Genomic DNA, 110,499 nt, shown 5'->3' on the forward strand with positions numbered 1-110,499 from the left:
GGCAAATCGGGCCCTTGGCGATGTCGCTGGCATCAAGGATCGCAAGCTCAGACGTGGCGGTATTCTCATTGATCAAAAAGGTGACGAGATAGCCGTCGTCTTCGCGTGATTGTTGTCTTACCGCTTCGCTGCTTGAGGACTTGCGCGGCACCATCGGGCTTTCGCTGGCATAGACGCCGTCGGGAAGCTCATGGACCTGCTCTTCCCCTGTCTGCGTATCATGGCGCACATATCCATTGAACAGGAACCATCCCGGCTTGCTCGTGGTCGACCAGATATAGCGGCTCTTCTTCATCAGATAAGCCGGGTTGATCATGCCAAATTCCACGATCCGGTCACTCAGGCGTTCTTCGGTAGTCTCGCCCGTTTTGAGGTTAAAGCGCCAGCGGTGGAGACGGCTCTGGAAGGAGTGCTCATCAACATAGGCCATCATATGGCTGTATTCTCCCGCTTCCTCTAGCGGATCGGGCATGGGTTTGTCTTGGTAATACCCTTCGAGCACCACTTCATCGCCTTCTGACCCGGAAACCTCATACGCGTTGGTCCAATGGAGGACATAAGTGGGGGAGGCTTCGAACCAGCGAATATCCTCTGGCTGACCACGGCGCGGGATCAGGGCAAAGCGCGTCGGCACGCCGTCATGGATGCGCGCTGCATGAATGTTTCGCTCCAAGAGATTCTCATCCCAGAACAGCGGCATATCATTGAGGATCGACCAGTTTTTCGTGATTGCCATATCGTGCGGCAGGCGCGGGCCGGGAAGGGGGATGGGGACATAATGCTCCAGCTGTCCGGATCGCCCGACTACACCGTAATGCATGAAGGGCGCATATTTGGAGTAGTTGAAGAACATCAGCTCGCCTGTCTCTTCATCCACTTTCGGATGGGCTGAAACGCCATCAATCGGGCCCCATGACGCTTTACCCAAATTCTCCAGAGTGACCGGGTCCATCTGCCAAGCCTCGCCGCATTGGTAGAAGGTCGCAAGTGCGGTCCCTGCGTGCACGATGATGTCGGTGGAGCCTGTGTCTTTCAGCCCCTCGTGTGCGCCAAAACCGGGGCGCCTGGAGGTGCCGTGCGGGTCCATCAATCCGCCCCACAAAGCCTCGCCCGCGATCTGTTCCTGATTAAAGCAGTGCGTGCGGATAAAGCGGTTGCGATAGCTCGCTTTGCCACCTGAAATGCTCACCTGATGCACCATTCCATCGCCATCAAACGGGTGATGCCGCCCAAGCGGTTGGTGAACCGGATTTTCGGTATTGCGCAGATAAATGCCGTCAATATCCGCCGGGATTTCGCCCTCGATCACCTCAAGCTCGTCAACATCCACCTCTTCGTGAACTGGCGTCCATGCGCCAGAGAGATAGGGGTGGTTCGAAGGCTGAAGCGTTGTCTTAACCGGCGGCTGGCGTGTGATCTGCATTTGTCTCTCCCGGCGCGCATCGTAACCGTGGCGACCGACAAGACAAGAACTTCATTAACCCATGATGATATGCGGCACGAAACGCGCCAGATCGCGTGTGATCGGGCTTGCATCTTCGCGGATCGACATACCCGCCGGATCATCGCCCACGACCCAGCTGCCGATCACCGCATGATTATTGCCAGAGCGCGCAATGGGCGCATAAGCCTGCACAATGTGCCCTTCCGCACCGTAGCCTTCCTGCGGGCCATCGTGACGCGCCTCACCATCGAAAAGGGCAATGTCGGCGCCCTCACGGCTGAAGAAAGGTTTGGTGACGTGCGGCTGGCTTTCCAATGCGCGCGCGCCATCGGTCCCGGCGAAATAGGCGGGCACCAGATTGCGGTGGCCCTCATGCTTTTCCCACAAAAGCGGCAGGATCGCTTTATTCGACAGGATCGCCTTCCACATGGGTTCGATGAAATTGCAGGACGCACCCGCGATCTGATCGGCGCTTTCTTCAAGCATCATGTCTTCCCACGGATAAAGCTTGAATAATGCGCCGATGCGATACCCATCGGGGTCGATGAATTCGCCCTCACTATCAATCGCGATTTTCGCAATATCGACAAAGCGCGTCTCAAGTCCGGCTTGCCCGGCCAAATCCTCGAAATAGGCGACCGTTGCGCGGTCTTCGATGTGGTCTTCGACCCCGCTAAAGTGGCACAGCGAACCCGGCGTCAGGATTTGCGCAAAGCGTTCGACCAGCGCCTCGTGCAGGCGATTGAATTGGTCGGTGCTCTCCGGCAATTCGCCAATCTCAATCATGTCTTCGAGCCACTTCCATTGGAAGAAGGCTGTTTCGTAAACGCTCGTCGGCGTATCGGCGTTGAATTCGAGCAGTTTGGCAGGGCCCCCACCACTTTCGGCTCCGGTATAGGCAAAGTCGAAACGGCCGTAGAGCGAGGCATCCCCGCGTTTCCACGAATTGGCGATCGGGTCCCACATATCACGCGGGATGGCGAGGCGTTCCATCATCTGTTGATCAGCGCACGCATCGTCCACCAGACCCAGACACATGGCGTAAAGCTCGGTCGTGGGGTCTTCGATTTCATTTTCAACTTCGGACAAAGTGAACTGCCAGCAGGCGCGCTCATCCCAGTAGAGGTCGCCATCAACATGATGAAAAACAAAACCGTTTTCGCGGGCGACCTCTTGCCAATTGGGCCGCTCTGGCAGGGTTTTTCGCAGCATTAAACGCCCTCTTGCCTACAGTGTTAAGCTCATGTCCACCTTACGATAACCTTTTTGCTTTAGCTGAAAACTCCGAAACCAAAGTCTTACGGGGATTAGGGGTAATATGGCTGCGAGAAATACCAAGCGTTCGTCCAAAGTGCGTCTTACCACAATGGCGGCTTTGAGCTCTGGCGCGATGCTTACCGCTTGCGGCGGCGATCCGGCTCCTGCTGCCAAGGCGGCGGATCCGCAAGACAAGCTTGATGTCGAAATCGAGGTGTATGAGAACGTTTTTGCCTGCGCCAAAGCTACCGGCAAAACGACTAAGGAATGCGAAGAGATGCGAGCTGAGGCGCAAGCCATTGCAGCCAAGGACGCGCCGCGTTTCGAGGCCAAGGAGGATTGCGAAGCGGTTTATGGCGCGGGCAATTGCGTGCAGGAAACCAGTGAGCAAACCAGCCACGCGCGCAGCACACGGATCCCTTTCACCCCGTTCCTCGCGGCATGGTATTCCAGCAAGCGGGACGGCAAAACAGGCCCCTTGTTCAAAAGCGGCTCCAATGGCTATCAGACCGCCAATGGCTCGCGCGTTGGTTACGGCGGACAGCCGGGTAAATATCTCGCTTCTGCGCGCGGGATGGAGCGCGCCAAGTCCGTGCCAAAGGTGAAAGCGGCAAGCGACATGGCGCGGGCCGCTGGATTTGGCAAACCGGGCTATGGCAAGAAATCGGGCGACTTTGGCCGAACCAAAGCAGCAGGCGGCGTGATGGGCGGCAGCGATTCTGGCGCAATGCGCAGCAAGGGTGGCTAAATTGATGTAGATCAATGCTGCGAGCCTGTTACTGCGGCTAAATCTCCCTAGTCCAAGGGAGGCAGCACATGAAAAGCATTCTACTTCACGTTGACGCCGATCAATCTTTCGAAGCGCGTTTGCAGGTCGCGCTTGATCTGGCGCGGGCCAATGACGGCCACATCACTTTGTTGCAAAGCGTAAGCTACGAGGTTTTCGCGCCCGGCGATTTTTATGGCTCGGCGATGGCGGCGGCTATGCCGCGCATCAAGGAAGCGGCTGAAGAGCTTCGCGCGAAGGTCGAGGCCGATCTTGCGAATGAAGATGTCTCGTGGGAATTTCGCTTTCTTTACGGGATGGCTGAGAACCACCTGCTTGAACAATCCGCGCTTCAGGACATCATCCTGATCGGTCCCAATGATATTGGCGAGGAAGAGATGCGCCGACCCTCCTCAATGGCGGGAGAGCTTTCAATCAAGGCCCCGGCGCCCGTGATGGTCGTGCCGGGCGATGCCAAGGGGCTCAAGGTTGACGGTCCGGTTCTGGTTGCGTGGAACGGTTCAGCAGAAGCCTGTGTGGCGCTGCGCGCGGCGCTCCCGTTGCTGGCCAAATCGACCAACGTCTATCTCGCAAGCGTCGCCGAAGAAGATGATCAGCAGCGCTATGACTTTCCTGTAAGCGAGGCAGCGATGTACCTGGACCGCCACGGGGTTTCGAGCGAGGTTGTGTCAATCCCGCGCGGCAAGGTTAGCATTGGCGATACGCTGTTTTCAGCCGCCGCCATGCGTGATTGCTCTGCGATGGTGATGGGCGCCTATGGCCACTCGCGCCTTGCCGAAATGCTGGTAGGCGGAGTGACAAGACAAGTGCTCAGCGAGCCGAAGCTGCCGGTGCTTCTGGCGCATTGATCGGACCTTGTTTTAGCCCTGATTGCCAGGCTTCTTGATTCGCTTCCTCATCATGCCTTCTTGCGCGACGCTGGCGATGAGGATGCCCTGTTTGTTGAAGATGCGCCCCCGGTTAAAGCCGCGTCCGCCGCCCGACCAGGGGCTGTCAGTGGCATAAAGCAGCCAATCGTCGGCGCGTGCTTCCTGATGGAACCATAATGTGTGATCGAGGCTTGCCCCGACTAGCTCACCGCGCATCCATGAAAGGCCGTGGGGCAGGGCGGAGGTGCCAAGCAGCGTATAATCGCTGGCATAGGCAATAACGGCGCGGTGGAGCGCTGGATCATCGGGCAGGGCACTTGCGGTTTTGAACCAGCTATGGGCGTGCGGGTCCTTTGGCTCTGCGTTCATCCAGTGCAGCTTGTCAGTGGTCCGCATTTCGATCGGGCGCGGGCGAAGTGCAATGGCGCGTTGTGCGTCGCTGACCTTGTCGCCCATCTTCTCAATCATGGCGCGGCGAGTTTCCATGTCGGGTTTGAGGGTTTCGGGATCATCGACTTCGGGCATGGGCGAATCGAGATGCTCAAGACCGTCTTCTGGCGTCTGGAAAGAAGCAGTGAGGTTCAGAATAGGCGTGGCGGTGCCGTCCTCATTCTCTTGGCTCGCGACCACACGCCGATTGGAAAAGCTGCGCCCGTCAAAGTCTCGTTCAATGCGATATTCAATCGGCACGCCCTCACGCCCGCCACGCAGGAAATATGCGTGCAGTGAGTGCGCGGACTTTTCGTCGGGAACGCTGGCTTGCGCTGCTTGCAGGGCTTGCGCGATGACTTGCCCGCCAAAGACGCGGCCAACGCCGTCCTTTTGCGGGGAGCCCACATAAATATCGGTCGCAACGCGCTCTACGGTGAGGAGCTTGACGAGGCCATCGACCAGCTTGGCGTAATCGGGTGTATCACTCATGGCGCATCCCATGCGCGGTCATGGGGCTTTAGGTCAAGCCGGAGTGAGCCCTGCCTTGCGGATCGCCCTATAACCAAGCGATTTAAGGCGGTTGGTCTGAGGCCATCGACCAGGTGCTTTGGGCGAAAGGCCAGCTTTGCGCAGGATCGCGTTGAACGCGCGCGCTTCGCTTTCCTGATAGCTCCAATCAGAGCGCCATGTGATCGACAAGGAGACGCTTGGCGCAGGGCCATTTTGCACAAAATGCGGGGCCATCACGGGCACAAACAGCGCATCGCCGGGGCCAAGCGGAAATTCGGTTGCACCATCCATCAGCTCATCATTCCAAGTCAGCTCACGCGGGCCGCCGGTATGATAGCTTTCATGCACATGGTCAGACGCATAGCGCGCATCGCCAGCGGGGAATTGCGTCATCACTTTCGACCCGCGCACTTGCAGCAGGATGTTGTGTTCAGGATCAAAATGGTAAGGCGTGACAGCATTGGGGCTGGAGATGAAGATGAAACCTTGCGGGGTCAGCATCGCGCCGGTTTTGGCTTCGATTTCCTCGCGCAATTCGCCCAGCAGATCATCCAGAAGAGCCTTATAGGCGGGCGCCTGTTCAATGTTCTTGAGCGCGGCCCAGCTGTTCGCCTTTGCCACCTGGCGGATGGTTTCTCCGATGGACAGGCTGGGCGTGCCGGGTTTGCCGTCAATGCCGATGGGCAGGTCGCCGCGATTGTATTCGATGCTCGGCTGTGGAAGCTGTTCGGCAAGCTGCGCCAGTGCATCAAGTTCAAGCAGTGGATGTTCACCCAGAGAGTGACGAAGAATGTGCGGCCCTTCGGGATAGTTTGCAGCGAAGGTTTTACGCGCTTGCGCGTCGAAGGTCGTCAAATTGGTGGGTTTATCGAAGGAAGAGATCGCATTCATCGGTTCAGTTCCACACACGAGTTTCATAAGCCATCAGAGCGCGCGCAGTCAGCCGGCGAAGTGAACCGCCGATTGCGACGTTGCGGCTTACAAACGCACGCTTTTCACGCCAGATACGCTCAATCATTGAATGGCCTTCAACAGCGCAGCTATCGGTCCAGGCGATGTCTTGGCGATTGAGCAGGTCGAGGTTCTCAATCTGCAGCAAAAGCCCCGGTGAGAAGCGCGCATAATCTTCGTCAAACGCAGTTTTGAAACTAAATGCGCCCGGTGCAGCGATAAAATTGGCGAGCATTGCAATGGGTTTGCCATCAAGCCGCAGCGCCAGTCGTTCAAGCTTTCCGGCCCTTGCGGCGGAATACATCGCATCGGCGAAGAAGGCGTAAGAGGCAGGTTTGCTTTTGAGCGCAGAGCCAGCAACACCCTTCCAGCCAGCCGCCTCAAGCGTCAGATATTGTTCGATCCAAGGCTCAATGCACTCAGCGCCTTCGAGCCGTTCGAAGGAGAGTTCGCCAAACTCGCTAAGCCGGTTTTTCTGGCGGCGCAGCTCTTTGCGCTTCTTGGCGCTCATCGCTTCGGCAAGGTATTCTTCGGGGCTGAGGTTGGAGGCGAGCATTGCGCGGCTCGAACGTTCAACAACAGCAGATGCACGATCCATCTCAGCAAGAACCGCAACCAGTGCGTTATCGAGCGCGCCGCCTTCAGGAAGCGCGGGCAGGTGCAGAAATAAAGCTTGGCCCGGGGTTTGGTCGAGACAGCTTACCAAAGCTTTCCAGAACCCTTTTTCCTGGCCTTTGGTGACCAATGGCGACCCGCAGAAAGAGTGGTCGTGCAGCCATGTGCCAACATAGGGGAGGCCGTGGCCGTAATAGTCATTCGAATGTTTGATCGGCATCAGCCCAGTGAGACGCCCGCCGACCCAATAGGCGGCAATCTTATAAGCATCGCTGTCGGCGAACTGCTCAAACGAGGGGAGAGTGAACCACGCCTCAAAGAATGGATTGGGCTCTGCGCATTGGCGCGCGAGCGCCTCCCAATCGGCACGGAACGCCTTTGAATCGACGGTTTGCGTATCGAGCAGATGGAGCACACCGCGCGGGCGCGAAGGTGCTTTGGCTAGTGTGCTGACCTCTTCAGCAAAGCCGCCAATCGTTGGTGTTCTTGCAAGATCCATTGTGCACCGTCCCTGCTTTATTGCCACTATCTGTGCGACGAGCTGTATGTAGGCAGCGCGGCATCGTTAACGCTACCTTTCTCTTCTCCTCCGTTTTGGATGGTTCACATCGGGACAGTCGGGAGCCTAAATGCAAAGAACCCCGCCGCAGCGATGCCGGGCGGGGTTCCTCAAATTAAGTCCGGTGATTGCGCTTAGTGCGCGCCAGCCAAAGCCGCGAGCAGAAGCAGTGCGACAATATTGGTGATCTTGATCATCGGGTTCACAGCAGGGCCTGCGGTGTCCTTGTAAGGATCGCCCACAGTGTCGCCGGTCACAGCCGCCTTGTGAGCTTCTGAGCCCTTACCGCCGTGATTGCCGTCTTCGATGTACTTCTTCGCATTATCCCATGCACCGCCACCAGCCGTCATGGAAAGCGCGACGAACAGACCGCCCACGATCACACCCAGAAGCAGTGCGCCAAGCGCTGCGAAGGCGTTATCTTGGCCTGCAAGGAAGTAGATCACGAAATAGGTCACAATCGGCGCCAACACTGGAAGCAGCGATGGCACGATCATTTCCTTGATCGCGGCCTTAGTCACAAGGTCCACCGTGCGGGCATAGTTTGGACGGCTGGTGCCTGCCATAATGCCCGGATCAGCGGCGAATTGGTCGCGTACATCGACCACCACGTCACCCGCAGCACGGCCCACAGCGGTCATGCCCATCGCACCAAACAGATACGGAAGGAGCGCGCCGAGCAACAGGCCGACGATGACATATGGATTCTCAAGGCTGAAATTGACCTGTGCATCCGGGAAGAAGAGGCGAAGGTCAGCGGTGTAGGCGGCGAACAGCACGAGCGCTGCAAGCCCGGCTGAACCGATGGCATAACCCTTGGTCACAGCCTTGGTGGTGTTGCCCACAGCGTCGAGAAGGTCCGTCTTCTCACGCACACTCGCGTCCAGATCAGACATCTCGGCGATACCGCCGGCGTTGTCCGTCACCGGACCATAAGCGTCGAGCGCCACAACCATGCCAGCAAGGGCAAGCATCGCGGTTGCACCAAATGCGAGGCCGATGAGGCCAGCGAGTTGGTATGCGCCGATGATGGCTGCGATGATGACGATTGTGGGCAGAGCGGTCGATTCAAGGCTGATAGCAAGACCCTGGATCACGTTGGTGCCGTGGCCCGTCTCCGATGCCTTGGCGATTGATTTTACCGGACGGAAGTTCGTGCCGGTGTAGTATTCAGTGATCCAGATGATGATGCCGGTCAGCGCCAAGCCAATGAGCGAGCAGTAGAACAGGTCGCGGCCGTGGAATTCCACAGCATCGCCCGGGTTCAGAACAGTGCTCATGTCCGCGCCTTGAGTTCCAAGCGCATGAGCGATTGCAAACCAGATCAGCGGAATAGCGAGGACGGCGGTCGCGATAAAGCCTTTGTACATCGCGCCCATTACGTTCGTCCCATTGCCGAGACGCACAAAGTAGGTGCCGATGATCGAGGTCACGATACACGCACCGCCGATCAGAAGTGGCAGAGCCATCATCGGCAACAGCAGATCGCCGAGCGCCTCTGAAAACAGAAGGGCGGTCAAAACCATGGTCGCGCCAACGGTCACAACATAAGTCTCAAACAAGTCAGCAGCCATGCCAGCACAGTCGCCCACATTGTCGCCCACGTTATCAGCAATGGTCGCAGGGTTGCGGGGGTCATCCTCTGGAATAGAGGCTTCAACCTTACCCACGAGGTCAGCGCCAACGTCAGCGGCCTTGGTAAAGATACCGCCGCCTAAACGCGCGAAGATCGAAATCAGCGATGCGCCAAAGGCAAGACCGACCAAACCGTCGATAACGGTGCGGTCGTTCGGGCTAAGACCCATCGGGCCCACGAGCACATAGAAGAAGACCGCAATCGCCAGAAGCGCAAGGCCAGCCACCAGCATCCCGGTGATAGCGCCAGCGCGAAAAGCGATGGTAAGACCTTGTTGAAGCCCTTTTTCCGCAGCAGCCGCAGTCCGCACGTTGGAGCGCACCGAGATATTCATCCCGATGTATCCCGCAACACCTGACAGCACCGCGCCGATAATAAAGCCAACGGCGGGGATAACGCCAAGAAACAGTCCAACGACAACAGCGGCGACCACGCCCACGATGCCGATGGTTGTGTATTGGCGGTTCAAATAGGCTTGCGCGCCTTCTTGAATTGCGCCTGCAATCTCTTGCATTTTTTCATTACCGGCGCTGGCTCCCAGCACCTGGCGGCTGGTGATGAAGCCGTAAAGCACGGCTAACACGCCCAATCCAATTGATATGAGTATTAAGTCCACGAAGATTCCCCTCTCCAAAGCGTGGAAGAAATGCGCTTTGACCGGGATCTACCCTTGTTCTCTCTCATTCGCAGATCCCGCGCGCTGAGGTGTGTCAGCTTATCGGGAGAATGCGCCGACACAAGTGGGAATGCACTTCGATAGTGGGAAACTTTGCTGTTTTTGCAAGCTGGCTTGCAGTTTTAGCGATGTTCGAAGCCCAATCCCGACCCGTTTACGACAGCCTCTCCATCGACCATCAGCGGCGCAAATCCACGCGGCTCGACCTTGCCGATTGGCGTTGCCGGGACGGGCGGTGTGGTTCCTTGGGGAAGGGTAAAGAGTAATTCGTAGTCATCGCCCCAGCGCATCGCATCATCGCACCTGGCCCCCTTGGCGATGGGCACTGCGGCGGTGTCGATGGCAATCGTTGCTTCACTCGCTTGCGCCAGCCGGAATGCATCGAGCAAAAGCCCATCGGAGATGTCCATCATCGCGGTGACAAGTGGGGCGAGTTTTTGACCTTGGACGAGGCGCGGTGTGGGGCGGTTGAAGGCCTCCAAGTGCTCTTGGTGTCCCTCGAAACCGAGCATGGCGCGGCCAAGCGTGCCGGTCACATAAACCTCATCACCGATCTGCGCGCCTTTGCGAGAGGGGACGGGGGTGTGGCTTGCTCTGCCGATGGCGGTCAGGCCAAAAATCGCTGTCCCCGAGGCTCTGACCGTGTCCCCGCCGAGCAGGCTCACATTGAAGGCCAAAGCTGCCTCCCTGAGCCCTGCGAGGAAACTTTCATCACCTTCCCCCAAGCAATGCCCAAGCAGAACGCCTATCGGCTCTGCTCCCTTGGCGGCAAGGTCAGAAAGATTGGTCGCTACCAGCTTCCATGCGACATCGGCCATATCCGCATCAGTGCGGAAATGCGTGCCCTCAGCCATGGCATCATGGGTGAGGATCAATGTCTCGCTGCCCAATTCCAACACAGCGCAATCATCTTCGAGCCCGCGCGCCCCAGAATGGAGCGGAAGGGCTCGCAAGGCCGTAATGAAGTCGGCTTCGTTTATGACCGAACCTCTTTTGCAACCGCGTCGAGAATGCCGTTCACAAACTTGGCTTCCCGGTCGTCAAAGAAGGCTTTGGCAACTTCAACATATTCATTGATTGCAGCTGCCGTTGGCACGTCGGCGCGGGCCATCAGCTCATATGTTCCGGCGCGAAGGATTTGCACCATGGTCTTATCAAGGCGCGTCAAGGTCCAGCCTTCGGAAAGCCTGGCTGTCACCACTCCATCAATCTCGTCGCGCCGCGCATCGACACCGCGCACCAGATCGTTGAAGAAATCGACTTCAACCGCTGCAAGTTGCTCGCCTCCATTGCTATCTTCATCGTCCAGACGTTCGCCTAAGCGGTGACGGTGAAATTCGACGAGCAATTCATCGACCTTGGTGCCCTCCATCTGGCGCTGATAAAGCGCCTGAACAGCGGCGAGGCGCGCGGTCGAGCGAGCTTGAGATTTGGGATTGGTGTTCATTTAAGGCGCAATTCTACTGATTTGGCGTGGGCAGGCAGCCCTTCGGCATGGGCGAGGGTGGCGGCAGCCGGGCCGATGGCGCTGAAGGATGCGTCATCCAGTTGGATGAAGCTTGTGCGTTTCATAAAGTCGAGAACCGAAAGCCCGCTGGAAAAACGCGCGCGCCTGCCGGTGGGAAGGACGTGGTTGGGGCCAGCGACATAATCGCCCACTGCCTCTGGCGTCATGCGGCCAAGGAAGATGCTGCCAGCGTGGCGGATCTTTTCCATCATCCCTTGCGGGTCATCAATCGCCAGCTCGACGTGTTCGGAGGCAAAGGCGTTGACGAGGTCGGGCGCTTCGCGTGACAAATCGTTCACAACGATAATAACCCCGTGATCGTCCCAGCTTGCCCGCGCCGTCTTTGCGGTGGCCAGCATACTGATCTGCACGTCAATGCGGTCGGCCACTTCGGCGGCGAAGCCTGCATCATCGGTGATCAGGATTGATTGCGAAGTCGGGTCGTGCTCTGCCTGGCTTAAAAGGTCAGCGGCGATCCAATCGGCATCATTCTTGGCATCGGCGACGACCAGAATTTCGCTCGGTCCAGCGACCATGTCGATGCCAACCACGCCGTAGAGTTGTCGTTTGGCTTCGGCGACATAGGCGTTGCCGGGCCCGGTCACGACATCGACGCGGGCGATTTTGTCCGTACCATAAGCGAGCGCGCCAATCGCCTGCGCCCCGCCAACGCGCCAGATTTCATCAACACCGGCAATGTGCGCGGCGGCCAATACGAGCGGATTGGAATTGCCTTTGGGCGTGGGGGTGACGACCACCAGACGTTCAACACCTGCGACACGGGCAGGAATCGCATTCATCAAAAGCGAGGAGGGGTACGCCGCACGCCCTCCGGGAACATAAAGCCCGGCTGCATCCACCGGCCGCCAAACCGCGCCAAGCCGCGCGCCGGTATCGTCGGTGTAATCGCGGTTCTTTGGCAGTTGCGCCTCGTGATAGGCGCGGATGCGCGATGCCGCGAGTTCAAGCGCATCGCGCTGTTCATCGGCAAGCGTATCGTAGGCGGCCTTGCAGGCGTTTTCCGTGATGGTCCAATCGCTGTCTTCGCCAAGGGTGTAACCGTCAAAACGCTGCGTGTATTGGGACAAGGCCTTGTCGCCATTGCTGCGTACGGAGCGAAGAATATCGGCAACGGCGCCTGCAACATCGCTGTCCGCCTCGCGCCGTGCGTCGATCACACGCGAAAACTGGCGAGCGAATTCTGGATCTGTCGTGCTTAACTGTTTCATTGCGCGGTACTTTCGCGAAAGGCATCAACCAGCTGCGCAACGCGTGGGTCCGTTTTGTAAGCGGCGCGGTTCACGATCAAGCGCGCAGTGATGTCGATAATTTGCTGCGTTTCGACAAGGCCGTTCTGCTTCAGCGTGGCACCAGAAGACACAAGGTCAACAATCTGCCGCGCAAGTCCCAGCGAGGGGGCAAGCTCCATCGCGCCATTGAGCTTTACACATTCCGCCTGAATCCCGCGCGCCTCGAAATGGCGAGCGGTCAGGTTAGGATATTTGGTCGCCACGCGAAGGTGACTGGCATTGGCGTCGTCGTGTTCGTCACCCGCCATGCGCGCAACGGACAAACGGCAGTGACCAATGTTGAGGTCAACGGGCGCGTAAAGGTCAGCGTAATCAAACTCTTCAATCACGTCCGAGCCGACTATTCCGATTTGCGCTGCACCGTGCGCGACAAAGGTTGCCACATCGAACGCGCGGACCCGTATTAGCCGCATATCATCGCGGTTCGTGTCGAAAGAGAGCGAACGGTTGCTCTTATCGTGAAACCCGTCTTCCGGAACGATGCCAACCTGCGCCATTAAAGGCAGCGCTTCATCGAGGATGCGGCCTTTAGGAACAGCGAATGTAAGAGATGCGCTGGAATTGGAGGAGGGCGTCTTTGTCATGATGGCCGCGCACTTAAGGGTTGAGCACCCAAAGGGCAATACGAAGTGCGCAAGCGAACCAATGTGCGAACAGCGGAACCACCGTTAGCCGCAGCTTATTAAGCGCCCAGAAACACCTCCATCGCTTCATTTACCTTTTTGGGCGCACCCCAGGTGACAAAGTGCTCGCAGTCTTCGATCCGAACCAATGTAAGCGGGGCGATATGATCTTCCATTCCTTCCAGATTGCCCGGAGGGAGCGCGGTATCTCCCATTGCCCAGATGACAAGCGTCGGGATGGTGAGTTTCGGGACTTCCGGCGCTGAAAAGTCGGCTGGTAGCTCAAATGGCTCATTCATCGCTGGCACTTGCATCGGCGTCGCCCGGTAGTAGTTGAGCATCCCGAAAGCAGCATCTGGATTGGACCAATCGTCAAGCAGAATGGCGCGTTCCTCTGGCTCCATCGATGCCGAATCTTCCCAATCCGCCTCTTTTGCGAGCAACGGCGTGAGACCGCCCTCGCGGATCATCGGATCGTTCGCCGGGTCTCGAAACCCGCGGATATATTGCGAAGCCTCGCGCTGAACCTTGTCGGTGAACAGCAGTTTTGGAAAGATTGCGGGATGGGGGGCGTTGGCGATGATTGCTCGCTTTACCCGAGTGTGCTGGCCCGCCAGTGCAACGCCCCACGCAATCGCTCCGCCCCAATCGTGCCCGACGATCGTGAAGCTCGTTATGCCCAATGCATCGGCGAGCAGAAACACATCGCCTGTCAGTTTGTCAGGCGTGTATTCGCTGACTTCTTGCGGTTTGGATGACCCGCGATAGCCGCGTTGATCAGGCGCGATGCAGCGATAGCCGCTTTGCGAAAAATGCGCGATCTGGTGGCGCCAAGTGCGGTGATTTTCGGGAAAGCCGTGCAGAAATATCAAAGCCTCGCCATCGCGCGGGCCCATGTCCACCACGTCAAGCTCAATCCCATTGGCAAGGGTTGCGCGGGTTTGGGGAAGCTCGATCACGCCTCTGCTTCCATCTTTTCCATATATCCAGCCGCTACCATCGCGGCGACCTGATCGAACAGCGCATCGGGGGTACGGCGCGCATCGCCCATCGCAAGCTCGACGCCTTGCGCAACGATAATCTCGCGCTCTCCCTTGGCGATACCGTCGAGCATTGTCTTGGCCGCATCGGGTGCTGGAATGCCTTCGTCGATGGCTTTGTCAGAGACGCCGCGTAAAGAACCATCGGCGGTCATTGCGTTGCGCGACACATTGGTCGCGACCGAGCCGGGATAGATCACGTGCACACCAACCCCGGTTTGCGAGAGTTCAGCGCGCAGTGCGTCGCCATATCCGGCCAGCCCGAACTTCACTGCGGAATAGGCGGTGCGCATCGGCACGCCCACTTTGCCAGCGATTGACGAGATGAAGGCAAGTGCGCCGCTGCCGCGTTCGACCATGTGTCCGATCAGCCCTTGTGAAAAGGCGATTTGCGACGTCAGGTCGATGTCGATGATGTCACGGTAAACCTGCATATCGGTTTTAAGGGCGCGGCTTCGTTGAGAGACACCGGCATTTGCGACGGCGAGATCAACCCCGCCTTTCCAGGCAATCGCTTTGGCAGTTGCCTCAGCAAGCGCAGCCTCATCGCGCACATCAAAGGGTAGGATCAGCGTTTCGCCGCAATCTTTCGCCACTTCGGAAAGCCTCGCCTCATCGCGGCCCGACAGCACAAGATGCGCACCCCGGCTTGCCAGATCACGGGCCAGCGCCGCGCCAATCCCCGATGATGCGCCTGTAATCCAAGCGACCTTGCCCGTGTAATCCATGCGTCTCTCCCTTGTTTTCTTTGACTGCAATAGCTGCCGATTGCGGGCGAGCGGGGCAAGCAAATTTATTCAACGCGTCGCGCTATCGGGCAATTTGGCGCGCAATGATCTCGGACAAGTTTTCGGGAAAGATTGCTTCGGGCCAGTCGGCTAGCTCGTTCAGGGTGAACCAGCGGTGGCTTGTCATTACTTGGCGTTCAAGCTCGGTGTGGCCGCTTGTCTCGATAACGGGGGCGTTCATCCGCACGAGAAAATAGCGTTCATCCGCTTGTATCGGTTCGCCCTCGACGGTGATGAATTCCGGCGTGGTGCGTGCGATTTGCGCGCCCGGCTCGGCAGTGATCCCGGTTTCTTCGAAAAGCTCGCGCCGCGCGGCCTCTTCAAAGCTCTCGTGTGCCTCACATTCGCCGCCAACCGTCACCCAAAAGGGCGGTCGGTCCGCTACGTCAAAGCGGAAGAGCAATACGCGAGTCTCGACATCGAGCACGATGATCCGAGCCGCGCGCCTCACGCGCTTTGTGTTGCCAAATTCGTTCACTGTGAAAAGCTAGGCTGCCGGAGCGCTGGCCTTGATCGCGACCGCGTGGACACGGTCGCCCACAATATCGCCAAGCGCTGCAATCACGGCGCGTTGGCGAGCAAGGCGGGTCATGCCGGCAAACTCAGCCGCCTCGATCACGACGGTGAAATGCGATTCCCCCGATCCATCGTCGCCGGAATGCCCTGAGTGATGCGCGCTGTCGTTGATAATTTCGAGGTGCGTCGGAGCAAAAGCTTTGGTGAGAAGATTCTCCATTTCGCTTGCCACATTTCCGCTCATTTCGAATGTCCCTTAATTTTTCGCGATAGTTGTTGCGTAAATTTCACGCCTTGGAATCTGGCGTCTCAATCGCCATTCTCAAGCGCTTTATGGCCAGTAACCGATCTCAGACCCGATTCCACGGACGATTTGAAGGCGAAGACCGGGTTTGCGAGCATCCAACGTGTCGCGAACCGGGGGAGTTCCGCGCGCCCGGGCTTCGCCCCAATGGCTTTGACGGACCGGGCGAATACCGCTGGTTCTGCCTCGAACACGTGCGTGAGTTCAATCAAGGCTATGATTGGTTCGAAGGGATGAGCGCGGAAGAAATCCTTGATGCGCAAAATCCGGTGAACGGTTGGCGACGCGAAAGCCCCACTTTTTCCCCGCGCGCCGGTGTCGACGGGATGCCGCGCTGGAACGATTTCGATGACCCGCTTGAAGCCATTTCAGCACGCGCCAACGGGATCAAGAGCCGCGCTCAACGCGAGGCAGCGATGCAGATGTCAGGCCGATTTACCAAGGAAGAGGCCGAAGCTTTGGAGACGATGGGCCTTGGTTCTGACACCACCAAACAGCGCCTTCGCCGCCGGTATTCCGAGTTGGTCAGGCGCTATCACCCGGACCGCAATGGCGGCGACCGTTCCTACGAAGGGCGGCTCAACAAGGTGGTCGATGCCTATCAAACTCTGCGTAAGGCAGCTGCGATTTCGTAAGATCGGTGAGGGCCCTAATTCTCCTCAATTCTGCCTGAATGCCCAACGCAGCGTGCGGCCCACACCCCATGTCGCAGCGCGCGCGGGCAGGGCGGTGAGCATGGGGCGTTGCAGCCCAAGCATGGAGCGCGCAAAACCCGGCAGCATGGCAACGGCTTCTGCTCCGATGACGGTCTGAACCGCAACGGGCGTGCCCTTGGGGCGCTGGCTCAGTACCAATTGCGCCACTTCGCGCGCTTCGGGCGAGGGGCGAAGGTCGCTGCGTAATTCCCGGAAAAGCGCGTCCGCCTCGCGCCGCGTAGTGGGCACAGGGTCAGCACCAAGAGCGCGCGCGATGACGGCGAACTGGCGGTAATATTCATCCTGCTCGTGACCCGGCATATTGGGCCGCACATGGCGCAAATATCCTGCAAGAAAGCTTTGCGCCTCAGTCACATGAACCCACGCAAGCGTTCGCGGATTGGTTGCCTGATAGGGTGATCCATCGGGCAGCGTCCCACCCACCTTGGCGTGGATACGGTTGACCCGCTCAATCGCTTTTTGTGCATCGTCGCGGTGACCAAATGTCGTCACCGCAATAAAGCGCGCGGTGCGTTGAAGCCGTCCGTGCATATCTTCGCGAAAATTAGAGTGGTCGAGCACCCCTTGCAGCGCGTGCGGGTGAAGCATCTGCAAGAGGAGCGCGCGAACCCCGCCGGTCATCATCCCCACTATATCAGCGTGGACAAGGCGTATCGGTGTGTCCTTTTCAAATAAAGCTTCATCCGAAGGCGGGACAGGTTTTTGACCCGACGACTGATCGTTGAAGGTCGCGCGGACTTGATCCACGAGTTTCAGTCTTAGGCTTTCAACCGGAGAGGGCATGGGCGGGAACCTATCACACTCAATAGGAATTGGGAGAATATCTTGCGCTTTGGACCGGTTGCGACAAGCAACTCTTGCCCCGACGCTCGCAGCCCACTAACGGTCATGACGAAATGAATACGCACTCAACAGAAGAATTCGCAGGCGCAAGCCCTTTGCCAACCGAGCCCGACACAACCGTCGATGTGCGCGAGACATTTGGCATCGACATCGATTGGCAGGTTCCCGCTTTCAGCACGCCGTCAGAGCACGTGCCTGAAGTGGATGAGGCATATGTCTTTGATCCCGATACGACTTTGGCGATCCTTGCCGGCTTTGCCCACAATCGCCGGGTGATGGTGCAAGGTTACCACGGCACGGGTAAATCGACCCACATCGAACAGGTCGCAGCGCGCCTTAACTGGCCCAGTATTCGCGTCAATCTGGACGCACACATCAGCCGGATTGATCTTGTTGGCCGCGATGCAATCGTTCTGAAAGACGGTCAGCAAGTCACTGAATTTAAGGAAGGTATCCTTCCTTGGGCGCTTCAGCATCCGGTGGCTTTGACCTTCGACGAATATGACGCGGGTCGCCCTGATGTGATGTTTGTTATCCAGCGTATTCTGGAATTTGATGGCCGCCTGACGCTGCTTGATCAAAACCGCGTGATCACGCCCAACCCGCATTTCCGCCTGTTTGCGACGACCAACACGGTTGGGCTTGGTGATACGAGCGGGCTTTATCATGGCACGCAGGCGATCAACCAGGCGCAGATGGACCGTTGGAACGTGGTGGTTGCTCTGAACTACCTGCCCGCCGAAACGGAACAGCAAATCGTCGCCTCCAAAACGCCTGACACTGACGAGGCGGTGATCGCCGATATGGTCAAGGTCGCGGAGCTGACGCGTCAAGGCTTTATGAACGGCGATATCTCCACAGTGATGAGCCCGCGTACGGTCATAACCTGGGCACAGAACGCGGCAATCTTCAACTCAATCGGTTTTGCCTTCCGCCTGTCGTTCCTCAACAAATGCGATGAGGCAGAGCGCAGCCTGGTGAGCGAGTATTACCAGCGCGTCTTTGGCGAAGACTTGCCCGAGGGCGCGGCCAAGGGGGCCTAGGGCGTTCGCCGCTTGCCTTGCACCGTGTTATCCTGATAACACACCGTTGCAATGGCATTCTTTGACCGATTCTGGAGACGCGGACGGGCCGATGATCGCGAAAGCGATGAGGGCGGCTATTACGCGCTTTATGAATCGCAACGTCCCTTGGACCCGGACGATCGCACCACCAGTTACCGTCCTGCCGGCTCGACCGACTTTTCGCGTTGGGATGCGGGGCTTTCGCAGCTCGACAGCTCAGCGGCGCTAGTCCCCGAAGATCGCGGCTCTTTCTGGAAGCGCGCATTCTGGCTTGGGCGGCGAAAGCGCTGGTGGACGGTTCGCATTGTCGCTGCGATCATCGCTGTCTTCATCGCTCTGGTTGCATGGCTTGCGATTACCGCGCCGCTTTCGAAAAGCCTTGAACCTATTGCCGCGCCGCAAGTGACGCTGCTTGCGAGCGACGGCACGCCAATCGCGCGAAGCGGGGCGATGGTTGCCGCGCCTGTTAAAGTTGCTGATCTTCCGCCCCATGTGATTGAGCCGTTCCTCGCGATTGAGGACCGCCGGTTTTATTCGCACTGGGGCGTTGATCCGCGCGGGATTGCGCGCGCCGTTTGGACCGGGCGGGGCGGGGGCTCCACCATTACGCAGCAGCTTGCCAAATTCACATGGCTGACCTCTGAGCGCAGCCTTACCAGGAAAGCGCAAGAGGCGCTGATCGCGTTCTGGATTGAGACGTGGCTCACCAAGGATGAAATCCTCGAACGCTATCTTTCCAACGCGTATTTTGGCGATAATCAGTATGGCCTTCGCGCTGCGTCGATGCACTATTTTTACCGCAAGCCGGAGAATTTGAAGCCTGAGCAAGCCGCCATGCTCGCAGGATTGTTGCAGGCCCCATCGCGCTACAATCCGACCAAGCATTATGACCGGGCAAAAGCGCGCATGGATCTGGTTGTCGGGGCGATGGTGGATGCAGGCTATTTGACGCAAGCGCAGGCGGACCGGATGCCATCGCCGCGCCTGGATGTGCGCACAATCGATGAACTGCCCACGGGCACCTATTTCGCTGACTGGGCTCTGCCTCTCGCGCGCGAGGGGATAGAGCGTGGCTATGAAAAGCAGGTGGTGCAAACGACACTGGATGCGCAGCTTCAAGCGCTCGCCAACCGCGTGGTCAGCCGCGCACGTCTAGGCAATGCTCAGGTCGGCCTTGTCGCCATGCGCCCCACAGGCGAGGTGGTCGCCATGGTGGGCGGCAAATCTTATGCCGACAGCCCGTTCAACCGCGTCACACAGGCAAAGCGTCAACCGGGATCGACCTTCAAACTGTTCGTCTATCTCGCCGCGCTTGAAGCAGGGTGGGAGCCGGACGATACCATTTCAAACCAGTCGATAGAGACGGGCAGTTACCGCCCCAAAAATGCGCGCGAGCGGTATTCGGAAACGATCACTCTGGAAGATGCCTTTGCCACGTCGAGCAATGTCGCCGCTGTACGTCTGTTCAATGAGGTCGGCAGCGATGCGGTGATCCGCACGGCGCGTTCGCTGGGCGTGACGTCCGATCTGCCCGAAGGTGATCCCAGCCTTGCCCTTGGCACGACGAGTATGAGCCTTCTTGAGCTAACAGCTGCCTATGCCGGGGTTGCTGCGAACGAATATCCGGTGCGCCCTTATGCCTTCCCGCAAGAGGAGGAAAGTTGGTGGGAATGGCTGACGAACAGTAGGGGGTCCTTCTCTGGCCGCGTGCACGAAGACATGGAGCAAATGCTGCGCGCGGCGATCAATCGCGGCACAGGCGAGGCGGCTGAATTGCCCATCGCAAATTTCGGAAAAACGGGCACGACGCAGAATTACCGCGATGCATTGTTTGTGGGCTATGCGGGCGATCTGGTGGTGGGCGTGTGGGTCGGCAATGACGACAACTCACCGCTTGATAATGTCTCCGGAGGCGGGCTCCCTGCGCGCATCTGGAAAGATTTCATGCGCGGCGCTCTCGACTTGCCTGCGCCAAAACCCAAAGCCTCACCCAACCCTCAGGGCCCCGTTGAACCCTTGGACATCAACATTGAAGACGGCGAGGAAATCCCGCTCGGCGAAGATGGCACCACTTTGCGCATAGAAGAGGGCGGCCTCATCCTTAGCCAGGACGGCGTACCGCTCGAATTGCGCGTGACTGAGGACGGCATCCAGGTCGAACCAACCGGAGATGGCCCGTAAAGCGCTGTGCCTTAAGTCTTTGGTGCCATCAGGATATTCATGATCGCACTGGCAATCGGCTTGGATCGGTCGGTTTGCCATGCCTCAACGCTGATATTGGCATTGCGCCGCCCCATGCGGGTGATGCGCGCCTTGGCAAAGCTGGTCAGCGGCTTTCCCGCCGAGAGATATTGCACTGTGATGTTCACTGGCTTCAACTTTGCTTCACGCCCGTCAGCGGCAAGTTGCGCTCGTAAGGCAGCGTAGGCCGCGTTTTCGAGCAGGCCGGCAATCGCCCCGCCGTGATAGTGGCCCGGACGCCCTTCGACATCGGAGCTGAAGTCAACCGTCAGGATCGGAAGGCTATCTTCAACCTCGTGAACCGAAATGCCCAGCGCCTCGGCATAGGCGGGGAGTGTGTGCGCTTCAGCCATTGCCATTCTCCTTGGCGCGGGCTTCGGCTTGCGCCTTGACCTGTTTTCCGATGGCCTTGGGATCGGCAGATAGCGTCATAAAAACGCCCGCCATTGTCGCGACGGTATCGTCGGGATCGCCATCGTGAGCGGTGCCGCGCACAAACGCGGCGGATTTGGTGATGCGATAACATTCGACCCGCCCCCAGACTGCGCTGCGCTCTTTAGCAGGGCGTTGATAATCGACGCGAAGGTCGAGCGTTGCCACTGGCACAAATGTCCCGCGCGTGCACCAGATCGACATCCCGCTCGCCATGTCGAGAAGGCTGACGATGGGACCGGAGGCAAGCACCGGCCGGTCGGGTTCGCCTAACAGTTTCTCATTCCACGGCAGTTTGAGTTCGACCCAATTGTCGCCGTGATCGGCATATTCAAGGCCAAGCCAGCCCGGATGGGCTCTGGCCATAAACATCTTTGACACTTGGGCAGGGTCAAACGCTTGGATCGATGGTGTTGTGTCAGTCATAGATGACGATGTCATTGGAGCGGCTCGTGCGTGATGACAATCTCTAAATCACCGCAATAATCAAAGTATGCCGCCGGCCATCCGGTCAATCGCGCCTTGAAGAATGACTGCGGCTGCGTGGGCATCGATGGTTTCGGCGCGGCGCGCGCGGCTCATGTCCTGACCGATCATCGCGGCCTCGGCTGCCTGTGTGGACCAGCGTTCGTCCCATAAGAGAAGGGGCAGGGCAAAGGCCTCATCCAGATTACGGGCATAGGCGCGCGAAGACTGGGCTCGCGGCCCCTCGCTGCCATCCATATTGCGCGGCAAGCCAAGCACGATGCCTTTGATGTTCCGCTCTTCGATCAGCGCGGCGAGCTTCGCCTTGTCCTTGCCCCATTTGCTGCGCGCAATGACACTGCCGTTGGTGGCAAAGCGCCAGCCTGCATCGCAGGTCGCGGTACCGATGGTTTTCGTCCCAAGGTCAAGCCCCAAAAGGACACCGCCATCGGCTAGACATTCTGCAAAATCAGGCGCGCTTTCGGTGATCAATTCGCGCCTTCTTGGCTGCCTACAAAAGCAGAAACGCGGCGCGCAACATCCGCCTTGGTGTTCGCCCAGAACAACGGGATGTCATAAACGTGGTAATTGTTCCCCGGCAGGACGTAAGAGCCCATTTCCGGCGGATCGCCAATCATCAACAGGCCATTGTCCACGCAGCGCGCTGGAACAGCGCCGGGCACAAGCTCGCCATTGGCCATGGTGTCGTCGGGCACGAGCGTCCCAAGGTTGGCCTGCGCCTCAGCCTCGCCGCCGAACTTGCCAGTGAGAGGATTGGTGCAAAGGATTTGGCTGTCACCGCGCAATTGCCCGTCAAAGCCGGTGGAGGCAGCGTAAGTGTCGATCACCGCCGAAGGATCGGCCGGTTCGGCATAGCTTGACCATGAAAGAATACACCCGGTTTGCGAGGGCGTGGCGCAGGCGGGAACGCCCAGCGCTGGCAGATCATGCTCTACCGAAATCGGCCAGCCGATCGCGTAAGAGGCAACCACGCGCGATGCGTATTCGCTGTCCTTCACCTCTTCGCGCAAAAGGCGCAGGAGGTGGAGTGAGCCTTGCGAATGGCCCACCAACACAATCGGCGTCTCCTCATCGACCGAATCGAGGAAAAAGCGGAACGCTTCGAGCACATCAGCATAGGCCGCATCGAGCGCTTTTTCCGCTTCGGGAGCGGTGGTCAAAAACGCACCCAAGGTCGCCTGACGATAGCGCGGTGCCCAGATTTCCTGCGCAGCATTAAACGGGCTTGCCATGCCTCGGATATAAATGCGCGCGATGTCTTCTGCTTCTTGATCGCCAATTGGCGCGTTCCAATTGTCCGTTCCCCGGTAGCTGGTCGGATGGACGAAGAAGACCGCGAAATCGGGCACTTCGCCGCTCACGCCAAGCTCTTCGCTTTGCGGGTCGACGGGACGCGAGGTGGTGGCTTTTTCGCTGCCTTCACCCGCAGAAACCTCAGCCAATGCCGGTTGCCATCGCGCGGGGTCATTCACTCCGATACCGGGGCGCGAATACCACATGGCAGGGTCTTGATAGGCGTTTTCCTGGAGCGGCTCCTGCTCGACAAACTCAACATCGGGCACAAACACGAAGGCAGTGAGTTCCTGCGACCAGACGCGCAACACAATCAAGGCTGCAAACACCAGCACGATCATAATTGCGATGAAATAGAGAAACTTACGGGCCATGGGTGTCCCTTTTATGTTCGCTTATTCAGCTGTGTTTTCTTCGGCTACGGCAGGGCGTAAAGTAGTAAGCGCCCGGTCGCCGCGCATGGCAGAAAACCACGAAAGCGGGTTCCATGTGGCAGAACCATCAAGGCTGAAGGTGATGAATTCCGCGCGCCCGCCGATGTTTTCCAGCGGAATGCCATCGCCAAGCCCACGCGCTTCAGCAGGGGCACGGCTGTCCGCGCTTTCGTCGCGATTGTCGCCCATGACGAACACCTCGTCTTCTTCAACGACATAAGGCCCGTAAGTATCGAGGCTTTGATCGCGATGATCGATCACCAGGTAGCTTGCCCCATTTGGCAGCGTTTCGCGGTAAGTGGGTGGCTCAAACCAGATCGACCCGTCGGCTTCGCGCACGCGGTAAGGGTCATAGGAACTCAGGCAAGGTGAACCATTGCAAAGAAGCTCAGGCTCAAACGGGATGCGTACCGGGGGCACCACCTCGCGCTTGATCGGCTCACCATTCAGGATGATGCGGCCCTCGCGCACTTCGATGGTATCGCCTGGAAGGGCAACCACGCGCTTGATATAATCCTCATCACGGTCCGGGTGCACGGGGATGACAATATCGCCATATTCCGGGGTTGAGCCCAAAATGCGCCAGTCACCGCGCGGCAAGAGGTGGAAGCTCGCCGAAGCCCATGACCATCCGTAAGGATATTTGCTGACCACCAAACGGTCACCCACATACAAAGTCGGCATCATCGAGGTGGAGGGAATGTAGAATGGCTTTGCGACGAGGCTGTGGAAAGCCAGCACCGCAAGCAGCATAAGGGCAAGGCCGCGCAGTTCAGCCCACCAATTGATGGCCTCTTGATCGGAACTGTCGGTGGATGGGTTGGTCTGGCTCACTGTGGTCATAGTCTCTGGATGGTTGGTGTCGGGCCGTTATTTTCATCTCAAGGCCCTCGTCAAACGAATTCGACGGGGCCTGGCGAAAGATCGGGCTCTTTGGGGGCTATAGGGAATGCTTCGATAATAACAAAGGCCTGAGCCCATGGGTGATCATCCGTGAGTGTCAGGTGAATGGCAGCCTTGTGCCCGGGCGGTATCATTTCCTTCAGACGTTCGGCCGCTCCGCCAGTTAGGGCAAGTGTGGGCGCGCCTGATGGTTTGTTCACAACCCCAATGTCTTTCATAAAGACGCCGCGCTTGAACCCTGTGCCCACCGCCTTGCTGAAGGCTTCCTTGGCGGCAAAGCGTTTGGCGTAAGTGCCAGCAATGGTGAAAGGGCGGCGGCGTGCTTTTGTGCGCTCAATATCGGTGAAAACACGGTTTTCAAAGCGCTCGCCAAAACGGTCCAATGAGTTTTGAATACGCTCGATATTGCACAGGTCAGAACCAAGGCCGATGATCATTGAAACGTCCTGACGATGATAGCTACCAGTAGCAGGAGCGCAATCACGTGCAGCATCACCTGTGATTTGAACAAGGGATGCGCGAAATCACCGCGACCCATGCGGATGGCCCCGACATAGCCGAAGATCTGCAATGCGACCCAGCCAATGGCAAACGGGCGAAGCACCCCGGTGTTCAAGGAAAATCCAAGAAAGCCAACGGCGATCAGAAACAGCGCCGCTGCTGCGAATGCCCAGCGTTTTTGTGTCGGCGCAAGGGGAGGGAGGTCTTGGGGCTCGGTCACGATTACCCGCGTGCCTCATCCATAAGTTCGCGCATCCGGCGGATGGCGGGCTCTAACCCTGCGAAAATCGCTTCGCCAATGAGATAGTGGCCGATGTTGAGCTCTGCGATCTGGGGGATGGCAGCGATGGGTTGGATATTATCATATGTAAGGCCGTGGCCTGCGTGCGGCTCAATCCCGTTCTTGGCAGCCAGCGCGCTCATATCGGTGATCCGGCGAAGCTCGCTTTCGGTGCGCTGTACATCGCCTTCAAGAATTGCGTGAGCATATTCGCCAGTATGAAACTCGACCACTGGTGCGCCAAGACGAATGGCTGCGTCCAATTGCGCCTCGCTGGCCTCGATGAACAGCGACACGCGAATCCCCGCCTCACGCAACTGATCGACGATCGGCACCAGAGTGTTGTGCAGACCAGCAGCATCAAGGCCGCCTTCGGTCGTACGCTCCTCGCGCTTTTCCGGCACGATACAGGCGGCGTGGGGTTTGTGGCGAAGGGCAATCTCCAGCATTTCCTGAGTCGCTGCCATTTCAAGGTTCAGCGGTAGATCGGTTGCATCCTGAATCCGCTGCAAATCCTCGTCGCGAATATGGCGCCGATCTTCGCGAAGATGCGCGGTAATGCCATCGCCGCCCACCGCGGCCACGATCTGTGCCGCGCGCACAGGATCAGGGTGATCACCACCACGCGCGTTACGAATGGTGGCAACGTGGTCGATGTTCACGCCGAGTCTGAGCTTTTCAGGGATCATTCGTTGTCTATTCTTTGCGGCTATTCTTTTCGGCTTCCGGGCTTTGTCACAGCTACGGCTGCGAGTGCATCCGGGATGTTGCCCTCATCGTAGGTGGGGAAGTCAAAAGCGGCCAAGGGAAAAAACGGCACTCCCAAATCGACGGTTCCCATAGATCTGTCGATAAGCGAGCATTCTGCAATCACCTCGCCACCTTCTTTTGCAACGGCTGCAATCGCCTCGCGGCTGGATAGGCCGGTTGTAACCACGTCTTCGACCATCAACACCTTTGCACCCGGCTCAAGCGCGAATCCACGGCGCAGGTGGAAGATACCATCGGGCCGCTCAAGGAACATCGCATCCTTACCCAGAACCCGCGCAACCTCCTGTCCAATGATGATGCCGCCCATTGCCGGAGAGACAACGACATCGACCCGGTCAAGAATATCCCCGGGAATCCCTGCGACTACGCCTTGCGCCAAGCGATCCGCACGCGCCGGGTTCATCAAAACGCGGGCACATTGAAGATAATGGCCAGAGTGTTTGCCTGAGGACAGCTTGAAATGCCCTTCGAGAAGCGCACCGCTTTCGCGAAATTCGGCAAGGACTTCTTCGATGGTCGTGGGGATGGTATGGCCGGACATGATCTAGGTAAATTTCCGCTGTCTTGAGGGGGAAAGATTTGAATTTTCGACCGCCAATTGCGTAGGTAACATGGCGACTTGCATAATTTTCTCCCTAGAAGCGCTTGAGGCATTGGGCAAGCGTCGCTAAGGGGGCTCGGATTGTGGCAGGTGTGCTGCGATAAACGGGTGGGGCCTTCAACCTTTTGCTGGGTCGGGTCGTAGCTCGTGATGGGATAAATTTTGAAAATGATTAGGCTCTAAAGCTATGCGTCACGCATTTAAACGCTTTCACCTCGGATTTCTGGCACTTGCCGCTGTGATGTTCGCGCTTGTCGCGCCTCAAGCTGTTTCGGCTCAGGAATTGACCCGCGACGAAACTGTGAACGCTGCGGTCGAACAAATCGAACAGATCACTCCGGGCGAGCCCGCCGAAGTGGGCGCGGGCGAAGCTTCAAGTGGCTACACTCCGATGGCTCCAACGCCGGGCAAGGGTATGCCAAGCTCTTACGAGAGCGATCCGCTGGGAAGCATGACCTTTCAGGACCAATACAGCCAGGACGGCCAGTACGCGCTCTGGATGCACAACACGATCCTGCTGCCAGTGATTGTTGCGATCAGCATTTTCGTGCTGTTCCTGCTGCTATACGTGATGGTGAAGTTCAACCGTCGCTCAAATCCCAATCCATCGCGCACCACTCACAACACCATGATCGAAGTGATCTGGACGGTTGTTCCGGTGATCATTCTTGTGGTGATTGCAGTTCCTTCGATCACGCTTCTTGCGCGCCAATATGAAGAGCCACCTGAAGATGCGATCACGGTGAAAGCTGTGGGTTATCAGTGGTACTGGGGTTATGAATATCCTGATCACGATGTTGAGATCATTTCGAATATGCTCAGTGAAGAAGAGGCTGCTGCGCGCGGCGAAGCTGAGCAGTACCAGATGGCCGTCGACAATCGCATGGTTGTTCCAGCGGGCGTTCCTATCCGCCTGCAAACAACGGCTGCTGACGTGATCCACGCTTTTGCTATCCCGTCGCTCTGGTTCAAGCAGGATGCTGTTCCGGGCCGTCTGAACGAGCGTATGCTGACGATTGATGAGCCGGGCGTTTATTACGGCCAGTGTTCAGAGCTTTGCGGTGCGCTTCATGGTTTTATGCCGATCACTGTCGAAGCGCTTCCGATGGAAGAGTTTGAGGCATGGGTGGTCGAGCAAGGCGGCACCATTCCTGGCGCTGAAGTTGCAGCAGACACTGACGCAGAGGCAACCGAAGGCGAGGCGGCTGCGTAACTCGTAGGCGACCGACACAAAGACAAGATTACACTCGAGAGAGCTAAGACTATGGCAACCACCGCAGACAATTTCGCTCCGGCAGCAGAAGCGGCGCATGATGATCATCACGATCACAAGCCCAGCTTCTTTGCCCGTTGGTTCATGTCCACCAACCACAAGGACATCGGTACGCTTTACCTGATCTTCGCGATCATCGCCGGTATCGTCGGCGGCGCGATGTCGGGTGTTATGCGTCTGGAGCTGGCAGAGCCGGGTATCCAGTATCTTTGGTGGTTTGCGGGCTCCGATCCGACGGACATCGCGGCTGCTGGTCATATGTGGAACGTGTTTATCACTGGCCACGGGCTTATCATGGTCTTCTTCATGGTGATGCCAGCGATGATTGGTGGCTTTGGTAACTGGTTTGTGCCGCTTATGATCGGTGCGCCGGACATGGCCTTCCCGCGGATGAACAATATTTCGTTCTGGCTGACGGTTGTGGGCTTCCTCTCGCTCCTTTTCTCGCTTTTCGTACCGGGCAACTCGATCGGTAACGGAGCAGGTGTTGGCTGGACGGTTTATGCGCCGCTCTCCACCACCGGAGCACCTGGCCCTGCTGTCGACTTTGCGATTTTCTCGCTTCACTTGGCGGGCGCAGGCTCGATCCTTGGGGCGACCAACTTCATCACCACCATTTTCAATATGCGCGCGCCGGGCATGACCCTGCACAAAATGCCGCTGTTTGTGTGGTCGGTGCTTGTAACCGCCTTCCTGCTTCTGCTTGCGCTTCCTGTGCTTGCAGCAGCGATCACCATGCTCCTGACCGACCGTAACTTCGGGACGACCTTCTTCGACCCAGCGGGCGGCGGTGACCCTGTTCTTTATCAGCACTTGTTCTGGTTCTTTGGTCACCCAGAGGTGTATATCATGATCCTGCCGGGCTTCGGCATGATCTCCCAAATCATCGCAACCTTCAGCCGCAAGCCAGTGTTTGGCTACCTCGGCATGGCCTACGCTATGGTTGCAATCGGCGTTGTCGGCTTCATCGTGTGGGCGCACCATATGTATACGGTCGGCCTCGACGTGAACACGAAGATGTACTTCACCGCGGCGACCATGGTCATCGCTGTGCCAACGGGCGTCAAAATCTTTAGCTGGGTTGCGACCATGTGGGGCGGTTCGATGGAGTTCAAATCACCCATGGTTTGGGCGCTTGGCTTCATCTTCCTCTTTACCGTTGGCGGTGTGACGGGCGTTGTGCTGGCCAATGGCGGTATCGACGATAACCTCCATGACACTTACTATGTGGTGGCTCACTTCCACTACGTGCTGTCGATGGGGGCTGTGTTCTCCATGTTTGCCGGTTTCTACTACTGGTTCCCGAAGATGAGCGGCCGGATGCACTCTGAGCTTTTGTCTCACCTGCACTTCTGGGTGTTCTTCATCGGCGTGAACGTGATCTTCTTCCCGCAGCACTTCCTTGGCATGAACGGTATGCCGCGTCGCTATCCTGACTATCCGGAAGCTTTCGCTTTCTGGAATCAGGTGAGCTCGTTCGGCTACATCATCATGGCAGCCTCGATCCTGATCTTCTTCGCCAACATCGCCTATGCCTTCATGGCTGGCCGCAAGGCAGAGAATAACCCATGGGGCGAAGGGGCCACGACGCTTGAGTGGACGCTGACGTCGCCTCCGCCGTTCCACCAGTTCGAAACGCTGCCAGTGATTGAGGATCATCACGATTATCACGATCACCGTCCGGCAACTGCTTAAATGGTGGCTCCGCTAAGGCGGGGTACCAAGAACAGACAAGGGGGAGGGCGCGCCGGTCAGGAGTGCCCTCTTCGCATAAAAGGAAAGAGCCGAAAGGCTGAGTTGAAATGACAGCAACCACCACAACCATGATGCCGACCGAGTGGCGCGATTTCTTCGCGTTGACGAAGCCGCGCGTGATGACTTTGGTTGTGTTCACGGCGATCTGCGGTCTTCTGGCAGCTCCCGGCTCGATCCATCCGATCCTTGGTTTTACCGCTGTTCTGGCCATCGCCATGGGGGCCGCGGGTTCGGCTGTGCTCAACCAGTGGTGGGAAGCTGACCTTGATGCAGGGATGAAGCGGACCGCGAACCGACCGCTCCCCGGCGGCCGGATGCGCCGCGATGACGCACGCGATTTCGGCATGTTCTTGTCAGGCACATCGCTTGTGCTGATGGGTGTTGCGATTGGGTGGCTTGCGGCGGCTCTGCTGCTTGCAGCGATTATCTATTACGCCGTCATCTACACTATGTGGTTAAAGCCCCGCACGCCTCAAAATATCGTGATCGGTGGCGGTGCAGGTGCCTTTCCTCCGCTGATTGGCTGGGTTGCGGTCACCGGCGAACTCACCGCCATGCCAATCTTGCTGTTCGCGATCATCTTCATGTGGACGCCGCCGCACTTCTGGGCGCTGGCTCTGTTTGTGAAGACCGATTACGCCAATGTTGGCATTCCGATGATGCCTGTGGTGAAGGGCGAAAAACACACACGCCACCAGATCCTGGCCTACACCGTCCTGCTCGCGCCTGTCGCTATTGCGCCATGGCTGATCGGCGGGACTAGCTGGATTTATGGCTCTTTTTCTGTTGTCCTTTCAGTTTTGTTTTTCGCGTTTGCAATGCCTGTTGGCCTGCGCACCCGCGCCGAGAGCGATCCTATGAAACAGGAAATCGCCCTGTTCAAATTTAGCATCTACTATCTCTTCATCCTCTTCGCGGCGCTCGTCGCTGACCGCGTGCTCTATGCGCAAGGTCTGATCGGCGGAGGATATTTCGCATGACCCCTGAAGAGAAAGAAGAATTCAAGCGTCGTCAGAACGCCCGCAACTGGGTCGTGGGCGGTACGCTGCTGTTCTTCGCTGTGCTCTTCTACGCCATTACCGTTGCGCGGATCGGAGGCTGAGCGAATGGTTGCTGTGACCTTTTCCGACGACACGGACCGCAAGAATGCGAAGACCGGCGCGCTCGCCATTCTCGGCGCGCTGGCGATGCTCGGCTTGGGATACGCAGCGGTTCCGCTTTACGATCTGTTTTGCCGGGTCACAGGGTTTGCTGGCACCACCCAAGTTGCAACTGAGGCTGAGGCAAATGCAGCGGCCAGTGTCGCTGCAACCCGCGACATTTCAATCCGTTTCGATGCTTCGCTCGCTCGCGATATGCCCTGGGAATTTGCTCCAACGCAAAGCACTGACACCGTGCGCATCGGACAGCGCGACATCGCGACCTATGTGGCTAAAAACGAGAGCGACAAGCCCATCACAGGCACAGCGACATTCAACGTCGAGCCGTGGCAGGCAGGGGTCTATTTCCACAAGATCCAGTGTTTCTGCTTTACCGAGCAAACGCTTCAGCCGGGGCAGGAAGTGACCATGCCGGTGCTCTACTACATCGACCCGGCGATCCTTGAAGACGACACGATTGCCGATATTGAGCAAATTACGCTTTCATACACTTTTCACCGCGCGAAAGACGCTGTAGCAGCAGCGCAGACACGCAACACATCATCAGACCAAGCATCCTAAGGGACGGGAACCATTACAATGGCTGGCAATGTAAACCACGATTATCACATTCTGGAGCCCGATATCTGGCCGATTGTCGGCTCATTTTCGGCGCTCACTTTCACCAGCGGTATGGTGCTGAGCTTCTACCCTGATCTGTTCGGCATTGCGTCGAGCATCGTCATGTGGGCAGGGCTGGCAGGCCTTCTGGCGACCTTCTTCTTCTGGTTCCGTAATGTCACGATCGAAGCGCAGCGCGGCGATCACACACCAGTGGTCCAGCTGCATATGCGCTACGGCATGATCCTCTTCATCGCCTCAGAGGTGATGTTCTTCGTCGGATGGTTCTGGAGCTTCTTTGACTTCGCGCTCTTCCCCGATGCGCTGAGCTATGATGCGGCGACTGGCGCGACGCAGGCTCTTAACACGCTTGTTGGTGGCACGGATATTCCGAAAGGCGAATTCATTCCGCAAGGTATGGAAGTGCTTGATCCGTTCAGCCTTCCGCTTTTGAACACGCTGATCCTGCTGTGCTCTGGCACCACCGTCACCTGGGCGCACCACGCGCTGATCCACGGTGATCGCGAAGGCCTCAAACAAGGCCTTTGGGCAACGATTGCCCTTGGCGTGCTGTTCAGCGGCATTCAGGCTTACGAGTACGGCATTGCGCCATTCGCCTTTGGCGGCAACAGCTATTCATCGGCCTTTTACATGGCGACCGGCTTCCACGGTTTCCACGTTCTGATCGGCACCATCTTCCTCGCTGTATGTCTTTACCGTGCGTACATCGGCCACTTTACCCCGCGCCAGCACTTCGGCTTTGAAGCGGCTGCGTGGTACTGGCACTTTGTTGACGTGGTGTGGTTGTTCCTGTTCGTCGCCGTCTACGTCTGGGGCGGCTGGGGCGCTGAATACCACTGATGACCTCTGGCGAGAGCCAAGACACACAAAAAGGGCAGTCCGGAATCCTCCGGGCTGCCCTTTTGGGTTCTTGCCCTCAATGCGCAGAGCCAACTTTGTTCGAGGCGCCCGCGCGGGTGGCGATGAAATGCTCCGCTTGCGGCCTGAACTTCACCAAATATGAGCGCGGAGGTCGGGTGAGCGGTTTGTTCACCGTGGTGATTGCTATTGTCCTGATTGTGATTGCGGTCCTCATTGAGAACAGCTTTCGCCCGCCCTTGTGGCTCCAAGCTGCCTTTTGGGCGCCGGTTACAGTTGGCACGGTGATTTACGCACTGCGCTTGTTCAAGACCGTGCTGCTCTATGCAGCCTATGAAAATGCCAAGGAGCGCGGCGAATGATCCGCCAATTGCCATTGATACCCACGATCATAGTTGTTGCTGCGGCAAGCGTGATGGTTGCGCTAGGCTTTTGGCAATTGGGGCGCGCCGATGAAAAGGCCGCCATGATCGCTGAATTTGAAGCAGCGCAGGAACAGGGCAGCTTCACTTCCACCCCCGGCGCGTCAACGCTTTATCATGAGGCGGAACTGACGTGCAGCCAAGTGGTTGGGCGAACAGCTATCTCTGGTCGCAATGCGAACGGTCGCAATGGCTATGTCCATGTTGTGCAATGCACTGCGCCCTTAGCCTTGATGCCGGACGAGATCGTTTATGATGTGGTCGATGAAGGGCCCTATGATGCCGAGATTGTGCTTGGCTGGTCGCAAGGTCCGCAGAGCCCGGAGTGGGAGCCCGACACGGTTCGCGGAGTGATCGCACCAGGAGGAGAGCTGGGTTGGAGATTGGTCGCCGATCCGCCTCAAGCCGGCCTGCTTGCGAATGCGAGGCCAGACCCTAATGACCTTCCCAACAACCATCTTGCATATGCCGGACAGTGGTTCTTCTTCGCGATGACGGCTTTGGTGATCTATTTCTTTGCGGTTCGTTCGAAATTGGCGAGGCGCGACTAGGAACTGTGAGTCCCCGCGAAGGCGGGGACCTCCCAAACCTGAGGGCCAAGCTGCAGAAAGGTCCCCGCCTTCGCGGGGACTCGCACTTTGGCGGCTTGCCCCATGCCGTTCCCCCCGCTAACCGCTCTGCCACGATGAAATATATATCCACCAGAGGCTCCGCGCCCACGCTCGATTTTGAAGGCGCAACGCTTGCAGGGCTCGCTAGCGACGGCGGTCTGTACCTGCCAGTGGAATGGCCCCGTTTTAGCGAAGACGACATCCGCAGCCTTCGGGGGCTGCCATATCCAGAACTTGCCGCGCGTATCATAGCACCATTTGTGGCTGGCTCGCTCACCGATGATGAGCTCGAGAAGCTCTGCCACGAGGTTTACGGCGATTTCGGCCACGCGGCTGTCACGCCTTTGGTGCAGTTGAATGAACAGCACTGGCTGCTCGAACTGTTCCACGGCCCGACGCTCGCGTTCAAGGATGTCGCGCTGCAAATGCTGGGCCGTTTGTTCGAGACTTTCCTCGAGCGGCGCGGTGAGCAGCTTACCATCGTTGGTGCAACAAGCGGGGATACGGGCTCTGCGGCAATCCGCGCGGTTGCCGGGCTTGAGCGGGTTGAGATATTTATGCTCCACCCCTCAGGCAAGGTTTCAGACGTACAGCGCCGCCAAATGACAACCGTGCGCGCGCCCAATGTGCACAATCTTGCGATTGCGGGCAGCTTTGATGATGCACAGGCCCATGTGAAGGCGATGTTCGCTGATGAGAGCGTCACGTCGACCCTCAACCTTGGCGCGGTAAACTCAATCAACTGGGCGCGTTTGATGGCGCAGGTTGTGTATTACTTCTACGCTGGCCTCCAACTGGGCGCACCCGATCGCGGCGCCGCGTACAGCGTGCCAACTGGCAATTTTGGCGACATTTTCGCTGGCTATGTCGCGCAAAAAATGGGCCTGCCGATTGAGCAGCTGATCGTGGCAACAAACGTCAATGATATTCTCCACCGCGCTCTTCAGGACGGGGATTATTCAACCGGGACCACCACGCCAACGATCACCCCATCTATGGACATTCAGGTAAGCTCGAATTTTGAGCGTCTGCTGTTCGACGTGGGCGGGCGTGACGGCGCAGCAATGGCTGAACAGATGCGCGCGTTTGAGAAATCAAAGGCCATGCAACTCACCAATAGCCAACGCGAAGGTGCCTCTGCGCTCTTCACCAGCAGCCGCGCAGATCAGGACGAGACGAGCCGCGCGCTTCAATGGGCGTATCGCAATTGTGCGCAAGTGATCGATCCGCATACGGGCGTCGGCCTTCATGCCGCGCAGCAAGCTGAGGTCGGCGCGGGCGTTCCCATTGTCACGCTTGCCACGGCACATCCGGCGAAATTCCCCGATGCAGTCGAACGCGCGACGGGCGTTCGACCGGCGCTTCCATCGCGGGTGGGTGATTTGTTCGGGCGCGAAGAAGCTATGGTCGAGATCGATGGCGATTATGCTTCGGCGCGCGACTTCGTACTCTCTAACGCGAGCGCAAATGGCTAAGCTTATCGAGCAACCGTTGGTGATGGAGTGTCGGGGGTGGCCCGATCAAAGCTCCTATCGCCTGCTCGATAGTGGGGGAGGGCGCAAGTTTGAGGCGTTTGGCCCTCATGCGTTTATCCGTCCTGAGCCACAGGCGATGTGGCAACCGCGCCTTCCAGAGTGGGACGCGGCGGGCGAGTTTGTGCCCGGTTCAGATGAAGATGGCGGCGGACGCTGGAATTTGTCGCCAGACGTGCCCGAAGGGTGGGAGCTTTCGTGGAACGACGTGCGCTTTACCGCGACGCCAACGCCTTTCCGTCATCTGCAATTCTTCCCTGATATGGCGCCTGTGTGGGATTGGATGCGTGCACAATTGGGCGATCGCACCGACGCCGAAACGCTCAATATGTTTGGCTACACCGGGCTTGGCACTCTGGCGCTGTCTGACCATGGGCGCGTGACCCACGTCGATGCCTCCAAAAAATCCGTCGCCCAAGCGCGTGAGAACGCAGCGCTTTCTGGCATGGAGGATCGCCCGATCCGCTGGCTGGTCGATGATGCGGCGAAGTTTACCGCGCGCGAGGTTCGCCGTGAACGGCGTTATGACGGCATTATCCTTGATCCGCCCAAGTTCGGACGTGGGCCCAAGAACGAAACATGGCGGATTGAAGAGGGGTTGGCTGGGCTTGTCAGCGATTGCGGTAAGCTGCTCGATAGCGATAGCCGCTTTCTCTTCCTCACCGTTTACGCCGTTCGTATGAGCAGTCTCGCCATTGCAGGGCTCTTGCAAGAGGTGCTTGGCCATCTCCCCGGACAGATCGAACACGGCGACTTGGCTGTGCGCGAGGAGGGGCCTGATGGCCGCCTCCTCCCAACCGCGATCTTCGCACGCTGGTCCAATCCCGGCTAAGGCTCAGACACGATGACCAACACCGATTCGCTCATTCTCGAAGTGGCTGACCTCGAAGTCGATGTCCTCACGGGCATCTATTCCGAGGAAACCGGCAAGCCGCAGCCTTTGCGCATCACGATTCAGGTGCGTTACGACGTCGCGGATCGCTATGATCCTGATACGCCTCTTGATGCCTCGAAGAACTATATGGACCTGAAGCACGCGGCCTCCGAAGGGCTTCCTGAAGGGGTGCATTTCAAGCTGATCGAGGCGGTGGGCGACCACATCTGCGAAACGCTATTCGTACAAGACACCCGCGTTCAGGCGGTGACGGTCAAGATCGTGAAGCTCGCCATTGCCGAAGCCAATGAAAAGATCGGCATTACCCTCCACCGTGAGCGGCCAGCGGAATAGGGCATGGCGCAGGCTGAATATATCGTCAGCGATTTGCCGGACAGCCCGCTCAAAGCGAGCGCTTGCTTCTATGGCGACCATCTCCAATCAGCGCTCGCAGCGCGCGGGGCGGAGGATCTTCTCGTCATACTCCCGTCTGCAAGGCACGAGCACACAGATTGGCGCCAGGCGCTAGCGCGTGATCTTGCCCGCGAATGTGCACCTGCCCGCGCTAACGTCATCGCCGCAGGCGACGAAGCGCAGAAAGATGAGCTTTGCCGCTATCTGGCAGGGGCAAGCGGCGTGACAGGACAATATTGTCAGACAAATGACTGAGGTCGCTACCCGCAAGCGTGATGTCTTGAAGCTCGCTGAGAGCCAGCCGCCATTGGTGGACACCTTTGGCCGAACGATCAGCTATCTGCGGCTTTCAGTCACCGACCGATGCGACCTGAGGTGCACTTATTGTATGCCGGAGCGCATGACGTTCTTGCCCAAGCGTGAGGTGCTCTCGCTTGAGGAACTGTACGATTTAGCGACCGGCTTTATCGCGCGCGGGGTCACGAAAATTCGCATCACCGGAGGCGAGCCTTTGGTGCGGCGCGATATCGTTGATCTGTTTATTGCTTTAGGCAGGCATTTGGATGGAGGAGGGCTCAATGAGCTGACCCTCACCACCAACGCAACGCAACTCTCCGGCCATGCTGAGGCGCTCTTCAAAGCGGGCGTTCGGCGGGTGAATATTTCATTGGATACGCTGGAGCGCGCAAGGTTTGAACAGCTCACACGGCGCGATGCTCTGCCGCAGGTGTTGGAGGGGATTGCGGCCGCAAAAGAGGCGGGCCTCAGCGTTAAATTGAACGCAGTGGCTCTAAAAGGGGTCAATGAAGACGAGCTTCCCGAGCTCATCGCCTGGGCTCATGGGGAGGGGCATGATGTAACCCTCATTGAGGTAATGCCGCTTGGCGATGTGGAGGAAGAGCGGCTCGACCAATATTTGCCTTTAAGCGATGTGCGCGCGCGGCTGGAGCAGCGGTGGACCCTCACCGATAGTGATCACCACACAGGCGGTCCGGCGCGCTATGTTCGCGTGGAGGAAACCGGCGGTCGATTGGGTTTCATCACGCCGCACACCAACAATTTCTGCGATGGCTGCAACCGCCTGCGGGTTACGGCGACGGGACAACTGTTCCCCTGCCTTGGCGGAGGAGAGCGAGTGGATTTGCGCGCGGCGCTGCGCTCAAACGATCCACAAGGGCAATTGGCAGCAGCGCTGGACAAGACGATGCAGATCAAGCCCGAGCGCCACCATTTCAGCATGAATGAGCGAGGCGCACCGCCGCATTTGCCGCGCCATATGTCGATGACGGGAGGCTGAACTGTATGGCTGTCAAAATCCTCTTCCTTGGCCCCTTGCGCGATATGGCGGGCATCGAAAGCACCGATGTCGAAGGGCCGCTTGACTGGACGGGATTGCTGGAGCTTGTCGGCGCGGATGTCGCAGGCCAGCTCAGCGAAGCCCGCGTCAACATCGCCTGTGGTGGCCGTGTGCTTGCGGACAAGACCACGCTGCTCGCCCAAGACGGTGACGAAGTGGCTTTGCTCCCGCCTGTCAGCGGGGGCTGAGGCCGAGTGAAGGACGTTCGCCTCCTTACCCAACCTTTCAACCCGGGCGCGTTTGTCGGCCCGTTTACACAAGCGCATCCCGGCCTTGGTGGGGTATGCACTTTCGTGGGTGAGGTGAGGGGAGGCGCGGGCGAGGACACAGGCGTGGAGGCGCTTGAACTCAGCCATTATGAACCGCTTACGCTTCCCACGATGGAGGCCCTCGCGGACCAGGCAATCGCGCGCTTCGAGCTGATGGGCCTGCTTATGGTGCACCGCGTGGGCAAAATGCGCGTGGGCGAACCCATCGTGCTTGTCTCTGCCGCCGCGAGGCACCGGCGCGGCGCGATTGATGCGGTCGATTTCTGTATGGACCATCTCAAAGCCGCCGCATGGTTCTGGAAGCGAGAGAAGCGCGCCGATGGATGGCATTGGATCGAACCGCGCGAGGATGATTACACCGATCTCGCCCGTTGGAGTGAGTGAATTCCCAGCCGTTTGATCCAGATCAAGGCGAGGGTAGTCGCGCTGCCATAAATCTCTTTTCAATCAAGGAGACGACGAATGGCAGAGCACCTCAAACATCAATTGGAACAGGGCAAAGCGCGCATTGTTGAAGCGCCTGTTGACGCAAATGCAGCCGCGCAAATTGATCGCAGCTTCAACCTGCCCAATGAACTCTATCTCGGCACAATTGCGGGATACCTTGGGTTTATCGGGGTAATGGCAGTCACATTCATGAACCCGGTTCTGATCATCCCGATGGTGATTTTCGCCGGTTTTATCATCGCTGGTTTCGGTGTTCCTGCAATCTTCACCCGCCTTAAAGGCAATGACAGCAAGCCCATGACCTGGGGTCAGTTTGAAGCTCGCGGCATCATGACCAATACTGGCAAATGCGCGCCGCGCGATGCAGCCGTGCAGGTGCTTATCCTGCCGGTTCTGCTCGTGTGCTGGGGCATCGCGGCTGCGACCATCGCTGCCATCGTCAGCTGATCTGGCAATTTGGTGCGAAGGTTAGGGGACGCCTTCCATCCACGGGGCGCTGAGGAGCGATCCTAGCGCCCCGAAATATCCCTCAAAAGCGCGGGGTCGGCGATGTCGATCCCGCGTTTTCCGTTGCGGGTGATAGCGCCCATGGATTCAAGTTCGCCCATCTTGCGGCTCACCGTCTCAATCGTCAGGCCCAGCATATTAGCCATTTCGCCGCGGGTGAGAGGAAGCTCGAAACTTTCAGCGATGTGGCACGATGTGTGGCTTGCTGCCCCGGCAAAATCGTGAAGCAGCGCGGCAATCCGCGTCTCCGCGCTGGCGTGGGCGGTGAGTTCCAAAAGGCTGCGCGTGGCGAGCAGATCTTCCTGAGAACGCCGCAGGAGCGCCCGCGCCAAAGCAGGGTAGCTATCAACGGCACGCTCAATATCCTTGCGCGCGAAAGTGCACAGACGGCTTTCAGTGAGGGCCACCACATCATGGTGGGCAAAGGGGCTGAAAAGCTCACCGATAAAGCCCGCCGGGTGAATAAGGCTAAGGATTTGCTCATTACCGTCTGCGTCAAAGGCGGTGACTTTTAGAGCGCCGCTGACGAGGGTCGCACAGGACGCATCCTCATCGCCTGCTGCGAAAAGCATCTCGCCGCGCTTTAACGTGCGGGTGTTGCCGGCTGCTGCAAGAGCATCGCGTTCGTCTTCGGTCAGCACCGCGCAGGCCGCGCTGTCTTTGACCGGGCAGGTGGCGCACGTCTGGTTCATTGGGCGAGCATCTCCGAAAGCGAATCGAGCACTTCATCTTGCTGTTGAAGCAAGGTTGCGGTTTGCGCCTGTCCGGTCGCAATGGCCTGTACAGGGGCGAAAGTGGTTCGGGCCTCAGCCTCAAGTGCATCAAGCCGCGCGAGCACAAGCGCGGTCTGCCCCCGCAGTGACGTAAGCTCTGCCACCGCAACCAATGCTTGCGAACGTCGATCGCTCTCCACCCCAGTGCCGCCAGCCGATTGCGCCAGCCGCGCCGCAGTGGGGCGAAGCGCGCCGAACTTTTCCTGCGTTTCATAAGCAAGGGCCACGAGATCAGAAACATCTTGAGGTGAAACGATTTCAGGGACGGCCGGTTGTTCGGGCGCGGCGGGCGCAAACTGCCCCGTCATGCGTTCGGCATCCCTCACGGCCAATGAGGGGTAACGGCCATCGGCTGATGCGCAGGCACCAAGCAGGAGCCCGCCCAAGCCTGCAATCGCAAAAGAAAAATGTGCTTTAATCATGATCCCGAAGCGCCATATCACCTAGATCGGACAAGGGAAATACGCCGTGCGAGGCAAATTTGCGCCAATTCCTTGCAAATGACACGTTGACTTGAACGCCCCATTCCCTTAACGGCACCCAACCTTCGAGCGCTGCTTTTGTAGCTGCGTTCCCCAAACACACGTTTGGGTGGTCCGAGCGGTGCGAGCAATTTGCACTGTCTTAGACAACCAAAGAATTGAGAGTATTTAGTCATGTTCGCTATCGTGCGCACTGGCGGCAAGCAGTACCGGGTTGCCGCTGGAGATAAGATTGCCGTTGAAAAGCTCGCCGGAGAAGCCGGCGACACGATCACTTTGGGCGACGTTCTGCTCGCTGGCGAAGGCGACTCTATCGCTGACGCATCGAAAGTGACCGTCTCGGCTGAGATCATCGCTCAAGCCAAGAGCGAAAAAGTCGTCGTTTTCAAAAAGCGTCGTCGTCACAACTACCGTCGTAAAGCTGGCCACCGTCAGCAAATGACGCTGCTTCGCATCACCGATGTTGGTGCCGGTGCCAAGAAGGCCCCTGCCAAGAAAGCAGCCGCAAAGACGGAAAACGAAGAGAAAGCAGCGCCAGCCAAGAAGGCTCCGGCAAAGAAAGCAGCTCCAAAGGCTGCCGCTGAGAAAAAGCCTGCTGCGAAAAAAGCTCCCGCCAAAAAGGCTCCGGCGAAAAAAGCCGAGCCTAAGGCCGAAGACAAGTAAGGATTAGGACCCATGGCACATAAAAAAGCAGGCGGTTCATCACGCAACGGTCGCGACTCCGTCGGTCGCCGCCTTGGTGTAAAGAAATTCGGTAGCGAAGCTGTCGTTGCCGGCAATATCCTCGTGCGTCAGCGCGGCACCAAGTTCTATCCCGGCACCAATGTCGGCATGGGCAAAGACCACACCCTATTTGCGCTCGAAGACGGCGTGGTGCGATTCCACACCGGCAAACAGGCGCGCAAATATGTGTCGGTCGACGCGATTGCGGAAGCAGCCGAGTAAACGGACGATTATATAGGGATCGTCCACCGGGGCGGTCCTAGCCGATGAGACAATCGGCGACCTAGAGGGAGAAGGGCCACCCCGATCACGGGGAGCCTGTTCTCCCTCTTGTCGTTTCTCCCTCACCAATTTTTGGCGCATTTGGTCGGATTTGCCACCTTTCAGGCGGTCCGGTGCAAACAAAGTGTCATCGAGGCCGCCTAGGGGCGGTGTCGACAGGGCGAGGAAGGAAACAAGCCGTGTTCCATCGCAGTGCAAGATTATTGCTAAGACCCGTCTGGCCAGAGGATTGGCAAGCCGTTTATGGCGGCATTGCGGATGAAGGTGTTGTGCGCAATCTGGCACGCGCGCCCTGGCCTTATTCAAAGCAGGATGCGCGCGATTTCGCATCACGCCCGGCAGCACCTCATGAGCCACGCTTCCTCATCACCACCGCTAACAATGGGCAGGTTGTCGGCTGCATTGGTCTTGATGCTCAACCTTGCGACTATCCCGGTGCGGTGGAAATCGGATATTGGATCGCGCGCGAACATTGGGGCAAGGGCTACGCTACTGAGGCTGGCTGCGCGGTGCTCAAAATCGCTCAGCTATTGGGCTATCCTCGCGTCTATGGATCGCATTTCCTCGATAACCCTGCCTCTGGCGCGGTACTCGAAAAGCTTGGGTTTGAGCCGACGGGCCGTGTGATCGAGCGACATTCTTGCGGACGCGGCGAAGTTGCGATGACAGCGGAATATATGAAGTCGCTTGCCGATGCTGTCATGCCGGAACGCCGGGCTGGGCAATCACAGCTCAGTGCGGCTTGAGGCTTATAGCCATTTAGCCTAGGCCGTGTGGCCCATGACTGTACGAAAACGCCTAAGCCCCCAAGAGTCGCGCAAGACCGCGCTTGAAGCTGCCCGGTCGCTTCTGATTGAGGCAGGCCCTCAGGCGGTGACGCTTAAGGCCGTTGCTGCGCGCATTGGGCGCACCCATGCCAATTTGCTGCACCATTTCGGATCGGCTTCTGGCTTGCAAAAGGCTTTGGCAGAGCACCTTGCCAAGACCGTTTGTGAAACGATCATCGAAGCTGTGCGCGCAAGCCGCGCTGGACTTGGGACAGCGAATGAGGTGGTGGACCTGGCTTTCGATGCGTTTGATCGCGAAGGGGCAGGGGCGCTGACCTCGTGGATGTTGCTTACCGGGAATGAGGATGCTCTCAATCCGATTATTGAGACAATTCACGCGCTCGTCGATGAAATCGCTCCGCAAGAGGCCGAGCATCACGATGACCCGATGCACGTCCATAAGGACACTTTAAGTCTCGTTCTGCTCGCTTTAGGTGACGCTCTGATGGGAGCGGCTCTGGCCAAATCTCTGGGCCTGCCGCGCGATTCGGCTCGCAAACGGGCAGTCGCCAATCTCGAAGCTTCAATGGCCGAGCATTATGGCGAGCTTGCTAAGCGGTAATGCCCGCTGCTTGCCAATCGGGCAGGGTGGCAGGGTCAAGATCGGCGACGCGCAAGTGATCGACCGCATAACCGAGCTCAGGATAGTCAGCCTTGCATCGTTTTTCCTGTGATTGATCGAGCGGCACTACCACAAGGCGGCGATTGACCTTCTGCCGCCAGTTCATGCGAGCAGTGTTTTCCTGACCAATATAGCAGCCTTTCTCGAAGCTTACGCCCGATAGTTCGACTGCATTGGTTTCAAGCCAGAGAATATCGCCAAGCTCGCTCTGCCCCTCCGGCACTCCAAGGGAAAGACGGTGGGCAAGGTAGGCATCGTCGGCCGGTTCACCGGGGGCATCGTCGATCCAGCGGTATCCCAGTTCAGCCAAGCGTGGGTCGGGAGTAGCACCGTCGATTGCGCCGGGCGACCAGTGAACAAAGCGATTTTCATCCCGCTCAATCGCGATTTTGCGGCGCAAGCGATAGAGTGACAGGCGCTTGAGCAGATCATCGGCCACCGTCGCCTCGCAATCGATCAGAATGTCTTCGCCCTCGGCCCAGACGAAGAAGTCGAACATCGCCTTGCCTTGCGCTGACAAGAGCGCTGCATAGACGGGAAGCTCACCGCTCACATCATTGGTGACGAGCCTTTGCAGAAATCCGCGCACGTCTTCGCTCGATTCCTCAGCGCGCAGTCGGATAATGCTGCGGGATTTCAGCTGTGTAGCGTTCATTCTTCCAACTCTCGTGCAATTGCCTCAGCCAGGGTCTGGCCCATATTTGGCCCCTGCTCGGGGTAGAGATAGGGTTCGATCAGCTCAGCTTCCATAAGCAAGAGATTGCTGTTCTCACCTTCCAGCATATCAATGCGCGCATAAAGCGGGGCATCGAAGGGGAGCGCTTCGATTATTGCGCTGGCCTGTGCGATCTCATCCACGCTTGGATGATGCGTGATTTCGGTCCCGCCATAAAGCGACTGAATGCGATAATCGCCCGCTTTGGGCAGCTTTTGGACGCAGTGGCTGAAGGTGCCGCCGAAGAACAGGAAGCTGAGCTCCCCCGTCTCGGCAATGGCGGGGAGGAACGGCTGGACCATGGCGGGGTGATCGAAGCGCCAGTCGGTGGCGACCTGCCCGCGCTCAAGCATCTCTTGCCCTTCCGCCCCTGCACCAATCTGGCGTTTGACCACCAGCTTGTCGCAGGCAAATGTGTCCATCGCAGCCTCGGCATCGCGCGCGTCCATATGGTCGAGCCAAAGCGTCGGGATCGTGCGAGCGCCGCGCTCCTCCAGCTGCTTGAGATAGGTCTTGCGGATGTTCCACCGGACGACCTCTGATGAATTACAGATGGTTATCCCTGCTTCCCCAAGTGCTTCAAGCTTGCTCAGAAACGCTTCAGCCTTGTCCCAATAATTCCAGGATGAGCCGACCATTACGAGATCGACCCCGTCGAAATGGCTCATCGGCGCTTCCCAATCAATCACGCGCAGGGCCCATCCACGCGCCATAAATGTGGGTTTGATGGCGGCAACCATAAGGTCATGCTCGAATGCATCTTCGCGGCGCGTGCTTGATCCTGGCAGAGTGGTGTCGCAGGCGAGAAAAGCGATTGTGGTCATGGCTTCTGCCAATAGAAGTAGGATTAAGTGGTGGAAACCCCCGCATTGCTTGGTTATGCGCCTCTCCCATGACCGAGCAGCTCACGATCCGCCGCCCTGATGATTGGCACCTGCATTTCCGCGACGCAGACGTGATGCGTGACGTGGTGCCCTACACCGCAAGGCAGTTTGGCCGTGCGATTGTGATGCCGAACCTCACCCCGCCTGTGACGACGACTGACATGGCGCGACAGTACCGTGATCGCATCCTTGCAGCTGTCCCCGAAGGAGTGAGTTTTGAGCCGCTGATGGTGTGTTACCTGACGGACGATACCGACGCTGATGATCTGGTGCGCGGGGCCGCCGAGGGCGTGTTTACCGCCGCCAAACTCTATCCCGCCAACGCCACCACACCAACTCGGCTCACGGCGTCACTGATGTGCGCAAGATTTATCCCGTGCTTCAACGCATGAGCGATGAGGGCATTGTCTTTTGCATCCACGGAGAAGTGACCAGCTCCGACATCGACGTATTCGATCGGGAAGCGGAATTTATTGAGCGGTATCTGAGGGATATTGTCGAAACCTTCCCCAATCTCAAAGTGGTGTTTGAGCATATCACCACGAGCGATGCGGTGGATTTCGTGCTGCAATCAGGCCCCAATGTGGGCGCGACCATCACGCCGCAGCACCTTCATATCAATCGCAACGCAATGCTTGTCGGTGGTATTCAGCCGCACAATTATTGTCTTCCCGTTGCCAAGCGCGAAGAACACCGCTTGGCGCTTCGCAAGGCTGCGACTTCTGGCAATCCCAAGTTCTTCCTTGGCACAGACAGCGCGCCGCATTTCAAAGGCGACAAGGAAAGCTCTTGCGGATGCGCGGGCATTTTTGGCGCGCCTTATGCGCTCGAAAGCTACCTCACTGTCTTCGATGAGGAAGGGGCGCTTGATAAATTCGAAGGTTTTGCCTCACTTCATGGACCAGCGTTTTATGGCCTCCCGGTCAATGAGGAAACGGTGACATTGGAGCGCGTGCAAAACGCTGTGCCCGAAGAGCTACCCATCGCCGGATCGACCATCGTCCCATGGCATGGCGGGCAAACAATTGGCTGGAAATTTGTGGGCTAGGCCCGGATCGGGCGCACTTTGCGACCTCGCCACCAAAGGTCGGCAACGAAGATTGCAATCGCGGTCCATATCAGCAGGAAGCTGGCGAGTTGGACCGTGCGAAGCTGCTGACCAAAAACGAACAGGCCGAGCAGAAACACGATTGTCGGCGCAAGATATTGGATAAAGCCGAGCGTCGAATAGGCCATCCGCCGGGCGGCGATTGCGAACAGCAAAAGCGGCACAGCTGTCACCACGCCTGAAAAGACCATGAGCAGGCTGAGTTCGGTCGTCTTGCCAAAGGTCGAGCCATCCGGGCTTGCTGCATACCACAAGACGATCATCGCCGCGGCTGGGATGAGGATGAAGGTTTCAATCGTGAGGCCCGGAAGCGCTCCGACATTCACCTGCTTTCGAACGATCCCGTAAAGGCCAAAGCTGAACGCGAGGCTGAGGCTGATCCACAGTGTTGTGAGAGCGCCAGCGGAGAGCATCGCAACAGCCCCCGCTGCAATCGCCACCGCAAGCCATTGCAGGCGACTTAGCCGCTCTTTCAAGAAAAGCGTGCCCAGAAGGATATTCAAAAGCGGATTCAGGTAGTAGCCAAGACTGGCGGCATAGACCTGATTTTGCATGATTGCCCAAATGTAGATGAACCAGTTCGCTGCGATCAGAGCCGCGCTCGCCAGAAGGGCGAGCATGGTGCGCGGCGATGTGAGCGCGCGTTTGACCTCTCCAAACTGACGGCGGACCGCGACGATCAGAAGGCACAAAGGCAGCGTCCAGATGATCCGCCAGCCGACGAACTCAAACGACGGTACGCTTGATACCAGCATGATATAGAGCGGCAAAAATCCCCAGATGAGATAGGCGCCAAGAGCATGGGGCAAGCCGGATGGCTGGGGTGTGGGCGAGGGTGCTTGTGTCATCACCGCCGCCCCTAGGCTGCGCTTGTTTCCTGCGCAAGTGACACCGCTTGCGGTCAAATGCTGAGGGTCTTGCTCAACCGATCGCAAGAAGCGCGGCTGCATAGGGGGACAGCCAGATGAACGCTGGCTAACTGATTGCTCCCAATTCGTTCAGTTAAAATGCGATATAGATGAACGCATACTGCGAGAGCGCCTCTCTCCACCTTTTCAAGGCGGCGCTCTCGTCACCCCCTTGGGCCATAATCCACCACCGGCCCGGGCACGGCACCACCAGCCGTGGAAGGCGCCTTCATACCCTTCACCGGGTATGAAGGCGTTTTCGCATTATGGTGCCCCGTGTTCAGCCCTCGTCTTTGAGGCCAATAGCGATATTGGCGCGCGGCTGATCCATCTCATTGCTGGAGACTGGGTAGGCGCAATAATCAGCGGCGTAATAGGCAGCGGGGCGGTGGTTGCCCGAAAGTCCAATCCCGCCAAAGGGGGAGGAGGAAGAGGCACCATTGGTTGGCCGGTTCCAATTGATGAGCCCTGCGCGCGTGTTCGCCCAAAAGCGGCTGTAATCGTCAGGCGAACCGCCAATCAGCGAGGCTGAAAGACCAAAGCGGGTGTTGTTGGCCTCTGCAATCCCTGCATCAAGATCGGGCACGCGGATCACCTGAAGCAGGGGGCCGAAAAGCTCGATGTCGGGGCGGTCGGGAATATCGGTCGTGTCGATAATTCCAGGGGTTACAAAGGGTTCCTGCGGCCTCAAGCGGCGCATCGGCAAAAGCGGTTTTCCTCCTGCCGTCATCAATGCAACGAAGCTTTCGGTGATGCCTTCAGCGGCTTCATTATCGATCACTGGTCCCATAAACGGCTGCGGATCGGCGAAAGGTTCATCGACCTGAATTTTGCGTGCAAGCGGGATGAGCTGCTCCATCAGCGGCTCGTACATATTGTCCACCACGATCAGACGACGAGCAGCAGTGCAACGTTGGCCAGCGCTGGTAAAAGCGCTTTGAATAATAAGAGCGCACGCATCCGTGACAAGCGGGGTGTCAGTCACAACGATCGGGTTGTTGCCGCCCATTTCCAGCGCGACGATTTTGCCGGGATTGCTTGCAAGTTTGCGGTTGATGGCTATGCCCGTTTGCGCAGAGCCGGTGAACAAAACCCCGTCAATGCCAGCGTGAGCAACAAGGGCTGAACCTTCCTCAGGTCCGCCAATGACCACTTGCACAACGTTTTCGGGTATCCCGCACCGCTTCCAGCATTCAAGCAGGGCCATGGCAACGCCTGGCGCTTTTTCCGAAGGTTTAAGGATCACCGTATTGCCCGCGATTAGGGCAGGGACCATGTGCCCATTGGGCAGGTGGGCGGGGAAATTGTAGGGGCCAAGAACCACCATCACGCCGTGCGGCTTGTGGCGAACTGCGGTGACCCCCTGAAGCGCGCCATCGCGTTTCTTGCGGCCTGTGCGCTCGGCATAGGCCTGGATCGAGATTTCGATCTTGCCGATCACTGCATCGACTTCGGTGCGCGCTTCCCACAAGGGTTTGCCGGTTTCCTTGGCGATCTGCACTGCAATGTCTTCAGCATCGGTGCGTACTTCATTGGCAAAGCGGCGGGCCAGTTCAATACGCTGGCCTTGCGATGTTGCCGCCCATTGCGGCCACGCACGGCGAGAGCGGCTGACTGCCTGCTCCACATCATCATGGGGGCCGCGCCACACTTCCTCTCCCGTTGCCGGGGAATATGAAACCAGCTCAGTCTCGCTCACAGCCTATCGCTTTTCATCCGCCCGTTTGATTTTCCGTGTCCCCACCATTGAGGTCGGGACCATCGCGCTAAACTTCCAAATGTGCAAATGGAATGAAAAGCCTATTAACCACAAACCCCCAATTTATTGGTGGTCAGGCATGGCCTTGCGGCTGCGGCGCGGGCCCGTGGGCCTCTCCCATACGGCGAAGGGCGTCGATTTTTCGCTCCAGCGGCTCCCAATCATCGCGCTCATCAATCGCTGACCAGATCGCTTCGACCTCATCGATCACCATGCTTTGCTGCGCGTCGCCCTGCCAATAGTCGTGTGAGCTGTCGGTGAGGGTGTATCGGGAAAGCGCCTCTTGCAATTCTCCGGAACAAGCGGGCTCTTCGCCAAATCCATTGAGCGCGCGGCGCAGGCCGAAGAAAAAGGCGTCTGGCTGGGCTTTGTTCTCGCGCATGGCAGCCTCGCACAGTGCCACCAGCCTGCCGTCCTCCTCGCCCCCGCGCTGTTCCACCCCAAGCCGCCAGCACCAACGCCGCGCGACCGCCTCCATATAAAGCGGACCATAGCGTTCCATTGCCGCCACTAACGGCTCGCTTTCAGCCAGTCCGCGCAAGGCCACTGCGAGTTGCCCGCAATTCCAATGGAGCGCTTCGGGTTGGCGGCCAAAAGCATAGAGGCCAGAGTGATCGAAATAGGCTGCGGTGAAGCCCGGTTCCCACTGCGGCAGCCAGCGCCACGGGCCGTAGTCGAAGCTTTCACCGGTTATATTCATATTATCTGTGTTGAGCACGCCATGGACGAAGCCTGCGACCATATAACTTGCAGCAAGATCGGCGAGGCGTTCCACCACATTGTGCAAGAGGATCACCGCTGGATTGTCGCGGTCGGGAGCGTCCTTCGGTGGAGGCGAGCCGGGAAAATGCTTTAGGCAATAATCGACAAGCGCTTCAGAATGCTGCGTTTCCTCCAGCGCATAGAGCCGCTGAAACGAGCCGATGCGGATGTGGGAGTGCGACAGGCGCACCATGACCGCTGAGCGCGTAGGCGAGGGTTCATCGCCTCGCTCCAGCGCCTCTCCGGTTTCGATGATTGAGAAGGTGCGCGAAGTGTTCACGCCTAAGGCTTCGAGCATTTCGGTCGCAAGAATTTCGCGCACGCCGCCTTTTAGCGTCAGCCGCCCATCGCCAGCCCGTGAATAGGGCGTTGTCCCTGAACCCTTTGTGCCAAGGTCCATAAGTCGCCCGTCGCGATCGCGCATCTGAGCGAACAGAAAACCGCGTCCATCGCCAATTTCGGGATTGTACACGCGAAATTGATGGCCGTGATATTTCAGCGCGAGGGGGCGAGGCAGATTGCCTTGCAATGGCTCGAACCTGCCAAAGTGTCTGGCCCATTCATCATCACTCAGCGTGTGCAAATCGACGCTCTGCGCCGCCCTGTCGTTGCGGAACCGCACCCGTGTTTCGGGAAAGTCTGCCGCCTCCACCGGAGAGCCCAGCCAATCGGAAATGGCGGTGATGGCAGGGTCGGGCCTGTATTCAGAAGCGTATTTGGCAGCTTGCGGTTCGTCACTCATGCCGCGATAGTGGGGAGAAACTATCGTGCGTGCAAGGCGCGGCGAACGAACCGGGATAAAGCGGCATATTTATGGGTAATTCAAACAGTCAGGCCTATCAGGACAAAAGCTGGACAAGCGCCGACGGCCTTTCCCTTTATTACCGCGAGTATGCCGGGCCTGATGGCTATGAGGGTCCGCCGGTTATTTGTATGCACGGCCTCACCCGCAACTCACGCGATTTTGCCGATCTTGCAGAACATATTGCGCAAACGCGCCGCGTTTTGGTGCTGGAAATGCGTGGGCGCGGGATGAGCGATTATGCGCCTGACGCATCGAGCTATAACCCGGTTCAATATGTCGCAGACGTCGAAGTGCTTTTGGCAGAGCGGGCCATTGACCGCTTTATTTCGATCGGCACCTCAATGGGCGGGCTGATGACGATGATGCTTGCGGCGAACAAACAGGGCAGGCTGGTCGCGGTGGTAATGAACGATATTGGTCCGCAAATCGAAGCGGACGGTATTGAGCGGATTACTGGTTATGTCGGTCAAGGGCGCAGCTATCCCACATGGATGCACGCGGCTCGCTCGATCTGTAACGTGCACGCAGAGGCTTTTCCCGATTACGGACTCGATCAATGGCTTGAGATGGCCAAACGCACCATGGTGGTGAGCCAGAATGGCCGGATCAGCTATGACTACGACATGGCGATTGCTGAACCATTCAAGGAACCCGAAGGTGCAGCTCCTGCGGATTTGTGGCCTGCTTTTGACGCTTTATCGGGCGTTCCCATGGTGCTCGTGCGCGGTGAATTGTCCGATCTTCTGTCGCCTGAAACGGTCAGTGAAATGGGCAAGCGCAACCCGGCAATGACGACTGTTACCGTGCCGCGTGTTGGCCATGCGCCAACGCTTGATGAACCCGAAGCGCGCGAGGCTATTGACGCGCTGCTGGCAAAAGTGTGACGCGCCTGTTCCCATGAGCAAGTCTAAGCCCGCACCCAAAGTGCTGCACCTGCATTCCACCTTTGCCGCCGGAGGCAAGGAACTGCGCGCGGTGCATTTGATGAACGCTTTTGGCAAAGAGCTTGAGCATACGATTGTCTCGGGCCAGCCAGAGCATATGGAAGCGATGGAGCACATCGCCCCGCGCGTGCCCGTGCGTATCGCTCAGGACTTCCCCTCGCTCACCGGATGGCCAACGCCCGGTCGCCTTCTGAAAATAGCACAAGGAATGCAGGGTTATGACCTTGTCCTCACCTATAACTGGGGCGCGATGGATGCGGTGTTGGCGCACACGATCTTCGCCAAACTCTTAGGGCTGCCGCCGCTGATCCACCACGAGGATGGCTTTAACGAGGACGAAGCTGACGGTCTTAAGAAAAGCCGCAATTGGATGCGCCAGTTTGCTTTGACAGGCGCGCACGCATTGGTTGTCCCCAGCCAGGTGCTTGAGAAAATTGCGCTTGAAGCATGGGCTCAGCCGCGATCGCTCATCCGGCGCATTCCCAATGGGATTGACACCAAAGCCTTTGGAAAAGCGCCAAAACCCGGCTCGCTTCGCGTAATCAAACGCGATGGCGAGCGCTGGATTGGCACATTGGCGGGACTTCGCGCGGTAAAACAATTGCCCGTATTGGTCGAAGCGTTCGCATCGCTTGATGACAACTGGCATCTCGTCATTCTTGGCGAAGGGCCAGAACGTGACGCGATTGAAGCGAAAGCCGCTGAATTAGAAGTCAATCACCGCGTCCATTTGCCCGGTGCTGTCAAAGAGCCGGCTAACATTATCGGCCTGTTTGATATTTTTGCGCTCTCATCCAAAAGCGAACAATTCCCTTTAAGCGTCGTCGAGGCAATGGCAGCTGGCCTTCCCGTGGCCACCCCCGAAGTGGGCGACGTTCGCGCAATTCTGGCTGAAGAAAACCACGCCTTTATCGCTGTTCCCGGTGACACGCAGGCGCTTTCCCAAGTGATCGCAGACCTCGCTTCGAATGATGTTCTGCGGGCGCAAGTGGGCAAGGCCAATCGCGAAAAAGCACGCGCTCACTTCGATCAGAGCGCAATGATCGAGGCATACCGCACGCTTTATTGGGGGGCTTTGGAGCGCAGTTAAACCGACCTTAGGGCACCGCATCCGCTTCATTCAGGGTTCAACTGTGCGCTGCCATTTGCAACAACGGCTGGCACTTGTGCTCCGATTGGCGGCTTTGTGCCATTGCGCGCGGGGCTCGCGCTCCTTAAAGAGCCGCCTTGAGGTAATTGACTAAAAGGATAAATCGCCCCGTGGCGCGTACTCCGACAACGAATAACACTCCCGACGCACAACCCGGTGCACCAGCGGGCACGCCATCGCGCGAGGATGAAATCCTCATGCGCGAAATTGATGATGCCGTGCGTCAGCAGGACACTGTTCAATTTTTCCAGAAATATGGTGTAGCGCTCGGCTCGGCTGTGGCGCTCATCATCGTTGGGATGCTCGGCTATTGGTGGTGGGATTCCACAAGTGAAGCGGCGCTGGAAGAGCAATCCGAGGCTATCGTAAGTGCGCTTGATTCGGTCGAAGCGAATGACTTTGCTGGCGCTGAAGAGAAAGTGGACGGCCTTGTCGATGATGGTTCAGTAGGCGCGCGTTCGATGGCGAGGTTCCTCAAAGCTGCCGCCGCAATCGAACAAGGCGAAACCGACCGCGCGGTTGAACTTTACGCCAGCATCGTCGCCGATGAAGAGGCACCGCAATCCTTGCGCGATTTGGCTCTGATCCGCGAAATTTCGACCAATTTCGATGATCGCAAACCTGCGGATATTATCGCAAAGCTCGAAGGTCTGGCTGTGCCGGGGAACCCCTATTTCGGGAGCGCGGGCGAACTGGTCGCGGTTGCTCACCTTGAAGCTGGCAATCGCGAGGAGGCAGGGGCGCTTTTCTCTGCAATTTCGCAAGATGAAACCGTGCCAGACACGCTGCGCAACCGCACCCGCCAGATGGCAGGATTGCTCGGCGTTGATGCGATTGTCGATGTGAATGAGCTGATCAAGGATCAAACCTCTGCCGCGCCGCCTGCGGGGGCACGCGGCCAGTAAAGCGCCATCGGATTACCAGAATTTTGGACTTGGGACGGGAAATATAATGCGCAAATCGAAACTCAGTTTGAAAGGCGCGATTGCTGCGGGCGCGCTGGCGATGCTTTCTACTGGCCTGCTCACCGGTTGCGGTGGCGACAAGAAAACGACACCAACAGTGGGTGCACGCACACCGATCCTTTCGCGCATTGAAAGCGGCGCGAGCGTTGATCCGGCACTGGCTGGTGTGTCGGTCGTGCTTCCCCCGGCACAGGTCAATGCGGAATGGGCCCAGGTGGGCGGTTCTGCGAGTAAGTCCTATGGCCACCTCGCGCTGGCCGACAACCCGTCGAAAATCTGGACGAGGGACATTGCGGGCGCCAGCAATTCCGAGCGGCTTGCAGCCTCTCCGGTGATTGGCTCTGGTAAGCTTTTCGCAGTCGATACCAGCGGCGTTATCTATGCCTTCGACAAGGACACTGGCGCGCAAATCTGGCGGGTCGAAGACAGCGACATGGCCGATGACCTCCGCCCATCAGCCTTTGGTGGAGGGGTCAGCTATGAGAACGGCATCGTTTATGCGACCAATGGCGCGGGCGATGTAAAGGCTTTGCGTGCTGAAACCGGTGAGCAAATCTGGAAAGTGCAGCCTGCCGGTCCCCTTCGCGGATCGCCAACAATCGCCTTTGGTCAAGTGTATGTGATGACGCAGGATAATCAGGTCATCGCCTTAAACGCTGCTGATGGTGCGCTGCTTTGGAACGAATCGGGTTCTGCCACGCAAAGCGGCGTTTTTGGGGTTGCTGCGCCAGCCGCAGGGCAGGGCACAGTGATCGCAGGTTATTCTTCTGGCGAGCTTTCCGCTTACCGTTATGAGAACGGTCGCACGCTTTGGGCGGATGCTTTGGCGCGCACCAATATTTCGACCAAGGTGAGCTCGGTTACTGATATTGACGCTGATCCCATCATCGATTCTGGCCGTGTCTATGCGCTTGGCCAAGGGGGCCGGATGGCCGCTTATGAACTCGTCACGGGACAGCGGATCTGGGAACTGAACCTTGCGGGCATTTCCACCCCTGCGATTGCGGGGGAGTGGATTTTTACCCTCACCGATGATGCGCGCCTTCTCGCAATTGCGCGTTCGACGGGCCGCGTTCGCTGGATCACGCAGCTGCAGACTTACCGCAACGAGAAGAAGAAAAAAGACCCGATCTTCTGGACGGGCCCAGTGCTCGCAGGTGGTCATTTGTGGGTGGCAAGTTCGCGCGGCGAAGTGTGGCGGGTAAGCACGGGTGAGGGCTCTTCACAGATGTTCGCAGATGTTGATAGCCCGGTCAGCCTTGCTCCGGTGGTGGCGGATAATACGCTCTATCTTCTGGACGATTCGGGCACGATCCACGCCTGGCGCTAAGCTTGCCGTGCATCCAATCGCGCCTCCAAGCGCTTAAGTGAGCATGAAATTAACCCTTTTGCGCTATCCGCCGAAGGGTAATGAGCACAAACACTCACTCTAGCGCTGCAAATGCGCCTGTCGCCTCTGCCAAACCGACATTGCCAAAGAGCGATGTCTCCTCTGGCGTCGGCTTTGCAGGACTGCTTGGCCTGCTTGGCTGGATCCTGTTCTGCCGCAATTTCCCGCTCATCGCTGGCGGCTTCGGGTTAGAGGGCGATGTCGGTGTCCTGTCCGGCCCTTATGCAGCGCTCATGGCGATGGTCTTTACCGCAGGGCCGATGGCGATCTGGTCGCTTTTGGTGGACCGGGTGCACCTGCGCGCATCAACCGGGCTCGACTGGAACCTGCAACGCCCCCTCGATGAGACTATAGGTATATCGTCGGTCAAGATTATCGGCCTGTGGACGACATGGGCGGTGATTGGCGGGCTCTATTGCCTGTGCCGTTGGTATTGGGATGGCTCTTACCTGTTCGCAATGGAGGTTATGGGGCTGGCAATCGTGCCAATGATTGTTCTGTCCGTGCCTTATGTGATGTGGCTGGACCGGCACATGGTCGATTTGAAAGACGCAACTTGGCATTTTGGCGCTCTTATCGCGACCCATCCAAGCGACCCGTCGCGCGCAGAAATTGATATGGAAGCGGTCAAGAAACACTGGCGCGCCTGGATTATCAAGGCCTTTTTCAGCGCCTTCATGATTTCGATCCTGCCCGGCGGTTTTGCTGTCATCGTGGAGGCAGACCCCGGTGCCGTGCTCGCCAATCCGTTCGAGATCGGGATGTTCCTCATCACTTTCCTGTTCGTCGTGGACGTACAGATCGGCACAGTTGGCTATCTGTTCACCCTGCGCCCGCTTGATGCGCATATCCGTTCGGGCAATCCGTTCATCGGTGGCTGGCTTGCAGCGCTTTTGTGTTATCCGCCATTTGTTTGGGGCCTGATCGGCAACAATGGCCAGATTTTGAGCTATGAGGGCAACACCGCTGGTTGGGGTTATTGGTTTGAGGGGCAAACCGAACTCTTGTGGGTTTGGGCCGCGTGGCTGGTGTTTCTCACTGCGATTTATGCCTGGGCGACGGTGGTGTTCGGCATCCGCTTTTCTAACCTTACCTATCGCGGTGTGCTCACCAATGGGCCGTATCGCTTCACGAGGCACCCGGCATACCTCTCCAAAAACCTGTTCTGGTGGTGCTCGGTCATGCCATTCCTTGTGACCAGCGGTTCTTACGTCGATGTCGTCCGCAACACGTTCTTCCTACTCGTGGTGAACGGCATTTACTATTGGCGCGCGCGCACCGAAGAGGCGCATCTTCTCGCCGAAGACCCGAAGTATCGCCAATATTATGACTGGATGGAAGAAAACGGTGTGATCACGTCGCGCCTTGCCAAGCTCAAGAGATTGGCATGGGGTGCAGTTGTGGGAGATCCTCGCAAGTCAGGTGCCGATCCAGCGCAGCCCCTTGGTCAATCCACTGCGCATCGCGGCGAGGAACCCGCTGAATAAGGCGGCGCGCCATTCGCGTTAAAAATGAAAGCCTTCATCGGCAGCCTGATAACCAGTCAGCTCGCGCTCACTGATTGCAAGCGCTGAACACTGGGCGCGCCATTCGGCGATATGGACGGTGCGCAAATGCGCCTCAAGCGCGGCCTTGTCGCGCCATTTTTCAAGCACGCGCACCAGCCCGTCGTCGAGCACATCAAGCGCGTATGTGTATTCGATGCAGCCCTCTTCTGCGCGGCTTGCCGTGACCATTGCTTCCATCGCTGGACGCAGGACACCCACAATGCTGGGAGGAAAGCGAAAGCTACCGATTACAACAATCATATGCACGGCTCCTTCTGGCTAACCACAAGGTGAGCCATCGTGGGTTTTGCCAATCGAAGACAGCTATACCGCGAATTTGAAAAGTTTAGAAGGACTGCTTGTACACGTGACTTACATCGCCATTCCATTCATTGTGGTAGGCATCGAGTAATCGCTGTGCAGGGACTTTGCCTGAAGCGACAATTTCATCGAGTTCTTCAAGAAAGCCTGTTTCATTGTCGCCAGCGACATTGAGCCGGGCACGCGCGGACAGGCCGCCCCGCGCGATCTCAAGGACTTCGCGGCCCAGATCCTGCATCGTCCCGCCACCGGGAAGCTGCGATTGCAAACCAAGCTTTGGCGCATCATTGCGCAGTTTCTCGCGCTCTTCCATGGTCCAGCCTTTGACCCGGTCCCACGCCGCATCAAGTGCGCCTTGGTCATAGAGCAGGCCCACCCAGAAAGCGGGAAGCGCGCAAATCCGGCCCCAAGGCCCGCCATCTGCACCGCGCATTTCGAGGAAGCTTTTAAGCCTTACTTCGGGGAAGGCTGTTGAGAGGTGGTCCCACCAATCGCTGGCCGTAGGACGCTCGCCGGGAAGGACAGAGAGCTTGCCATCCATAAAGTCGCGGAAGGAAAGACCTGCTGCATCAATATATTGCCCATCGCGGAAGACGAAATACATCGGCACGTCGAGCATATACTCTGCCCAGCGTTCGTATCCAAAGCCGTCTTCGAAAACGAAAGGGAGCATCCCGGTGCGATGGGGATCGGTGTCTGACCAGATGTGGCTGCGATAGGAGAGATAGCCGTTTGGCTCTCCTTCAGTGAAAGGCGAATTGGCGAACAGCGCGGTCGCAAGCGGCTGCAGAGCCAGCCCCACGCGAAATTTCTTCACCATGTCCGCTTCGGATGAATAGTCGAGATTGACCTGAATCGTGCAGGTGCGCAGCATCATGTCGAGGCCCAAATTGCCGACTTTGGGCATATGGTTCATCATGATTTTGTACCGCCCCTTGGGCATCACGGGCAGCTCTTCGCGTGTCTTGTCGGGCCACATTCCAAGGCCCAAGTAACCCACGCCGCACGCTTCACCGATCTCCTTCACCTGCGCCAGGTGTCGGCCGGTTTCGTTGCAGGTTTCGTGCAGTGTTTCCAAGGGTGCGCCAGACAGTTCAAGCTGGCCCGCAGGCTCAAGGCTCACCGTGCCATCGGCGCCTTTCATGGCGATGACATTCGCCTTGCCGTCCGGTCCCACCTCTTCGATTGGCTCCCAGCCGAACTTCCTGAGGCTCATCAAAATGTCACGAATGCCCGCTTCTTCGCTATAGGACGGCGCGTGCTTGTCGCTGACGTGGTAGACGAACTTTTCGTGTTCGGTGCCAATGCGCCAATCCGCTTTCGGCTTTTCACCCCTACGCATGGGCGCGGTCAGGTCATCGAGGCTTTCGATGATCGGTTCATCAGCGGCAGAGGCTTCGCGGGTGCTCATTCAGAGGTTCCTTCAATGGAAGTGCCGCTTTAGGAAACGGTTGGAGGCGGGGGAAGTGCAAACTGGCTTTATGCCGGGCAAATCATTCTGTTCCCGAATTTTTGTAACCTGCCCAATCGCCAGCGACCGACATCCATATCGAGAGCGCGGCGATGGCTGCTGTCTCTGCACGAAGGATACGAGGGCCGAGCGAGATTGGCTGGGCGAGGGGGTGGGCTCGAATGGCAGCGCGCTCTGCATCGTCAAAGCCGCCCTCAGGGCCGATTATTAGGGCGGCTTTGTTATTATCGCGGAACACCTTTGCAGCGCTCTCACCGCCTTGTTCATCGGCGAACAAGAGCGTGCGGTCATCGGGCCATTGTTTGAGCATTGCCTCAAGCTTCAATGGTTCGCCCATTTCAGGAAGCGCGGTTCGCGCGCACTGTTCGGCGGCCTCAGTGGTGATGGTCCGCGCGCGCGCCTGGTTCAGTTTGTCGGCAACGCAGCGACGGGTGATGATCGGCTGAATGCGCGCAACGCCAAGTTCGGTCGCTTTTTCGAGTACGATGTCGAAACGGTCTTTCTTAAGAAGGGCAGGGCACAGCCATAAATCAGGAACGCTTTCGCGCGGGCGCAGCCTTTCAGCGATACGCAATGTGACAGAGCGCTTCGCTGCATCCACGACCGATGAAGCCCATTCGCCGGTCTGATCGTCGCACACAATGATTGTATCGCCAGTCTTTACCCGCATAACCTTGCCAAGATAGTGGGCTTGCGGGCCATCGAGCGTGATTGTGAAGCCTTCTTCGAGCCGATGTTCCACGAACAGGCGCGGCGCGCTCTTAGGCGGCCAGGCCGGAGTGCGAGGGGAAGGCTCAACGCTCATGCCTTTCCCCTAGTCGTCCATGACGCTAAAGAGCAAGCATGACCGCCCGAATGTGCCAGTATATCATTGCGCTTGTCTTCCTTGGCCTTGGCGGCTGGGCGCTGATTTTCCCAAGCAATGTGATCGAGATTGGCCTTACCCCGGATTACTCCGAAGACACATTTATTATGCGTTTTGTAATGGCGTGCTTCGGCGCGCAGGCGGTGATGTTCGGGATCATGGCTCTGATCGTCACATGGAGCTCGCGCGCTTTCGCAGTTTTCGCGGCCGTGCTCATCCCGTTCTTCGTTTTCAATTATTATTTTCATTATGAATTGCCCGTCTTGACCTCGCTGGGGATGCTCGATTTTGCAGGGAACGTGATCATGTTCATCGCCTGCATTGTGGGGTGGCGCGCGGCTCGCACAGAAGAGCAGCAGAAAGGGAGCATAGTCGGCTTATGAGCGACACAACCGCACCTGAAATCGTCCCGGATAGCGAACATAAGGGACTGATCGCGCGGCTCCCGCAACTCCCGCGTGACCTTGCGCAATTGGGACGCTTTGACAGGCCGATTGGATGGTGGCTGCTTTTCTGGCCATGCGCTTGGGGCGTGTGGCTGGCGGGGGCAGGGCCGCAATTTGCTCTTCTCGGATGGCTGTTGCTTGGCGCGATTGCGATGCGCGCGGCGGGATGCGTTTACAACGATATTGTGGACGCGGATCTCGACCGTAGAGTTGAACGCACTGCGCTGCGTCCTGTGGCTAGCGGGCGGGTGTCCAAAAAGCTCGCGTGGGGCTGGCTCGTTTTTCTATGCCTCATCGGCCTTCTTGTTCTTTTGCAATTGAGATTGAACGCTCAGCTTGTTGCTTTGGCGAGCCTTGCCTTGGTCGCTGCATACCCTTTCATGAAGCGGATCACATGGTGGCCGCAAAGCTGGCTTGGCATGGTGTTTACATGGGGCTTGCTGGTCGGTTGGACCGAACTGCGATTTGACAATTTCGATGCGTTGGCGTGCGTTTACGCAGGCGCGATCTGTTGGGTCATCGGATATGATACGATCTACGCGCTGCAAGACCGCGAGGACGATGCGCTTGTAGGGATCAAATCCTCTGCGCTCAGGATGGGCGCCCATGTGAAAACAGGAGTGGGGGCGTTTTACGCAGGCACGGTTGGCTTATGGGCGCTTGGCATCTGGCTTTATCGCCCTGATCCGGTTGCCCTTCTGACGCTGCTTCCGGTGGCAGGCCATCTCTTGTGGCAGGTTGCGACACTTGATCCTTCCGATCCCGACAATCCGCTTGAACGCTTCCGCTCGAACCGCTGGGCAGGGGCATTGATGGCAGCAGCGTGCTTCGTTGTCGGGAATGCGGGAGCGTAAGGCAGGTGTGCAACCTTTACCGCATGACCAAGACCGTGGATGAGATTGCCGCGCTGTTCGATGCGGTTGACGCGGTTAAGGGTGCGAATTTTGGCGAAGAAATTTACCCCGGCTATCCCGGATTGGTCGTTGCTGGCGGTGCGGAGGGCCAGTTCAAGGTCGGCACAATGAGCTGGGGCTTTCCACTTGTGATGAAGGGCAAGAACGGCCAACCGTTAAAGCCAAAGCCGGTCAACAATGCGCGCACGGATAAGCTTGATGGCTTTTTCTGGCGCTCATCTTTCGAACGACGGCGCTGTCTTATCCCGCTCACCGCATGGGCCGAGGCGCAAGGGGCAAAAGGCGCAAAAACCCGCACATGGCTATCGCTTCCCAATGCCGAAACCTTCGCCGCCGCTGGCGTTTGGCGAAAGAGCGATGAGTTTGGCACGTGCTATTCGATGGTGATGACTGACAGCGCAGGGTCAGCGGCGGAAAGTGTCCATTCGCGGATGCCCGTGCTGCTCGCGCCCGAGGACTATGGCCTTTGGATGGCCGGATCGCCAGAGGAAGCGAAACGCCTTTGCAAACCATGGATAGGCGACATCACTATTGAGGTAAGCGATCACCCCTGGGTGAGGCGTTAAAACCTTCTCAGAGGCTTGCTATAAGCAGTGTTACGATGCGACCTAAACCTTAGTTGAGGTCGTGTTGCAGGCGGCATACGCAAAGGCCATGACCCTCCTTCCGCCCTATGCCTATTCGTCTGACGATGCACTTTTGCCGATAGGAGAGTTGGCAAAGGCAACCGGGCAAAGCGTGTCCGCTCTTCGTTTCTACGAGGAGAAAGGCCTGCTGGAGCCGGTGCGCACCAAGGGCAACCAAAGGCGATACTTGCGCGCTGATATTGATCGGATGAAGTTCATCGAAATTGCGCAACGCCTTGGTATGTCGCTGGCACAGATCCAATGGATGATGCGCGATATGCCTCATGGCCGCGCTCTCACACCACAAGATTGGGACCGCGCCGTCCAATCGCTAAGCAGCCTTATTGATGCGCGGATTACCACGCTTCAACGCACGCGCGATCAGTTGGAACGGCAATTGTGTAATCCAGGCGATGGGTTTGAACGATCTGTCATGAAACAGCTCGATGACAATTTTACTGAGGAAACAAAGGCTACCGATCCAATGCTGACGCGAGCAGCGCACAACGCGAGTGCCTAACCTTCCGGCCCCAGCTCCGGATCAAGGTCGCGTGGGCGTTTAAAATGCACCAGCGTGCCGCAGAATTTCTTGAGCTGTGACCAATCATCAATCTTGCACTCGATCACTGCAAAAGCGCCGGTTGGAAATTTGACCACCGCCTCTTTGAAAAGATCATTTTCATTGGCGGGAGAAATCAGCTCAAGGATGGTTTCGTAAAGCCCCGGATTGTGGCCTGAGATCAGGATTGCGTCCGCATCGCCATCGCCAGCGTGCTCCTCGACCACTTCCATGATTGTATCCGGGCTCGCCAGATAGAGGCGCTGGTCATAGGTGACAGCCAAATCGGGAAGCGCGCTTTCAAGCGTTGCTTTCACCCGCTCAGCCGGGCTTGCGACCAGCTTGTCCCACTTTTGACCATGCTCAATCACGTGCGCGCCCATGACCTCGGCGCCGCGCCGTCCGCGGTCATTCAAACCCCGGTCAAAGTCGCGCGTTGCCCCATCGCTCCAATCCGATTTGGCGTGTCGCAAGATCCCCAGATACTTTGGCAAGCTTAAACCCCCAAGGCCAATTGCAAGTGGTCGGCGTCGCCATGCCACGAGTTTACACAAAAGCAAATGCGGCATCGTCAAAATGCGGCAATCTCTCTGACTTGCCGGACGGGTCGAAACCGCTGGGGATGGGTTCGTCAGTGAGATTGCCGCTCATCGGTCCGGGGCTGATGAGGACAAGCGCCCGGCGCGATGTATCTTAAGAGAGATCAGATGAAGGCGGGATCGACCGCCACCAGCCAACCGTTAAGGGTGGTGGCAGCGGCGAGCAGCGCAGCGACCGAAACGCTCAACTTTTCGGCTTTGCGGCGCGAAAGTCGCGGGATGCGAAAATCTGAAAACAGGGGCCGCGCGTTCTTGCGGAATTCTTGGCGATAGCGCGGGTGCTCTGTTCCCATCATGCGGTCCCAGAAGGTGAAGTAGAAACCGTAATTGTGGCCCGATGAATGATGCAGGTCGTGATGGGTGGTTGTGCTGATCCAGCGTGTGAGTGGGTTATCCACCCAACCTGCGGGGAAAAGTTCGCTGCCAGCGTGCGCCATCACATTTCGGATCATCATATGCCAAAAGAACAGAAGCACTGCGATCCCTGAGTATTGGATACCAAGCGCGCTGGTGATGATAAGGAAGGTGGGCATGAAGGCCGCTTCGATGACAGCCTCTAGGCTTGCGAAGCTATAGGCAGTCCACGGCGTCGGCGTGCGCGATTTGTGATGATGCAAATGCGAGATGCGGAATAAGGGTTTTGTGTGCATCGCCCGGTGAGCCCAGTAGAAATAGGCATCATGGGCGAGCACGATCAGCGCAAATTGCCAGGCGACGGTGAGAAGGCTCGCGCTTTCCAGCTTTAATGCAATCACGCCAAGTTCGCGCCCTGCCAAAGTCACCAAGGCAACAGATGAGAAAATAAGAACTGTTCGAAATGACGATAGCACTTCGCGCAGGTAGTCAGCGCGCGAAGCCTTTCGGCTTCCTTGAATGCGCCTTGCCTGTGACCAACTGCGGAACACCAAGAGCAACACAGTCAACGCGCCAGCCGTGATGAGATAACGGCTAAGATCGAAGTATAGCACTGTGGCGAAATGTTCAGCCGCGCGGGCTATCGCGGTTTCAAAGGTGGTGGTGTCAGTCATGGAAAGGCTCCCGTTGATCGGTTGCCTGATTGTTTGACGGTGTTGATCCTAGCTGTCGCGGCGGCGCTGAAAGATGCCGTTCATTTTCAAATCTGAGCCCAATTTTTCAGTTTTGATCGGCCGCCGACGCTGGAGGTTCAGGTGGCTCATCAACGAACGCCAGCTTGCGGTATTCGCTGGGCGATTTGCCGGTTTCCTGCCGAAACGCGCGGTTGAATGGGGGCAGGGAATTGTAGCCAAGATCCATCGCAATTGTGAGAATCGGCAAATCGACATGATCGCTGCTTGCCAGCATCCCTTTGGCCTCTGCGATCCGATACCGGTTCAAAAACGCGCTGAAATTGCGGTGGCCAAGCCGCCGATTGATAAGCGCGCGCAGGCGATGTTCGGGTACGTCCAGCTCTTCGGAAAGCTTGGCGATGGTGAGCCCGGGCGACTTGTATGTCCCATCCTCCATTGCGCCCATCAGCTTGTCATGCAGGACTTTCTCTTGCGGGCTAAGGTCAAGATCGGGAATCAGTTCATCTTGCGGATTGGCGCGGGTTTCCTCGCCTTGCTTTGGCAAAAGATCGCGATTGGTGCGGAAGAGTGCGAGCCCTGCGAAGAGCATGATCAAGAGGATAATGAGCGAGTTGAGCATCGACATCAGGGGATTTCGGCTGTCGATAGCGGAAACCAATTCCAGCATTTCGACCAATATGATTTGCCCCGCCTGAATAGCCACGAGCAAAGGCAACCACAGACGCACGATGCGACGCTCTTCGACGAGGTCGTCATCACGCTCAAAAATACCGACGCGCACTAGATCCGCTACAAGAACAAACGCAACCGTGTGGAGCAGCACGAACCCAACGTGTTCTGTGTATTCAGCGACAAAGCTCCGCAAGAACCAGCCAACCATCATCACCGCAACCACTGCGAGGATGATCCTGCGATCGGGCTCTCGTTCAAAAAGCCTTCGTCCAAAAAGCCAGATCCAAAAAGGGGTCGAGAGGGCGACCAGATGGACCCACGGTTCCAAAAATCCGGTTGGGGACCAGAGGGGTTTGGAATTGAGCATATAGCCCGTCACGCCGACCAACATCCCGATCAATGGGACGCGCACCGAAAGCCGAACTTCGCTTGCCACGACCATCGCAAGCAGCGTCAAACCACTGCCCATGGAGATCAGCCGGATGAGATAATCCCATTGTTCAATCATGCGAAACTTTCTGGGATATTATCGTCTAATATTCCAGCTTCTTGAGAAGATGTTTGAAGCTCTTCGCCGATTAAGCCGCCGCTGACTCGCGCAAGCGCTTCGTCAAGCGTCACGCGCCGGACTATCGTGCCTTCGGGAAAGGCAGTGAGCAGGCGCGAGGGGAAGGCGGAGGAGAGCACAACGAAATGCCCCGCATCGTCCTTACCACGAATAAGACGGCCAAAGGCTTGCGCAAGCTTTGCACGGATTATGCGATCATCATGGGCTGAACCACCATTCGCCGCGCGCCGGGCTTTGTGAAGAATGTCGGGCCGGGGCCAAGGCACTGCTTCGAGCACCACGCAGCGAAGCGAACGTCCCGGAACATCAACACCATCACGAAGGGCATCGGTACCAAGAAGGCTGGCCTTGGGATCATCGCGAAAAATGTCGACCAATGTGCCGGTGTCGATCGGATCAACGTGCTGCGCATATATGGGCAGGCCCTCGCGCGCCAAGCGGTCGGCGATACGCCCATGAACCGCGCGCATCCGGCGGATTGCGGTGAATAGGCCAAGGACGCCGCCCTCGCTTGCTTCGATAAGACGCGCATAGGCGCCCGCGAGGCCCGGCAGATCACCCTTTTTGACATCAGTGACGATCAGCACCTCGGCGCGGCTGGCATAATCAAACGGGCTGTCAGCCTGGGTGAGAAGCGGCTGGCTTTCGATATGGGCCACGCCTGAGCGGGCAATTGCACTTTCCCATGGATCGCCATTGCCTGTCCCAATGCGGTCAGTCAGCGTCGCACTGGTCAACATCACACCGTGCGATGGCTCCAGCACGACTTTGGCAAAAGGTTTCATGGGATCGAGCCAGCGGCGGTGGATCGCGACATCAAATTCGCGCGCGTCAGAACGATCAACGGCAAGCCAGTCAACAAATTCAGGGTCAGCAGGGCCGCCCAGCCGCACCAGCAAAGATTCCCATGCAGTGAGCAAATCGACACGCCAGCTAAGCGAAAACCGCGCGCCTTCAATCCGCGCTCTTCCTTGACCGTCGAGCCAATCGGGCGGGTCTGCCATGACTGCCTCTAACCGCGCGCCAAGCTTCATTAGCGGGGTGCGAATGCTGGCGAGCGCTTCTGCGGCAGCATTGGCCGCTTCGATGACTTCGCCGGGGAGGCCAGAGGCTTCGGTTTCGATGCCGTAGCCTGCCTCCTGCCCGGTTTCATCTCTGGCATAGGTGACAGTGCGCACGGCGGCGAGCAATTGTTCGAGCGGGCCGGAAGGTTCGCCATCGTGGAGGCGTTGAAGCCAGCCATCACCGGGAAGGGCGCTTGCGTTTTCGCACGCCTGATCAATCGCTTCGCCGCCTTCCTCATCATAACTTGCGACATCGGCAAGGCGTGCGGAAAGCCCGCGCCTGCGTCCCCGATTTTTGCGCTCTGGCCCGATGATCCAGCGGCGAAGCTCGATAGCCTCTTGTCCGGACAGCGTTGCAGCAAACGTGCTGTCAGCTGCCTCGAAGACATGGTGGCCTTCATCGAAGATAATGCGAGTTGGGCGTTGAGCGTGATCACGGCCTCTTGCGGCGTTGACCATTACCAAGGCATGATTGGCAATCACCAGATCAGCCTGAGCGCTGTCTCTCGCCGCGCGTTCGATGAAGCATTTCCGGTAATGCGGGCATCCTGCATAAATACACTCGCCGCGTTGGTCGGTGAGGGCGGCAATCCCGCGTTTGCGGAAGAGCGTGCCTAGCCATCCGGGCAAGTCGCCGCCGATCATATCGCCATCGCGTGTAAAGCCTGCCCAGCGCGCGACCAGTTGCGCGAGGATGGCAGGGCGCCCTGCAAATCCGCCTTGGAGCGCGTCCTCGAGATTGAGGAGGCACAGGTAATTTTCACGACCCTTGCGCACCACAACGGGCGGGGTGCCATCGGGGCGTTTCACTGGCCAGGCGCGCCGGCTTTCTGTTCGCAATTGTCGCTGCAAATTTTTGGTGAAGGTCGACACCCAAACCGTCCCGCCAGAGCGCGCCGCCCACAGCGAAGAGGGCGCAAGGTAGCCCAGCGTCTTCCCAATTCCTGTGCCCGCCTGCGCCAAAGCCACATGGGGCAGTTCGCGAGCATCACGCGGCGCGAAAATCCTGGCTGCGTCTTGAGTGTAGGCGCGCTGCCCCTCGCGTTTCTCTGCGGCTTCGCCGGTGAGCTCGTCTAGCTTGGCAAGCACGTCTGCGGGGGGCAACTCGACCTGTCGCGGCGCACCGCGTTCGCCTGCTTCTTCCCATTCGGGAAGGGCAGAGAACAGCCATTTTTCCGCCTGTTCCGGCCTTGCGATATGAGGTTTTAGGACCTGCGCCCATGGCCAGCGCAGTCGTTCAAGCGATTGCAATGAGCTCCAAGCGCCAGCCCGCTCAAACCATTCCGGATCTTCACACGCCTCCACCAAAGCGCCTGCTGCCAGTTGCAAGAACTCCGGAACAGCCTCATCATTCTTGGGTTCTTCAAGCCCTAACGCTGATGCAAGCCCGCGCGGCGTGGGCACGCAAAATCGTGCAGGGTGAACGAATGCAAAAAGCTCCAGCAGATCAAGGCCCGACAAATCAGGATAGCCGAGCCGATTGGCAACCAAAGGCGCATTGAGGAGCAGAACCGGCGTGTCTGCTGCTGCCATAATGGCATCGCCCTTTGACGCAGCTTGGGTCGTGCCATTGGCCCCATTGCTCACAGGGCGCAGCCAATTGCCCGAATGACTGGCGTGAAGCGCGGGAAGGGGTAGGGGGTTGGGAGTGCTCACAACCCTATCTCATTGCCGCCCCATACACGCATTGTAAACGAATGCCCGCGATAGACCTGTGGCTAGCCTTTTTACGGAGATGGCCCATGCGATTGAATTTTGCGTTTGTTGGAGCAGGCGCGTGCCTGCTGGCGTTTGCAACACCGTCGGTTGCCGAAGAGCACACACCTGCCTCTATTGCAGATAGCAATGCGCGTATCGCTGCTGTTCAAGCGCACATTGACGCCTATCGTTCTGGCGATCTGGACCGCTTTGTCGCGACCTTTGCGCCAGATGCTGAAGTTTATGCCAATGGCATGAGCGCGGTTGGCCATGCCCAGATCAAGGCGCTTTATGCGCTCAACTTCAAGCCGGGAGCACCTGACTTGCGGATTTATGACAATGGCGTGGACGGCGATGTGGTGTGGATGTCTGCGGGCTATGTTTATGCCAATGGCGAAGAGATGTGCTGCTCGCTTTCGGAATATAAGGTTCGCGGTGGCAAGATCAGCTTCCTGAGCTCAAACACGCAATAATCGGCCTGTCAGCCCAATTGCTGGCTTAGAGCCCTGCATCGACATCGGCGATCTGCCTGTGTTTTCGCGCTTGTGGGCATGAGACAGTGCCCCTAAAAGCCGCCGCACTATGACAGATACCGCACTTATCGAAGCCGCCCGTTCATCCAAAGCCTGGCCGTTCCAAGAGGCACAGCGCCTTGAAAAACGGGTGAAGGCGAAACGGTTGAAAACGGGCGCGACTGCCGATGAGCCTGTGCTGTTCGAAACCGGATATGGTCCATCAGGTCTGCCGCATATCGGCACATTCCAGGAGGTTCTTCGCACGACATTTGTCCGCCGTGCTTACGAGGCGCTGACGGGTGAGCCGACGCGTCTTGTCGCGTTTAGCGATGACATGGATGGCCTTCGCAAAGTGCCCGACAACGTCCCCAATCAGGAGATGTTGGCCGAGCATCTTGGCAAACCGCTGAGCCGTATTCCCGATCCGTTCGAAAAATACGAAAGCTTTGCGCATCATAACAATGCGATGCTGCGCGAATTCCTCGACCGTTTTGGGTTTGAGTATGAATTCATTGCTTCGTCGTCCCGGTACAACACCGGCGCATTTGACGACGCGTTGAAAAACGTCCTGCGCAATAATCAGGCGATCCTCGATATTATGCTCCCGACCCTACGGGCAGAACGCGCAGCAACCTATTCACCGATCATGCCGATCTCGCCCAAAACGGGCGTCGTGCTTCAAGTGCCGGTGGAAGTGGTGGATGCCGAGGCTGGCATGATCCGCTTCACCGACGAAGACGGCGAAGTGATCGAGCAAAGCGCGCTTGGCGGACAATCGAAGCTGCAATGGAAAGTCGACTTCGCCATGCGCTGGGTGGCGCTGGGCGTCGATTATGAAATGTACGGCAAGGATTTGACCGACACCGGCGTCCAATCAGGCAAGATTGCGCGTGTCCTTGGCGGAAATAAGCCCGAAGGCCTCATCTATGAGCTTTTCCTCGACGAGAAGGGCGAGAAGATTTCCAAGTCGAAAGGCAATGGCCTGACGATTGAGCAATGGCTCGAATACGGCACGGAAGAGAGCCTTGGCTTTTACATCTTCCCCAATCCCAAAAGCGCGAAGCAACTGCACACTGGCGTTATCCCGCGCGCGGTTGATGATTATTGGCAATTCCGTGAGCGTTTGGCGGATCAGCCGCTCGACAAGCAATTGGGCAATCCTGTCTGGCATTTGCTGCGCGCCAATCACTCACTCGCTACGCCAGAGGCACCTGGCGCTGGCGACACCGTTCCGGTGAGCTTCGGGCTGCTCCTCAACCTTGCAAGCGTGCTCGGTTCAGAGGCGACGACTGAAAACCTCGCAGGCTATGTTCAAAGCTACTTGGGCGAGACAGAAAAGAACGCGGACCTCGACCGGATGATTGAGGCGGCGGTTGCCTATACCCGCGACTTTATCGTGCCCACGCTCAACAAGCGCGCGCCGGTTGGTGGTGAGGTTGAGGCTCTGCGCGAACTCGATGCCAAGCTTGCCGACGCTGACGCCGATGCGAGCGCCGAAGATTTGCAGACGATGGTCTATGAAATTGGCAAGAACGAGGCGCATGGCTTTGAAAACCTGCGTGATTGGTTCCGTGCTTTGTACGAAACCCTGCTTGGTTCAGAGCAAGGGCCGCGCATGGGCAGCTTTATCGCGCTTTACGGTGTGGAGCCTACGCGCAAGCTGATCGCAGAGGCGCTGGCGAGAGCGTAAGGTCACTTCCAAGCCCGCGTTCGGTACCATTTGGTGAAGATGTATTTCGCCCCTTTCACTACAGGGGTGCCCGCGTGAATTGTCGCTTCATTGGGTGAACCATCGGGCTTGGCATTGTTCCACAAAAGGAGCACGCCGGGCTTGGGTTCCAGCTTGATGCCGATGTCGACAAAGTATGTTTCGCCCCCTTCTTCGACCTCGTTGAGAAACGCCATGGTGGTCCAGCTGCGCTGTCCGCCGCGCTTCTTTTCATCCTCCCAATACGCCTCGGTTGGATAAAACCAATCGTTATGCGCCTTGAACTGTTGTCCCGGCAGATAGCGTTGCCCTTGCAAGGCTTCGCCCACCTTTGAATCCACGCCCATAAGGTCATCAATCCTGCGGCTGATCCCTTTGACGAAACTGTCATGCGGGTCGAGGTCGCCCGAATATGAGGTGCGAAAGCCCGCATCATAACCAATTTCATGCAAGCTTGATGGACGAGCAGTCGCATCGACCATGGTACATAAGCGTTCGCATTCCGCTGCGGTCAGAAAGTCGCCAACCGCATAAAGGTCAGCGAGATCTGTGTCGATCTTGTAGACGCCGGGGTCGGCCTCAAGGCGCGCTTTGACCCTTTTGCCCATGATCCGGCACGCGTCTTGGTCGGGGAAATGCTTTGTCTTTGCCATCGCGGCGCGGGTTAGCACCGGATGACGGCCAAAGAAAACCCCCGGAGGATTGCTCCCCCGAGGGTTTTTCGCCAGTCTGCACCCGGCTTTACCAGAAGAAGTCGTGGATCACATCAACCACTTCACCGGTGTAAATATCCACCAACACCACATCGTCATAATACCGTACCCAGCGATAGGGGCCATACACGGGGGGCAGGCGGTAAGCCCACGGGTCAGAAATCCAGTACCGCTGTCCAAAGAACAGGTTATCGAGATAGAACCCGATCCTCAGGCGGCTGTAAGAGTGCCCATAGAAAGGCGCATAATAGCGGCCAAGGCGGTAGAAACTGCGATTGGCGTTGCGATAATTGCGCCATCCATAGCGGCGATCACCGCGCCATCCACGACGGTCCCAGCTGCGGAAATCGCGCCGGCCATCGCGGTAGCCACGCCCGTAAGCGAAGCGTTGGTCACGCCAGCCACGGTCGCTGCGATAGTAACCGCGGTTGTTGTGGTAACGGCGATCAGCGCGCCTCTCAGACCGGACGCCATCGCGGTAACCTCTGCGCTCTGCGCGGTCGATCCGGCGATTGTCACGGCGGTCTGCACCAAACGCTCGGTTGGCAAAGCCACGGTTTTCCCGGCCATTTCTCACCCGATCAGCCCGGCGATCACCCCGGTTCTCGATCCGGTCCGCGCGGCGGTCACCACGGTTTTCGATCCGGTTAGCACGGCGGTCACCACGGTTTTCAATCCGATCAGCGCGCCTTTCTGAACGGCGGTCCACTTGTCTCGCAGCGCGATTATTACCGCGCGCTTCGAAACGATCAGCACGCCTGTCGCCAGCGCGCTCAACACGGTTTGCACGGCGTTCGCTCCCGCGATCAACGCGGGCTGCGCGCACCTCGCTGCGGCGGTCGACCCGGTCGGCGCGGCGTTGGCTTTGGCGATCAATCCGGGTGGCTGAACGGTTAGCCCGTTGTTCGGCGCGGTCGCCGCGGGTCATAAAGCTGCGATCCTGCCGCGCTGAGCGCCGCTCTGTGCGATTGGATTGACGCGTAGCCTGACGGTTAGCGCGACGTTCACCGCGATTGGCTCGGCGGTCGGAACGGTCCGGCTGAGCCTCCGCTGCGCTCGCCATAATGTCGAGGGTCTGCGCCTCAGCTTCCTCAACAGGAACGGTAAAGGCGAGCGCCAAGGCCAATGCCGAAAGCGCGGTTCCCTTCATCAGCTGGGTAATGTCCATGATTTTGCCTTTCAGTGTCGCCGCCCCACCACTTACGGCCTTGATTGTCAAAGGGGCCTTCGAGCCCTCGATAAAAGCCTTCTAAGGCCGAGTCGCTGAGCGCAAGCTTAACCACCCGCCCAGGCTTTTGTTCATGTTCGAAGGGATTAATATGAACGGCTTGACCGGCGCTGTCAAAGGGCCAATGGCAACTGTCTATGGTTGAAACATCCAAGTTCCAAACTCTCGAAGATGTGCGCGAGGATTTGTCCCGGCGCTTGGTTCGAGCGGCTAGAGACAGACGCTCTCCCATGCACGTGCCTGCGGTCATCACCAGCGATGTCGATGCGCGAACGATGGTCTTGCGCGAGTTCAATTCGCGTGACTGGGCCTTGCGCTTCCACACCGATACGCGCGCGCCAAAAGTTGCTGCAATCAATGCAGACCCTCGCATGGCGGTGCTTTTCTATGACAAAGGCGCAAAGGTGCAGATCAGGGTCAAGGGCACGGGCCGTGTGCTTGCCGATGGTCCTTTGGTTCAAGAGGCGTGGGACAAAGGCACCAATTTTGCGCGGCGCTGTTATCTGGGCGATGGCCCCGGTGCGCTGAGCGATGAACCCACCTCAGGGCTTCCACCGGAATTTGAAGGGCATGAGCCAACCGACGAGCAATTGGTGCCAGCGCGCGAGAACTTTGCGATCCTTATGGTCGATCTGGAAGAGCTTGATTGGCTTTATCTCGCTCACACGGGCCATGTACGCGCGCAATTTACCCGCGATGATCGGGGCAAATGGCAGGGGCGCTGGGTTTCGCCTTAAGCGACTTTTTTAGAGGATGCAGTCGTTGCGTCAGGGGAGGGCGGTGGCAACAGCAAGACCTCTTCCCATTGTCCATCATCTTTGGCAGGCGGCGTCGCTTGAGGCGCTTTGTCGAGTTCGGACCCTGCACGCATCACCTTTGCAATGTGATCGAGCACGGCCTGGTGATCATAACGCTCTGCGCGGTGCGGTGGCTCTTGCTTGGGCTGACAGGGCCCCTGGGGTTTGGCGGCGCGCGCTGCGGTGCGGGCAAAGATTTTTGCGCGGATTGCCGATGCGTCGCGGTCTGCGCGTTCTGAGCGTGCGGCCTGGTCAGCAACACGCGCAATCTGGCTTTGCAGTGTGTCGCCCTCAAACAGGTTGGAAAGCGGATCAGATTTCGGCGCTCTATGCGGTTTCCACACAACAATCGCGAGAGTTGCGAGCGCGCCAATCGCCATTCCTGCAACAAGTGCTAGGGCTGGATTGATCGTACTTATAGCGTTGAAAATCGGTTCCAAGATTGCGCCCTCATGTGTCAAGGGCCATCCCCTGTGCCCTTGGTTACCTCTAGCCTGCGTATCTTTCGCTAGACGGCGTTAAATCTTGGTTAAGCAGCAGTTTATCTGATGCATGAGCTGCGCGCATCACGTCGTTTTGTGACATCTCTTCACTGGCGCGTTCGACACAGTCGCGGCCCGCCTGCTTTGCGGCGTAGAGCGCTTTGTCAGCCCGCGCGAACAAGGAACGGTAATTCTCACCGCGCATTTGCTCTGCAACGCCAAAGCTCGCGGTTAGGCGCACATCCAGAGCGCTGTTGCTGATCTCAAGCGTTTTGGTGCTCGACTTCAAGCGATGGGCTAGCCTTGCAGCAATCGTCTCGTCTGCATTCCATACAAGTACGCAAAACTCTTCACCGCCAATGCGCCCTGCAATGTCGCTTGGTCGGATCATCTTGCTGACCATTTTGCCAAAGGATGCAATGGCACCATCGCCCACTTGATGGCCCCAGATGTCATTCACCTGTTTGAAATGGTCGAGGTCACCAATGACCAGCGAGGCGGTGATACCTTCCCCGTTGGAGCGTGTGAGCGCGTGTTCGACCTGTGCTTCAAACTCACCTCTCATAAGGAGCCCGGACAAGGCATCGCGCGATGTGCGGTGGTGGAGCGCCGCGACTTGGTCTTTTACCGAACCTGCGATGAGGGCAAGGCCGAACAAAACGGAGCCAAAGGCAAATATCCAATTGAAGGCAAAGTAGTAAGTGCTCTCGCGATAGGCCTCTTCGAGGATGGGGCCATCAAACAGGACAGAAATCACTGGCCGGATGAAAAGCTGGGCAGTGTTAAGGATCAGCATGACGAGCAAATAGCGCTCGACCAGATCGCGCCCTGCGCTTTGGGCGAAAAGCTGCGCCGTCAAGATGAAGATGGCCGCGCACGCAAGGTTTGTGACGTAGAGATCAGCGACGATTGAACCGCCGATGTTTTGCACCAGCATAAGGGTCGCAAAGCCAGTGAAGGCGATCCACAGCTGCGCTGCGACCGGCGGTTTTGCACCGACGCGGGTGAGCACACCCCACGACATGGCAATGGCTGAGAGCGCATAAGGCGCATAAGTAATCGCCGGAATTGCGCGGCCCCATTGCGATGGGCTGAGTATGGATATGGAAAAACCTGAGGTCAGCAAGAGCCAGCCGAGGCTGAGCGCCAGATTCTCAGCGCGCGATTTGTCGCGTGCCCATATAACAAGGAACGCGGTTGCAAAAATAAAAGTCAACAATGGTGTTGAGAAAAGAACCAGCAACTCGCGCACTGACCAAGGCCCCCCGGAAATTCGAGAGATCGGCCTAGTCGGGCAGAGTTAATTTGAAGTTAGGGTCAACTACCCAGTCCTTGTGGCCCGACTGCGCCGCGCTGAAAGGACAGGATCAGGCTGTAAGGCGGCTTATGGCTGTGACAATCTTTTAATCGCTGTCCTGTTACTTTGGAGCATTCGGGCCTGACGCAACGTGCCATACTCTCCAGCAGTGGTCTTAGCTGCGCCTTCGTGCCAGCAGTCTGGAGTAATGTTATGGTTCAAGCTTCTGAAACTTCTTGTGCCCGTCAGGGAGAGAGTCGCAGTGGAGCCGCCGACACAAAGCTGCATGATCTGAGGCAGCTTGACGTCAGCCTTTCAGCGATGCTTGGACTCAACAGTTGCTTGAAACCAGAGGTCGCCTTGATGCTGGAGCTTTACGAGGCTGAACGGGCAGGGCGCGCAATGACAGTGTCAGTGATGGGGCTGATCGACCGGATCGCGCCCACGACCACGCTACGGTATCTTGAAGCTTTGCAAAGCAAGGGCGCGATCCGGCGCGTGGCGCATGAGAGTGATAACCGAGTGACCTATGTCAGGCTGACGCAAGCCGCAAAGGCGGCGATTGATCAGGCGCTCGATGGCGGGTGACCAGAATAAACGCGCAGTGCGTCCTCGTGGTCTTTTCGTTACGATGCAGGATCGTTCGGAGTCAGGGCTTCACGAGCCCTTGTGTCACTCCCGCAATCGCCGCCGCAACCCGGCTGTTGACGCCCATTTTTTCGAAAATGCGCCGTGTGTATGTGTCTACAGAGCTCACGCTGATGCTTAGAATTGTCGAAATTTCACTCTTCGATTTGCCCCGCGCAATCCAGGTCAACACATCGCTCTCACGTCCGGACAATTCAATGGGTGTCTCGTTAGAGACAAAATGACGCACCATCTGGTTGTGATGCGACGCAGCTGCCGCCTCAAGGTCGCGGCGCATCTCTCTTGAATCTTCCGGGATTGCCTCTGCAAATCCAAACGCGATCAGTCCATTCATGTCGAACGGCCCGAACACGGGGATCATATACTGATCGTATACGCCCATCCGGTTGGCTTCTGACATGATTTCGCGCGTAAGTTGCGGCTCTGCCTGTGCAAAGAGAGGCAGCATCTGTGAAAGGACGACCGGCTTGCCAAGCGAGATGATGTGCTCATGGCATCGCTCAAGGACTTCGGCGTGGTGGTCTGGCACCTCTGATCTGGCTGTCACTTTTCCCGTTTCGAAGTGGAGATAGGGAAATGTTGAGCGAACCGAAGAAAATTTATGTGTATAATAATAGACGATCGAAATCGAATTGTTCGCACGCGCAACTTTAAGAAGTCTCCTTGTGAGACTAATCAATCCCTCTTTTTCAGTACGGCGCGCCCTTCTTATAGCGCCGAGCCTATGTCTATTTGCGTTTGACCGATCCACACGAGTTCCTTCCTGCGCTTTTCAGATTCGGTCGACCCCTCCATTCGACTTTTTGTTCTGCTTATAATACTTAACGTCTACTACGCAGTTATACTAGTCCCGCGAGTACGTGACATGACATAACTCCGCAAAGTTACGTAGACTTTTGGAACAATCCTTAGGAGGAGCTTAATGCGACAATTCTTGGATCACAGACCGCGCCCTGAACTGGAGTTCCAGGACAAAATCGGAACCGAACTCCAACGATTTCAAAAGTCACAATCCGCGATTGCAAATGCATTGGGGCTGACAACTTCGCTGAAGCCAGAGGTTTCTTTAACGCTTGAATTGTATGAGGCCGAGCGCAGCGGCAAGAAGCTTACAGTGACGATGCTGGGATTGCTCGACGGCATCGCACCCACAACATCACTGCGGTATCTCGACCTGCTCGAAAAGAGCGGTGTTTTGCAGAAATCTGCTCATAAATACGACAACCGGATGCGGTATGTCGAAATTACGCCTTCTGCAAAACGAGCTATAGACGAGGCAATCCAAGCGCTTGAAGATTAACGCGTCAGTTTCTTGTAAGCGAGGCGCGTAGGCCGGTCCGCTGCATCCCCCAAACGACGCCGCTTGTCTTCCTCATAGGCTTCAAAGTTACCCTCGAACCATTCGACGTGGGAATTGCCCTCAAACGCTAGAATGTGAGTTGCCAGACGATCGAGGAAGAAGCGATCGTGCGAGATGACCACCGCGCAGCCGGCGAAGTTCTCAATCGCGTCTTCCAGAGCGCCCAATGTTTCCACATCGAGATCGTTCGTGGGCTCGTCGAGCAGCAGCACGTTTCCGCCTTGCTTGAGCATTTTCGCCATGTGCACCCGGTTACGCTCACCGCCAGACAGCTTGCCAACATTCTTCTGCTGGTCCGCGCCCTTGAAGTTGAACGCGCCCACGTAAGCGCGCGTCGAGGTGTCGTGGCCGTTCACCTGCATATAATCGAGCCCGTCTGAAATTTCCTCCCAGACGTTGTTCTTGGGGTTCAGGTCGTCGCGCGATTGGTCGACATAGCCAAGGTGCACCGTGTCGCCGATCTCGATTGTGCCAGTATCGGGCGTCTCTTGCCCTGTAATCATGCGGAACAAGGTCGATTTACCTGCACCGTTAGGACCGATCACGCCGACAATGCCGCCGGGAGGCAACATAAAGGAGAGGTTTTCGAACAGAAGCTTGTCACCGTACGCCTTTGAGATGTTTTTCGCCTCGATCACCTTGCCGCCAAGGCGCTCTGGCACTTGGATAACGATTTGCGCCTTGCCCGGCGCCCGGCTGGCTTGGGCCTCTTGCAGTTCTTCAAATTTGCGGACACGCGCCTTTGACTTGGTCTGACGCGCCGACGGAGTCTGCCTGATCCATTCCAGTTCGCGCGCGAGCGCCTTTTGTTTGCCCGATTCCTCGCGGCTCTCCTGCTCCAGACGCTTGGCTTTCTTCTCGAGATAGGTCGAGTAATTGCCCTCGTATGGGTAGTAAGTGCCCCGGTCGAGTTCGAGGATCCATTCCACAACATTATCAAGGAAGTAGCGGTCGTGGGTGATCATTAGCACGGCGCCCGCATATTCCTTGAGGTGGTTCTCAAGCCACTCGACGCTTTCGGCATCGAGGTGGTTGGTGGGCTCGTCCAGAAGCAGAATCGAAGGTTTCTGGATCAGCAAGCGGGTGAGGGCAACGCGGCGCTTCTCACCACCAGACAGGTTTTCAACTGACGCATCTGAAGGCGGGCAACGCAGTGCCTCCATCGCGATTTCAAGCTGGTTGTCGAGCGTCCACCCATCAACCGCGTCAATCTTGGTCTGAAGCTCAGCCATCTCTTCGCCCAGAGCATCAAAATCAGCGTCCGGTTCAGCCATTTGCGCAGAGACAGCGTTGAAACGTTCCACTAGATCTGCGGTTTCGCGCGCGCCGTCTTTCACATTTTCAAGCACGGTCTTGGTCGGATCAAGCTCAGGTTCCTGAGGTAAATAGCCAACGGTGATATTCTCGCCTGGCCACGCTTCGCCGGAAAAATCTTTGTCGATCCCAGCCATGATCTTCATCAGGGTCGATTTGCCTGCACCATTGGGGCCAACGATGCCGATCTTTGCGCCTTGGTAAAATTGCAGGTTGATGTTCGAGAGCACCGGCTTTTGAGCACCGGGAAAGCTCTTGGTCATGCCTTTCATTACGAAAGCGTATTGCGCAGCCATGGGGGCGGGTCCTTTGGGTCGGAAAAATCGTGGAAGGGTGTTTGGGGCTCCAAATAGGCGTGCAAGCGCTTTGGGGCAAGCGTGCATATCAAGGGGTAGTTTGAACGCATGGCTCGCGGTGTGGAGAGGATCAAAAGCCTCGATGATCAGGTGTTTCCCTTAAAGGTGACCTTAACCTTATTGGCCTAGCGCCAAGTCACTTGGGAGAAACCAGCTTCATGCAAACGCAAATCCTCGGATTGCTGACACCTTTGATGGCGCTGCTGTTCGCGGTTACATTTGCCTTGTTCTGGAAGCTGGGCGCGATGCGCCGTCATGTCCTTGGCTTTGCCATCGGATATGTGTTTTTTGCCGCTGGCTATCTGGTAACGCATCTTGCCCCGCCTGATGCGCTGTATCTGTTCCATGCGACTCAGCTGCTTTATTCGATTGCCGTTTTCCTGATGTTGTTTTCGGTGTGCGAGCGGGTAGGGCAACGGATCAACCTGCCGCTTATGGCTGGCATTTATGGTGTGAGCGCGCTTGCCCTGGCGATTGCGGTTGGAGTGACCAATGATGTCGCTCCAAGGCTCATCATCGTGAATACAGGTTATGGCGCGATGTATATGGTTGGCCTTGCTACCCTTCTCATGGCGCCGCGGCGTGGCCCGGTTGATCATGCCATCCTCGCGGTCATTGCTCTTGGCGCGATAGATTTTCTGGTGAGGCCCAACCTTACCCTGATGTATCAAAGCAGTATTCCCGACCAAGCCTATCGGGAATCGTTCTATTACTCGATCATCGGTCTTGTCCTTGGAGTGAAATCGGTCCTTGGAGCGATGGTCTTGATGGGCGCAACGATCTTTGAATGGACCACGTCCTTGCGCGAAAGCAGCGAAGCGGATCCGCTCACCGGCCTTCAAAACCGCGCGGCCTTTGAAGAAACGATGCACGCGATCCTTCCCAAAGCGCAATCAGAGGGGCGGCCCTTGAGTCTGGTCGTGGCTGACATCGACCATTTCAAACAGGTCAACGATATTTGGGGGCATCAGTCCGGCGACAAAGCGATTTCAAGCTTTGGCAAACTTATCAATGAGATGGTGCGAAACTGTGATAAGGCTGGTCGGATCGGGGGCGAGGAGTTTTGTATCGCCGCCTACAACTGCCCCAATGAACCAGCAGAGCGACTGGCAGAGCGTATTCGCCAAGCCTTTGCGCAGCTCGCTCACGAAGGGCTTAGCAATGACATTCGCCTTACCGCGAGCTTCGGCGTTGCGACCGCTGCCGAGGGTGAGACGTATGAACAGCTGTTCGCGCGTGCGGACGCAGCGCTCTACAAGGCCAAATCAAACGGGCGCAACCGGGTCGAAAACGCAGAGCGTCCGAGCCCGATTACAACGTCCATCCCTGCCATGGCGCAGGCTGAGCCGGTTACAGAGCGCCGCGCCTGATCAGGCCGCTTTCGCGGCCCGCAAATGATCGCGCAGTTCGCTCAACGTCACCGCTTCTGCGGCGGCGACGGGATCATCGGCGGCAATAACCTTTGCCAGCTGCACCAGCTCCTGGCTCCAGCGATCAAGACTTTGTAAGCTTGTAAGGTGACGCTGGGCGAAGTCCGGGTCGGTAACCAGCTCGGCGCCGAATTCCTCGACTTGAGCTGCCATCGCATTGAGGGTGAACGCCGCTGCTTTAAGCAGGTCTTGAGGTGGGGCTGTCATTTCGGTGTCCTGGTCTTGGCCTTAAGCGGCCATTTCGATCTCATCGGACGCCATCAACTTGTTGAGGTCGAGGACCATCACCATCTCATCTTCAAGCGGCGCAATGCCTTCGAGAAAATGTGTCACAGTGTCGTTGGAGCTTGAATCGGGCTGTTGGATGGTGTCGCGTTCTATCGAAACGATGTCGTTGACATCATGCACAATCAGACCGCGCGATTGCCCTTCGTGCTCAACCACCACAATCGGGTTTCGCGGGGTGGTTTCAGTGGCAGGCCAGCCAAGTCGCACAGATAGATCAATCACGGGAAGGACCGTACCGCGTAGATTGACAACGCCAGCGACATGATCCGGAACGCGCGGCAGGCGGGTTACCGGCGACCAGGCGCGAATCTCACGGATCGTCATAATATCGATGCCAAACAATTGATTGGCGATCCCGAATGTGATGAGTTCATAGTACATGGCAGTGACGCTCCAGGATGATTGAGCTTTGATTTCTGTTAGTGAGCCACGCGGCGCAGGGCAGCGGTCAGCTTTGCAGCATCAAACGGCTTGACGATCCAACCGGTTGCACCAGCATTTTTGGCGCGCGCTTTCTTCTCTTCTGAGCTTTCGGTCGTCAGCACGAGAATGGGCCGGTCGGCATGGAGCGCTGTTTCCCGAAGTTTTTCGATGAGCCCGAAACCGTCAAGGCGCGGCATATTGATGTCGGTGAGCACCACATCAACTTCATTCGTTGCCAGCCATTCAAGAGCCTCTTGCCCATCCTCGGCTTGTTCAACGTCAAACCCGTTCGACGACAGCGCCGCACGCAAAAGCGCGCGCATACTAGCGCTGTCATCGACGGTCAGGACTCTAACTTTCGATGATTGCGCTTCGAGCGCTAAGGGCTGAGCTGTGTTCATTGACTACTCCTTTGATCTTCAAAATAGCTCGACACCACCAATGTCGTCTTTCGAGCGACCCAGTGGATTTTCCGTAATGGACATGGTTGGGGTTGGAGTTGGAACCTTCTCGTTAGTAACGCGGCGGGCGCGCACCTGACCTGTCGACGGGCGAAAATCGATGCGGCGCGCGCACGTCCCTTCAAGGTCTTCAAAAACGGTCGGGATCCCCTCATCCTTCAGAAATTGCCGGGCAAATTGGGCATTCGCTGTTCCGATTGGACCAAGACCAGCCGACATATTTGCGCCGCCGTAGATTCGGGCTTTCATGCGCTTTTTATCCGCCCCCAGCTTAAGCATCTCGTTGATGAGAAGCTCCATCAGGAACAGTCCGTAGGAGCGATCAAGGCTTGTGGTTTCGGCTGCTGGTTTTGCCAAAAGGTAGTGGTTCATCCCGCCGATGCGCGCGACCGGGTCATAAAGGCACGTGGCAACGCAGCTGCCCAGAACAGTGGACATGACCATACGATCATCTCCGCTGGCCCGCGCTTCACCTTGCAAGATTGTGTCCCTGATTTCGGGCTGAAACGGTGCGTTCATAGGTTTGTTTCCCAAGTGGTGCCGGAGCGAAGACCAGCTCTTGTTTGTGCCTGTTGTTGACCACGCAGGCTTTCGTGCGCTGACATTGAAAGCCTTGCGCTGCTTTCATGCGATTGAGCCGTCGGCACGAAGTCGAAAATTTCTCTGGTGATGCGTTCGAGTGGGAGCACCGCCTTTGCTGCGCCAAGGGCAATGGCTGCACGCGGCATCCCGAAAACGACGCAGCTTTCCCGGTCTTGGGCAATCGTATGGGCGCCAGTTTGCGCCATGCTGGCCAATTCTCTCGCGCCATCTTCGCCCATGCCAGTCAGGATCACTCCGACAGCACGCTCTCCAACGGTTTTGGCAACTGATGCGAACAGGCGATCAACACTTGGCCGATGACCGGATGTCAGTTCCCCTTCACGCAAAACGGCACGGTAACCATGGCGTCCTGCACGTGCGACTTCGAGGTGCTTTGTGTCTCCCGGTGCCACCAGAACAAGCCCGGGTGCCAAAATCGTATCGCTTTCAGCCAATGCGACGCGCGGAGCAGCGATCTTATCAAGCGATTGCGCAATCGCCGGAGCAAAGGTGGCGTTCACGTGCTGAACGATGAGAGTGGGCGGACAGTCAGCAGGAAAGTCGCGAAGAAGCTTATTCAACGCTTCCACGCCGCCAGTCGATGAGCCGATAGCAATCAGATCAGGGCGCTGTCTGTTGCCGCGAGCGCTGGCGGTGATGGCAGGCCGTGTGGAAACCGCGTTGCCAGCGGCGGTTCTTGCCCGCGGTCGCGTCGCAGCATTGGGTCGGTTTGGGGATACAGTGCGGGCGAGCTCAACCTTTGATGCCTCGCGCACCAGCCGCGCCAATTCGCCGCCATCATCATCCTTGATCGAGCGCTCTCTCGTCGATTTGGCATAGCAATTGACAGCGCCCAGCTGGAGCGCGCGTGCGGTTGCCTGAGTGCCAGCGCGGGTTGATCCGGAAACGACGATAACCGGCGTAGGACGCAAGGTCATGATTTTCTCAAGGAAAGAAAGGCCGTCCATTCCCGGCATCTCAATATCCAGCGTCACAACATCCGGATCGAGTTGCTTGATGAGCTGGCGCGCCTCGATTGCATCATTGGCGGTCGCGATCACCTCAATATCGCTTTCAGCGTTGAGCTTGCGCGAGATGAGCGCGCGCATCATCGCAGAATCATCAACCACAAGAACCCGGACAGTCATTGTTTCACTTTCTGGTAAATAGTCGCGCCAACAAGTTTGAGCACCTCAACAGCTGGTCCAGCGACACGTTCGGAATGACCGATGTAAAGATAGCCTCCAGGCTTTAAGCGCTCGGCAAACCGCCGCACCAATTCAACCTTGGTCGGCTCGTCAAAATAGATCATCACATTGCGACAGAAGATGACGTCGAATTGGCCGTCAAACGGCCAGGGGCGCAGCAGATTGAGCTGGCGATAACGGATCAGATTGGTGATCACCGGGCTGATCGTCACACAGCTGGGATCACCGCTCGCAACCTCGCACCAGACATTGCGCAGGGCCTCGGGCATTTTGCTCACCGCTTCTGCGTCATATGTCGCTGCTTTTGCAGCGCACACAGCATGATCAGCCAGATCACTCGCCAGAACGCGCAGGTCGCCGCGCGCAATTTTCTGGCCTTGCGCTTTGTTCTCACCCAGCAAATACATCATCAGCGTGTGAATTTCTTCGCCGCTTGAAGAGCCGGCTGACCAGATCCTGACTTTCTCACGGTTCTGGCTGCGCTTTATGATGTCGTCGCGCACGGTGTTGGTGAAGTGTTCGAAGTGGTGCGGTTCGCGATTGAAATAGGTGTGATTGGTCGTCAGCGAGGCGACGACTTTGCGGCGCTGCACCTCGTCTTTTTCGACCAGATCAAGATATTCGCCGAAAGTCTCTTTAGCACTCTGGCGCACCAGGGGAGCGAGACGCGAATAGGCAAGCATCGTTTTTTTGTCAGACAAAACAATGCCAGCTTCATCTTTTAAAAGCTGCGCAATGCGATGAAAATCAGCACTTTTATACAGTTGGGGGCTAACCCCTGGAACGATGGCAAAGTCGTCCGGGGCGGACAGGGCTTGATGCATGGATCTATGCCGCCATAGCCATGGATGCAGCCGAACCTGCCTGCACCATGTGATCGACATCGACGATCAATGAGACTTTGCCATTGCCCAGGATGGTCGCGCCAGCGACACCGTCCACGGCTCTGAAATTGGCATCAAGGCTCTTGATCACGAACTGGCGCTGGTCGGTGATCGTATCGACGAGAAGCGCGGCCTGACCGTGACCTTCGGTTTCGACCAGAACGATCACGCCCTTGCACGGATCATCAATCCAATTGTTCGCTCCCGTAAGCGCGCCAAGCGAAACCACAGGCACGAACCGACCGCGCACATTGAGCATCATGCGGTTTGTGCCCATGCCTTTAAGATCGTCCTTTGTCGGCTTTAGGCTTTCAATCACATGAGTGAGCGGGACAACCAGCGACAGGTCACCGGCTTGCACGATCATCCCATCTGAAATGGCAAGCGTGAGGGGCAGGGCGAGACTGAATGTGGTGCCTTCGCCTTCTACCGATTCGATAGTGATCCGGCCGCCCAGATCGCGCACATTGGACTTTACAACATCCATCCCAACACCACGTCCCGAAACGCTCGTGACGCTTGCCGCGGTTGAAAAACCGGGCGCGAATATCAGCTGGCAAATCTCATCATCGGTGAGGTTTGCATCCTCTGCAATGATGCCGTTTTCGATGGCTTTGGCGAGGACTTTTTCGCGGTTAATCCCGCGCCCGTCGTCCTTGATGTGAATAACCACGCGGCCCGCCTTTTGTTCGGCTGAGAGCGACAGAGTGCCTTCGGGGTCTTTGCCCGCAGCCTTGCGGTCTTCCGGGGCTTCAATTCCGTGGTCGACCGCATTGCGGATAAGGTGGGTCATGGGCTCTGACAAACGCTCGATCACGGTCTTGTCGAGTTCGGTGCTTTCACCCGACACATCGAGCTTCACGTGCTTGCCGGTATTGCTTGCCAGTTCGCGAAGGAGCCTTGGAACACGTCCGAAAACCGAGCTGATCGGTTGAGCACGAAACGCCATGGCGTGCTCTTGAATGTCGCGGATCAACGTGTCGAGCATCGCGAGCTCTTCGATATGGGCGACGTTCTCGTTTTCAAGCCGCTGGGCAAGCATGGCCTGCGCAATCACCAATTCGCCCACGCCATCAATCAGGCGGTCAAGCTTGGCAAGGTCGATGCGAACGCTCTGGCCGGCAGTGCTTGCCGCTTTGGCGGGGGTCTTTTCTTGCGTTTCAGGCGCAGCTTCAGGGGATGGTTTTGCGGGCTCCGCCTTTGCCTGCTCCGCTTTCGCCTGCTCAGCTTTTGGATTTGTAGACGAGGGGGTAGGAGCAGCGACGGGCGCAGAAGCGGGAGCCGGGGCGGGAGCTGGCTGTGCACTTTGCTCAGCGCTCGGTGCCTTTTGCGATGGTGATTGCGCCGCCCCACTTGTGGGATTGCCGGCGGGCCCGCTGTCTGGAGCTTCCTGCGTTGCCTCAACGGGAGCTTGATCGCTCAGACGCAGCGGGGGGAAAGGTTCATTGTCAAAGGCAAGGCCGCAGTCATCTCCTGCAAAATCGAAGATTTCCTCCACTTCACCGCGATCAACCGAGCCGGGCATACGGAATGTCCAACCCAGATACCCTTCATCCACAATAAGGTCGTCAATTGCTGGAAGATCGTCCGCTTGGCAGGCCTCGCACGTGCCACCAAGGCTGGCCAGTTCGCGCAGCCACAAAAGCGGCTCTCCGCCATTGTCCATTGACCCGGCATGGGGCCTGATATGCACCAGCCAGCTTGGTTTTTCAGGCTCTGCTTGAGGGGCCTCTTCTGCGCCAGCGATATCATCAAGCAATGCGTCAAGATCGAGGTCGAGATCATCGCTTGCAGACGCTTCGGTTGCGTCACTCTCGCCTACCGTCGGCGGCTCTGATGCTTCGCCGGGCGCCGCTTCACCAGCTTGATCTTCGCTTGAAGCAGCCCCGCCAGCGCGTGCTGCCTCAAGCTTTTGCATCAATGCCGCGTCGTCTGGCACATCTGCCGCGCCGCGAGCAGCCTCGACATGGTCACGCAAGAGGTCACAGGCAAGCAAGAGAAGGTCAGTGAGCTCGGGAGTGAGGACAACCACACCTTCACGAATATCGCCGAGCAGATTTTCAAAACAATGCGTATAAGAAGCAAGCGCGGTGTGCCCGAATGCGCCTGCGCCGCCCTTTATCGAGTGGACCCCGCGAAAGATTGCGTTGATCGTTTCATCATCATTGGTGCCATTCGCACAAGCATTGAGCCCGTTCTCGGTCGCCTCAAGGGCTTCTTCGCATTCTACAAAGAAGATTTGTTGGATATCATCGTCGTTCATGCTGCACCCGTTTCTTGATTGTCGCTGCCAAGAATGGTTTCGAGCCCAGCCAATTTAATAGCCTTAACAAAAGGCTCGCTCGGCTCCTCGATGGAAATGCCACTTTCCGTAGTGGCTGCTGATGCGAGAACCTGCAGCATCGCCTGTCCGGTCCGCTCAACTGCGCTGGCATTCACGCTCAGCCTTTCAGGCCCGATACTGTCGCACAGCTCAGGATAGAGCGCTCGCGCTGCTGCTCTGTCACAAATGGCAGGAAGGGTTACAGTGTTCATGGCGTCCTCGGCTTGGGGTTGGGCCAATGCGAAAATGGTGCAGGTGGACAGGTTTGGAACTCGCTCCAGTCCGGTCTTCGAGGGAAATAGACCCGGCGGTGTGAAGATCACTTTTGCGCGCCGCTAAGCGCGAGCCCTTAGCGCGCAATAGAAGAATTCTTGGTCAGCCTGCGATTAACCAAGCAAACACCGGCAAAGGATACCCGCGCACTGCGGGCCCATCGAGCAAATGTTAAAAAGTCTATGAGGACCGTTAAACCCCATGCGTGATACCCGAGTGATGGTCGTCGACGATTCCGCAGCGATGCGCGCGCTGTTCTCTGGAATTCTGGAAAATGCCAAAGGCGTTAGCGTTTGCGGCGTTGCTTCCAGCGCAGCCGAAGCGCGCGAAATGATCGCTGAGCTCAAGCCTGATGTTCTCACACTGGATGTCGAAATGCCGGTGATGACGGGCATGGAATTTCTCGAAGAGATCATGGAAAAACGGCCAATGCCTGTAATCATGCTCTCAAGCATCGCTCAGGCGGGCTCTGGCACCGCTAAAAAGGCGCTTGAGTTGGGGGCAGTCCATTGTTTCCCGAAACCTTTGCGCACAACGCCGGAAGAGTTTGATGCAACAGTCGCCAAGCTCGGGGATATTGTCATCAAGGCCGCGAATGGAGAGCTTACCGGAGGTACAAGCGGGGCTGAAGAAGGTGGACCCGCCTTTGAACCCGATGGCAGTCTGGTCGTTATGGCGTGTGGTCAGCCAGGGCTTGAAACGGTCAAGACTGTGGTTTCGAATTATCCCGCAACCTGTCCGCCCACCGTCATAGTCGTCGATGCCGAGCGCGCGGTGGTTGAGCCGGTCCTTGCTGAGCTTCAGACTGAGGCAAAATGCGAGCTGGCCGAGGCGTCTGATTGTGCGCCGCTTGCGCCGGGGAAGGTCTATCTAGCATTTGATAAAAGCGTTCATGTGATCGTCGAAGCTGGTGAAGCGCCGCGTTTGCGCTTTGTCCCACGTGATCCGGTTGCAGGGATCAGGCCGAGTGCAGACCTGCTGCTTGGCTCTATCGCGCGTGCCAAGGTGCCTGCGCACGCAGGGCTTTTGGCAGGCACAGGCGCAGATGGTGCAAAGGGTCTGCAGATCCTGATGCAAACAGGCGGCAAGGTTTTTCTCGAAGACCCGTCAGACGGCGCGCCGCGCGATCGTATTGATGCTGTTCACGCCCTTGGTGTGGCGGCTGCCGATATGCCTGCAGATGAGCTTACCGAATGGATTCTGGGTGTCTCTGGCAAAAGCGAAGACTGACTGTCCTTCGAATGATTGGCCTCAAAAGGACTGGCCTACTCTCAGGTTGAACAGCGGGCTGTCGCTGTCGCTATCGGCGCGCTCACCCGTCAGTGGCACCGCCATTTCAACCCCAAGGTTCAAATCGCGCGTCACATTCAAACGAAGTCCCCCGCCAGCCGACGCGAGTGAACCGCTGCCAAAGCCATCTTCCAGATTGGTGACGGTTCCACCATCGGCAAACACATAAGCCTGAGCGCGCGGCAACCAGAACCCTTCGCCGCGCCAATTGTAGCGCAGTTCGCCATAGCCCATAATACCCGTGTCACCCGTCCTTTCGTTGAAATCATATCCGCGAAGGAAGCTTGTGCCGCCAATGCCGATGTCTTCTGTAACGAGAACGGGATCGGCTGCGAGTTGAGCGCGCGCGCCGAGCGCCAGGCTGAATGATCTGGCGAGCGAGCCCTCCCACGCAAACCATCCGTAGAGGCTGGAGAAGCGGGCGGAGGCATCGCTTCGTGAGGCGAGGGGGTCGCCAGGGTCGGTAGCGGAGAGAATATCAAGACCGCGCGAGGCCATCACTTGTCCTCTGAACCAGCCACCGGCAAGTCGCCCGCGTGAATAAAGCCCAGCGCTCACCTTGGGCACACGGTCATGCCTGACAAGATCGCCAAAGCGCTCTGATTTAAGGTCGGTGACTTCAAATTCGCCGACAACCCACACGCTGAGATCACGCGACCGCTTCAAGGGGTATCTTGCACTCACTCCGGCGCGCCAGAACTCGCCTTCAATCTCGCGATCAGACAGGAAATCGCCCGGCGCGGTGGAAGAATACGACAGGTGAGTTCCCAATTCGAGCCCGCTTGCGTCAACCACGATCTTGTAAGAAGCGCGCGCGAACTGAAGCTCGCTGGGCTGCAGCGGAGTTGTGCCTACAGTCACGTCGACCTCGTCGGCCGAAGACAGCAGGCCATTGAAATCGACACTTATGCGGGCACGGATAGGGCCAACTGTTTTCGATCCGTTATTGGTAACTTCTGCATAGCCAGACGCTTTGCTGCGCCGCGCTTTGACGATGAGGACACCGCGTGTCCCCTCTTTTTCAAACCGCGATCCGAGAATACGAACGCCCGAAATATCATCCGCAAGTAAAAGTTGGTGTTCCAGCCTATCCTTTGTGACCGGCCCGCCCGACGCGAGCGGCGCGAGTTGGCGCGCTATCGCTGCATCCTGCGCGCCTTCAAGGCGAACTTCGTCAATCCGACCTTCATCCAGTTCGACCCGTAAGACACCAAGGTCGAGACGCTGTTCCGGCACACTGGCGGTTGCGAAAATAAAGCCTTTTGCCTGTGCACGAACCGCAATGCGCGTCGCGAGTGTGGCGAGGTCTTGCTGCGAGAGGGGTTGGCTTGTGTATTCTTCGATCAGGTCGAGAAATTCGCTGTCCGGCAGCGTTTCGTTGCCGGCAATGATGATAGAGCCCACCGTGAAGGAACCGCTGGTCGAAGAGGCCGAAGGGTAAGCACCGGTTTCGCGCTGGACAGTTGGCGTGGTTTGATCTTCGCTTTGCTCTGAAGCGCGCGGCTCATCGCCGAATTCGCGCGTCATTGACTGCTCAAGACTGTCTTGCGCAGCCGCCTGCGCGCCGGGCAAAGCCAACATCATGGCGCAACTGACGCGCAACAGACTTTTAATCTTGATTTTCATAGCCACGCGTGCGGCATTAAGGAACAAGTCCCTAAGAAAGCGTCAAAACATCAATTTGTTAATCATACCCTCTTAAGGTTTGGCCATATTAAGAAGTCTAAAGGCAAGCTCGACAGGAGACTATGATGACCAGATCAGCACGCACGCTGCTGCCTTTGACGCTATTGCTTTCAAGCACGAGTGCCTTTGCTCAAACATCCCCCTGGATTGTAAGCGAGGTGCGCGGAACTGTGTTCGTGCGCAGCGAGAACGGCGAACGCCAGATCGAACGCGGCGCGCGAGTGTCGGCGGGTCAACAGGTTGTGACCTCGAAAAACGGTAACGCGACTTTGGTGCGCGGGCACGAATTTGTGACAGTGCGGCCCAATTCTCGCATCACCATCGCGCCGGAAGACCGCGACCGCGGTGTCATTCAAATCATTCAGGATTTTGGCAGCGCGCTGTTCAATATTGGCAAGCAGAAAAAGCCACACTTCGGGGTCGATACGCCGTATATGGCCGCTGTGGTGAAGGGCACGCGCTTCTCGATCACAGTGTCGGAAGCGGGCGCATCCATGCAAGTGACCGAAGGCGCGGTCGAAGCCTCAACCCTTGACGGCGGGGCCAGCGATCTTGTGGTGCCGGGCGAGGTTGCCATGATTGGCGCTGATGATCTGTTTACCTTGAGCATTGAGGGTGACCTTTCGCGCGAACTTGTGTCACCTCAAGGGGCTGTGACGACTGGCGTGCAGCGACCTCAACCGCGCGCGGCGGCAGCGACATCCGCTCAAGCTGCAACACCAGTGAATGTCGCGACACCGGTGGTTGCTGATGAAGCGCCCGAAGAGCCGACGGTTATAGAAGTCGCTGTCGCCAGCCGCAGCACCGACCTTGGCGAATTGACCGGCGGTATCGTGCAAGGCGCGGTCGGGCAGAGTTTCGAAGACGAGGTCGAGGAGGCCGCTGAAGATACGGCAGGAGATGCGGCCGCAAACCAGAACGCGAGTGAATCGCCGGTTGAGGACGATGTGGCTACTCTGCCAGAGCCCCAACCTGAATCGGAGCCTGAACCTGAGGCGGAGCCTGAACAAGATGCTTCCCCGGTCGATGATGATGACGGCGTCGATGATGATCAGGTTGATGACAATGATCAGGGCGACGACGACCAAGGCGATGACAATCAGGGCAATGGCAATGGATTGGGCCTCGGTCTTGGCGTTGGAAACGGTAACGGGAACGGCCTAGGCCTTGGCGTGAATGTCGGCGATGATGACGATGTCGAAGACGACGATGATGTCGATGATGAGGACGAAGCCGAAGTCGAAGACGACGACGACGATGTCGACGATGAGGACGAAGTCGATGATGAGGATGAAGTCGATGAAGACGACAACTCTGGCAACGGCAATGGATTAGGCCTCGGTCTGGGCATTGGCAATGGTAACGGGAATGGCTTGGGCCTTGGCGTGAATGTCGGCGATGATGATGACGCTGCCGCCGACGACGATGTCGATGAAGAGATCGACGACACCCCCGGCAACAGCAACGGTGGTCTTGGGCTCGACCTAGGAGTGGGCCTTGGGGCTGGCGAGGATGATGACGCTGCCGATGATGGTGACGAGATTGATGAAGAGAGTGACGACACCCCCGGTAATAGCAACGGTGGCCTTGGGCTCGACCTAGGTGTCGGCCTCGGAGCAGGCGAGGATGCTGACGCTGCAGACGATGACGACGATGTCAATGAAGAGGAAGCGCCCGGCAACAGTGGCGGCAATGTCATCGGCGATCTCGGCCTTGATGTCGGTGTCGGCTTGGATGTCGTTGGAGACGATGCCGCCGATGATAGTGATGCGATCGATGATCACTTAGAGGAGGAATCCATCGACCCAGGCTCTAATGGCGCTGTGAACGGACTTCTCGGTAGACTGGCTGCTCCGGTTAAAGAGCTCGAAGACTAATCGCCTTGTGTGATCACCCCCTTTTGAGTGTCACCTGAAAGCTTTCTTCGATGCGCATGAAGCTTCCCCCCACAGCCAGAAAATGGGCCATTGTGCTTGTAAGCCTTATTGTGTGCGTAGCTCTTGCGCGAACCGATGGCGTTCGCCTTCTTGAACAGGAACAACGCGCCGCCATCGCTCAGCTTGCACCAAAGCAGGCTTCGGGTGACCTTCATATCGTCGAAGTCGATGCAAAGAGCCTTGCGCAAAACAAGCAATGGCCCTGGCCACGCGATCACCACGCTCGCCTTGTTGAACAACTTGATGCTGCCGGTGCTCGCTCGATCATCTTTGACATCGATTTCTCTGCCCGCTCTACACCAGATGGCGATGCAGATTTCGCAAGAGCTTTGAGCGAGGTCACAACGGCTTCAGTCGCCTTGCCCACATTTGGCCAGCGCTCTTCTGAAAACTCCTACCAGAATATCGACACACTGCCGCTTCCTGAACTTCGCGAGCACGTGAGCCTTGCCACGGTTTCTGTCATTCCGGACGCAGATTCGCGGGTGCGCCGCATGGTTTATGGCACGATCACCAACGGTACGCCGCGTCCATCCCTGTCCGCGCAAATCGCCGGGATCAGTGGCTCGGCTGGGCAGGAGTTCGTGATCGATTACAGCATCGATCCTGCCTCCATCCCCCGGCACAGTTTCATCGATATTGAACGCGGGCAGTTCGATGCAGAAACGGTGCGTGGGCGCGATGTGATCGTCGGAGCGACAGCGATTGAGCTTGGCGACCGTTATGGCGCGCCGATCTATGGCGTTATTCCCGGCGTCACTATTCAGGCGCTTGCAGCCGAAACCTTGATGCGCGGAGCCATGGCGGAAGTGGCGTGGTGGCCGCTTTTGATCTTCGGAATTTTTGCCGCACTCTATATCGTGCGATCGCGCACCTATTTTCAGGTCGCTGTGCGCAGCCTTGGTGCCATTGCTGTCCTGATCGTCCTTGATGCAATAGCCTATCACCTTGGCCGCACCTTGCTGAGCGTTGTGCCAACAGCGATTCTGATCTTGGCAAGCGCCGCGCTTCAGACGCTCTGGCTTATCCGCGAGAAGCGGCTTGCCGAGGCGTTGGTCGATCCGGAAACGGGCCTCCCTAATGCGCTCGCCTTCAAACAGGAGGCACATGACGACGCCCAATTCACCATGGCCGCCTATATCAAAGGCTTCGATTCCATCCGTTCGGTTCTGGGGCAGGACCAGGTCGGCGCTTTCGTTGAACGCGTGATCGACAGCGCGGCATCAGTGCACCCAATCAAGCAAGCCTATCGCGCCGACACCCGCATCGTCGCCTGGACACATAGCGGGGATTATCAAGAGTTGATCGAGGCTTGCGAGAAAATCGGTGTTGCGCTTGAAAAACCCATAAACGTGGCGGGCAAGCGTGTGGATACCCATGTCGCCTTTGGCCTCGCGGCAGGGGCGGATCTCAATGCGGCCAGCCGCGCGGCGAGCTTTGCTGCGGATAGCGGGAAACTCTGGCACGCGCATGAGGACGCAGAGGCCGCGATTATCGAACAACGCGTGTCGCTGATGGGCGAACTCGAAGAGGCCATTGACGAGCGTCAGGTGAGGCTGGTTTATCAGCCAAAGCTGAACCTCAAGACCAACCGGATCGAAAGCGTTGAGGCGCTGATGCGGTGGGAACATCCGGTCCACGGGTTCATGCGGCCCGATCTGTTCATCCCTCTTGCCGAAGAAACGGGGCGGATTGACCGGCTCACACTTTTCGCGATTGAGAGCGCGATCACGCAGCTTCGCCAATGGTGTGAACAGGATCTGGTCATCTCTGTTGCGGTCAATATCTCCGCCAACCTGATCACCTCTGAACGCTTTGTCGCGGCGGCTGAGTACCTCTTGGGCGAAATGCGCGTGCCGCATGAACGGCTGATTTTTGAGATCACCGAATCAGCGGCGATGTCTGACCCAGATTTGGCAGCGGCTAATCTGGAACGGTTCTGCAAGCTAGGCGTGCTGATCTCGATTGATGATTACGGCACGGGTCAATCGACATTGAGCTATTTGCAGAAATTGCCGTTGAAAGAGCTCAAAATCGACCGCGCCTTTGTTCAGCACGCGCATGAAAATCGCAGCGATGGTTTGATGGTGCGCTCAACAATCGAGCTTGCCCATTCGCTCAACCTGAGGGTGGTGTGCGAAGGGATCGAGGATCAGGAGTGCCTCGACTTCCTGCGGGAGAATGGCTGCGACTATGCGCAGGGCTATTTCATCGCCAAGCCTTTGCCACCGCATGAGCTTACGCCCCTACTTGCAGAGCAACCGGGCAAAGAGGCGCAAGAGAACGTCTGATCGCAATCAAATGTTTCGGCATTTTCGAGAAAAGGTGATGAAATGGTCGGGGAGAGAGGATTCGAACCTCCGACCCCCTGTACCCAAAACAGGTGCGCTACCTGGCTGCGCCACTCCCCGACATTTCATCAGCTAAGATCAGATTTGATCTGACCCGCTTGTTTAGCCCATGTTCCAACCGACCGGCTCAAAAATGGTGGGCCCGGCAGGATTCGAACCCGCGACCTAGCCGTTATGAGCGGCCAGCTCTAACCGCTGAGCTACAGGCCCCAAAGGGTTCTTCTAGCCGAACTCAAAGCTAAACTGGAAGGGCCCTCTACAAGCCATTTTCAAAAACCACAAGCGCCATTGCGAAGGAATTTTGATTCCCTCAAAATTAAGGCGAAAAACTAGCCTTTGGCGGCCCTCCAAACATCCTCCACACGGGCCGAATTGACGCCTTTTTGTGCGAGCCGCGCATAAATCTGCTCAAACCAGTCATAAAGCGTCTCTACGTCTCTCTGAGTGCGTGTGTAAGGCGTGAGGCCTGCCATCAAAGAGGGGCTGTGAAAAGACAGCACGATGCACGGGAGGCCCTGATCAATCGCAAGATCAAGCCCGCGCAGCGCTTCGGCGGCGGTAACACCCTCAGGCGTTAAGGCGATTCGCTCCAGCATTCGCAGTCTGGCTAGCGCGCTTAAGAGCTTTGGAAGCGGCCCGCCTGCCTGTTGCAGGGTTACGCCCATGTGTCTTAAAGCGCCCCAGTGCATCACCGTCATTGGCAATTCGAGAAGCGTATGGGCTTCATCGACCCAATAGGGGCGCAAGGGGTGCGCGCTATAGTCAGGTCCACCTTGCGCACTGTAATCGAAAAGCGGTCGCACGGATGTATCGAGTTTGATCCCGCCTGCTTTGAGAATACTGGCCGTGTGGGGGCCAAGGCCATATCGGCCTGCGCGGTAGATCTGTGGCGCGGTGCCGAAAGCTAACTCGATTTTGTCGCGCAGGGCGGTAAATTTGGCTGCTTCCAGCTCGCGCGGTAAATTGCCTGCAAACGAGTTCCTTATAGTCAATTCTTCATCGAAGGGCGGATTGACCCACGGGTGAAGCTGCACTCCAATGTCGGCGGCGCCGCGCGAGACGGCATCTGCGATGATCTCAACAGCAGAGGCATCGCTCGCGATGGGCCAATCCACCAGGTAGACAGGGTGCGCGCCCATGCGTTCGCAAAAGCTCTGGAATTTTGCCAATGCCGGGACATGGTTCAGGCCATGCGCCTCGCGAGAAAACGGCTTGTTCCAGTCGAACTCCTCTTCGGTATCGACCGTAAGCAGCACCCGCTGACCAAAATCGGGAGCAAAATCCGCCTGTGCCTCGCGGGCAGGGGGCTCAATCATCGAGGCGTCATGCGCGCGCGCGTCAAACGCGGGACTCGCGCAAATGTCAGCTGATTGAACCCTCGCCATTTTCATAGCGGCGAGCCATAGCATAGGAGTGCTTAGCGAGCCCTTACCAACGGGCTGTTTCAGTTAACTCAAGGCTCACGTGGGCTCTTTTGCAGACATATCGCCGTCTTCTGCATTAGCCAGCGGCAATGTCAGGGTCAGGCTCTCGCCTTCGCGTAACAGGTTGCCTCCGCCAGCGCGCGCCTCTGCCCGCGCCAGCCTAAGGGCAAACCCTGCACCAAAAAGACCGGGATTGATCGCGGTGCTGATGGGCCTTGCGTCGGCTGCAAAAAGATCATCTTCGCCAAGCAGTTGCATCGGCAAATCGACACGCAAGCGAACCATGCCGCCATTTTCAGAAAGCGTTGCCTCCAACATTTCGCCCGCACCGCATCCTCCGCCAAGGGTTGCAAGCATCCGCCACATCAGGCTTTCTGCGCTTTCGCTTTCGATTGAGGCCATCAGGGCAGCCTCCTTGTCTTCGACCAGTTCCACACCAGACATTCGCGCATCCAGAACCTGTGCCAATTGGCGAATGATCCGCTTTGTAAGCGCGGTGATGTCGGTCACGCCTTCATCAAGGTCGATAGCGCCGGTTTCAAGCTTGGCCAGGCGGTCCAGTTCCTCAAACCCTGAAAGAATGCGTGCCGCGTCCGAAGCAATTGCGGCAGCCAGAGCGCGGTATTCGTGCGGGGCAGAGCCGAACAATTGCTGCTGGATAACTTCTGAATATCCCTGAACGGCAGTGACGGGAGTGCGCAATTCGTGGAGCAATTGGCGAATGCGATCGGCCTCGCGCTGGGCCGGGGTTGGCGCAGGCTCAGCTGCGACCTCGAGCTTTCTGCGCATCCTCCCGATATAGCCGGCAAATCCGCCGATAGAGCTGAAGCGAGGCTGCGCATCGACAACCCAGTCGCCTGCAATCATCGGGGCGCCGTGCAAAGTGACGGGCGCAGCTTTCATCATCTGGCGGCGATTAAAGGCGCGGGTAAGGGCATCGGGCAGGCCGCTTGCCTGCAATTGTGAGCGCGCGATCAGCCGTATGCCGACGACCATGGGGGCAACTTCACTCTCCGCCCATTCGATCCGGCCTGCTGCATCGGCTGCAAAAGCAAACCCGCGCACCAGCCGGGCGCGTCCACGGTCCTCTTCGCCAAGAGGCAGGCGAGGCATAATCGTCCCGTCGTCTTGATACCCCTCGCTGTGGTCCGTCTCTGCGCCATGCGTATCAACAGTTGAGGGGGCTTCTTTTGCCTCCTCTTTATCGCGTTTGAATTTCGCGATGCGGTCGACAATGGCGGAAATCTCGCTTCGCCCTTCGCCTGGATGCGCGCCGGGCTGAGCCTGTGGGCGCGGGGGAGGGGCATTGGCTTCACTCTCTGCGCTTTTCTCTGCGGCTGTCTCTGCGGCTTTCTCGGCCTCTATCTCTGTCTCTGTCTCTGTCTCAGTCTCAAACTCGGCATCGAGCTCATAGGCTTCGTCGGAATCATTGGCCTCTTCCTCTTCAAGCGGCTGCTTGGCGATGTCCCAAAGTTCTTCTTTCGTGAACGGCTGCGGTGTGAACGCATCAAAGGTCACATCGCTAGCTGTTTCTTCGCGGCGCTGGCCCCGATCCTGAGGAAAGAAGATTGGACGCGAAGGGGCCGGAATAGTGTCCTCTTCCTCGCTTGGATCGTCTGAAAGCGGCTCCAGCGGCGCACCCACCTGTTCGGCAGAGGGCAAGTCTTCGGGCGGGATGTCGGAGCCGGGAAGGGGATCAATGTCATCAGCCGTACGGGATGGGAGCTTTGCCTTGTGAGTGTTGGCCATGTGAAAGCTCTCGCCGCTCACTTCAGCCGCTTGGGTTTCAGGGTGAGGCAGGCCTCGGTCCTGTACGCCCAGCCGCTCAAGTACGACCTCTACATCAGGGCCTAAATCTTTGCGAAGGCGCAAGAATCCGCGCGCTCGAACAGGAAGGCGCGGGATCAATGCGGTCCAGTCCTCGCTCGACAATTGCGCCCGCGAAAGTGCGGCCAAGGCCACGTCAGGCTCAAAATCGGCAAGATGCGCGGCAAGCTCTGGATTGCGCAACTGCCAGCCTGGTTCATTGATAAGGCGCGCTCTGTCGCGGGCTGGAATGACCTCGGCAAGCTTGTTCATTCGCATCCATGCGGCTGCCACAAGGCTTGGGTCGCGCGCGGCCTTTCGCGCCCCGCTTGCCTGTGCGCCCAGAAGATCGAGCAACTGGCGATACTGAGTGCGACGCAAAGTATCACTTTGCGTGTTTTGTCTCAGCACCGTTGCAAGGCGATCATCGAAGAACATTCAGGCTCCAAAACCCCAAAGCACCCGACCTGGGCGGGGTATCTTTAGATCGGTCACGCTCGAATATCCGGCTGGCACAAAACTCAATGGACCGCACCATGCGTCATAGCATTGAAGAGACAGTGCAACAGGCCTGCTTTCGAGTGCGTTGCAAAGCGGGACAATTGCTGGCACATAAAATAAAATTAGGTTCAAAACCGAGTGGTCGCTACAATCTTTCAGCCACGCGACGCGTCGTTAGGTCAAATGGACTGATTGTGTGGGCTAGAGATTTATTGCAAGCGATTGCAGGTGACTAGGGGGCAAGGTGCAAATCGCCCGTCATTGGGGAAGCAGAAGGGTATCATGGCGAACTTGGACGAAATTGATCGGCGACTTTTGAGCGAGCTTCAGGCGGAAGGGCGCGTGACCAATGTGGAATTGGCGCAGCGTGTCGGGCTGACCGCGCCGCCGTGCCTGCGTCGTGTCCGCGGACTTGAAGAAGACGGGGTAATTCGCGGCTATCACGCTGACCTCGACCCATCAAAGCTTGGCTTTGCGATCACCGTCTTTGCGATGGTGAGCCTGAAATCACAGGCTGAAGACGATCTGCGCGAATTTGAAGACCATATGGCCGACCTTCCCGAGGTTCGTGAATGTCATATGCTCAATGGCGAAATCGACTTTATTCTGAAGATCGTGAGCCGCGATTTGCAGAGTTTTCAAGAATTTCTCACCAGCAAGCTGACCCCTGCGCCCAATGTCGCCAGTGTCAAAACATCGCTTACCATTCGCACCGCGAAACATGAGCCTGGAGTACCGCTTTAAGCTCTAGAAAAGACCGGAGGAGAGCCGAGGATGAGCACAAAGCAGTCATATATCGCTGAGCCGCTGACCGGTTCATGCCTTTGTGGCTCTGTCTCGATCACCATCGACAATGCTCATCGTGAGGTCGATGTGTGCCACTGCACTATGTGCCAGACCTGGGGCGGCTCGATGTATGCAGGGATTGAGGCGGGGCAGTTCACCATCACAGGCCAAGAGCACATCACCGCCTACCCTTCCAGCAACTGGGCTGAGCGCGCCTTCTGCTCCAAATGCGGCAGCCATTTGTGGTACAAATTCACGCCTACAGGCAACCGGACTTTTCTGGCGGGCCTGTTCGATTTGCCGGACGAAATGGCAATCAAACAACAGATTTTCATCGACGAGAAGCCACACTGGTTTGATTTGGCGCAAGACAGCCCCAAGAAAACAGGCGCTGAAATTATTGAAGAGGCAAAGGCCGCTGGATTTTCGTTTGATTAGTGCAGCTTAAGTTTTGGCCGGACAATGCGGTTCACCCGGCCGATCACCATCAGGCCAAGCCCTTTGATCCAGCCGTGGATCCCAATCAGATGCATCCGGTATAGCGAGGTGTAGATGAAGCGCGCGATGCGTCCTTCGACTGCCATTGCGCCGCCGATAAGGTTGCCCATGAGGCTTCCGACGGTCGAAAAGCGGCTGAGCGAAATGAGCGAACCATTGTCGTGATAGGTGAACGTCTCAAGCTGGCGTCCGCGTTCTCTGCGGCAGATGTTGTTGAACACAGTGTCCGCCATCTGGTGCGCGGCCTGCGCGCGCGGCGGGATCTGTGGCCCGCCATCTTCGGGCACAAACGCACAGCAATCGCCAAGCGCGAAAATATCCTGATCCGTGACGGTTTGAAGTGTCGGCTTTACCACGATCTGATTGCGCGGTGTCACCTCAAGACCCAGTGAGCCGAGGAAATCTGCGCCTTTGACGCCTGCAGCCCAGACCATAAGGTCTGCATCGAATTCTTCGCCATTGGCTGCGACAAGCGCGTTTTCTGAGGCTTTGACCACTTGTACGCCTTCGCGCACCTTCACACCCAGCGCCTCCAGCTCACCGCGCGCGGATGCGGACAAACGCTCAGGAAGCGCCGGCAAAATGCGTGGACCCGCTTCGAGCAAGGTCACATCGAGACGGCTTTCGTCAAAGACTTCAAGGCCATAGTGCTTTAGGCCCGCTGCGGCGTTATACAGTTCAGCTGCGAGTTCGACGCCTGTTGCCCCGCCGCCCACGATCGCGACCTTCACCCGCTCATCCGCATTGGGATTGTTCAGCATGGCACGGCTTACGCGCAGGCAATGGTTCAAAAGCTTGGTACGAAACCTGTCAGCTTGAATTCGGCTGTCGAGGTAAAGGCAGTTTTCTTTGACCCCTGGCACTCCGAAATCATTGGAAACCGATCCTATCGCGAGCACCAAAATATCATAGCGGATCGTATGTGCGCCGATGACTTCCTTCCCCTTGTCATCAACCACCGGAGCAAGTCGAATGGTGCGTTCACGCCGGTCGATGCTTTCAAGGCTTCCCTGAAAGAAACGGTAACCCCACCGCGCGCAGTGGCTGCGATAGCCGACCTCGTCGAGATTGGCGTCGAGCGACCCGGCTGCAACCTCGTGCAGGAGAGGCTTCCAGATGTGCGACAGGTTTTGATCGACAAGGATAATGTCGTGATTGCGTCGCCCGAATTTGGCACCCAGCTTGCGCACAAGCTCAAGGCCACCAGCGCCGCCGCCTACAACAACGATCTGAGTTTTGCGCGCACCGCGCCGTATGCGCGGGTATGGGGGAAATGGCTGAGTCTTGCGATCTTCAGCATTGATGTCTTGATTGTGCATACGTCATGCGTCCGTTGTTATCACCGGTCCCGCGAGGAGCTTTCCCGCTATGTGCGCGTATGATGCAGCGCACAAAATCTGGACTAATCCGGCAAACAAGAGAACGCAAGCGCAACGCTGTAAAACCCCGCGGGTCGGCTCGCGTAATTAAATTTCAAGACCAGCAAAAAGGTGGCTTAGCTTTTGCGCTCTTCAAGCCATTCTTCGAGCCATTTGATCGAATAATCGCCGTGAAGAACATCGGTCTGATGCAGCAATTCCTGATGCAGTGGAATGTTCGTTTTGACCCCTTCGACGACCATCTCTTCCAAAGCGCGTCGAAGGCGCATGATGCAGCCTTCACGGTCGCGGCCATAGACGATCAGTTTGGCGATCATGGAATCGTAATAGGGCGGGATCGAATATCCGGCATAAAGCCCTGAATCGACCCGCACGTGCATCCCGCCCGCGGGGTGATAGTAATTCACCTTGCCCGGTGAAGGCGCAAAGGTGAACGGGTCTTCGGCATTGATCCGGCACTCGATCGCGTGACCACGAAATTCAAGGTCTTTCTGAGCCACAGAAAGCGGTTTGCCAGCCGCGATGCGGATTTGTTCGCGCACAAGGTCAACGCCCGTGATTGCTTCGGTCACGGGGTGTTCGACCTGAAGCCTTGTGTTCATTTCGATGAAGTAGAACTCACCATTTTCCCAAAGGAATTCGATCGTGCCCGCCCCGCGATAGCCCATGTCGCGCATGGCTTTTGAGCAGATTTCGCCCATGCGCATCCGTTCTTCGTGGTCGATTACGGGTGAGGGGGCCTCTTCGAGAACTTTCTGGTGGCGGCGTTGCAGCGAGCAATCGCGTTCGCCCAAGTGAATGGCGTTGCCTTCGCCATCGCCAAACACCTGAAATTCGATATGACGCGGGTTGCCGAGATATTTTTCGATGTAGACAGTCGCATCACCAAAGGCCGCTTTTGCCTCAGAGCCCGCCTGCTTCATCAGCGTTTCGAGCTGGTCTTCGCTCTCGCACACCTTCATGCCCCGGCCGCCGCCGCCAGAGGCCGCTTTGATGATGACCGGATAGCCAACTTCGGCGGCAATTTTCTTGCCCTCTTCGGGGTCTTCGATCGCGCCGTCAGAGCCGGGAACGAGTGGGAGCCCCAAGTCGCCAGCGGTTTTCTTCGCCTGCACCTTGTCGCCCATGGTGCGGATGTGTTCAGGCTTTGGCCCGATCCAAGCGATGTCGTGCGCCTCTACGATCTCGGCGAATTTGGCGTTTTCCGACAGGAAGCCATAGCCGGGGTGGATCGCATCGCATCCAGCAACCTCAGCGGCTGAAATGATCGCTGCGTGATTGAGATAGCTTTCAGCTGCGGCTGGAGGGCCAATGCACACAGCATGGTCAGCCAATCGCACGTGCATCGCATCGGCGTCAGCGGTGGAGTGCACCGCGACCGTCTCAATCCCCATTTCGTGCGCTGCGCGGTGGATGCGCAGAGCGATTTCGCCGCGATTGGCGATAAGAATGCGATTAATGCTCATAGTTCAGCTGCCTGCTCAACCGATCACGACAAGTGGCTGATCGAATTCAACCGGCTGCGCGTTTTCGACGAGGATCGCCTTGATCGTGCCCGCTTTATCGGCGGTGATCGGGTTCATCACTTTCATCGCTTCGACGATGAGGAGGGTGTCACCCTCGCTGACGCTATCGCCAACTTTAATGAAGTTTGGCGCGTTGGGATCAGGGGCGAGATAGGCAGTCCCCACCATCGGAGATTTCAGCGCATCAGCGTGAGCTTCGGGCGCTGCGGCAGCTTCTGGAGCGGGAGCCGCAGCGACAGGAGCGGCAACAGGCGCTGGCGCAGCTGGAACAGGCGCAGCCGCCACGCTTGTCGAAACCCCGCCGCGTGCGACGCGGATTTTGCGGTCGTCATCTTCGACTTCGATTTCGGTAAGACCCGTCTCATTCAACAGTTCCGCGAGTTCGCGAACCAGAGCGGTGTCGATGTTCATGCCGGAGTTTGCTCCGGCGCTTGGCTTCTTGGTAGCCATGCGTTCCCCTATGTTGGTATCTACAAAAGTGCCTATTCACGCCAATTGCGGCTGGCAAGTGGCAATCGGTGCAAAAATGCACGAAGATGTGGGTGATCAGACCTCGCCCGACGCTACGGTCTCCAAGGCGATACGGTAGGAATCGGCCCCGTGCCCCTCGACTGTCTTGGCTGCTGCCATACCGACATATGACACGTGCCGAAACGTCTCGCGGGTGTTGGGATCGGACAAATGCACCTCGATCACTGGTGTCGTGATCGCCTTTATCGCATCGAGCAGAGCGATGGAGGTGTGAGTGTAGGCCGCTGCATTGAGCAACACCGCGCGCGCGCCCTCGGCTTGCGCTTCGTGGAGCCAGTCGACCAGCATCCCTTCGTGATTGGTCTGGCGCATATCAATGGTAAGGCCATGTTTGCGGGCCTCATCTTCGAGCATCCCAGCAATCTCATCCAGGGTGGTGTGCCCGTAAATCTCAGGCTCGCGAAGGCCGAGAAGATTCAAATTGGGACCGTTGAGGACATAAACCGTGTTTTGCATGAATGCCGCGATAGCGATTAATCGCGTGGCCGCAAAGCGTTGGAAGGCTGCTCAAAGCACGCCAATACCCAGAAAATCTTCCACCGCGCGTTTCACGACATCGGGCGCGTGCGCAAGTTCTGGAATAAGCGTATCAATCCCGTCGTGTGCGTCTGTCACGGCTATGCGTTTCATGCTCCATTTGGGAAAAGAGCGCTTGGCTATGGCTGCGCGGTGCATGACTTTAATCGAATGATGGCGCGGATCATTGCCAAGTGTGCGCATCAACCGCTCGATGGTTGTCTGTGGGCCTTCGATCACCTGCAAAAATCGATTGTTTGCATAAATGAGAAACCCGGTGAGCCCGGCAGGTGCATTGTTTCGCGCGGAGGTTTCGATGATCTTGAAGACATCGCCCGCACCAAGGCTATCAGAAGCCTCGCTGGTGTAAATCACCTGAAACATAAGCGGGCGCTTTAACGAGAAGTGCTTTTCTGCTGGTTAATGCACAGCACTTGATCATCACAGGTACCGCCGCAGCGCTCACTTGATCTCGATCAATTTCCACCAGGATACAGGCGGGTACTACAGTCTCCCAACGACCGGGAGGTGGATGCCATGACCAGTTATTCTGAATTTGCACAGGCTCTCAAGCAACGGATGGAAGACCTGCTTCGCCGCGCTCAAGTCATTGAGGACGATTTGCGCCACCCGCTCGAAGCCGATTCGAGCGAACAGGCGATTGACCTTGCCGATGACGAGACTCTGATTGGCGTCGATGATGTGCTGCGCGCTGAAATTGGTCAGATCAGACAGGCTCTAGGGCGTATTGACAACGGAACCTACGGCGTTTGCGCAAATTGCGGGGGCAGGATCAGCCAAGAGCTGCTGCGCGCTCGCCCCATCGCAACTCGCTGTATCGAGTGCGCGAGCGCGGCATAACCTTGGGCTGGCTTTATTTATCGACGCCTTTGACTTTGCCCCATTGGCGCGCTGCGGTGTAGCCGAGGTAGCCGGTGCCAAACAGGGCATAAAGCGGCTCTGGAAGTCCGGCGAGATAGGCGTTCATGCCGCGCGCAATGTCGCTCGCAGCTGACGGATTGAATGCGCTTAAAAGCCCCATGGGAAGAGCTGTCAGGATGAGCACATACATCACATAGAGAAAGCTTGGCCGCGCACGGCTGGTCCAGGGGTCTTTGGAATTGGCCTCAGCGACGATGGCTTGAAGCCGCGCTTCGATCAGATCCATTTCCTGCGTGCCTTCCAATCGCACCAGCTCAAGCTGCGCTTTGGCACGGGCTTCTTTGTCCGGGATGATCTTGTCGAGAATTTTGGTGATCGGACCGATGAGCGTGGAAATGAGGGACATGAGGCGCACTCCTGTTTGCGAGTCGCACCAAGGTAACCAAAACGGTTCATGTAGGAAAATGAGTAACCAAAAGTATCGATCTACTCACCCGCCTCCGCTAACAAACGCTGCGCCAGAGCGAGGTGAGGGCGGTCGATCATCTTACCATCAAGCTGAAGCGCGCCCGCGGTTGGATTGGCTGCGAATGCATCAACGATAGCGCGCGCATGGGCAAGCTCTTCAGCCGACGGGGTAAAGGCGGAGTTGATGGGCGCGACCTGAGCCGGGTGAATGGCCAGCATCCCGCGAAACCCTTGTGCGCGCACGCGGCGGGCACGGCTTTCTAGAGCCGCAAGATCGCGAAACTCAGGCTGGACGGTTTCGATGGGCGTGACGCCCGCCTTGATCGCGCCAAGAAGGCACAAGGATCGCGCCATTTCAAAGATATGGGTGTATTCACCATCCGGTCCGCGTTGTTCGCTTGCACCGATTTCGCTGGACAAATCCTCGGCCCCCCAGCTCATCGCCACCAGACGCGGCGCGCCGTCATAGGTGCCGGTGGTGAACATGGCAGCAGCCGTCTCAGTCACAAGCGCTGCGACTTTGGTGGAGCCGACCGCCATCCCCGCAGCTTCTTCGCGCTTGGTGATCATTGCATCAAAAGCGGTCACATCGTGTCCGCCTTCAGCCTTTGGGAGGAACAATCCGCCCGGCCCAGCCGCAATCACAGCATCGAGGTCGCCCTCAGTCCAATCGCCCGATAATGGGTTCACCCGGACCCAAACGCGCCGCCGATCAGGCGCAGAGGCAATCGCGTCAGCCACCATCTTGCGTGCATCGGCTTTGCGCTCTGGCACCACCGAATCTTCAAGGTCGAGCAGCGCAATATCGGCCTCGCTTGCGATGGCCTTGCCCATTTTCTTCTCGCTATCGCCAGGGGCAAACAGCCAGCTGCGCATTTTGATTTGTGGGGTGTTGCTCATGTCCGATCCTCTCGTGCCACAGGTGAGTAGGGCGGTCAGAACGTTCCTTCAATCTCCAGCGTGAAGATCTGCCCGAATGAGCGGTCGCGATCCTCGATGAAGTCGATTGTGCCCGCCGCGCGGTCGGAGAATACGATACGGTCAAACTTGTTGGTGCGATCAAGGATATTGTTGATCGCAAGGCGCACGACCATCCCCTCTACGTCTTTGTTTTCAATATAGTAGCCCGCAAAAGCAAAGGTTTCACGGCGCCGCGAAATCTGGTCAAGACGAACGTCGTCGGTCAAGTTGTTCCAGAAGGCAGTAATGCCAGACGCCCAGTTGCTTGCGGCGAAATCATGGCGAATCTCAAAGTCGATCTGTTCGGTTTGAAATTCGGAAAGATTGCGGCTGAAGCCTAGCAAGGGGTCACGAACAGAGCTGTTTGCAACACGAAAACCTGCGTCAAACCGTGTGCCCATCCAGCCCAGACCGTCGGAAAGTAGCGTCACGTCGCCTTCAATGCCATAGCGGCTCGCAGAGGGGATATTGCCAGGTGCCTGACCGCCGCCATCAATCGGGATGAAATCGACAATATCGGACACATCTTCGTAGAACGGCCGCAGCGCCAAGGTGCCAATCGCACCAAGGCCAATATTGGCTTCCATATCGAAACGCCAAAGCTGTGGCGGGACCAATTCCACGTTAGATACATTGGCATTGTTCTCATCGACATCGACTGACGCGATGAAGTCGAAAAAGTTCAGCTGACCTACTTGGCGTTCAATCCGGCCAGAGAGATTGAGCATATCGCTCGCTGTCCAGTCGAGCGCGACAAACCCCTTGGGCCGGTAAAATGTGCGGGTGAGCCCGGCAGGCCCATTTTGCGAAATGCGTGAATATTCAGCGCCAAGGCTCGTTTGCAATTGCAGATTGGACGTAAGAGGCCGGCTGTATGTAATGGTTGCTTCTGCACGGTCTTCTTCGACGCGGCTGCTTGCTCCCCTAAAGACTTCGGGTTGAAGCTCGCCCGTATTGTCGCGCACCTCCAAAGAAGCCTCAATGTCGAGGAAGTTTTTCACCCCCTCAAGAGCGACAACCAGATCGCCGCCTGCTGCACCAAAATGAAATTCGCCCCGTGCGATTGTCTCGCCTTCGTCAGCGTCGCGGGTGAACAAGGTGCCTTCAGCCGCACTGCCGTCTGCGAACTGTGTGGTGACAGAGGCGGTTGTCGGGCTGTCTTCGTAGCGGTGATAGCCGATCAGTTTTAACCGACCCCCAATGAAAGAAAAATCGTAGTCCGCGCCGAGCTCGAAATTAAATTCGTCTTCCGTGCCTCGTAAGGTTCGCACCCGGTCAATCGGGTTGATTGTGCCAGATCTTTCAGAGATTTCGCGCTCGCGGCGAATAAACCCGTTCACCTCGCCAGTGAGGTTGAGCACATTCCCATTGTTGGCAATGCGCGAATATGAACCCGACAGGCCGATTGTATCGAATGCGAAATTGGCTTTTTCTTGCCGCGTGTCGATCAGATTGCCTGCACCATCAAAGACGAATTCAGGCCCCTCATCACCGCGCCTGTTTGAATCGTTTTCAAGGCTGAGCGTCCATTCATCTTTTTGTCCGCCGCCCGCTAAAGACACGCGCCCTTCCAACAGACGCGCTGGCGTGCCTTTTGAGCGAAATTGCGGCGCATAGCGAAACGTGCCTGCAATACTTCCCGTGCGCGCGGTGACGACGTTCAAGACCTGCCCTGACAGCCCGCCAATATCGAGGCTTGCCCCATCGACAAGTTCAAGGCGCACAACCTCTTCCACGGGTATGCGGGCAAGCGCGTCGACCGGGCCGTTCGATTTGCCGGAAATTCGGCGACCATTGATCAGGACATTGGTGTCCGCCGCGCCAAGGCCGCGTGCGCCATCGCCTTGCCGGATAGAAAAACCGGGCACCTGGCGCGCCATATCAGCCGCGCTGCGCGGGGCAAAGCGGGCGAAGTCCTCAGGCGTATATACCGCTCGGGTGCTTGCATCCTGAGCGACCGTGGCCTCAGTTGTGTCAGCATTATCGTCTGCGCCTTGCGCCAGCGCAGGGCTCGCACAAATCGCGATAGCCGTACTGCTGACGAACAATGCGGAACGCGCGAGCGTGATTGAAGGAATAGCCAAATCCATGAAAGTTCCTTGCGTAGCCTTGCAATCAAATAACAGCGCAAAGGGACGAAGTGGCCATGCGTTCCGACGAACGGGACTTGTAAATTTTTGTTGGAGCTCCACTGGTCGGGAAGACAGGATTCGAACCTGCGACCCCCACACCCCCAGTGTGATGCGCTACCAGGCTGCGCTACTTCCCGAACCGGTGGAGAGCCGCGCCTATAAGGGGCTCTTTTGATGCTGACAAGCGGGGATGCGTTAGGAATTCATCTGGTCGCGAGGGTTTGCGTGAATTTGGGGACATTATCCCCCTTGGAAGAAGGGTTGATTGCGGGGCGCTTGCAATGCTGCTAACCGCGCCCACTTAACGGTCACAAACAGCCGTGTTCGAATGTCAGGGGTCAAGGGGAATTATCGGAGCCAATGCGGATGCGCATGGCCCGTCCTTGAGATGCTGGCTACGAGCAAAGGCGCAAATAACATAGGTTTTACAAAGCGATGCTTGAACTTTTGACAGCTGCCGCCGCAGGCGCAGGCGAAGCGCCACCTGCCTGGATCAACTGGTTGCCCATCGTTGGTATGGTGGTGATCTTCTGGTTCCTGATCATTCGCCCGCAGATGAAACGGCAAAAAGAGCATCAGGCAAAAGTCGCTGGCCTTAAAAAAGGCGATCAGGTCGTGACGCAAGGCGGGCTTGTTGGGAAAGTCGTCAAGGTTGATGATACTTACGCCGAGATCGAGCTTGCCAAAGATGTGCGCGTGAAAGCGGTCAAGCACACAATTGCCGATCTGATTGAACCGGGCACAAAGCCAGCTGCCAACGACTAAGGTCTGGCGGGCAGTCGTGTTGGCTGAGCCCCGCGAGACATCATCTATACATCTCAACAGGATCAAAGCGTACAAACAATGCTTGATACACCGCTTTGGAAGAAAATTTCGCTTTGGGGGCTGACGATCGCGCTGATCGCGGCTGCTTTGCCGTCTCTCCTTATGTCGTCTGGAGTTGATCTTGGCGAGGATGCTCCCACGGTCAATCTCGGCCTCGACTTGGCGGGTGGATCGCATCTTCTGCTTGAAGCTGATCCTGACGATGTCGCGACGAAGCGGCTGGAAAATATGGAGGAATCGGTTGAGGCGGCGCTGAGAGGGGCGACGCCCGCGATCAAGTTTGGCGACACTTCGCGCGCTGACGGTCAGCTGTCTCTCTTGCTCGATTCCGCATCCGATATTGATCGGGCGAGGGGGCTGTTGGAGCCCTTGATGATGGGCCGTGATGGTTCGCTCCAGCAGGAGTGGGATCTTGAGGTTGTCGATACTCAGCGTCTCGTGCTGGTCCCCACCGAAAGCGGCCTCAATGTCGCGGTCAACAATGCGATGGAAAGCGTTATCGAAGTCGTGCGCCGCCGGATCGACGAGCTTGGCACGCGCGAGCCGACCATCGTGCGCCAGGGCGACACGCGGATTGTGGTGCAAGTGCCGGGTCTCGAAGACCCGCAAGCGCTCAAGGAATTGCTCGGCAAAACGGCAGAGCTTGAGTTCAAACTGGTCGATCAACAAGCGCTCCCCAGCAACACCGAGGCGGGCATTGCCAATCCGGGAAGCCAGATTTTCCCCTATGCCGCCGATAGCAATTTCGCAGGCCAATTCGAGGCGGTAAAACGCCTTGGCGGTGTTCGCGGTGACAGCCTCACAGGCGCGCAGGCCGGTGTTGACCCTCAAACCAACCAAAGCGTCGTCAACATCCAGTTCGACCAGCAAGGCGGTCAGAAATTCGCCAAGCTTTCGACCGAGAACGTAGGGCAGCGTTTTGCGATTATTCTCGATGGCGAAGTGATCTCCGCCCCGTCCTTCAGGGAGCCGATCCTAGGCGGTGCAGCGCAAATCTCGGGCAGCTTTACGCCTGACAGCGCAAACCAACTCGCCATCCAACTGCGCTCCGGCGCGTTGGAAGTGCCGCTGACCGTGATTGAAGAGCGCACCGTTTCCGCAGAACTGGGTGAGCAATCGATCCGCTCAGGCTTGATTGCGATGCTGGTCGGCAGCCTGGCGGTGATCGCCCTTATGATTGCAAGCTATGGCCGTTTTGGCATTTATGCGACCATCGCGCTTGTCATTAACGTGCTCATCCTGCTGGGCCTGATGGCGATCGGTAACTTCACCCTGACGCTGCCCGGTATCGCTGGCTTCGTGCTCACAGTGGGCGCTGCGGTGGACGCTAACGTGCTCATCAACGAGCGCATCAGAGAAGAGCGCAAACGAGGCAGAAAGGTCATCACGGCGGTTGAAAACGGCTACAAAGAAGCCAGCCGCGCCATTTATGATGCAAACATCACCAACTTTATCGCTGGCGCTCTGCTGTTCTGGTTCGGCTCTGGCCCGATCAGAGGCTTCGCCGTGGTTCTGGTGATCGGACTTATCACTTCGGTTTTCACCGCGCTTACGCTCACCCGGATGTGGGTATCGGGCTATTTGAGCGCGAACCGTCCCAAAGACATCAACATTTAAGAAGGCAGGCGAGGCACATGAAACTTCTAAAGCTCGTCCCTGATGACACGAACATCCAATTCCTGCGTTTGCGCGTGCCGTTTTTCATTCTCAGCCTTGTTCTGATTTTCGGAAGCTGGGGCGCGGTTGCGGTCAATGGCCTTAACCTTGGCATCGACTTTGCCGGCGGACAGGAAGTGCGACTGACCTTTGCAGAAGGCAACGCTGCACCCGTTCCAGAACTGCGTGAGACTGTGACAGGCTTGGGTTACGGAACGCCGGTTGTGCAGGAATTCGGCTCACCCAACGAAGTGAGCATCCGTGTGCCATTGCCCGAAGGCGTGGAAGACACGCCGGGCGCAGCGACCGCAATCGGTAATGAAGTGATTGCCGCGATTGAGAGTGGCTATCCCGACGTTCGCACTGATGGCAACTCGACCGTTTCGGGGAAAGTTGCAGGCGAATTCAGCCGCGATGCAGGCTTTGCCTTGCTCTTCGCGATGATTGCGGTGGCGATCTATATCTGGATCCGGTTCGAATGGCAGTTTGGTGTCGGCGGCCTGTTTGCACTGTTCCATGACGTCTCTGTCACCATGGGACTTTTCGCGATCACTCAGATGGAGTTCTCGCTTCAGATCATCGCGGCGATCCTTGCCGTTATCGGGTATTCGCTGAATGACACGATTGTTGTTTACGACCGCATTCGTGAGAACCTTAAGAAGTACCGCAAGATGCCTTTGGCCGAGCTTCTTGATCTTTCAGTCAACGAGACGCTGGCGCGGACGGTGATGACTTCCTTGACTCTGCTGGTGGCTTTGGTGCCGCTGCTTATCGCCGGTCCGCCAAGCCTTTTTGGTCTGGTTGCAGCGATCACGGCGGGCCTGTTCATCGGTACATATTCCAGCATCTATCTGGCCGCACCGATACTCATCTGGCTGGGTGTGACCTCGGACAGCTTTGTTCCGCAAGAGACAGAGGCGGATCGCCAGGAGAAGAAGGTTCTGGGCGAGGCTTGAACCCAATTCTCGTCATTGCGAGCCGAAGGCGAAGCAATCCATGGCCTGAGGTCACAACTAGGCGCACGGTCCGTCCATGGATTGCCGCGTCGCCTTTCTGGCTCCTCGCAATGACGAGTTAGCTCACCAGCCCATCGTAATATGCGGCAAGCTCAATCGCATTGGTTTGCCAGCTGAATTTTTCCGCCATGGCGGCCACTGCGTGACGCATGGGCGGATCGTTCAGCACCGCTCGGACGCCAGCAGCCACACTCTCAGGGTCGCGCTTCACCAGCCGTCCGGCGGTCGCATTGGTGATGATTTCCCGTGCGCCGCCAACGTCGCAGGTGACCACTGGCGTGCCGCAAGCGAGCGCTTCGACCCACGCGTTGGCAAGGCCTTCATTCGCCGTGGGCAGCACCATCACATCAGCAGCAGACAGCACCAGCGGCATCACATCATGGTCGAGGGATCCCGCAAAATGAACCCGCTCTACAAGGCCCAAATCACGCGCCAGCTGACGCAAATGTGTTTCGTCATCCCCTTTGCCAACGAGCACCAAACGCGCGCCCTCAATCTGCGCCGCAGCCGCGATTGCTATGTCCTGCCCTTTGCGCTCAATCAGAGCGCCAACACACACCATCAGCGGGGCATTGTCGGGCATGGCAAAGCCCAATTGTGACGCCAGCTGGGTGCGCAATTGCGTATGGTCAAGCGGGCGAAAGCGTTCTTTATCAAGCCCTGTATAATGCACGCGGATTTTATCGCGCGCTATGCCGATTGCGGCCATCTCCTTCGCCATCGATCCGCTGACCGCGAGCAGCCCTTTTGCGCGTATCGCCGCATTCAGCATTTGGTCGCGCGCAAAATCGACCCCGCCCCAATACGTGATGTCAGAGCCGCGCGCCTTGATCGACAGGGGCAGTTTCATTTCATCGGCAATCAACGCGGCTGCGGGACCGTCGGGAAAAAAGAACTGCGCATCAATGAGATCAATCGGAGTTTCTTCATTAATGCGGTGGATGATCGGAAGGGCAGCCTTCGCGATCGCAGACGCATTGCGCCGTGCGCCAACCTTCGGGATCAGCGTAAAGCGTGGGCGATGCACGGTTATGCCGTGTTCCTCAGCCTTGTTTGGGAGCTTTGCAAGCTCGCGGTAACGCCCAAGTGCCAAGGGAGGCAGACCGATGGGATTGACCACACTGACCTGCCAGCCCCCCGTATCTTGTCCTACTGTTTCAGCGCCCCTTTTCGCTAGCGCCTCAAGCGAGCGCGCAACAAAGGTGCCAAAGCGCGGATTAACAGGATTGGGGTACAGCGTGCTTAAGGAAAGGACGTGTTTTGCAGGCTGGCTCATAGCGGGCGCACCAACATACAAGCGACTGCGATCCAGTCGGGGTTATCGATAACCTGCTGTTTTTGGCCAGCTTGTGCGGGAAGGATTGCAAGCTTGTAACCGCGCCGATCAATCAGCCGTCCGAAAGCGAAGCGCCCTCCTGGACGAGGCACCAGACAATCGCGGTTCATCGCGGCAAGAAAATCCTTATCCTTGGCTGCCCAGGCATCCATCTGCCTTAGCCATACTGTATCGCCTGCGCGATATTCGCCCGCAGGAGAGGTAACTTCGAGCACCAACATCGGCTCATCACCTTCTTGGGCGGCCATTTCGCTAGGCAAAATCGCATCGCGCGCGGTTTTGAGCGCTTCGGGGTCGCCAATCCCAAGCTCTGCAATAACCTTTGCGCGCGGCGCGTTTTCAGAACGGACGAGAACCTCCGGATCAACATCAAGAGCTGCGCCAATACGATCCATCCATTTGGTCGAGAGATTGCGCATCCCGGTTTCGAGCCTGCCGATGGTTTGTGCGGTCGTCGGCGGCTGACACGCAGCGCCAAGGTCCGCGAGTGTCATTCCGCGCGCCTTTCGGATTTCGCGAATGCGGTTGATCATGCGGGCCCTCAATCTTTCAGAACTAACCAAATTGGCAAGTTTCACTTTCCTACATCACCGGGTGCGTTGCAACCCCTTTGCCTGCATCAGCGAACTAAGGAGTGAAATTATGCGCAAACTGGTGGAACGCGAACTGACCCCTGAAGGCCCTCGGCGTGCGGGTACGGCGGGGGGCAAGCGCCG

General features: G+C 57.5%; 115 protein-coding genes, 3 tRNA genes and 1 pseudogene (2 of these 119 running past the window's edge). 51 read left to right on the forward strand and 68 right to left on the reverse strand.

The window, feature by feature from the left end; genetic code table 11:
• Positions 1-1,423: the 5' portion of a carotenoid oxygenase family protein gene (locus tag INR77_RS07395; protein WP_223073232.1), read on the reverse strand. It extends 107 nt beyond the left edge of the window; the window shows 1,423 of its 1,530 coding nt (coding positions 1-1,423); its start codon is at positions 1,421-1,423; the stop codon falls past the left edge of the window.
• Between the two features lie 54 nt (positions 1,424-1,477).
• Entirely contained in the window at positions 1,478-2,656 is a 1,179-nt protein-coding gene (locus INR77_RS07400; RefSeq protein WP_223073233.1) for a glutathionylspermidine synthase family protein, read from the reverse strand.
• 106 nt (positions 2,657-2,762) lie between these two features.
• Between INR77_RS07400 and INR77_RS07405 the strand changes: the two genes are divergently transcribed.
• Complete coding sequence (locus INR77_RS07405; RefSeq protein WP_223073234.1) at positions 2,763-3,449, forward strand: DUF1190 domain-containing protein; 687 nt, start codon at positions 2,763-2,765, stop codon at positions 3,447-3,449.
• Positions 3,450-3,517: 68 nt separating this feature from the next.
• Positions 3,518-4,336 (forward strand): universal stress protein, encoded by an 819-nt coding sequence (locus INR77_RS07410; protein WP_223073235.1) that lies wholly within the window; start codon positions 3,518-3,520, stop codon positions 4,334-4,336.
• A gap of 12 nt (positions 4,337-4,348) precedes the next feature.
• Here INR77_RS07410 and INR77_RS07415 read toward each other — a convergent pair whose 3' ends face one another.
• From INR77_RS07415 to INR77_RS07470, 12 genes are all read right to left on the reverse strand, one after another.
• On the reverse strand, positions 4,349-5,278 hold the full coding sequence (locus INR77_RS07415; protein ID WP_223073236.1) for an acyl-CoA thioesterase II: 930 nt from the start codon (positions 5,276-5,278) through the stop codon (positions 4,349-4,351).
• Between the two features lie 33 nt (positions 5,279-5,311).
• Entirely contained in the window at positions 5,312-6,190 is an 879-nt protein-coding gene (locus INR77_RS07420) for a cupin-like domain-containing protein (protein WP_223073237.1), read from the reverse strand.
• 4 nt (positions 6,191-6,194) lie between these two features.
• A complete protein-coding gene (locus INR77_RS07425) occupies positions 6,195-7,364 on the reverse strand; it encodes a GNAT family N-acetyltransferase (protein ID WP_223073238.1) in 1,170 nt (389 codons plus the stop codon).
• A gap of 194 nt (positions 7,365-7,558) precedes the next feature.
• Positions 7,559-9,676: a sodium-translocating pyrophosphatase gene (locus INR77_RS07430; RefSeq protein WP_223073239.1), complete on the reverse strand. Its 2,118-nt coding sequence runs from the start codon at positions 9,674-9,676 to the stop codon at positions 7,559-7,561.
• A gap of 182 nt (positions 9,677-9,858) precedes the next feature.
• Complete coding sequence (thiL, locus tag INR77_RS07435) at positions 9,859-10,689, reverse strand: thiamine-phosphate kinase (RefSeq protein ID WP_255573990.1); 831 nt, start codon at positions 10,687-10,689, stop codon at positions 9,859-9,861.
• 23 nt (positions 10,690-10,712) lie between these two features.
• Entirely contained in the window at positions 10,713-11,183 is a 471-nt protein-coding gene (nusB, locus tag INR77_RS07440; RefSeq protein WP_223073240.1) for a transcription antitermination factor NusB, read from the reverse strand.
• Positions 11,180-12,472 carry a histidinol dehydrogenase gene (hisD, locus tag INR77_RS07445; RefSeq protein WP_223073241.1) on the reverse strand — a complete coding sequence of 431 codons (1,293 nt, stop codon included), beginning with the start codon at positions 12,470-12,472 and terminating at the stop codon, positions 11,180-11,182. Before hisD ends, nusB begins: the two co-directional genes overlap by 4 nt.
• Complete coding sequence (gene hisG, locus INR77_RS07450) at positions 12,469-13,137, reverse strand: ATP phosphoribosyltransferase (RefSeq protein WP_223073242.1); 669 nt, start codon at positions 13,135-13,137, stop codon at positions 12,469-12,471. The genes hisD and hisG overlap by 4 nt, the downstream gene beginning before the upstream one ends.
• 98 nt (positions 13,138-13,235) lie before the next feature.
• On the reverse strand, positions 13,236-14,132 hold the full coding sequence (locus INR77_RS07455; protein ID WP_255574006.1) for an alpha/beta fold hydrolase: 897 nt from the start codon (positions 14,130-14,132) through the stop codon (positions 13,236-13,238).
• Complete coding sequence (locus INR77_RS07460; RefSeq protein WP_223073243.1) at positions 14,132-14,944, reverse strand: SDR family NAD(P)-dependent oxidoreductase; 813 nt, start codon at positions 14,942-14,944, stop codon at positions 14,132-14,134. Before INR77_RS07460 ends, INR77_RS07455 begins: the two co-directional genes overlap by 1 nt.
• 82 nt (positions 14,945-15,026) lie before the next feature.
• On the reverse strand, positions 15,027-15,482 hold the full coding sequence (locus INR77_RS07465) for an NUDIX hydrolase (protein WP_223073244.1): 456 nt from the start codon (positions 15,480-15,482) through the stop codon (positions 15,027-15,029).
• A 9-nt stretch (positions 15,483-15,491) separates the two neighbouring features.
• The gene (locus INR77_RS07470; RefSeq protein ID WP_223073245.1) at positions 15,492-15,764 is read right to left on the reverse strand and encodes a BolA family transcriptional regulator; all 273 of its coding nucleotides are present in this window, start codon (positions 15,762-15,764) and stop codon (positions 15,492-15,494) included.
• Between the two features lie 89 nt (positions 15,765-15,853).
• On the opposite strand from INR77_RS07470, the gene INR77_RS07475 reads away from it, so the two are divergent.
• Complete coding sequence (locus INR77_RS07475) at positions 15,854-16,459, forward strand: J domain-containing protein (RefSeq protein WP_223073246.1); 606 nt, start codon at positions 15,854-15,856, stop codon at positions 16,457-16,459.
• A 24-nt stretch (positions 16,460-16,483) separates the two neighbouring features.
• On the opposite strand, the gene INR77_RS07480 is transcribed toward INR77_RS07475, so the two are convergent.
• Complete coding sequence (locus INR77_RS07480; RefSeq protein WP_223073247.1) at positions 16,484-17,323, reverse strand: oxygenase MpaB family protein; 840 nt, start codon at positions 17,321-17,323, stop codon at positions 16,484-16,486.
• Between the two features lie 113 nt (positions 17,324-17,436).
• On the opposite strand from INR77_RS07480, the gene cobS reads away from it, so the two are divergent.
• Positions 17,437-18,426 carry a cobaltochelatase subunit CobS gene (cobS, locus tag INR77_RS07485; RefSeq protein ID WP_223073248.1) on the forward strand — a complete coding sequence of 330 codons (990 nt, stop codon included), beginning with the start codon at positions 17,437-17,439 and terminating at the stop codon, positions 18,424-18,426.
• A 51-nt stretch (positions 18,427-18,477) separates the two neighbouring features.
• Positions 18,478-20,628: a transglycosylase domain-containing protein gene (locus INR77_RS07490; RefSeq protein WP_223073249.1), complete on the forward strand. Its 2,151-nt coding sequence runs from the start codon at positions 18,478-18,480 to the stop codon at positions 20,626-20,628.
• An 11-nt stretch (positions 20,629-20,639) separates the two neighbouring features.
• On the opposite strand, the gene INR77_RS07495 is transcribed toward INR77_RS07490, so the two are convergent.
• Genes INR77_RS07495 through pyrE form a run of 9 tightly spaced genes read right to left on the reverse strand, consistent with a single transcriptional unit; the run spans position 20,640 to position 26,329 of the window.
• Positions 20,640-21,041 (reverse strand): PaaI family thioesterase, encoded by a 402-nt coding sequence (locus tag INR77_RS07495; protein ID WP_223073250.1) that lies wholly within the window; start codon positions 21,039-21,041, stop codon positions 20,640-20,642.
• Positions 21,034-21,546 carry a PaaI family thioesterase gene (locus tag INR77_RS07500; protein ID WP_223073251.1) on the reverse strand — a complete coding sequence of 171 codons (513 nt, stop codon included), beginning with the start codon at positions 21,544-21,546 and terminating at the stop codon, positions 21,034-21,036. Before INR77_RS07500 ends, INR77_RS07495 begins: the two co-directional genes overlap by 8 nt.
• A gap of 60 nt (positions 21,547-21,606) precedes the next feature.
• A complete protein-coding gene (gene ruvX, locus INR77_RS07505; protein ID WP_223073252.1) occupies positions 21,607-22,077 on the reverse strand; it encodes a Holliday junction resolvase RuvX in 471 nt (156 codons plus the stop codon).
• Positions 22,074-23,273 carry a DUF3089 domain-containing protein gene (locus INR77_RS07510; RefSeq protein WP_223073253.1) on the reverse strand — a complete coding sequence of 400 codons (1,200 nt, stop codon included), beginning with the start codon at positions 23,271-23,273 and terminating at the stop codon, positions 22,074-22,076. Before INR77_RS07510 ends, ruvX begins: the two co-directional genes overlap by 4 nt.
• Positions 23,274-23,294: 21 nt before the next feature.
• Complete coding sequence (gene lepB, locus INR77_RS07515; protein ID WP_223073254.1) at positions 23,295-24,176, reverse strand: signal peptidase I; 882 nt, start codon at positions 24,174-24,176, stop codon at positions 23,295-23,297.
• A 50-nt stretch (positions 24,177-24,226) separates the two neighbouring features.
• Positions 24,227-24,673 (reverse strand): holo-ACP synthase, encoded by a 447-nt coding sequence (gene acpS, locus INR77_RS07520; protein WP_223073255.1) that lies wholly within the window; start codon positions 24,671-24,673, stop codon positions 24,227-24,229.
• Positions 24,670-24,957 carry a pyridoxal phosphate biosynthetic protein gene (locus INR77_RS07525; protein WP_223073256.1) on the reverse strand — a complete coding sequence of 96 codons (288 nt, stop codon included), beginning with the start codon at positions 24,955-24,957 and terminating at the stop codon, positions 24,670-24,672. Before INR77_RS07525 ends, acpS begins: the two co-directional genes overlap by 4 nt.
• A 2-nt stretch (positions 24,958-24,959) precedes the next feature.
• Entirely contained in the window at positions 24,960-25,706 is a 747-nt protein-coding gene (locus INR77_RS07530) for a pyridoxine 5'-phosphate synthase (RefSeq protein ID WP_223073257.1), read from the reverse strand.
• A gap of 20 nt (positions 25,707-25,726) precedes the next feature.
• Entirely contained in the window at positions 25,727-26,329 is a 603-nt protein-coding gene (pyrE, locus tag INR77_RS07535; RefSeq protein ID WP_223073258.1) for an orotate phosphoribosyltransferase, read from the reverse strand.
• A gap of 247 nt (positions 26,330-26,576) precedes the next feature.
• Between pyrE and coxB the strand changes: the two genes are divergently transcribed.
• The 16 genes from coxB (at position 26,577) to INR77_RS07610 (ending at position 38,429) form a co-directional block, all read left to right on the forward strand.
• Positions 26,577-27,602, forward strand: a complete 1,026-nt coding sequence (gene coxB / locus INR77_RS07540; protein ID WP_255573991.1) for a cytochrome c oxidase subunit II — start codon at positions 26,577-26,579, stop codon at positions 27,600-27,602.
• A gap of 51 nt (positions 27,603-27,653) precedes the next feature.
• Positions 27,654-29,357 carry a cytochrome c oxidase subunit I gene (gene ctaD / locus INR77_RS07545; protein WP_223073259.1) on the forward strand — a complete coding sequence of 568 codons (1,704 nt, stop codon included), beginning with the start codon at positions 27,654-27,656 and terminating at the stop codon, positions 29,355-29,357.
• A gap of 107 nt (positions 29,358-29,464) precedes the next feature.
• Positions 29,465-30,397, forward strand: a complete 933-nt coding sequence (locus INR77_RS07550) for a heme o synthase (RefSeq protein WP_223073260.1) — start codon at positions 29,465-29,467, stop codon at positions 30,395-30,397.
• A complete protein-coding gene (locus tag INR77_RS15895) occupies positions 30,394-30,519 on the forward strand; it encodes a hypothetical protein (RefSeq protein ID WP_255573992.1) in 126 nt (41 codons plus the stop codon). Before INR77_RS07550 ends, INR77_RS15895 begins: the two co-directional genes overlap by 4 nt.
• Before the next feature lie 4 nt (positions 30,520-30,523).
• The gene (locus tag INR77_RS07555) at positions 30,524-31,138 is read left to right on the forward strand and encodes a cytochrome c oxidase assembly protein (RefSeq protein WP_223073261.1); all 615 of its coding nucleotides are present in this window, start codon (positions 30,524-30,526) and stop codon (positions 31,136-31,138) included.
• Between the two features lie 18 nt (positions 31,139-31,156).
• Positions 31,157-32,038: a cytochrome c oxidase subunit 3 gene (locus INR77_RS07560; RefSeq protein ID WP_223073262.1), complete on the forward strand. Its 882-nt coding sequence runs from the start codon at positions 31,157-31,159 to the stop codon at positions 32,036-32,038.
• Positions 32,038-32,418 carry a DUF983 domain-containing protein gene (locus tag INR77_RS07565; RefSeq protein WP_223073263.1) on the forward strand — a complete coding sequence of 127 codons (381 nt, stop codon included), beginning with the start codon at positions 32,038-32,040 and terminating at the stop codon, positions 32,416-32,418. Before INR77_RS07560 ends, INR77_RS07565 begins: the two co-directional genes overlap by 1 nt.
• Positions 32,415-33,029: an SURF1 family cytochrome oxidase biogenesis protein gene (locus tag INR77_RS07570; RefSeq protein ID WP_223073264.1), complete on the forward strand. Its 615-nt coding sequence runs from the start codon at positions 32,415-32,417 to the stop codon at positions 33,027-33,029. The genes INR77_RS07565 and INR77_RS07570 overlap by 4 nt, the downstream gene beginning before the upstream one ends.
• A 134-nt stretch (positions 33,030-33,163) precedes the next feature.
• Complete coding sequence (gene thrC, locus INR77_RS07575; protein ID WP_223073265.1) at positions 33,164-34,564, forward strand: threonine synthase; 1,401 nt, start codon at positions 33,164-33,166, stop codon at positions 34,562-34,564.
• Complete coding sequence (locus INR77_RS07580) at positions 34,557-35,453, forward strand: class I SAM-dependent methyltransferase (protein WP_223073266.1); 897 nt, start codon at positions 34,557-34,559, stop codon at positions 35,451-35,453. The genes thrC and INR77_RS07580 overlap by 8 nt, the downstream gene beginning before the upstream one ends.
• A gap of 12 nt (positions 35,454-35,465) precedes the next feature.
• The gene (locus tag INR77_RS07585) at positions 35,466-35,849 is read left to right on the forward strand and encodes a dihydroneopterin aldolase (RefSeq protein WP_223073267.1); all 384 of its coding nucleotides are present in this window, start codon (positions 35,466-35,468) and stop codon (positions 35,847-35,849) included.
• A gap of 3 nt (positions 35,850-35,852) precedes the next feature.
• Positions 35,853-36,164, forward strand: coding sequence for a Rossmann fold domain-containing protein (locus tag INR77_RS07590; RefSeq protein ID WP_223073268.1), 312 nt, complete (start codon positions 35,853-35,855; stop codon positions 36,162-36,164).
• Complete coding sequence (gene moaA / locus INR77_RS07595; RefSeq protein ID WP_223073269.1) at positions 36,157-37,206, forward strand: GTP 3',8-cyclase MoaA; 1,050 nt, start codon at positions 36,157-36,159, stop codon at positions 37,204-37,206. Before INR77_RS07590 ends, moaA begins: the two co-directional genes overlap by 8 nt.
• 5 nt (positions 37,207-37,211) lie before the next feature.
• A complete protein-coding gene (locus tag INR77_RS07600; protein ID WP_223073270.1) occupies positions 37,212-37,454 on the forward strand; it encodes a MoaD/ThiS family protein in 243 nt (80 codons plus the stop codon).
• Positions 37,455-37,460: 6 nt separating this feature from the next.
• Entirely contained in the window at positions 37,461-37,919 is a 459-nt protein-coding gene (locus INR77_RS07605; protein WP_223073271.1) for a molybdenum cofactor biosynthesis protein MoaE, read from the forward strand.
• Between the two features lie 78 nt (positions 37,920-37,997).
• Positions 37,998-38,429, forward strand: a complete 432-nt coding sequence (locus INR77_RS07610) for a hypothetical protein (RefSeq protein WP_223073272.1) — start codon at positions 37,998-38,000, stop codon at positions 38,427-38,429.
• Between the two features lie 62 nt (positions 38,430-38,491).
• Here INR77_RS07610 and INR77_RS07615 read toward each other — a convergent pair whose 3' ends face one another.
• Positions 38,492-39,181, reverse strand: a complete 690-nt coding sequence (locus INR77_RS07615; RefSeq protein ID WP_223073273.1) for a Crp/Fnr family transcriptional regulator — start codon at positions 39,179-39,181, stop codon at positions 38,492-38,494.
• On the reverse strand, positions 39,178-39,684 hold the full coding sequence (locus INR77_RS07620) for a hypothetical protein (RefSeq protein ID WP_223073274.1): 507 nt from the start codon (positions 39,682-39,684) through the stop codon (positions 39,178-39,180). The genes INR77_RS07615 and INR77_RS07620 overlap by 4 nt, the downstream gene beginning before the upstream one ends.
• Before the next feature lie 234 nt (positions 39,685-39,918).
• Between INR77_RS07620 and rplU the strand changes: the two genes are divergently transcribed.
• The 4 genes from rplU to INR77_RS07640 all read left to right on the forward strand — a co-directional run bounded on the left by rplU (position 39,919) and on the right by INR77_RS07640 (position 42,138).
• The gene (rplU, locus tag INR77_RS07625; RefSeq protein WP_223073275.1) at positions 39,919-40,407 is read left to right on the forward strand and encodes a 50S ribosomal protein L21; all 489 of its coding nucleotides are present in this window, start codon (positions 39,919-39,921) and stop codon (positions 40,405-40,407) included.
• A gap of 12 nt (positions 40,408-40,419) precedes the next feature.
• A complete protein-coding gene (gene rpmA / locus INR77_RS07630) occupies positions 40,420-40,689 on the forward strand; it encodes a 50S ribosomal protein L27 (protein ID WP_223073276.1) in 270 nt (89 codons plus the stop codon).
• A 239-nt stretch (positions 40,690-40,928) separates the two neighbouring features.
• Positions 40,929-41,495 (forward strand): GNAT family N-acetyltransferase, encoded by a 567-nt coding sequence (locus INR77_RS07635; protein ID WP_223073277.1) that lies wholly within the window; start codon positions 40,929-40,931, stop codon positions 41,493-41,495.
• Between the two features lie 34 nt (positions 41,496-41,529).
• Positions 41,530-42,138 carry a TetR/AcrR family transcriptional regulator gene (locus INR77_RS07640; RefSeq protein ID WP_223073278.1) on the forward strand — a complete coding sequence of 203 codons (609 nt, stop codon included), beginning with the start codon at positions 41,530-41,532 and terminating at the stop codon, positions 42,136-42,138.
• Here INR77_RS07640 and INR77_RS07645 read toward each other — a convergent pair.
• Both INR77_RS07645 and INR77_RS07650 read right to left on the reverse strand, forming a co-directional pair.
• Entirely contained in the window at positions 42,128-42,853 is a 726-nt protein-coding gene (locus INR77_RS07645) for a folate-binding protein YgfZ (protein ID WP_223073279.1), read from the reverse strand. The two genes, INR77_RS07640 and INR77_RS07645, sit on opposite strands and share 11 nt — an antisense overlap.
• Positions 42,850-43,737, reverse strand: a complete 888-nt coding sequence (locus tag INR77_RS07650) for a RimK family alpha-L-glutamate ligase (RefSeq protein WP_223073280.1) — start codon at positions 43,735-43,737, stop codon at positions 42,850-42,852. Before INR77_RS07650 ends, INR77_RS07645 begins: the two co-directional genes overlap by 4 nt.
• 68 nt (positions 43,738-43,805) lie before the next feature.
• Here INR77_RS07650 and pyrC point away from each other — a divergent pair.
• Positions 43,806-44,845: pseudogene (gene pyrC / locus INR77_RS07655) on the forward strand (dihydroorotase).
• On the opposite strand, the gene rarD reads toward pyrC, so the two are convergent.
• From rarD to INR77_RS07670, 3 genes are all read right to left on the reverse strand, one after another.
• Positions 44,842-45,753, reverse strand: a complete 912-nt coding sequence (gene rarD / locus INR77_RS07660) for an EamA family transporter RarD (protein ID WP_223073281.1) — start codon at positions 45,751-45,753, stop codon at positions 44,842-44,844. The pseudogene pyrC and the gene rarD sit on opposite strands and share 4 nt — an antisense overlap.
• A 340-nt stretch (positions 45,754-46,093) precedes the next feature.
• Complete coding sequence (astD, locus tag INR77_RS07665; protein WP_223073282.1) at positions 46,094-47,512, reverse strand: succinylglutamate-semialdehyde dehydrogenase; 1,419 nt, start codon at positions 47,510-47,512, stop codon at positions 46,094-46,096.
• Positions 47,513-47,645: 133 nt separating this feature from the next.
• A complete protein-coding gene (locus INR77_RS07670; RefSeq protein ID WP_223073283.1) occupies positions 47,646-49,076 on the reverse strand; it encodes a protein adenylyltransferase SelO in 1,431 nt (476 codons plus the stop codon).
• A gap of 71 nt (positions 49,077-49,147) precedes the next feature.
• Here INR77_RS07670 and INR77_RS07675 point away from each other — a divergent pair, with 71 nt between their 5' ends.
• The 5 genes from INR77_RS07675 to INR77_RS07695 all read left to right on the forward strand — a co-directional run bounded on the left by INR77_RS07675 (position 49,148) and on the right by INR77_RS07695 (position 55,075).
• On the forward strand, positions 49,148-50,023 hold the full coding sequence (locus INR77_RS07675) for an alpha/beta fold hydrolase (RefSeq protein ID WP_223073284.1): 876 nt from the start codon (positions 49,148-49,150) through the stop codon (positions 50,021-50,023).
• Positions 50,024-50,036: 13 nt separating this feature from the next.
• A complete protein-coding gene (locus INR77_RS07680) occupies positions 50,037-51,173 on the forward strand; it encodes a glycosyltransferase family 4 protein (protein ID WP_223073285.1) in 1,137 nt (378 codons plus the stop codon).
• 170 nt (positions 51,174-51,343) lie between these two features.
• Positions 51,344-52,138 carry a tetratricopeptide repeat protein gene (locus tag INR77_RS07685; protein WP_255573993.1) on the forward strand — a complete coding sequence of 265 codons (795 nt, stop codon included), beginning with the start codon at positions 51,344-51,346 and terminating at the stop codon, positions 52,136-52,138.
• A 46-nt stretch (positions 52,139-52,184) separates the two neighbouring features.
• Complete coding sequence (locus INR77_RS07690) at positions 52,185-53,528, forward strand: PQQ-binding-like beta-propeller repeat protein (RefSeq protein WP_223073286.1); 1,344 nt, start codon at positions 52,185-52,187, stop codon at positions 53,526-53,528.
• Between the two features lie 80 nt (positions 53,529-53,608).
• A complete protein-coding gene (locus tag INR77_RS07695; RefSeq protein ID WP_223073287.1) occupies positions 53,609-55,075 on the forward strand; it encodes an isoprenylcysteine carboxylmethyltransferase family protein in 1,467 nt (488 codons plus the stop codon).
• Positions 55,076-55,093: 18 nt separating this feature from the next.
• On the opposite strand, the gene INR77_RS07700 is transcribed toward INR77_RS07695, so the two are convergent.
• The 3 genes from INR77_RS07700 to INR77_RS07710 all read right to left on the reverse strand — a co-directional run bounded on the left by INR77_RS07700 (position 55,094) and on the right by INR77_RS07710 (position 57,732).
• The gene (locus INR77_RS07700) at positions 55,094-55,396 is read right to left on the reverse strand and encodes a putative quinol monooxygenase (protein ID WP_223073288.1); all 303 of its coding nucleotides are present in this window, start codon (positions 55,394-55,396) and stop codon (positions 55,094-55,096) included.
• Positions 55,397-55,481: 85 nt separating this feature from the next.
• Positions 55,482-56,867 (reverse strand): glutamate--cysteine ligase, encoded by a 1,386-nt coding sequence (locus tag INR77_RS07705; RefSeq protein ID WP_223073289.1) that lies wholly within the window; start codon positions 56,865-56,867, stop codon positions 55,482-55,484.
• An 82-nt stretch (positions 56,868-56,949) separates the two neighbouring features.
• On the reverse strand, positions 56,950-57,732 hold the full coding sequence (locus tag INR77_RS07710; RefSeq protein WP_223073290.1) for a 16S rRNA (uracil(1498)-N(3))-methyltransferase: 783 nt from the start codon (positions 57,730-57,732) through the stop codon (positions 56,950-56,952).
• 38 nt (positions 57,733-57,770) lie between these two features.
• Here INR77_RS07710 and INR77_RS07715 point away from each other — a divergent pair, with 38 nt between their 5' ends.
• The 4 genes from INR77_RS07715 (at position 57,771) to INR77_RS07730 (ending at position 60,298) form a co-directional block, all read left to right on the forward strand.
• The gene (locus INR77_RS07715; protein WP_223073291.1) at positions 57,771-58,175 is read left to right on the forward strand and encodes a hypothetical protein; all 405 of its coding nucleotides are present in this window, start codon (positions 57,771-57,773) and stop codon (positions 58,173-58,175) included.
• Positions 58,172-59,092 carry a 4-hydroxybenzoate octaprenyltransferase gene (gene ubiA, locus INR77_RS07720; RefSeq protein WP_223073292.1) on the forward strand — a complete coding sequence of 307 codons (921 nt, stop codon included), beginning with the start codon at positions 58,172-58,174 and terminating at the stop codon, positions 59,090-59,092. The genes INR77_RS07715 and ubiA overlap by 4 nt, the downstream gene beginning before the upstream one ends.
• Before the next feature lie 5 nt (positions 59,093-59,097).
• Positions 59,098-59,718 carry an SOS response-associated peptidase gene (locus tag INR77_RS07725; protein WP_223073293.1) on the forward strand — a complete coding sequence of 207 codons (621 nt, stop codon included), beginning with the start codon at positions 59,098-59,100 and terminating at the stop codon, positions 59,716-59,718.
• Between the two features lie 88 nt (positions 59,719-59,806).
• Entirely contained in the window at positions 59,807-60,298 is a 492-nt protein-coding gene (locus INR77_RS07730; protein WP_223073294.1) for a MerR family transcriptional regulator, read from the forward strand.
• Here the strand turns inward: INR77_RS07730 and INR77_RS07735 are convergent.
• From INR77_RS07735 to INR77_RS07750, 4 genes are all read right to left on the reverse strand, one after another.
• Positions 60,295-60,831 (reverse strand): histidine phosphatase family protein, encoded by a 537-nt coding sequence (locus tag INR77_RS07735; protein WP_255573994.1) that lies wholly within the window; start codon positions 60,829-60,831, stop codon positions 60,295-60,297. The genes INR77_RS07730 and INR77_RS07735 overlap by 4 nt on opposite strands.
• Before the next feature lie 209 nt (positions 60,832-61,040).
• Positions 61,041-61,964, reverse strand: a complete 924-nt coding sequence (locus tag INR77_RS07740) for a sterol desaturase family protein (protein ID WP_223073295.1) — start codon at positions 61,962-61,964, stop codon at positions 61,041-61,043.
• A gap of 106 nt (positions 61,965-62,070) precedes the next feature.
• Positions 62,071-63,165, reverse strand: coding sequence for an AraC family transcriptional regulator (locus INR77_RS07745; protein WP_223073296.1), 1,095 nt, complete (start codon positions 63,163-63,165; stop codon positions 62,071-62,073).
• Positions 63,162-65,822, reverse strand: a complete 2,661-nt coding sequence (locus INR77_RS07750; protein WP_255574008.1) for an ATP-dependent DNA helicase — start codon at positions 65,820-65,822, stop codon at positions 63,162-63,164. Before INR77_RS07750 ends, INR77_RS07745 begins: the two co-directional genes overlap by 4 nt.
• A gap of 209 nt (positions 65,823-66,031) precedes the next feature.
• Here INR77_RS07750 and INR77_RS07755 point away from each other — a divergent pair, with 209 nt between their 5' ends.
• Together INR77_RS07755 and INR77_RS07760 are read left to right on the forward strand one after the other, a co-directional pair.
• The gene (locus INR77_RS07755; RefSeq protein WP_223073298.1) at positions 66,032-66,460 is read left to right on the forward strand and encodes a nuclear transport factor 2 family protein; all 429 of its coding nucleotides are present in this window, start codon (positions 66,032-66,034) and stop codon (positions 66,458-66,460) included.
• Positions 66,461-66,569: 109 nt separating this feature from the next.
• Entirely contained in the window at positions 66,570-68,192 is a 1,623-nt protein-coding gene (locus INR77_RS07760) for a lysine--tRNA ligase (RefSeq protein WP_223073299.1), read from the forward strand.
• 2 nt (positions 68,193-68,194) lie between these two features.
• Here the strand turns inward: INR77_RS07760 and INR77_RS07765 are convergent, their stop codons facing one another.
• Both INR77_RS07765 and INR77_RS07770 read right to left on the reverse strand, forming a co-directional pair.
• Positions 68,195-68,863: a 2OG-Fe(II) oxygenase gene (locus tag INR77_RS07765; RefSeq protein ID WP_223073300.1), complete on the reverse strand. Its 669-nt coding sequence runs from the start codon at positions 68,861-68,863 to the stop codon at positions 68,195-68,197.
• A gap of 88 nt (positions 68,864-68,951) precedes the next feature.
• Positions 68,952-70,091, reverse strand: coding sequence for an RcnB family protein (locus INR77_RS07770; protein ID WP_255573995.1), 1,140 nt, complete (start codon positions 70,089-70,091; stop codon positions 68,952-68,954).
• 197 nt (positions 70,092-70,288) lie between these two features.
• Here INR77_RS07770 and INR77_RS07775 point away from each other — a divergent pair, with 197 nt between their 5' ends.
• Positions 70,289-70,888 (forward strand): pyridoxamine 5'-phosphate oxidase family protein, encoded by a 600-nt coding sequence (locus tag INR77_RS07775; protein WP_223073301.1) that lies wholly within the window; start codon positions 70,289-70,291, stop codon positions 70,886-70,888.
• Here the strand turns inward: INR77_RS07775 and INR77_RS07780 are convergent.
• Both INR77_RS07780 and INR77_RS07785 read right to left on the reverse strand, forming a co-directional pair.
• Positions 70,885-71,388, reverse strand: coding sequence for a hypothetical protein (locus INR77_RS07780; RefSeq protein ID WP_223073302.1), 504 nt, complete (start codon positions 71,386-71,388; stop codon positions 70,885-70,887). The two genes, INR77_RS07775 and INR77_RS07780, sit on opposite strands and share 4 nt — an antisense overlap.
• A gap of 49 nt (positions 71,389-71,437) precedes the next feature.
• On the reverse strand, positions 71,438-72,646 hold the full coding sequence (locus tag INR77_RS07785) for a GGDEF domain-containing protein (RefSeq protein WP_223073303.1): 1,209 nt from the start codon (positions 72,644-72,646) through the stop codon (positions 71,438-71,440).
• Between the two features lie 444 nt (positions 72,647-73,090).
• Here INR77_RS07785 and INR77_RS07790 point away from each other — a divergent pair, with 444 nt between their 5' ends.
• On the forward strand, positions 73,091-73,315 hold the full coding sequence (locus INR77_RS07790) for a hypothetical protein (RefSeq protein WP_223073304.1): 225 nt from the start codon (positions 73,091-73,093) through the stop codon (positions 73,313-73,315).
• 61 nt (positions 73,316-73,376) lie between these two features.
• Here INR77_RS07790 and INR77_RS07795 read toward each other — a convergent pair whose 3' ends face one another.
• Positions 73,377-73,922, reverse strand: coding sequence for a LuxR family transcriptional regulator (locus INR77_RS07795; protein WP_223073305.1), 546 nt, complete (start codon positions 73,920-73,922; stop codon positions 73,377-73,379).
• Positions 73,923-74,297: 375 nt separating this feature from the next.
• Here INR77_RS07795 and INR77_RS07800 point away from each other — a divergent pair, with 375 nt between their 5' ends.
• Entirely contained in the window at positions 74,298-74,675 is a 378-nt protein-coding gene (locus INR77_RS07800) for a hypothetical protein (RefSeq protein ID WP_223073306.1), read from the forward strand.
• Here the strand turns inward: INR77_RS07800 and ettA are convergent.
• A complete protein-coding gene (ettA, locus tag INR77_RS07805; protein WP_223073307.1) occupies positions 74,672-76,345 on the reverse strand; it encodes an energy-dependent translational throttle protein EttA in 1,674 nt (557 codons plus the stop codon). The genes INR77_RS07800 and ettA overlap by 4 nt on opposite strands.
• Before the next feature lie 218 nt (positions 76,346-76,563).
• Here ettA and INR77_RS07810 point away from each other — a divergent pair, with 218 nt between their 5' ends.
• The gene (locus INR77_RS07810) at positions 76,564-77,775 is read left to right on the forward strand and encodes a diguanylate cyclase (RefSeq protein WP_223073308.1); all 1,212 of its coding nucleotides are present in this window, start codon (positions 76,564-76,566) and stop codon (positions 77,773-77,775) included.
• On the opposite strand, the gene INR77_RS07815 is transcribed toward INR77_RS07810, so the two are convergent.
• Genes INR77_RS07815 through INR77_RS07850 form a run of 8 tightly spaced genes read right to left on the reverse strand, consistent with a single transcriptional unit; the run spans position 77,776 to position 84,216 of the window.
• Positions 77,776-78,042 carry a hypothetical protein gene (locus INR77_RS07815; RefSeq protein WP_223073309.1) on the reverse strand — a complete coding sequence of 89 codons (267 nt, stop codon included), beginning with the start codon at positions 78,040-78,042 and terminating at the stop codon, positions 77,776-77,778.
• A gap of 21 nt (positions 78,043-78,063) precedes the next feature.
• Entirely contained in the window at positions 78,064-78,504 is a 441-nt protein-coding gene (locus tag INR77_RS07820) for a chemotaxis protein CheW (protein ID WP_223073310.1), read from the reverse strand.
• A gap of 38 nt (positions 78,505-78,542) precedes the next feature.
• Positions 78,543-78,947: a response regulator gene (locus INR77_RS07825; protein WP_223073311.1), complete on the reverse strand. Its 405-nt coding sequence runs from the start codon at positions 78,945-78,947 to the stop codon at positions 78,543-78,545.
• Between the two features lie 18 nt (positions 78,948-78,965).
• Positions 78,966-79,526, reverse strand: a complete 561-nt coding sequence (locus tag INR77_RS07830; protein ID WP_223073312.1) for a chemotaxis protein CheD — start codon at positions 79,524-79,526, stop codon at positions 78,966-78,968.
• A complete protein-coding gene (locus INR77_RS07835; RefSeq protein ID WP_223073313.1) occupies positions 79,523-80,737 on the reverse strand; it encodes a chemotaxis response regulator protein-glutamate methylesterase in 1,215 nt (404 codons plus the stop codon). Before INR77_RS07835 ends, INR77_RS07830 begins: the two co-directional genes overlap by 4 nt.
• Positions 80,734-81,621, reverse strand: coding sequence for a protein-glutamate O-methyltransferase CheR (locus INR77_RS07840; RefSeq protein WP_223073314.1), 888 nt, complete (start codon positions 81,619-81,621; stop codon positions 80,734-80,736). The genes INR77_RS07835 and INR77_RS07840 overlap by 4 nt, the downstream gene beginning before the upstream one ends.
• Before the next feature lie 4 nt (positions 81,622-81,625).
• Entirely contained in the window at positions 81,626-83,944 is a 2,319-nt protein-coding gene (locus INR77_RS07845; protein ID WP_223073315.1) for a chemotaxis protein CheA, read from the reverse strand.
• Complete coding sequence (locus INR77_RS07850) at positions 83,941-84,216, reverse strand: STAS domain-containing protein (RefSeq protein ID WP_223073316.1); 276 nt, start codon at positions 84,214-84,216, stop codon at positions 83,941-83,943. The genes INR77_RS07845 and INR77_RS07850 overlap by 4 nt, the downstream gene beginning before the upstream one ends.
• A gap of 262 nt (positions 84,217-84,478) precedes the next feature.
• On the opposite strand from INR77_RS07850, the gene INR77_RS07855 reads away from it, so the two are divergent.
• Positions 84,479-85,507 (forward strand): response regulator, encoded by a 1,029-nt coding sequence (locus INR77_RS07855; protein ID WP_223073317.1) that lies wholly within the window; start codon positions 84,479-84,481, stop codon positions 85,505-85,507.
• A gap of 21 nt (positions 85,508-85,528) precedes the next feature.
• Here INR77_RS07855 and INR77_RS07860 read toward each other — a convergent pair whose 3' ends face one another.
• Entirely contained in the window at positions 85,529-87,151 is a 1,623-nt protein-coding gene (locus tag INR77_RS07860) for a ShlB/FhaC/HecB family hemolysin secretion/activation protein (protein WP_223073318.1), read from the reverse strand.
• A gap of 167 nt (positions 87,152-87,318) precedes the next feature.
• Here INR77_RS07860 and INR77_RS07865 point away from each other — a divergent pair, with 167 nt between their 5' ends.
• Together INR77_RS07865 and INR77_RS07870 are read left to right on the forward strand one after the other, a co-directional pair.
• Positions 87,319-89,130 (forward strand): FecR family protein, encoded by a 1,812-nt coding sequence (locus INR77_RS07865; protein ID WP_223073319.1) that lies wholly within the window; start codon positions 87,319-87,321, stop codon positions 89,128-89,130.
• A 56-nt stretch (positions 89,131-89,186) separates the two neighbouring features.
• Entirely contained in the window at positions 89,187-91,481 is a 2,295-nt protein-coding gene (locus INR77_RS07870) for a bifunctional diguanylate cyclase/phosphodiesterase (protein ID WP_223070557.1), read from the forward strand.
• 43 nt (positions 91,482-91,524) lie between these two features.
• On the opposite strand, the gene INR77_RS07875 is transcribed toward INR77_RS07870, so the two are convergent.
• From INR77_RS07875 to INR77_RS07890, 4 genes are all read right to left on the reverse strand, one after another.
• Positions 91,525-91,601: transfer RNA gene (locus INR77_RS07875), tRNA-Pro, on the reverse strand.
• A 74-nt stretch (positions 91,602-91,675) separates the two neighbouring features.
• Positions 91,676-91,751 (reverse strand) — tRNA-Ile (locus INR77_RS07880).
• A 119-nt stretch (positions 91,752-91,870) separates the two neighbouring features.
• Positions 91,871-92,857 (reverse strand): polysaccharide deacetylase family protein, encoded by a 987-nt coding sequence (locus INR77_RS07885; RefSeq protein WP_223073467.1) that lies wholly within the window; start codon positions 92,855-92,857, stop codon positions 91,871-91,873.
• 144 nt (positions 92,858-93,001) lie between these two features.
• A complete protein-coding gene (locus INR77_RS07890; protein WP_223070558.1) occupies positions 93,002-95,209 on the reverse strand; it encodes a histidine kinase dimerization/phospho-acceptor domain-containing protein in 2,208 nt (735 codons plus the stop codon).
• A 345-nt stretch (positions 95,210-95,554) separates the two neighbouring features.
• On the opposite strand from INR77_RS07890, the gene INR77_RS07895 reads away from it, so the two are divergent.
• The gene (locus INR77_RS07895) at positions 95,555-96,016 is read left to right on the forward strand and encodes an Lrp/AsnC family transcriptional regulator (RefSeq protein WP_223070559.1); all 462 of its coding nucleotides are present in this window, start codon (positions 95,555-95,557) and stop codon (positions 96,014-96,016) included.
• Between the two features lie 30 nt (positions 96,017-96,046).
• Positions 96,047-96,496 (forward strand): GFA family protein, encoded by a 450-nt coding sequence (locus tag INR77_RS07900; RefSeq protein WP_223070560.1) that lies wholly within the window; start codon positions 96,047-96,049, stop codon positions 96,494-96,496.
• Here the strand turns inward: INR77_RS07900 and INR77_RS07905 are convergent.
• The 5 genes from INR77_RS07905 to INR77_RS07925 form a co-directional block, all read right to left on the reverse strand.
• Positions 96,493-97,875 carry an NAD(P)/FAD-dependent oxidoreductase gene (locus INR77_RS07905; RefSeq protein ID WP_223070561.1) on the reverse strand — a complete coding sequence of 461 codons (1,383 nt, stop codon included), beginning with the start codon at positions 97,873-97,875 and terminating at the stop codon, positions 96,493-96,495. The genes INR77_RS07900 and INR77_RS07905 overlap by 4 nt on opposite strands.
• 176 nt (positions 97,876-98,051) lie before the next feature.
• Positions 98,052-99,401: an acetyl-CoA carboxylase biotin carboxylase subunit gene (gene accC / locus INR77_RS07910; protein WP_223070562.1), complete on the reverse strand. Its 1,350-nt coding sequence runs from the start codon at positions 99,399-99,401 to the stop codon at positions 98,052-98,054.
• A 15-nt stretch (positions 99,402-99,416) separates the two neighbouring features.
• Positions 99,417-99,911, reverse strand: a complete 495-nt coding sequence (gene accB / locus INR77_RS07915; protein ID WP_255573695.1) for an acetyl-CoA carboxylase biotin carboxyl carrier protein — start codon at positions 99,909-99,911, stop codon at positions 99,417-99,419.
• A gap of 96 nt (positions 99,912-100,007) precedes the next feature.
• Positions 100,008-100,448 (reverse strand): type II 3-dehydroquinate dehydratase, encoded by a 441-nt coding sequence (locus INR77_RS07920; RefSeq protein ID WP_223070563.1) that lies wholly within the window; start codon positions 100,446-100,448, stop codon positions 100,008-100,010.
• Between the two features lie 51 nt (positions 100,449-100,499).
• Positions 100,500-100,892 (reverse strand): BLUF domain-containing protein, encoded by a 393-nt coding sequence (locus tag INR77_RS07925; RefSeq protein WP_223070564.1) that lies wholly within the window; start codon positions 100,890-100,892, stop codon positions 100,500-100,502.
• 153 nt (positions 100,893-101,045) lie between these two features.
• On the opposite strand from INR77_RS07925, the gene INR77_RS07930 reads away from it, so the two are divergent.
• On the forward strand, positions 101,046-101,369 hold the full coding sequence (locus INR77_RS07930; protein WP_223070565.1) for a TraR/DksA family transcriptional regulator: 324 nt from the start codon (positions 101,046-101,048) through the stop codon (positions 101,367-101,369).
• A 13-nt stretch (positions 101,370-101,382) separates the two neighbouring features.
• Here INR77_RS07930 and INR77_RS07935 read toward each other — a convergent pair whose 3' ends face one another.
• The 4 genes from INR77_RS07935 to INR77_RS07950 all read right to left on the reverse strand — a co-directional run bounded on the left by INR77_RS07935 (position 101,383) and on the right by INR77_RS07950 (position 105,087).
• Complete coding sequence (locus INR77_RS07935; RefSeq protein WP_223070566.1) at positions 101,383-101,796, reverse strand: holin family protein; 414 nt, start codon at positions 101,794-101,796, stop codon at positions 101,383-101,385.
• Positions 101,797-101,876: 80 nt separating this feature from the next.
• Complete coding sequence (locus INR77_RS07940; protein WP_255573696.1) at positions 101,877-102,758, reverse strand: CoA ester lyase; 882 nt, start codon at positions 102,756-102,758, stop codon at positions 101,877-101,879.
• A 35-nt stretch (positions 102,759-102,793) separates the two neighbouring features.
• On the reverse strand, positions 102,794-104,908 hold the full coding sequence (locus INR77_RS07945; RefSeq protein ID WP_223070567.1) for a TonB-dependent siderophore receptor: 2,115 nt from the start codon (positions 104,906-104,908) through the stop codon (positions 102,794-102,796).
• A 102-nt stretch (positions 104,909-105,010) separates the two neighbouring features.
• Positions 105,011-105,087: transfer RNA gene (locus INR77_RS07950), tRNA-Pro, on the reverse strand.
• A gap of 298 nt (positions 105,088-105,385) precedes the next feature.
• On the opposite strand from INR77_RS07950, the gene yajC reads away from it, so the two are divergent.
• From yajC to secF, 3 genes are all read left to right on the forward strand, one after another.
• Positions 105,386-105,715, forward strand: coding sequence for a preprotein translocase subunit YajC (gene yajC, locus INR77_RS07955; protein ID WP_223070568.1), 330 nt, complete (start codon positions 105,386-105,388; stop codon positions 105,713-105,715).
• A gap of 78 nt (positions 105,716-105,793) precedes the next feature.
• Positions 105,794-107,392, forward strand: a complete 1,599-nt coding sequence (gene secD / locus INR77_RS07960) for a protein translocase subunit SecD (protein WP_223070569.1) — start codon at positions 105,794-105,796, stop codon at positions 107,390-107,392.
• 17 nt (positions 107,393-107,409) lie between these two features.
• Positions 107,410-108,387 carry a protein translocase subunit SecF gene (gene secF, locus INR77_RS07965; protein WP_223070570.1) on the forward strand — a complete coding sequence of 326 codons (978 nt, stop codon included), beginning with the start codon at positions 107,410-107,412 and terminating at the stop codon, positions 108,385-108,387.
• Positions 108,388-108,505: 118 nt separating this feature from the next.
• Here secF and INR77_RS07970 read toward each other — a convergent pair whose 3' ends face one another.
• Positions 108,506-109,723: a glycosyltransferase gene (locus INR77_RS07970; protein WP_223070571.1), complete on the reverse strand. Its 1,218-nt coding sequence runs from the start codon at positions 109,721-109,723 to the stop codon at positions 108,506-108,508.
• Positions 109,720-110,316: a helix-turn-helix domain-containing protein gene (locus INR77_RS07975; protein ID WP_223070572.1), complete on the reverse strand. Its 597-nt coding sequence runs from the start codon at positions 110,314-110,316 to the stop codon at positions 109,720-109,722. Before INR77_RS07975 ends, INR77_RS07970 begins: the two co-directional genes overlap by 4 nt.
• A 106-nt stretch (positions 110,317-110,422) precedes the next feature.
• On the opposite strand from INR77_RS07975, the gene INR77_RS07980 reads away from it, so the two are divergent.
• Positions 110,423-110,499 carry the beginning of a DUF6456 domain-containing protein gene (locus tag INR77_RS07980; RefSeq protein ID WP_223073470.1) on the forward strand. 409 nt of this gene lie beyond the right edge of the window, so the window shows 77 of its 486 coding nt (coding positions 1-77); it begins with the start codon at positions 110,423-110,425; its stop codon lies off the right edge, out of view.

This window comes from Erythrobacter sp. SCSIO 43205 (assembly GCF_019904235.1).
Taxonomy (GTDB): domain Bacteria; phylum Pseudomonadota; class Alphaproteobacteria; order Sphingomonadales; family Sphingomonadaceae; genus Erythrobacter.

Excerpts from the sequence above, each read along its gene's own strand:
- INR77_RS07890 (WP_223070558.1), bottom strand. The coding sequence starts at position 95,209 with ATGTTCTTCGATGATCGCCTTGCAACGGTGCTGAGACAAAACACGCAA.
- INR77_RS07475 (WP_223073246.1), top strand. The coding sequence starts at position 15,854 with ATGGCCAGTAACCGATCTCAGACCCGATTCCACGGACGATTTGAAGGC.
- INR77_RS07810 (WP_223073308.1), top strand. The coding sequence starts at position 76,564 with ATGCAAACGCAAATCCTCGGATTGCTGACACCTTTGATGGCGCTGCTG.
- INR77_RS07815 (WP_223073309.1), bottom strand. The coding sequence starts at position 78,042 with ATGACAGCCCCACCTCAAGACCTGCTTAAAGCAGCGGCGTTCACCCTC.
- cobS (WP_223073248.1), top strand. The coding sequence starts at position 17,437 with ATGAATACGCACTCAACAGAAGAATTCGCAGGCGCAAGCCCTTTGCCA.
- yajC (WP_223070568.1), top strand. The coding sequence starts at position 105,386 with ATGCTTGAACTTTTGACAGCTGCCGCCGCAGGCGCAGGCGAAGCGCCA.
- INR77_RS07680 (WP_223073285.1), top strand. The coding sequence starts at position 50,037 with ATGAGCAAGTCTAAGCCCGCACCCAAAGTGCTGCACCTGCATTCCACC.
- INR77_RS07740 (WP_223073295.1), bottom strand. The coding sequence starts at position 61,964 with ATGACTGACACCACCACCTTTGAAACCGCGATAGCCCGCGCGGCTGAA.
- INR77_RS07490 (WP_223073249.1), top strand. The coding sequence starts at position 18,478 with ATGGCATTCTTTGACCGATTCTGGAGACGCGGACGGGCCGATGATCGC.
- INR77_RS07835 (WP_223073313.1), bottom strand. The coding sequence starts at position 80,737 with ATGACTGTCCGGGTTCTTGTGGTTGATGATTCTGCGATGATGCGCGCG.
- INR77_RS07970 (WP_223070571.1), bottom strand. The coding sequence starts at position 109,723 with ATGAGCCAGCCTGCAAAACACGTCCTTTCCTTAAGCACGCTGTACCCC.
- INR77_RS07590 (WP_223073268.1), top strand. The coding sequence starts at position 35,853 with ATGGCGCAGGCTGAATATATCGTCAGCGATTTGCCGGACAGCCCGCTC.
- INR77_RS07900 (WP_223070560.1), top strand. The coding sequence starts at position 96,047 with ATGAGCACAAAGCAGTCATATATCGCTGAGCCGCTGACCGGTTCATGC.
- moaA (WP_223073269.1), top strand. The coding sequence starts at position 36,157 with ATGACTGAGGTCGCTACCCGCAAGCGTGATGTCTTGAAGCTCGCTGAG.
- INR77_RS07845 (WP_223073315.1), bottom strand. The coding sequence starts at position 83,944 with ATGAACGACGATGATATCCAACAAATCTTCTTTGTAGAATGCGAAGAA.
- INR77_RS07615 (WP_223073273.1), bottom strand. The coding sequence starts at position 39,181 with ATGAACCAGACGTGCGCCACCTGCCCGGTCAAAGACAGCGCGGCCTGC.
- INR77_RS07755 (WP_223073298.1), top strand. The coding sequence starts at position 66,032 with ATGCGATTGAATTTTGCGTTTGTTGGAGCAGGCGCGTGCCTGCTGGCG.
- rarD (WP_223073281.1), bottom strand. The coding sequence starts at position 45,753 with ATGACACAAGCACCCTCGCCCACACCCCAGCCATCCGGCTTGCCCCAT.
- INR77_RS07600 (WP_223073270.1), top strand. The coding sequence starts at position 37,212 with ATGGCTGTCAAAATCCTCTTCCTTGGCCCCTTGCGCGATATGGCGGGC.
- INR77_RS07580 (WP_223073266.1), top strand. The coding sequence starts at position 34,557 with ATGGCTAAGCTTATCGAGCAACCGTTGGTGATGGAGTGTCGGGGGTGG.
- INR77_RS07775 (WP_223073301.1), top strand. The coding sequence starts at position 70,289 with ATGGTTGAAACATCCAAGTTCCAAACTCTCGAAGATGTGCGCGAGGAT.
- INR77_RS07770 (WP_255573995.1), bottom strand. The coding sequence starts at position 70,091 with ATGGACATTACCCAGCTGATGAAGGGAACCGCGCTTTCGGCATTGGCC.
- hisG (WP_223073242.1), bottom strand. The coding sequence starts at position 13,137 with ATGACAAAGACGCCCTCCTCCAATTCCAGCGCATCTCTTACATTCGCT.
- INR77_RS07425 (WP_223073238.1), bottom strand. The coding sequence starts at position 7,364 with ATGGATCTTGCAAGAACACCAACGATTGGCGGCTTTGCTGAAGAGGTC.
- INR77_RS07405 (WP_223073234.1), top strand. The coding sequence starts at position 2,763 with ATGGCTGCGAGAAATACCAAGCGTTCGTCCAAAGTGCGTCTTACCACA.
- coxB (WP_255573991.1), top strand. The coding sequence starts at position 26,577 with ATGCGTCACGCATTTAAACGCTTTCACCTCGGATTTCTGGCACTTGCC.
- INR77_RS07820 (WP_223073310.1), bottom strand. The coding sequence starts at position 78,504 with ATGTACTATGAACTCATCACATTCGGGATCGCCAATCAATTGTTTGGC.
- INR77_RS07510 (WP_223073253.1), bottom strand. The coding sequence starts at position 23,273 with ATGGCCCGTAAGTTTCTCTATTTCATCGCAATTATGATCGTGCTGGTG.
- INR77_RS07710 (WP_223073290.1), bottom strand. The coding sequence starts at position 57,732 with ATGAGCGTTGAGCCTTCCCCTCGCACTCCGGCCTGGCCGCCTAAGAGC.
- INR77_RS07850 (WP_223073316.1), bottom strand. The coding sequence starts at position 84,216 with ATGAACACTGTAACCCTTCCTGCCATTTGTGACAGAGCAGCAGCGCGA.
- INR77_RS07620 (WP_223073274.1), bottom strand. The coding sequence starts at position 39,684 with ATGATTAAAGCACATTTTTCTTTTGCGATTGCAGGCTTGGGCGGGCTC.
- INR77_RS07825 (WP_223073311.1), bottom strand. The coding sequence starts at position 78,947 with ATGAACACAGCTCAGCCCTTAGCGCTCGAAGCGCAATCATCGAAAGTT.
- INR77_RS07420 (WP_223073237.1), bottom strand. The coding sequence starts at position 6,190 with ATGAATGCGATCTCTTCCTTCGATAAACCCACCAATTTGACGACCTTC.
- INR77_RS07645 (WP_223073279.1), bottom strand. The coding sequence starts at position 42,853 with ATGAACGCTACACAGCTGAAATCCCGCAGCATTATCCGACTGCGCGCT.
- INR77_RS07690 (WP_223073286.1), top strand. The coding sequence starts at position 52,185 with ATGCGCAAATCGAAACTCAGTTTGAAAGGCGCGATTGCTGCGGGCGCG.
- INR77_RS07920 (WP_223070563.1), bottom strand. The coding sequence starts at position 100,448 with ATGCAAAACACGGTTTATGTCCTCAACGGTCCCAATTTGAATCTTCTC.
- INR77_RS07715 (WP_223073291.1), top strand. The coding sequence starts at position 57,771 with ATGACCGCCCGAATGTGCCAGTATATCATTGCGCTTGTCTTCCTTGGC.
- INR77_RS07705 (WP_223073289.1), bottom strand. The coding sequence starts at position 56,867 with ATGAGCACCCGCGAAGCCTCTGCCGCTGATGAACCGATCATCGAAAGC.
- INR77_RS07865 (WP_223073319.1), top strand. The coding sequence starts at position 87,319 with ATGACCAGATCAGCACGCACGCTGCTGCCTTTGACGCTATTGCTTTCA.
- INR77_RS07415 (WP_223073236.1), bottom strand. The coding sequence starts at position 5,278 with ATGAGTGATACACCCGATTACGCCAAGCTGGTCGATGGCCTCGTCAAG.
- INR77_RS07860 (WP_223073318.1), bottom strand. The coding sequence starts at position 87,151 with ATGATGTTGGCTTTGCCCGGCGCGCAGGCGGCTGCGCAAGACAGTCTT.
- rplU (WP_223073275.1), top strand. The coding sequence starts at position 39,919 with ATGTTCGCTATCGTGCGCACTGGCGGCAAGCAGTACCGGGTTGCCGCT.
- INR77_RS07565 (WP_223073263.1), top strand. The coding sequence starts at position 32,038 with ATGACCTCTGGCGAGAGCCAAGACACACAAAAAGGGCAGTCCGGAATC.
- INR77_RS07870 (WP_223070557.1), top strand. The coding sequence starts at position 89,187 with ATGAAGCTTCCCCCCACAGCCAGAAAATGGGCCATTGTGCTTGTAAGC.
- INR77_RS07940 (WP_255573696.1), bottom strand. The coding sequence starts at position 102,758 with ATGAGCAACACCCCACAAATCAAAATGCGCAGCTGGCTGTTTGCCCCT.
- INR77_RS07480 (WP_223073247.1), bottom strand. The coding sequence starts at position 17,323 with ATGCCCTCTCCGGTTGAAAGCCTAAGACTGAAACTCGTGGATCAAGTC.
- ettA (WP_223073307.1), bottom strand. The coding sequence starts at position 76,345 with ATGGCTGCGCAATACGCTTTCGTAATGAAAGGCATGACCAAGAGCTTT.
- hisD (WP_223073241.1), bottom strand. The coding sequence starts at position 12,472 with ATGAAACAGTTAAGCACGACAGATCCAGAATTCGCTCGCCAGTTTTCG.
- INR77_RS07925 (WP_223070564.1), bottom strand. The coding sequence starts at position 100,892 with ATGTTTCAGGTGATTTACACCAGCGAGGCTTCTGATAGCCTTGGTGCG.
- secD (WP_223070569.1), top strand. The coding sequence starts at position 105,794 with ATGCTTGATACACCGCTTTGGAAGAAAATTTCGCTTTGGGGGCTGACG.
- accB (WP_255573695.1), bottom strand. The coding sequence starts at position 99,911 with ATGGCTACCAAGAAGCCAAGCGCCGGAGCAAACTCCGGCATGAACATC.
- acpS (WP_223073255.1), bottom strand. The coding sequence starts at position 24,673 with ATGATCATCGGCCTTGGTTCTGACCTGTGCAATATCGAGCGTATTCAA.
- INR77_RS07495 (WP_223073250.1), bottom strand. The coding sequence starts at position 21,041 with ATGGCTGAAGCGCACACACTCCCCGCCTATGCCGAGGCGCTGGGCATT.
- INR77_RS07570 (WP_223073264.1), top strand. The coding sequence starts at position 32,415 with ATGATCCGCCAATTGCCATTGATACCCACGATCATAGTTGTTGCTGCG.
- INR77_RS07855 (WP_223073317.1), top strand. The coding sequence starts at position 84,479 with ATGCGTGATACCCGAGTGATGGTCGTCGACGATTCCGCAGCGATGCGC.
- INR77_RS07640 (WP_223073278.1), top strand. The coding sequence starts at position 41,530 with ATGACTGTACGAAAACGCCTAAGCCCCCAAGAGTCGCGCAAGACCGCG.
- INR77_RS07550 (WP_223073260.1), top strand. The coding sequence starts at position 29,465 with ATGACAGCAACCACCACAACCATGATGCCGACCGAGTGGCGCGATTTC.
- INR77_RS07975 (WP_223070572.1), bottom strand. The coding sequence starts at position 110,316 with ATGATCAACCGCATTCGCGAAATCCGAAAGGCGCGCGGAATGACACTC.
- INR77_RS07555 (WP_223073261.1), top strand. The coding sequence starts at position 30,524 with ATGGTTGCTGTGACCTTTTCCGACGACACGGACCGCAAGAATGCGAAG.
- ubiA (WP_223073292.1), top strand. The coding sequence starts at position 58,172 with ATGAGCGACACAACCGCACCTGAAATCGTCCCGGATAGCGAACATAAG.
- INR77_RS07945 (WP_223070567.1), bottom strand. The coding sequence starts at position 104,908 with ATGGATTTGGCTATTCCTTCAATCACGCTCGCGCGTTCCGCATTGTTC.
- INR77_RS07670 (WP_223073283.1), bottom strand. The coding sequence starts at position 49,076 with ATGAGTGACGAACCGCAAGCTGCCAAATACGCTTCTGAATACAGGCCC.
- INR77_RS07560 (WP_223073262.1), top strand. The coding sequence starts at position 31,157 with ATGGCTGGCAATGTAAACCACGATTATCACATTCTGGAGCCCGATATC.
- INR77_RS07800 (WP_223073306.1), top strand. The coding sequence starts at position 74,298 with ATGCGACAATTCTTGGATCACAGACCGCGCCCTGAACTGGAGTTCCAG.
- INR77_RS07760 (WP_223073299.1), top strand. The coding sequence starts at position 66,570 with ATGACAGATACCGCACTTATCGAAGCCGCCCGTTCATCCAAAGCCTGG.
- INR77_RS07400 (WP_223073233.1), bottom strand. The coding sequence starts at position 2,656 with ATGCTGCGAAAAACCCTGCCAGAGCGGCCCAATTGGCAAGAGGTCGCC.
- INR77_RS07935 (WP_223070566.1), bottom strand. The coding sequence starts at position 101,796 with ATGTCCCTCATTTCCACGCTCATCGGTCCGATCACCAAAATTCTCGAC.
- lepB (WP_223073254.1), bottom strand. The coding sequence starts at position 24,176 with ATGACCACAGTGAGCCAGACCAACCCATCCACCGACAGTTCCGATCAA.
- pyrE (WP_223073258.1), bottom strand. The coding sequence starts at position 26,329 with ATGTCCGGCCATACCATCCCCACGACCATCGAAGAAGTCCTTGCCGAA.
- INR77_RS07410 (WP_223073235.1), top strand. The coding sequence starts at position 3,518 with ATGAAAAGCATTCTACTTCACGTTGACGCCGATCAATCTTTCGAAGCG.
- INR77_RS07610 (WP_223073272.1), top strand. The coding sequence starts at position 37,998 with ATGGCAGAGCACCTCAAACATCAATTGGAACAGGGCAAAGCGCGCATT.
- INR77_RS07830 (WP_223073312.1), bottom strand. The coding sequence starts at position 79,526 with ATGAACGCACCGTTTCAGCCCGAAATCAGGGACACAATCTTGCAAGGT.
- INR77_RS07530 (WP_223073257.1), bottom strand. The coding sequence starts at position 25,706 with ATGATCCCTGAAAAGCTCAGACTCGGCGTGAACATCGACCACGTTGCC.
- INR77_RS07885 (WP_223073467.1), bottom strand. The coding sequence starts at position 92,857 with ATGATTGAGCCCCCTGCCCGCGAGGCACAGGCGGATTTTGCTCCCGAT.
- INR77_RS07790 (WP_223073304.1), top strand. The coding sequence starts at position 73,091 with ATGCTGGAGCTTTACGAGGCTGAACGGGCAGGGCGCGCAATGACAGTG.
- INR77_RS07765 (WP_223073300.1), bottom strand. The coding sequence starts at position 68,863 with ATGGCAAAGACAAAGCATTTCCCCGACCAAGACGCGTGCCGGATCATG.
- nusB (WP_223073240.1), bottom strand. The coding sequence starts at position 11,183 with ATGAACACCAATCCCAAATCTCAAGCTCGCTCGACCGCGCGCCTCGCC.
- INR77_RS07470 (WP_223073245.1), bottom strand. The coding sequence starts at position 15,764 with ATGAGCGGAAATGTGGCAAGCGAAATGGAGAATCTTCTCACCAAAGCT.
- accC (WP_223070562.1), bottom strand. The coding sequence starts at position 99,401 with ATGAGCATTAATCGCATTCTTATCGCCAATCGCGGCGAAATCGCTCTG.
- INR77_RS07695 (WP_223073287.1), top strand. The coding sequence starts at position 53,609 with ATGAGCACAAACACTCACTCTAGCGCTGCAAATGCGCCTGTCGCCTCT.
- INR77_RS07905 (WP_223070561.1), bottom strand. The coding sequence starts at position 97,875 with ATGCACAATCAAGACATCAATGCTGAAGATCGCAAGACTCAGCCATTT.
- thrC (WP_223073265.1), top strand. The coding sequence starts at position 33,164 with ATGAAATATATATCCACCAGAGGCTCCGCGCCCACGCTCGATTTTGAA.
- INR77_RS15895 (WP_255573992.1), top strand. The coding sequence starts at position 30,394 with ATGACCCCTGAAGAGAAAGAAGAATTCAAGCGTCGTCAGAACGCCCGC.
- INR77_RS07840 (WP_223073314.1), bottom strand. The coding sequence starts at position 81,621 with ATGCATCAAGCCCTGTCCGCCCCGGACGACTTTGCCATCGTTCCAGGG.
- INR77_RS07460 (WP_223073243.1), bottom strand. The coding sequence starts at position 14,944 with ATGGATTACACGGGCAAGGTCGCTTGGATTACAGGCGCATCATCGGGG.
- INR77_RS07500 (WP_223073251.1), bottom strand. The coding sequence starts at position 21,546 with ATGACTGACACAACACCATCGATCCAAGCGTTTGACCCTGCCCAAGTG.
- INR77_RS07895 (WP_223070559.1), top strand. The coding sequence starts at position 95,555 with ATGGCGAACTTGGACGAAATTGATCGGCGACTTTTGAGCGAGCTTCAG.
- INR77_RS07745 (WP_223073296.1), bottom strand. The coding sequence starts at position 63,165 with ATGATTGAACAATGGGATTATCTCATCCGGCTGATCTCCATGGGCAGT.
- INR77_RS07730 (WP_223073294.1), top strand. The coding sequence starts at position 59,807 with ATGACCCTCCTTCCGCCCTATGCCTATTCGTCTGACGATGCACTTTTG.
- INR77_RS07650 (WP_223073280.1), bottom strand. The coding sequence starts at position 43,737 with ATGACCACAATCGCTTTTCTCGCCTGCGACACCACTCTGCCAGGATCA.
- INR77_RS07930 (WP_223070565.1), top strand. The coding sequence starts at position 101,046 with ATGACCAGTTATTCTGAATTTGCACAGGCTCTCAAGCAACGGATGGAA.
- ctaD (WP_223073259.1), top strand. The coding sequence starts at position 27,654 with ATGGCAACCACCGCAGACAATTTCGCTCCGGCAGCAGAAGCGGCGCAT.
- INR77_RS07750 (WP_255574008.1), bottom strand. The coding sequence starts at position 65,822 with ATGGCAGCAGCAGACACGCCGGTTCTGCTCCTCAATGCGCCTTTGGTT.
- INR77_RS07585 (WP_223073267.1), top strand. The coding sequence starts at position 35,466 with ATGACCAACACCGATTCGCTCATTCTCGAAGTGGCTGACCTCGAAGTC.
- INR77_RS07700 (WP_223073288.1), bottom strand. The coding sequence starts at position 55,396 with ATGATTGTTGTAATCGGTAGCTTTCGCTTTCCTCCCAGCATTGTGGGT.
- secF (WP_223070570.1), top strand. The coding sequence starts at position 107,410 with ATGAAACTTCTAAAGCTCGTCCCTGATGACACGAACATCCAATTCCTG.
- rpmA (WP_223073276.1), top strand. The coding sequence starts at position 40,420 with ATGGCACATAAAAAAGCAGGCGGTTCATCACGCAACGGTCGCGACTCC.
- INR77_RS07675 (WP_223073284.1), top strand. The coding sequence starts at position 49,148 with ATGGGTAATTCAAACAGTCAGGCCTATCAGGACAAAAGCTGGACAAGC.